Below are 115,343 nucleotides of genomic sequence, written 5' to 3'. Positions count from 1 at the left end.
TTCCGCATCATTTTCTTGGCTATTGGGGTTACGGCGCTCAACGCGAGTTGGAAGCGCTGTTAATTAGTACTTTGGAAAACCTCTCTCCAAACCTCTCCCCTACGAGGGGAGAGGCTTTGACTTTTCCCCCTTCCCTAGTAGGGAAGGGGGTTAGGGGGTTAGATCAGAAAAATCAGTTATCTCTACAAGAAAATCATCCTCTTCCCATCTGGAATGTTGCTTATCTAGGATTTGATGGAAATTCCCCACTGCTAAAAAATCAAATTGCTGCGATTTCGGCATCAGGATTATTAACTTCACCTGATGCTTGGGTAAGTCTCCAAGAAAATAACTGCCTAATTTTGGGTAGAGAACCTTTTGGAAAGATGCCTTTGTATTGGACTCAGCAAGGACAAGCGATTTGGTTTGCATCCCAACTGCAACTACTTTTACCGATATTACAAAAATCAGAAGTTAGCATTCCTGGCTTATATGGCTATAGCTGTTTTTCTTACGTCCCTACACCTTTAACTCCTGTTAAAGAAGTGTTTGCAGTGCCGGCTGGAACTGAGTTAGTTTGGCAGAGCGATCGCCAATCAGGTAAACTGCGATCGCCTGAATCTAAAAATATCCACTCGTGGCGGGAAGTTCCAAAACAGTTAACAGATGAAGCTACAGCAATTACCGAATTGCAAACTCTCCTTAAAAACTCCATTGAACGACAGATTGGCGATTTAAAGGATGAGCCTGTTGGGGTGTTTCTCTCTGGCGGACTCGATTCTTCAGTGGTGGCGGCACTGCTGGTACAAGCAGGGGTGAAAGTCCGCGCTTACACTCTAGATTTTGGTGATGTAGGCATTCCAGAATATCCATACTCTGAACAAGTCGCCGAGTTTCTGAAAATTCCGCTTGTTAAAGTTGCAGTAACCCCAAGTGCGATCGAGAATGCCTTAATTCCGACAGTGCAAGCATTAGATTTGCCCTTTGGGGATGGCGTGTGTGTGCCGTTGTATCTCCTATCTGAAAGGGCGAGTCAAGAAACTCAAGTAATTTTTAACGGCGAAGGTGGAGATCAATTATTTGCCGGTTGGACGAACAAACCTTTAATTGCGGCAGGTGTTTATCAGGCAGAAAATCCCGCCGGAGAGGAAACTTTTATCCAACAATATCTCCGCACTTTTCACCGTCTTGGGGGATACGAATCTCAAGTTTATCAGCCGGAAGCTTATGGACAGATCCAAAATTTGCATCCTGAAGATTGGCTGTTGGCGGCTCTTAATCAAGATGAGTGTCCATCTTTGCTGCATCGCTTGCGCAGTGCGAGTCTGATGCTCAAAGGGGCGCAGAATATCCATCCCCGTGCGACTGCATTGGGGCTTGCACATGGGTTGTGGGTGCGATCGCCTTTTTGTGATTTACCTCTAGCAGAATGGACATTTAGCCTATCTGGAGAACTCTGTTTGCAAGGAGCCTGTGAAAAATATATCCTCAAACGTGCCGTAGAAAATTGGCTTCCGCCTGAGATTGTTTGGCGACAAAAGCGGGGGATGGGGGTTCCTTTAACTTCTTGGTGTTTAAATGATTTTTGGCATCAGCTGGGTATCTGGCTCAATCCTGAAATACTTCGCGCCAATAATCACTTTTATCCTCATATCGCGGCACAAATCGTTGAAGGCAAACTTGGAGCAGGTATTCAAGGTAGGCGGATTGGTGAAACTCTCTGGTTACTTATTATGTGGCAACTTTGGCGATCGCACGTTTTAAATGAAAAACTCAGCAAACAGTCTTGGGATCATCCTTTTTGGTTACATCGTTGGTTATGGAGGAACTACAAGCGATGGCAAGGTTAGATAAAAAAGAGTTAGGAGAGACGCGATTAATCGCGTCTGTACAAAAGGTAGGAGTTGGGAGTGAGCAATTAATCTCCTTATGTCTCCCATTTTCTGGGGAACTTGCCCAGGAGTTGCTGAGTACTTATGGTTCTCCCCTTTATGTTTATAATGGCGATCGCTTGCGTGAAACTATTGAACGCATTACTAAAGCTGTCAATTATCCGCGCACACAATTTCGGTTTGCAAGCGTTACCAATGGCAATATTACGCTGTTAAAAATTTTTCGCTCATTTGGGTGGGGGCTTCACGCTAATACGCCAGGAGATATTTACCTGGGATTGCAAGCTGGTTTCGATCCTAGTGAGATTGTTTATAGCGGTAGTAATTTGAATCGGGCGGAGATGATACAAGTCTTGAATTGGGGAGTTACAACTCTCAATTTTGATAGTCTCGCTCAATTACAGGTGTGCTGCGAAGTTTTGCCCAAAGGCACACAGAAAGATATTCGGCTGGGTTTACGCTTAAATTTGCCACAAATTACTGGAGATAGCCGAATTGGTGTACGTCCTGAAGAATTTGGTGATGCGATCGCTTTAACTCATAAATTTGGATTAAAGCTGAGTGGTTTACACTTCTATCGAGGGACTGGAACTAATGCCACAACTGCTTTCACTCAAGTAATTGATACAGTAATTGCCACAGCACAACTGTTACCAGATTGGGAATATTTAGATTTTGGTGGTGGCTTTGGCTATCCATATCACCACAACAAAACAGCCTTTGATTGGGAAATTTTTGGGAGTGAGTTAAGTGAGAGAATTAGGCGATTAGGGCGAGAGATTGATTTGGTGATTGAACCGGGACGAAGTGCGATCGCAGGATGTGCAACAATGCTAGCTCAAGTTGTTTCTGTGAAATGGCAAGGAGAAAAGCAGATTGTCGGAGTTGATACCACTGTTGCTAATCTTTCAGTACCATCAGTACACGGCGGCTACCGCGAAATTGTTACTTGGAAACAAGCAGACAATCCTCATTCTCTATTCACAACTGATATTTGCGGTAATACTACTTATTCACGAGATTATCTAGGTAAAAATTGTCAACTCCCGGCGTTAGAAATTGGTGATATTATTGCCATTTTAGATGTGGGTGCTTATGGCTATGCCATGTCGTCTCACTTTTTACACCGCCCTAAACCTGCCGAAGTTTTGCTAGAAAATGGCATACATCGCTTGATTCGCCAACGAGAAGACTACAGTGTTTTGCTTGTAAATCAGGTATTGAGTTAAGAACTATTCTATTATCTGAAATTTGGGAGAGATAGTTGGATTTAAAGAATAACGAACCACAGAGGCACAGAGAACACAGAGAAGAAGAATATAGCCCTAATCATAGCCACCTTCTCGCAAGCGGGGAGGGGGTTGGGGGTGGGGTTCAGTACCTACTCAACTGAGAGCCGCCATAGCTTTTTTCATGACTACTTGATAACTAACATCAAATAAAAATTATGAAGTGTATTAACTGCGGAACTGACAACAAACTAAAAGACCGGACAGATAATCAAGGTCGTTGTGTAAAATGCAATCACGTCTTTGCCTTTGAGCCAACTAGTATGGGCAGTGTTAAGATAACTGACCCTTTTTTTGCAAAGGCGATCGCTGACATTTCTGCAAATAACACCTTATTTTTTACACCCAAGCAACTGCTTTATTTTCTAGATAATCGTCTACGAAAAAGTCCGAAGTCATTTTTAGGATTTAGCTGGCTTTTCCCTTTTTTCTTTATTAATTTAATTACATCGCTAACTATTTTTATTCCATTAATAGTAAATCTTGGATTTATTATTTTCTTCTATGAAAGTAGCAAATCAAATAAACTCAATTCTGCAAGTCGTAAACATCATGCGAGGAATTTACAAATCATAGGAGGAATTATCCTTCCCATAGGAATTTTACTAAGTCTCGTCTCAAACTCATTCCTCCTCTTTTTCATTGCTGTGATTATGGGAATGCTGCCCATATATTTAGGAACTCGACAGCTAGGGAGAATTGGATTATTAACACAAGAATTTTTATTTCCTGAATCTCAAGTTAAAGATTGGCTAGGTCGTTGGCAGCAAATCAATGGTTCAATTCTTAAAATCCTACCTTTTCCGCTTCCGCGTGAGGAAAATACACCAGCTACGGTTAATCCTGATGTGACAGCTTACAGTTTTGATAGATTAGTTGTTTGTGATACTGCTGCTATTGCTCAACTATTAATTGCTAATAATTTCCACTTTGAAAATAACTGTGCAATTCTCAGCATAACTGGATATCCCCAAAGCATTTTTGACACCACAATGCAAATGTTGCGCCGCAATGCTGATTTGAAAGTTTATGCAATACATGATTGCAATCCACAAGGAATTAGTTTAGTTCATAATTTGAAAACCAACGCTAATTGGTTTCTCAATAGCGAGATTGCAATTATTGATATCGGACTAACGCCACGTCAAATTATTGCTACCAAACGCGGAATGTTCATTCAATCTTCTCCAGAGTCGGCACAAGAAGCTAAACAATTACCTCAAGAAGTTCGTCAAAGTTTATCTGCTGAAGAATTAGCCTGGTTAGAATCTGGAAAGTTTGTAGAATTAGAATCTTTCACTCCCCAAAGGCTGATTCAAGTACTGCAAAAGGGTATTGCTGGCAGTCGAAATCTAGAAGGTGATGACAGCAACTTACTTTTAATAGGGGATACTGGTAGTGATATGTATGTTGTTCAAAGTTTTGGTTGATATGGCGCTTCTCGTTTTGATGCAATACAGTTTGACCTCTCTCCAAACCTCTCTCCTAAAAGGAGAGAGGCTTTGAATCTTACTTCCCTTCCCTTGTAGGGAAGGGGCTGGGGGTTAGGTTCTGTATTCCATGCAATTGAGAACCGTTATAAGCCCAAAACCCTGATATAGAGACGCGATTTATCGGATCTTCAAAGACCAATTATTTACACCAATTTCGATTTACCAAAATTATGCATAAATTGCAATTCAGATGTGGTAAGGTCGCGCCATTCACCTAACTGTAGGTCATCTAATTTTAGGTGGCCTATGCTGATTCTGACCAGCCGCAAAGTCGGAAACCCTACAGCCGCAGTCATACGCCGAACTTGGCGATTTTTTCCCTCTGTCAAAGCCATTTCCAACCAAGCCGTGGGTACATTTTTGCGAAATCTAATCGGTGGGGTGCGTTCAGGTAGCTGTGGTTCTTTTGGTAAAAGCCTCACTTCTGCTGGTTGAGTGCGGTAATCTTGAATTTCTACACCTGTTTGCAACCTTTGTATGGCATCTGCATCTGGAATTCGCTCTACCTGTACCCAATAAGTACGTTTATGACCAAAACGCGGATGAGCAAGACGATGTTGCAATTGGCCATCATTTGTTAACAGCAGCAGCCCTTCACTATCCCAGTCTAAGCGTCCCACAGGATACACATCAGGTACATCAATATAATCTTTCAGGGTGATATGTGTAGGAGCATCTTTTGTAAACTGGCTGAGAACGCCATAAGGTTTGTAAAAAATAATATATCTCATTGGGAATTGGGAATTGGGGATTGGGAATTGGGAATTGGGAATTGGGAATTGGGGATGAGATATTAGTTATTTCTCTATGCTTCCATGCTTTTATTTTCTAACGTGACGGAACAAGGCAAAAGAAAGAAAAACCAGTAAAAAATTTGTTACAAAGGCTTATTTTTTGATGGAAACGACAAAAAACGTTATCGTCAGAAATTGTGGCTTGAAATTTGCTTAAGATATACACCCAATTCCCTATGACTAATTACTTTCGCTCCAACGTTGATGCAATGGCTAGCTATGTGCCAGGTGAGCAGCCTCAACGCGGTACACAGATTATCAAACTCAACAGCAACGAGAACCCCTATCCCCCTTCTCCTGCGGCATTAGCTGTGCTACAAAATATTGATGGTGAGTGGTTGCGGCGGTATCCAGAACCTTTCGGTGGGGAGTTCCGGCAAGCTGCAAGTAAAGTTTTAGGAGTTCCTAGCGATTGGATTATTGTCGGAAATGGTAGTGACGAATTGTTGAGTGTGATAATTCGAGCTTGTGTAGAGCCTGGGAAAAAGGTAGTTTATCCAATGCCAACTTATGTGCTATATCGCACATTAACAGAAATGCAAGCGGCGGAAATTATTGAGATTCCCTACAGCGAGGACTACAGTTTACCTGTGGAAGAACTGATTGCTGTTGATGGTTCTGTGACATTGATTGCATCGCCTAATAGTCCATCGGGGCATCTGGTGGCAACAAAGGATTTACGAAAATTAGCCAGTAAGTTATCTGGAGTTTTAGTGATTGACGAAGCATACATAGATTTTACCGAAGAAAATGCATTGGATTTGGTAAAGGAATATGAAAATGTGATCGTAATTCGCACTCTATCTAAGGGATATTCGTTAGCTGGATTGCGGTTGGGATTTGGGGTGGCGAATCCCAAACTGTTGCAGGGATTGTTTAAAGTTAAGGATAGCTATAACATTGATGCGATCGCTTGTGCAATTGGCACGGCTGCTATTACCGATCAAGCTTATAAAAATGCTTGTGTAGCAAAGATTAAGGCATCACGGACTCAGTTAGCAACAGATTTAAAACAGTTAGGTTTTCATGTTTGGGATTCCCAGGCTAACTTTTTGCTGGTACAGCCTCCACAAAGAAATGCAGAATATCTCTATCAAAAACTGAAGGAACGGGGAATTTTAATCCGTTACTTCAAGCAGTTTAACCTAGATGATAAATTACGGATCACTGTTGGTACTGATGAACAAAATCAGGCTTTATTAGAGGCGCTTATAGCGGTTCCCATTCAGATGCAGTACAACATTAGCGAAGTGTAAGGGCACAGCAGTGCTGTGCCCCTACGGGTGTATCTCACTCAACCGAGAACCGCTATATTATTTGTTGAAGAATGGCGATACTTATTTTTCCAGAAATGTCCAGACTCCTTCATCCCAATCTGACTCTGTTGGAGGTGATTGTAACCAATGCTGACAACGCAACAGATGCAACATAGCTGCTTTGTCCTGATTGTCTACTGCTAAAACTTTGGCAAACTCGGCTCTAGCAAAGGAAAATTGGCGATTGAGGTAATACTCGCGTCCTTTGTGATAATGCTCAATGACTTGCAATTTTTCGCTTTCAATCGGGTTGGAACGCAATCCCAGTAATTCATATATGGCTACTGGCTCATTTCTGCCTTTGACACGAATGTAATCTAGTTCCCTAGCCCAAATATTATCTTCGCATGGTTTAAAAGTGTTATGGCTAATAATAATGTCGCAACCATACTGTTTACTAACACTTTCTAATCGAGAGCCAAGATTAACGCCATCGCCAATAGCGGTAAACTCCATCCGTTTACTAGAGCCGATATTCCCACTAATCACGATATCAGAATTAATGCCAATGCCGATCTTGATTCCAGGCTTATTATCTGCATAGCGACGTTGATTAAATTCGTGTAGGCGAACGCGCATTTCTAAGGATGTTTGCACTGCCATCCAAGCGTGTTCTTGTAATGGTAAAGGAGAACCAAATACAGCCATAATCGCATCGCCGATGTATTTGTCAAGAGTGCCTTTATGTTTAAAGACTGCCTCCACCATTGATTCAAAATATTCATTGAGCATACTTACCACTTCTTCTGCTTCTAAGCTTTCTGTCAAAGTGGTGTAGCCGCGAATATCGGAAAATAAAATTGAAACTTCTTTGCGATCGCCTCCTAGTTTAGCATCATCTAATTTCAGCAATTCTTCGGCTAATTCTTGGGTCATGTAGCGGTACATGGTACTCTTGAGTCGCTTTTCATCACTGATGTCTTCCATCACCACCAGCGCCCCCCGGACTTGCTCTTGGTCGCTGGCATCAGCAATTGTATTAATGGATAAATTAATGCTGTGCTGTTTGATATCAGTAGTTATGAGTGTGCGATCGGGGTAATATTGCTGGCGATCTCTTAAGTCAACTCCATGTAAAGCATCTTGATACCATTTGCTAAAGTCACCTTCTTTGATGGCGATCGCATCAGTAACCAATTTACCTTCTAATCGGTCTTCTAGCTCCAGCCCTAGCATCCGCTTGGCACTTTCATTAGCGGCGATAATTAACCCGGTTTTATCAGTGGAAACCACTCCATTAGAAAGACTACGCAGAATATCCCGTTGCATTTGTTCTTGTTGCTTGACTGTGGCAAACAACTGGGCATTTTGTAGCGCTACTCCTGCTTGAATATTAAAAGCTTCCATGAATTCTTCATCGTTGCGGTCAAAGCTAGCTTGGAAGCAGTCGGGAGCTTTGGGCCAATCAACTGGATTATAATGTGGAAAATCACCAGTTTTCTTTTTATTTACAAGTTGAGTAACGCCAATCAGTTGTTGATCGGCGTTGAATACTGGCATACAAAGTAAGCTACAAGTGCGATAGCCATTTTGTTGGTCGAGTAGTTTGGCTGTATCAGAGTCAGAATGGTAGTACAAATCAAAGGCAATATTTAGTTTTTTACCAGAAGCCGCTACTATACCGGCAAAGCCTTTACCTACGGGGACTCGCAACTCTTTAGTTGAACCATCATCCTGAGTGATTTTCGTCCATAATTCATGGCGATCGCGGTCTATTAACCATAGTGTACTGCGATCGGCATTCATCAGTTCCTTGGCTTCATCCATCACCCGCTTCAGGGTGTCTTCTAAATCAAGACTGCTTTGAGAGAGAGACTTGATCGCCTTCATTAGCGCCGCCACTGCTCTTTGTTTTTGGGTGGCGACATAAAAAGAACGCGAGGATTCTAAAATTAGGCGAATTGAAGGGGCAAATTCTTGAAATAATTGTTCGTCAGCAGAGAGAAAACCTTTAGTATCAATGCGTTCTGCAAGGGGATCGGCGTGATTACTTCCAGATTTTAATTTATTCAGTAATTGTACTACTGCAACTAACTGTCCATGTTCATTTAACAGTGGCAAAGCCAACATGGTGTAGGTGCGGTAGCCAGTTCTTTTTTCTTGTTCTTGGGCAAAATGCGATCGCGGATCGTAATAAAAATCAAAAGGAATATTGATAACTTGTTTAAAAGTAGCAACTTCCCCAGCAATGCCTTTATCGGCAGGGATGCGAATTTCTAAAGAGCGATCGCCTTCCCCCTCAGCTAAAATCGACCAAAGTTCTTGTTTTTCTTCATCCAATAAAAATATTGTTGTCCGATCTGCCCCTAGTAATTCCCCGGTTTTCAAGGTAATCGAATGCAACATTTCTTGCAGAAGAGTTTCAAACCCCTGAGAATCAAGCATTGATAGGGTTTGATGGACAATCTGTAATTTTTGCTCGACATCTTGAACGACCTGCTTAAAAGTATCTTGAGTCAGGGGAGCAAGAAACGTAGAAAAATTTCCTTTTCTTGTGGTCAGAGCGCCCACAGGAGCCGAACTTGTTTGTAATTCGAGGTTTTCTTGGTTGTGAACACCAATAATCAAATCGGTGGTTTCCCCATAACTTCCTTGATACACTGACATAACTGGTATTTTATATAGCAGGATGAGATTTTAAATTTAAGAATGAGATGAAATTTATGTAGGTTGTGCTAAAAGCAACAATGCTTTGATATTATCCATAGTTTAATCGCTTGTTTAGCTAGCGTCATCCTGCGAATAAGGCTAGGAGTTGATTACTAAGAACTACATTTTGACTAAAACCCTTTCCCACTGACGGATACAGATGATAAATAGAGGGTCATACCCCTCTGATTTAATCGATCAAACAATGTTATTCACGATATTGGGACTGGAGGCGCTGACTACAAACTTTTCATTAACGATCCGATCGCCTTTACCAATTCTTCTGGATCTACAGGTTTGGAAATATGCTGTTGAAATCCAACAGCGATCGCTTGCTGATAATCCATCTCGCCAGCATAGGCAGTTAGAGCGATCGCCGGAATTGTCCCGCCTTGCTCTGGTTTCAGGCTCCTAATCTGTCGCATCAGCATGTAGCCATCCATTTCTGGCATCCCGATATCGCTAATGAGCAAATTTGGCTGAAATTGACTCAGTGCAGTTAAAGCTTCAATGGCTGAGGCTACAGTTGTCGCAGTTGCCCCATATTGCTCTAGCATAAAAGGTAAAAATTCTCGCATATCTGCATCATCATCCACTATGAGAATCTTTAAGCCAGACAAGGGTAAGGACTTATCTGGCTGGAGTAAAGAGTTATTTATTCCATCTTTGATTCCTTTACTTTCATTCTGTAAACATGGAAGTCTAACAGTGAAAGTTGCTCCTTGTTCTTCGCCCAGGCTTTCTGCTTGCACAGTTCCCCCATGAAGTTCTACAAGATGTCGGACGATCGCTAATCCTAAACCTAAACCGCCAAATTTTCGGGTTGTGGCTCCATCTGCTTGCCGGAAATAATCAAAGACATAAGGTAAAAATTCTGGTACAATCCCTTTCCCTGTGTCAGTTACGCAGATTTGTACCTGTGAGCCAACCTGCTCTAATTTAATTTTTACCTGTCCCTCACCAGGAGTAAACTTAATGGCATTGGAAAGAATATTCCAAACGACTTGTTGCAATCGATTGGCATCGCCTAAAACTGGCCCCACACCAGATTCAATAATTGTCTGAATCTCGATGGATTTGGCCTGTGCTGATAAACGCACTGTCTCGATCGCAGCTTCAATAACTGATACCAAATTAATCGAGCCAAAATTGAGGCTCAACTTACCCTGAAGGATACGGGAAACATCAAGCAAATCTTCAATTAATTGGGTTTGTAACTTGGCGTTGCGCTCAATGGTTTCCAGGGCGCGATCGCTTGTTGCTTGGTCAAGTTTGCGACTCCGCATCAGTTTTGCCCATCCCAGAATTGGGTTGAGTGGTGTTCTCAATTCATGGGAGAGGACTGCTAAAAATTCATCTTTGATGCGGTTTGCTGATTCAGCAGCATTTCGCGCCGTTCGTTCGGCTTCGTAAAGGTGGGCGCGAGCGATCGCTTGGGCACATTGTTGAGCAATAGCCAAGATAAATGCTTGATCTTCTCCACTAAGTAATTGAAGTTGGGTAAATCCTAAACTTATACCTCCAACTGCCGAACCCTCCACCATCAAGGGAATAGAAATCCAGGCATCAATATCATATTGGGTGTAAGCTTCAGCTAGATGAGGGTAACGAGATATTCTATTTTGTTTCGATTCAGCCCAAATAGGTTGTCCAGTTCGCACAGCTTCGGCTAAAGGAGAAGGCGAATCAATGGGAAAATGCCGCCAAGTGTCTACCAAATCTTGGTTATAGCCAACCGCCCGCACAATTTCTAACTCAGTCTTGTTTTCATTCACCAAGGCAACGAGGGCAGAACTAGCTCCCAAGGCAGCCATACTCTGCTCTACAATGACCTCAGATACTTGGGCTGGTGTCAGCAATTCGGAAAGGGCAGATGTGATCGATTGAAGACGGGCAATGCGCTCTAGGGCTATTTCTGCCGTTTTTTGGGCTTGCTGCGCTTCTTGGTAAAGGCGGGAATTATCGATGGCGATCGCGGCTCGATGAGCAATATCTTCAGCTAGTGACAAGTCAGCCGTGCTATAACGACGTTCTGATTCCGATGTAAAAAACGAAATTGCCCCAAAAATTCTTTCCCGTGCCATCAAGGGAAGAATTATACAGGACTTTAAACCAATTTCACGTATGATTCTTAGATGCTCTGCATCTGGAATGCCTTCTACTAGGGCTGCATCTAAAATTTCAGTTACTATTTCAGCAATTCCTGTACGCAGTACTTTCGGCACGCCATGAGGTTCATCCAATTTTCTCGGATAACGCTGATGAAGTTCCCAACCGAGTTTAACTTTCTCTGGATCTCGGTGGGCAACTGCTACCCGATTAATTGATTGGTTGTCTTGCAAGAGATCGACGCTACACCAATCGGCGAAATAAGGCACAGCCAGGTTTGCCACACTTACTAGCGTACTTTTGTAATCGAGAGAAGAAGCTAGTGTGGCACTGACTTGAGCCAAAAACGCTGCTCGTTGCCGATCGGCTTCTGCTTCTAAACGGGCGGTTTGCTCTTGGATTAGCTGGATACGTTCGGCTTCAGCTTGTTTGTGTAAGCGTTCGCGCAGCGTCTCGTAGAGAAGCTCGTCGTAGACATCGGTGATATCAACTACAACACCACTCATCTCTCTCGCTTTACCTGCTTCGTTAAAAAAGGCTTTTCCCCGCCAGGCTAGGTAGCGAATACTGCCATCATCTCGAATAATTCGATATTCTAAATTATGTTCTAGACCTTCGTTAATCGCTCGACTCAAGGATTGAGCCAATAATTCTCGATCGTCTGGATGCAGACAATCGAAGATTGCTTCTGAAGTGCCAGCAAAGGTTTCAGGTGTTAACCCAAATAGTTGATAAATCTGCTCATCCCAGTTAAAATGATCCTTAGCAATATCCCAACTCCAAACACCAATTTTGCCAGATTTTAACGCTAAGTTAAGTTGTTGTTGACTGTTCTCTAAACCTTGATAAAGACGAGCATTTTCTAGAGATATAGCAATTTGAACTGTCAAAATTTCCAGTACGGAAAGTTTTTCCTGTGTAAAGGCGCTGGGGATGAGATTGTTTTCTAAATATAAAATACCAAGTAATTTTGACTGACGTGCGATCGCTAAACAAAGTACAGATTTAGGTTGTTTTTGGATTAAATAATCATCTCCAGAAAAGAGATTTTGCTCAGTTGCATTATGCAAAATCACTGTTTCTTGAGTTCGTTGAACATAATTTAATATTGATTGCGGAATAAGTTGTGAAATTTCGCCTTCAAATACGGTTCGAGAAATATTGAGCTTTTCTTCTTGGGGATTAACTTTAGCTTCTACTTCAATTACCAAATTTTGCTCATGTTCCAGCAATAAATAACCGATTTCTGCTCCTGCTTGCTCGATCGCAATTTGTATTAATGTCTTCAACAACCGCGAAAGCACAATTTCACTAGATATAGTTTGAGAGGCTTTAACTACCGATAGAAAATCTAGGTGTTCACCTGTACTGAAAATTGACAAGATAGTTTTGGATAAAGAGCCGTTGGAGTCAGTGAGTAATATAAAATATAATCTGTTTCAATGGGTAATGCCAGTGTCGCAACTGGAAACGTGGATAATCTCAATGCACAACTTAGCGCTTCTGTATACTGCCTATAGGTAAAAAATGTAATTAATTTAATAATCCACACTGAAGGAACACTCAGCAGTTACTTTTGTTTATGACATTGTGGATTTTGATACAATATGCCTTAGCAAAGCGGCGCGTTAGCGCTTCGCATTTTATTTGAATGAAAGTTGGGGCGGCAGGCTTCTGGTTATAAAGCCGCCCAAAAAGCCTTAAATAGAATGATTGCAGAACTAAAACTTTTGGTTGACAGTTTCTAAATCACCCAAAAAAGCTGTTTCCAAGGCGAGATTCCAGCTCTTCCAGACATCGAGCTTCCTTGGTGGGCAATGTGAAGAAATATTTCGCCAATAGCATCGCCTGCTACTCAAGCCCCGTTTCCAAGATTTTGGTACTTATATATATAGATAATTACTGATCCTTTTTTTTAAATTTTACGTTATTAATATAATTAATCTCTGAAAAATAAAAATTAATTCAAGAAGGAGTCAGAATACATTCGGTTTTAGGAGATGTTTTCACAAGAGAAGACATGCTCAATCTGATATTGAAACAACGTAAAATCAGGGATTTTCAAACATCTGCGTAACATAACTTGATAACGTGTCCCATTTTCCCGTTATCTCGGCAGATACCCTCTATGGGATGATTTTTTGTATCCAGTTCCCTTAGTCTTTCTCTTCAACAACCTATCACTGATGCAGCCCACCTACTTAGACTGCTGCGTATGTCACCATATATTCAACAAGTAAATTTCCCTTCAGCAACTTGTGATGACCGATTACTATGGGATACATGGATGTCCATGTTCCATTTTCCTACCCTTACTGTTGCAGATGAACTGGGGCTATTTTCTCTACTAGAAAAGTCTCCGGCAACGGCTGCTGAAGTAGCTAAAATCCTTTGTTTAGGAAACCGTTCTACTGAAGCACTCTTGGGAGTCATGACATCACTGGGTTATCTTGTTCAGCATTCAGGAACGTTTTACATCACTGATGTGTCGCGAAATTTCCTCCTTCCCAATAGCCCTTACTACTGGGGTGGAATATTGCATTTAATGCGAACTAATCCACTATCTCACTCATCTCTGCTAGAGGCATTACAGAACGATAAGTCTACCATCTACAAAGATCAAGATATTTGGGAAGCTCACGAGATAGACCCAGAACAAGCCAAAGCCTTTACCAGACACATGCACAGCCAGACAATCTCTCCCGCCTTATGTGCTGCTAAAACAGGAGACTTTGCAGATGTCAAACGTCTTCTTGATGTGGGTGGTGGCTCTGGTGCTTTTAGTTTTGCCTTGGCTCAACATTATCCAGAAATACGTTGCACTGTCTTAGAACTGCCAGTAGTTTGTAGGATAGCAGAAGAATACATTTCTGCTGCTAGACTCCAAGAACAAATAGATACTTTAGAAGCAGATTTCTTTAAAGACCCCTTTCCTAAAGGTTACGATGCAATTTTATTCAGTAATATCTTTCATGACTGGGGGCGAGAAAAATGTCTCCACTTGACACGTAGTAGCTTTGAAGCATTACCGAAAGGAGGTCATATCTACCTTCATGAAATATTGCTGTCAGACACTAAAGATAGTCCTCTAGTTGCAACTTCATTTTCGATGTGCATGGTTTGGATGGCTGAGGGCAAGCAATTCACAGCTCATGAGCTTCATCAACTGCTGACAGAATGTGGATTTGAAGATATATTGGTCACTCCAACCTCCGGTTACTATTCTCTCGTCAGTGGTAGAAAACCCTAGAGAAAGGCGACATCAATTTTCAAACAACCACTGTTTTGCTCCGAAGAGCTTTTAGGCATAGAGCCTGCTGTAGCATGTTGACTGCTTGGACTACCTCGTGCGGCTAGAAGCAAGACCTTAGAAATCAGCCAATGGCACAAGTAAGCGCTCCATTCATAGATTTACCAAAAAAGGCAGAGGGCAGGAGGCAGAAGGAATGATTCCAGCGCTGAAGCCCACGATCCAAAAGAGTAAGGGTATAAAGAACCGGACATATCTTTGATTTGGTGGCTTCCAATTGGGAGGGGTCACAATCTAATCCCCTTCCAATTGGCTCCTTCAGCATAGCTGCCCTCTGCCTCCTACTTTCTTGAACGCTATCGCTACATCAATCTGATTCCCTTGAAAGACACCCAAAAAGCCTTGCGAGTCTTTTGGTGCAAACTAACGCTCACCCATCAGTCCGATGGCAAAGTACTTTACCAAAATACCTTCATCACTCACCATTCACTGATAGCCGAGACGGTTAACTCCCGGTTCGCCCATTGTTTCTGGAGTTAGGAAAAAGCTGATTAGGCTTTTACTTCTCAATCTAAATGCTGCATAAGCAAACAAAATCTACATCAGAAAAATATTGGGTTTTATATGTTTTCAGATCAGATAAAAGACATCTTAAGCAATAAAGTGTGGCTCGTAACTGGAGCTAGTGGATACGTAGGTTCAGAATTATGTAAAAAAATCAAAGCAGATTATCCTCATATTTATTTGATAGCAACGGATGTAAAAGCTCCTAATCATCATTGGTATGATGAATTTATTACTAGCTCTTTAGAAATTCCTGATAACGAGGTGGTTCAGAAAATTTTAACAAGCCAGATTGATCTGGTAATCCATCTGGCAGGTGTTGCAGTTGAAGGATGGTGTTTTGAGAACCCTTCTGAAACTTGTGAATACAATATCCGTGCAGTCTATATTCTATTAGAAGCTATACGAAAAAGTACTTACTCATGTTCTATGATTTTAAGTACAACAGATAAGGTCTATGGACGGGATGCAACCCAAATAAAACCCTATCTTGAAGATGAACCTTTGGTGGCGAAAAACATATATGAAACCTCTAAAATCTGTGCAGATTTGATAGCGCAATCATATTATCTGACTTATAAAATACCATTAGCGATCGTGCGTTTTGCTAACATCTACGGTGGTCTAGACAAAAATAGTTCACGTCTGGTACCACGTACTATACAAAGATTACAAAATGGTCTTACTCCTGAATTACGTTTGACAAAGGGCGGTCAGGAATATACGCGAGATTTTATTCATATCTCTGATGTTGTTGAAGGTATTATTGTGGTAGCTAAAGCCTTATTAGAGCAGAAGCCAAATATTATTGGTGAAATCTTTAATATTAGCAGTGGCAAAGAATATAGGGTAAGAGATGTCCTAGAGAGTATCATTAGTATCTTCAAGCCAAGTGAGAAATATATCGAAGTTGAAGAAGGAGTAAAATATTTAGAGATTGTCACTCAGTGCGCTAGTAATAACAAGATGAAACAGATATTAGGATGGGAACCAAAAATTTCCTTAAGAGATGGGTTGCTAATGATTAGAAATGAGTACGGGGATCAACTTAAGGCGGGACACAATTAGATAGCCTGGGTACTTTACCCCTATTTCCAGATATGGGAATCAATTTATATTGGTATTTGAATGACAAATTCTGTACCCTTGCCTGGAGCCGAAATACAGTTTAAGTGACCTCCATGTTGTTCTACTACAATCGAATAGCTAATTGACAATCCTAAACCTGTGCCACTGCCTACAGGCTTCGTAGTAAAGAATGGTTCAAATATCTTATTTCGTACTGATTCGCTCATCCCCATCCCGTTGTCGATAATCTGGATTGAAACATATTTCTTTTCTTGTATTTGAGTACGAATTGTAATAGTTGGTTTGTGATTTACATCTAATTCTCTTAGGGCATCAATAGCATTACTGAGAACATTCATGAATACCTGATTTAAAGCGGATGGATAACAATTAACTAAAGGTATTTCGCTGTATTCTTTAATGAGTGAGATATCTGGGTTTCTGCTAGTATTTTTGAGCCGATGCTGTAAAATTAACAGTGTGCTATCAATACCTTCGTGAATATCTACTGGTTTGATTTTGGCTTCATCTAAACGGGAAAAATTACGCAGTGATAAAACAATTTCGCAGATGCGGTCTGCTCCTATTTGCATCGATTTAAACAGTTTTTGTAAATCATTCACCAAAAAATCTAGTTCCACCTCAGCAATTTTTTCTTCAATTTCTGGTATTGGTTGTGGGTAGTTTTTCTGGTATAAATAATTTAGTTCAATTAAGGATGTAACGTATTCGCTCGCTGGTTTTATGTTGGCATAGATGAAATTAATCGGATTATTAATTTCGTGGGCAATACCAGCAACTAATTGTCCCAAACCGGACATTTTTTCCGCTTGAATTAGTTGAGCTTGAGTGTGTTGCAGTTCCTGTAAAGTTGATTCTAGCTGCGTTGCTTTTTGTGTTAGCTCTTGGGTGCGTTTGGAGACTTTTTGCTCCAAACTATGGGAATATTCCTCTAATTGGCAATACAACTTGGCATTTTCCAAGGAAATAGCTGCTTGGGCGGTGAGGAGTTGAATGACTTGCAGGCGATCGCTCGTAAATGCTCCTGTGGTGAGATTATTTTCTAAGTACAGGATGCCAATTAATTTTCCTTGCTGGCTAATGGGAGTACATAACACGGATTTGGGTTGGTGGGTGGTAATATAGCGATCGCCTGCAAATTGTGCTGAATCGCTCAAGTTTTCAAACACAGTCGTCTCTTGTGTCCGCGCTACCGTGTAAATAACACTTTGGGGAATTTCCTGACATTGTTCGAGGAGGATTTCTAACCTGTGTGTTTGCTCTGAATCGGCTTGAGCAACTACTAACCATTGTTCGTCTTGGCGGAGAATTAAACGACCGATTTGCGCTCCCGCCGAAACGATCGCCATCTGTATCAAAGTTGCTAACAGTTTTTCTAACTCAATTTCTTGTGAGATAGCTTGTGCTGCTTTGATTACCGAAGGAACATCTAACCATAAATTCTGGCTGCTATTGACGTTAGTCAAACTCCTGATCAAGGTTGGGGCGATGGTTTCCTCATGGGTGATGGGAAGGGAAGAGGATGGGAGAATCGCCGCTAGTAGTTGGGGGTATTGTTGTTCTAAATGGGTAATTTTGGCTTTTGCACCCCAGCGAGCGTAGCAGTAGTAAGCTTCGTGCATATAGCTAGTGGCGACTTTCTGTTTACCCCAATCTAGGTAAAATTTAGCCGCAAGTTCATTGGCTAAGGCTTCTTCTTGGATATAGCCGTTTTCCTTGGCGAGAGCGATCGCGCGATCGTAGTATTCGATGGCTTCGCTTTTGTCTCCCAAAACTCGACAAATTTCAGCTTTGACTAGATAAAATTTGTGGAGGATATTCATTGGGGCATGATTAGCCCAGGTTTGTAATTGACTTTGATTTTTCCTGACTAGATCGAGATATCCTGAGCGTTCCTCTGATTCTAATGTTGGGGCTTGCCCCAATAGTGCCAGCGACTGATAGAAATTATGCACCGTAGGATAGATTTTGCCAACAACAAAGTCAAGGTAAGTGCTAGCCTTATTTGCATTTTCAATGGCTTTTGCATAGTCACCCTTGAAGTAATTTAGTTGGCACTTAGCAAAGTAAGCACTAAACAAAGGTATATTATATTGCTTCTTTTTCAAGCTATGGAAAGTATCTGCCTCATTGAGATTTTCAAGGGTAATCTGTACATCTCCAATGTGGGAATTTTTCAGGTTGATTCCTATCTGCTGCCAGATCGCAAGATCGTCATGTATATACTCAATCTTGCGGCTTAATGCCAGATATTTTTCGTATCTTGCATTAGCATCATCAAGAAATGCACCTGTTAGTAAATAATAATGGCAGTAATCTTTTAAGCTGTACATAGCATATTCTATATCCCCTGTGTCTAAACCGCTTTGAATGGACTCTAGCAAGCCATCAATCGTTGCAGAAAGAGGTTCTTTCCAGGGACATATCATCGAATAGAAGAGAGCATATACCTTGCTTTTCAAGAAAAGAGCATCGTATTTTTCAAGAATTTTGAGCGAAAGTTGACCAAATTGATAACCCAATTCAATATCGCCCATAAACCCACAGAGTAAGACACCATAAAAAGCATAGGTGAACGCAGCAATTGGTGAATTTCCATGCTGAGTGCATAATTTGAGCATGGTTAGGGTTACTGGCAACATGAGTTCTGGCTGGGCAACATACGCAGCACCAATAACCGACATGAGAATTTCCATAGCTTTGAGCTTTTCGGGATGACTCATCTCTGGGAGGTTTAGTAGTTGCTCAAAATCAACGCTGCTAGGAGGTTCAGATTCCAATGGAATCCCTAATAAGTTCAGAGCCACCAAAGCAGTCTCGATAGAGGTTTGGGGTTGTCCAGAGGCAGTATTTATTCGCATTTTTAGCTCATAAGCTGCACATTTATCGAGTAAAATATCCGTTTGATCGAGAACTGTTTCGATTAAACTAGATGCCAACTCAAAATGACCTGTAAGGGTTTCAACTTCTGCTCTTTCCAGAAACAATTTTAGGGATAGCTGATACTGCTTTTCCCAATGGTCTGTTGCTAATAAATCAATACCAGCAACAAAGTAGTTAGAAGCAGCTTCATAAGCAGTAGAAATTCTGGCTTTATTTCCTGCCGCCAAGTTTAACTGGGCAAGTTCTTCACGTTTCGAGGGGCTAACAATTAATGAACTGCCGATGTTCAGGTGATGAACAATTTCAAAAAGCTGATCTTCCCTATCGACCTCTGAGAGATTCTCTAGGAGTAAGTTGCCAATACGATAATGAGTAGATTGCTTCTGATCTTGAGGAATCAAAGAATAAGTAGCTTGTTGGACGCGATCGTGCAAGAATTTATACTTAGCTGTCTGGCGATCGCTAATTTGACTATATTCATAACTATCTTGATAAAACTTATAAACCTCACTTTGGGGTAAAATCAAATCTGACTGCAAAGCAGCCCATAAATCAGTAGCCGTTTCTACCTCAGATAATTCGCAAACAATCGCCAATGTTTGTAAATCAAATTGATTACCAATACACGCAGCTAACTTTAAAACCTCTTGTGTTGACTTTGGCAGTTTTTGTAACTGCAATGCCATAAATTCAACCACATCCGAAGTGAACACTCCCTGAATCACTGCTGCAATATCACATTGCCAACAGCCTAAATTAAAGTCAAATTTAATTAGTCCATCTTGATGCAATGCTTTGAGAAATTGTGTAGCAAAAAAAGGATTACCTTGAGTTTTACGATCTACCAATTGAGAAAGAGGTAATGCCAAAGTTTCTGTACACTTAAGTGTCTCAGCAACTAATTCATTCACCTTACCTTGATTCAATGGAGCTAAAGTAATAGTATTAATAGTTGCTGCCGTTTTTTGAATTTCACTCAAAGTCAACATTAACGGATGGGTTGGATTGACTTCGTTATCACGGTATGCACCAATTAAGAAAAGATATGCTGTATCAGCCATTAATAGCTGAATTAATTTCAGCGATGCCCAATCAGCCCATTGCAAATCATCTAAAAAAATCACTAATGGATGTTCTTTACTAGTCAAGACTTGGGTGAATTTCTGGAATAATAAATTAAATCTATTTTGTGCCGCAGTTCCTGATAATTCCTGTGCTGGTGCTTGAGTACCAATAATTATTTCTAATTCGGGAATAACTTCAACAATTACCTGTCCGTTCTCACCTAGAGCCTCTAAAATTTTGGTTTTCCATTGTTGAATTTGGGCATCACTTTCTGTTAATAATTGCCCCATTAAATCCCGGAATGCTTGCACAAATGCAGAAAAGGGAATATTTCTATTAAATTGGTCAAATTTTCCTTTGATAAAATAACCACGTTGTCTAACAATGGGTTTATGAACTTCGTTAACAACTGCTGTTTTGCCAATACCCGAAAAACCAGCTACCAACATCATTTCGGTTGTCCCTGTACTGATGCGTTCAAATGCTTGGAACAGGTTTTCTACTTCGGTTTCTCGTCCATAAAGTTTATCAGGGATAATAAAGCTGTCACAAATATCCCGCTTACCAATCTCAAAACTTTCAATTACACCACTTTCTTTGATGTGATACAAACATTTTTCTAAATCGTGCTTTAAACCTAAAGCACTTTGATATCTATCTTCGGCATTTTTTGCCATCAATTTGATGACGATATCAGAAATAACTTGGGGAATTTCTTTGCTGTCAACTAACGCTGGTACTTGTTTCGCAATATGACAATGCACCAATTCCATCGGTTCATTTGACTCAAAGGGCAACTTTCCTGTGAGCAATTCGTAAAAAGTTACACCCAAAGAATAAAAGTCAGTCCGGTAATCAATTCCCCGATTCATCCTTCCTGTTTGTTCTGGAGAAATGTAAGCAAGTGTACCTTCTAATACATTAGGGCTGATGAGCGTTTGGATTTCTCGTGGTAACAAAGAGGCAATACTAAAGTCAATTACCTTTACTTGTTTGGTTTCGGGGTTAATTAAAATATTGCTGGGTTTAATATCTTTATGAATAATTCTCTGACGGTAAAGAATATCTAAGATGTCACATAGAGATATGGCTATTTGTAAAAATTCATCTAGAGACGCGACATTATTATTGTTGGCAAAATAATCCTTGAGGGAAATTCCCCCAAAGTCTTCCATCACCAAGATATAACCATTTTGGTACGGTTCTAGGCTATAGGTGTGGATGATTCCTCTTAAGTTGAGATTTTTGGCAATGGTGTATTGATTGCGAAATTGTACGAGTTCGCTAAAGCTGGGATAAGGATTTTTTAGCAGCTTGATGACTACTCTTAAGGAGTCGGTTTCTTGATACCCTCGATAAACAAGGGTTCTGGAACCATTGTAGAGTTCTTCAGTTATGTGATATCCGGGAATACTAATTAGATTGCCAACCATGCTGCTAAATCCTGACGATTTCTGGATTTAGTATTCCCATATAGGACTCCTATTTGATTTTTGAACAACTAATTTGTCTCGGAAATGAGTGCCTTTGTTCAAACTAACTATCTCAAACCCTCATAACTGCGTTTTCGCAAAAATATCAAAGTTTTGTCTCAAAGCTTTGAACACTTTGGCTTTGGAGTTTTCGGACAAGTCTACTGTTCTGGAGGCAACCCTTTAATAATTACCGGACACTGTTCCTTAAGCTTGATTCCACGGTATATGACTGCTTTTACCCCTGTTTTTAACAAAGTGACATTTTAAATCCGGGTAATGCAATCATCATGCTAAATGCTCCAGCCGTGCTTTTTCCGAGATAATTTGAGCTTACTTGTATTTTAGATACATTACCTTGGGCAGATGAAATTTAGATGAGATCGGGTGCAGATAATCACTTCTACTGACTCTACATCTAAAAATAAGCTAAAATTCAAGCAGAGTAAGCATTTCCACCCTCAGAAACTCCCCATGCTTGATAATCTGCAAACCCAAATTTATCAACTAGAACAATTTGCCAACAGCCTTGTTTCTAACCAACTGACACACCTGAGCGTGGTAAGCGTTGGTATCATATTTGCAGCTGGCTTGCTCACCAGTCTTACACCTTGTATGCTTTCGATGCTGCCAATTACCATTGGTTACATCGGTGGTTATGAAGCCAAAAATCGCTTGCAAGCAGCTGCCCAATCAACTTGGTTTGCTTTAGGATTAGCAACTACATTAGCAGGGATGGGAATTATAGCAGCTTTTGTGGGCAAAGTCTACGGTCAAGTGGGAATTGGTTTACCAATTATTGTCAGCATTATCGCCATTCTTATGGGGCTGAACTTATTAGAAGCACTACCTCTGCAATTTCCATCCTTGGGCGAAACCAATTGGATTTCGCAAGATTTACCGACAGGATTGCGTTCTTATTTGCTGGGGCTGACTTTCGGTTTAGTCGCATCTCCTTGTAGCACGCCTGTTTTAGCTAGTTTGTTAGGCTGGATTGCCAGTACAAAAGACTTAAGCTTAGGTGCTATTTTGCTACTTTCTTACACAGCCGGTTATGTAGCACCATTAATTTTAGCGGGTACTTTTACAGCTTCAATTAAAAAATTACTAGAATTGCGTCGCTGGTCTGGTTGGATTAACCCAGTGAGTGGGGCGCTGTTAGTAGGATTCGGTGTGTTTTCCTTAATTTCTCGGATTCCCCTCGGTAGTTTTTAATATCAATACCTTTGTTAGATTTTACACCTAATGACTATAGAAGATTCCGCATCCAAAGAATTAAAATGGTGGGCAATACCTGGGCAGTTCTTACGCCAAGAGCTTTTGCCCGTACTGACAGACTTACGATTAGCGATCGCACTACTGCTATTGATTGCAATCTTCAGCTCCACTGGTACTGTAATTGAGCAAGATCAGTCACCCGCATTTTACCAGAGCAACTACCCAGAACATCCCGCTTTATTTGGTTTCCTAACTTGGAAGGTAATTCAGGTAGTTGGGTTTGACCATGTATATCGTACCTGGTGGTTTCTGGCATTACTCATCTTATTTGGCACTAGCTTAACTGCTTGTTCCTTTACCCGGCAGTTACCAGCCTTAAAAGCTGCCCAGCGCTGGAAATATTACGAAGAACCACGGCAATTTCAAAAATTAGCTTTAAGTGCAGAACTAGATAATGGTTCTCTGGATTCTCTTAGCGAAATATTACAGAAACGCCGCTATAAAATTTTTCCAGATTCAGAAAAAGAAAATATCCTCTACGCCCGCAAGGGAATAGTCGGACGCATCGGCCCAATTATCGTTCATATTGGCATCGTAGCTATTCTGATAGGGGGAATTTGGGGAACGATGACTGGATTTATGGCACAGGAAATGGTTGCTAGTGGCGATACATTTCAAGTGACAAATATTGTAGATGCTGGCCCTTTAGCCGCCAAAGTCTCGAAAGATTGGTCTGTGCGCGTCAATCGTTTTTGGATTGACTACACTCCATCTGGTGGCATCGATCAATTTTATTCCGATATGTCTGTCTTAAATAAGCAGGGAGAGGAAATCGATCGCAAGAAGATTTTTGTCAACGAGCCTCTGCGCTATCGTGGCATAACTTTCTACCAAACTGATTGGGGAATTTCAGGTGTTCGCGTCCAATTTAACAACAGCCCCATTTTTCAACTACCAATGGCGCAATTGGACACTAAAGGTAACGGGCGGATTTGGGGAACGTGGGTTCCGACTAAACCAGATTTGAGTGAGGGTGTTTCTTTGCTAGCCAAAGACTTGCAAGGGATGGTATTAATTTATGATGTCACAGGCAAACTCGTTGATACTGTCCGCACTGGGATGTCCACCGAAGTCAATGGCGTGAAGCTGAAAATTTTGGATGTCGTTGGCAGCACTGGCTTACAAATTAAAGCCGATCCAGGCATACCAATTGTTTACTCAGGGTTTGGATTGCTAATGCTGGGTGTGGTGATGAGTTACTTTTCTCATTCACAAATCTGGGCATTGCAAAAAGGCGATCGCTTATATGTTGGTGGCAAAACTAACCGCGCCCAAGTTGCTTTTGAACAAGAGGTTTTAGAGATTTTAGATCGGCTGAGTTCACAGCCAAAAGGTGAAGAGAAAGAGACGGCCATTGAAGTTTAAATGCAAAGTTAACTTAGGAACGTGGATTAAATAAAATTCAAAACTTCATCCTATCTCTAGCTTCCCTCTCCTTTATAAGGAGAGGGATTGAGGGTGAGGTAAGCGAGGGACATAAAATGTATCTCATTCCTTAAATAGACACTGTTCATGCCTAAACACAACCTTTATTTTCCTTAAACAGTCGATAATGTAAATAAATGTAAAAAATTCTCAGGCAGGATAAAAGCATCTATGCGTGTAATTTTAATGACTGGTAAGGGCGGCGTGGGCAAAACTTCCGTTGCTGCTGCAACTGGACTCCGTTGTGCGGAACTAGGCTATCAGACATTGGTTTTAAGTACAGATCCGGCTCATTCCCTAGCAGACAGTTTTGATATAGAACTGGGACACGCACCCCAAAAAATTCGCCCAAATCTCTGGGGCGCAGAATTGGATGCGCTGCAAGAACTAGAGGGAAACTGGGGTGCTGTAAAACGTTACATTACCCAAGTTTTACAGGCGAGGGGTTTAGATGGGGTACAGGCGGAAGAATTGGCGATTTTACCAGGCATGGATGAGATTTTTGGCTTGGTAAGGATGAAACGCCATTACGATGAAGGCGAGTTTGATGTTTTAATTATCGACTCAGCCCCCACCGGCACTGCATTGCGCTTACTGAGTCTACCTGAAGTCGGTGGCTGGTATATGCGCCGTTTTTACAAACCATTTCAAAACATCTCGGTAGCACTTCGCCCTCTAGTTGAACCTTTTTTTAGACCAATTGCCGGTTTTTCGCTACCAGATAAAGAGGTGATGGATGCACCTTATGAGTTTTATGAACAAATAGAGGCTCTGGAAAAAGTATTAACAGACAATACTCAAACCTCAGTCCGTCTAGTTACTAATCCCGAAAAGATGGTGATTAAAGAGTCTCTGCGTGCCCATGCTTATCTGAGTTTGTATAATGTTGCAACAGATTTAGTTGTAGCTAATCGAATTATTCCCCGCGAAGTCGAAGATCCATTTTTCAAACGTTGGAAAGAAAGTCAGGAGCAATATCGCCAGGAAATTCATGATAATTTCCACCCTCTACCTGTTAAGGAAGTTCCACTTTTTTCTGAAGAAATGTGTGGATTAGCTGCATTAGAACGCCTGAAGGAAACTCTTTATAAAGATGAAGATCCAACTCAGGTTTATTATAAAGAAACGACCATGAGGGTCGTACAAGAGCAAAACCAATACAGCCTAGAAATTTATTTACCTGGTATTCCGAAAAGCCAAGTTCAACTTAGTAAGAATGGAGACGAATTAAACATTACGATCGGCAACCATCGTCGTAACTTAGTTTTACCACAAGCCTTAGCAGCACTACAACCAGGAGGGGCAAAGATGGAAGATGATTATCTGAAAATCCGCTTTAGTGACAATATAAGAGTTTAAGTTTGTTGCTAAGAGAATTTTCGAGAATAGCTCAAAACTAAAAAGCAAGAATATTTTCTTGTAGCTACTACAGACGCAACTTTTTAGCGTCTGTTTTTGTGATATTTTGATGAATATTTATCAAAGGTAAATAAATATTTTCATTAATGATTTGCCCGTAGTTTTACTGAAGACAAATTGATTAAATAAATTTCAAAATGGCTTTAGATTTAATTATGCCATTTTGCAAATTATTAATTGATTTTGCTATAAGCAATGACCTCCAACCCTGAACAAGATTTATCTTTATATCGCCATGAAGAAAGTTTACTACGCCGGATTACAAACCGTATCCGACGAAGCTTAGAGTTAGAAGAAATTATCACAGCAACAACGGCAGAAGTGCGATCGCTACTACAAACTGACCGAGTGATGATTTACAAATTTCATGCCGATGGCAGTGGACAGGTCATTGCTGAGTCAATTTACAACAATAGTTTGCCATCATTATTGGGGCTGAATTTCCCGGCGGATGATATTCCACTCAGCGCCCGTGAGCTATTTATTAAATCACGGGTGCGTTCTGTTGTAAATGTTGATACTCAAGAAATTGGTCAAATTCACCTGCGTGACTTGGACAATGGAGAAACTATATCAGAGGAAATCCGTTACCGCTCTGTAGACTCTTGCCATATTGAATATTTGAAGGCAATGGGGGTAAAGTCTTCTGTCATAGCGCCGATTCTCTATCAAGACCAACTCTGGGGGCTACTGGTGTCTCATAATTCCCAAGCGCGTTTGATTTCAGAATATGAACTAGAAGCACTACAAATGGTGGTAGATCAACTATCAGTAGCGATCGCTCAAAGTTCTCTTCTAACTCAAGTCCGCAAAACAGCCGAACGGGAAACTATTATAAATCGCATCGCTACTCTGTTGCATTCACTACCCACAATTGTATTACAACCAGCCCTAGAAACGGCTGTTGCTGCCTTTAATGGTATTGGTGGCAGGCTTTGCATTAGAAATGAAGCTTTTGATTTCCATAATGGCAACGTCACTACCTTAACAGAATGCTTAATACCAGGAAATACTTGTATCAAGCTTTATATCTGTGGACAGCAACCTGTGATGCCAGAACAAACTATATATCCACTCATAGAGCAGTATAGTATCTGGCAAGAACACTATAAGTCTAGTAACTACGATGTTTGGGCGATTTCAGATATATACAATACCCCTGACTTGCGAAGTTTACAAGTTGCTTTTCAACCAACTAAAATTCGTAGCATATTGATAATTCCACTCCTGTATCGTCAGCACTTGCTGGGCTACTTAAGTATTTTCCGCAACGAAGTAGATACAGAGACTCTCTGGGCGGGGCAGTATGAGAGCGATCGCAGACAACTGTACCCCCGGCGATCCTTTGAGGTTTGGCGCGAATCTAAAAAAGCACAAGCTCAAAAATGGACGGTTGAAGAAATTGAACTGGCTAGAAACCTCGGTAAACACTTTGCTTCCGCAGTTCAGCAATATGAACTACAGCAACAAGTACAAGTCTTCAATGAAAACTTAGAAAAACAAGTTAAAAGACGCACAGTTGAGTTACAACGCACATCTGAACAAGAACAGGCTGTGTTTAGAGTTATTGCCGAGATTCGAGAATCTCTGGACACAGATACTATTTTTCAAACCACAACTAAAGAAGTTTGTCAATTAATTAAAGCCGATCGCGTTTCCGTTTATCGTTTCGATTCTAATTGGGGTGGTGAATTTGTCGGTGATTTCGAGGCTTCTAGTCCATACTGGTCGAATGAGTCTGAATTAGGAATTAATACGGTTTGGAATGACACCTACTTACAAGATACAGAGGGAGGACGCTACCGCAACAATGAAACATTTGCAGTCGATGACATCTACAAGATGGGATTTGCTCAGTGTCATATCGACAATCTAGAGCAGTTTCAAATTCATGCTTTTGTGCTTGCGCCGATCTTTGTTGGGCAAAAACTTTGGGGTTTGCTGGCAACTTATCAACACACTGGCCCCCGACAATGGAAAGCCTCTGAAGTCAACTTTCTCAGTCAGATTGCTGCCCAAATGGGAGTAGCACTCCAGCAAGCTGAATTACTTACTCAGACACGAGAACAGACGTTAGATTTGCAACAAGCAGCAGAACAACAACGGGTATTGTTTGAAGTTGTGGCAAAAGTTAGGGAATCTCTCGATCTAGATGCAATTTTTCAGACAACCACCCAAGAAATCTGTAAATCACTCCAAGCCGATCGAGTTGCAGTTTACCGTTTCCAGGCTGATTGGAGTGGTGAATATATTGCCGAGTTTGTAGGTGATGGCTGGTTAAAGCTAGTAGGTTCTGACACTAAGACAGTTTGGCAAGATAGCTATTTGCAGGAAACCCAAGGTGGGCGGTATTGTCATAACGAAACCTTTGCAGTTGATGATATTTATCAAGTTGGACATTCTCAATGTCACGTTGCAGTTCTAGAGCAAATTCAAGCAAGGGCTTATGCGATCGCACCCATATTTATTGGGCAACAGCTATGGGGTTTACTAGCAGCTTATCAGAATTCTGCACCCCGCCATTGGGAAGCCGCAGAAATTAAGTTTATCACTCAAATTGCTAATCAGCTTGGGGTTGCACTCCAACAAGCCCAATTACATAATCAAACCAAAGAACAGACTCAAAAGCTGACTCAAGCTTTGCATGATTTACAGCAAACTCAAACCCAACTGATCCAAACTGAGAAAATGTCCTCATTAGGTCAACTCGTAGCTGGTATTGCTCACGAAATTAATAATCCCGTCAACTTCATTTATGGCAACATCAATCATGTCAACGATTACGCCCAAGATTTACTTGGTATACTAGACCTCTATTTGCATAATACCCCTAACCCTAGCCCTGAGATTCGCGATCGCGCTTTTGAGATAGACTTAGAATTTCTCATCGAGGATTTGCCCAAAACTCTATCTTCCATGAAAATTGGCATCGATCGCATCCGGCAGATAGTCTTGGGTTTACGAAATTTCTCCCGCCTTGATGAGGCAGAAATGAAACCGGTTGATATTCATGAGGGCATTGATAGCACCTTACTAATTTTGCAGCATCGCTTGAAAGCAAAACCGGAAAGTCCGGCGATTAAATTAGTCAAAGAATACAGTCAGCTTCCCTTAGTAGAGTGCTATGCTGGGCCACTGAATCAGGTATTTATGAATGTTTTAAGCAATGCGATCGATGCTCTAGAAGATTATAAAGTGTCTACATCAGAACCTCATAGCAATCAGATTACCATCCACACTGCGATCGCAGAGATGGAAGGGAATATTAAAAGCGTAGTTATTCGCATTGCGGACAATGGCACAGGAATACCCGAAACCTTAAAGGCAAGAATCTGCGACCCCTTTTTCACTACTAAACCAGTGGGAAAAGGCACTGGCTTGGGGTTATCAATTAGTTATCAGATTGTCGTAGATAAACATGGTGGTGTGTTTAAATGTGATTCTCAGCCAGGGTTAGGTACAGAATTTTGGATTGAAATCCCCATTCAACAAATCACCAAATCGTAGAAATAAAACCTTGCTGAGGGTGTTGCTTTCTAATTTGTTAAATAGGTAGGCGTAATTAAATATACAGCAAATTGCAACTTGGTGAGGTACAAATCATTGTAGGGGCACAACATGTTGTGCCCCTACCCGCGTACTTCATTTACCTGCAATACGCTGTCTCTGTGGTTCGTTTTTTGGAATCAATTTATTTATTGGAAATCCCTTACAAAAAAAGGCAGAGGGCAGGAGACAGAAGATTGACATATTAACTACACAGCATTGACGTAAATATAATTAAACCTTTTATGAAACCAGGAAGTCTAAATAATGTAGACTTCTTTGATTTACCCATTCACAAATATGATTAAGCATCAAATTCGTTCGATTAGTATCTTCACAGGACTAGTAACAGTAGTTCTAGGTAACAGTCTATTGATGACTTCAGGATCTGCGTATGCTGACTTGCCAGGAAAGCATCCTTATTATCTGCACGCGCTCACTGATTTACGTACTGCACGGTGGCTTCTGGAACATCGTCCAGGCGATGCTGTTGTTAGTGGCCAGGAAGATGTTGCTATTCACCAGATAGACTACACTATTAACGACATTAAGAAGGCATCTCTTGATGATGGCAAAGATATCAACAATCATCCAAATATCGATGTCCCCAATAATCATCCAGGACGGTTACACAAGGCAGAGGAAATATTGAACAAAGTGCATTCTGATGTGAAGCGTGAGGAAGATAATCGATCTACACGTGGCTTACAACATCGCTCTCTTCAGCATATTGATGCTGCACTCAAAGCAACTAAGCGTGCCATTTACGATATTGAACATCATAGATAGAGACTCAATGGGTGAGCAAAGCCTCGCTTCTTATAGCTAATTTCCTCCTTGATTGCTTATTAAACCCGAAGAACCCCACCCCCGTCAAAGCTATGCTTTGTCTCCTCTCACCGCTTGCGGGGAGGGGTTCTTTTATACCATTTTTTTAACTTCTAAGTTGCACAGGCATAGCTAAATAGGTCATTTTCAAACCACCCAATGGTGTAAAAATAACTGGAGTCAGGCTTTGATTCAGATGCATTTGAATTTCAGAAGATGGTAACTCTTTCAAACCTTCCATCAAATATTTAATGTTAAAAGCAATTTCAATATTTTCTCCAGAAATTTGTGCCGGCATTGACTCTCTACCACTGCCCACATCTTGAGCTTCGCAAGATAAGGTAATTTCTTGAGCTTCGCTATCAATACTAAGTTTGACAATATTATTTTTTTGATCCGCTAGCACCGCAATTCGTTCTAAAGTGCTGATGAATTGTCGCCGTTCAATTGTCACTTGTCGTTCAAATTGGCGGGGAATTAATTGTCGATAAGCAGGATATTGTCCTTCTAATGTGCGACTAGTCAAACGTTGATTTTGCCATGCAAACACAACTTGACCTTGATCGAAATATAAAGCTACAGGTTCATCTGATGAAGCGCTATGAGCTAGCATTCGTTGGAGTTCGCGTAATGCTTTAGCTGGTACTGTCACCTCTAGTTGACTAGTTCCCTCTAGAGGACGCTCGTTACTAGTTTCTACCACTGCTAGGCGATGTCCGTCGGTAGCTGCAAATTCTAGGGTATCTTGTTTAACTGTTAAATGGACTCCCGTCAGTACTTGCTTGGTTTCATCACCACTCGTAGCAAATAATGAACCCCGTAATCCCTCAATTAATGCGGCGGTGGTGAGATAGATTACTTCGGTATTTTCAATTACAGGTAGTTCAGGAAATTCTTCCGGCCCCATTGCTCGGACTTGATAATGTCCACTCTTGGGTGTGAGTGTAACTATTATACCTTCTCCACTGGATGTTGCACCTGTGAGGGCTGATTCATCATCGAGAGTGATTTCGCCTTCTGGAAGACGAGAGGTGATATCTACAAGTAATTTAGCAGGAAGTGCGATCGCACCACTTTGCCATACCTCTGCGTTAAAGCTGGTGCGGATTCCCAAGCTGAGATCGAAGGCTGTTAAGCTGACTTGGTTAGTTTCAGCATCCGCTTGTAACAGTACATTGGCAAGTACTGGATGAGTTGGTCGTGAAGGTACTACACGACTTACGAGTGAGAGGTTTGTACTGAGATCGCTTTGGGAGCAAACTAATTTCATAAGTCAGATGCAGCTAGTGAAGGATATGGTAACATCCTTATTGTTTATAGGCGATCGCTGGCAAAATTACTTAAGGATAGAAAACTTGTGTAAACGGTTGGTTACGATAGCGCCGATAAATATCAAAATCTTTATTTAGTGTGGCAATTGCATTTTTACTTTTTACTTCTTAATCGTTACCAATCGACTGGTAGATCCAGCAAAAAACTCAACCACTCGATTGTGATGTGAATCTGCTGAGTCGTAAAAGGCAACCAACAAACCTGTATCTACCAAAATCGTAGGATAATAGGTCATGATTCCTGTTTGTGGCTCTGCTTTATCCGCGCTGCAATAGTTACTCTGCGAACGTCTCGGTCTGATAAATTACCAACAGAGAGTAAATGTTGAGGTACTCCTCCCATGCGCTCTAGAATGCTTTGCTCTGCTGGCTGGCTTTTTTCATCATCAGATGTAGAATTTTTCTGATCCTGTCTACCTTTTATGAATAGCAAGAAATTTAGCACTTCTTCTACTAAAGAATCTGAAACCTGCTCAATTTCCTGAATAAGCTGCTTTCTGGCTGTCATAAATTATCTGCCTCAATACCAACAGGACTTCATTTATTACGTTAACAAGCTTCAAAAGACGATTCTATTTTATGAGAGTAGACAAAGGCGATGTCTACGACGGGCTACGCCTAAGCTCTTACGCTTCAGACTTGTAAAAATTTAAACGATTGCAGCTAATGTTGCTTATTTTATAAGAAACGCTTAAGCATTTTTTGCCAACATATAAGCAATTGCTGCAAATCATTCATACTTTGCAACAATTAATCCTCTATGTATAATAAACCCTTAAGTTTTTGTTGCAAAAATATAAGCAATTGTTGCAAATCATTCATACTTTGCAACAATCAAGCCTTTATACATAAGAAAAACTTAAATTATTGCAGCAATTATCGTAACTAAATTATAAATTTATTTATTACTTAAATTGCAAAATAATTTAAGTAAAATTAACTATATGTTTATAGGTGCGATCTCTATGATGGGCAACGCCTACGCAACTGATTTTGTTATATTTTCTGATGACAGCAAAGGAGATTTTGTATAAAACAGTACTATTGACTTACAGGGAGAGATGAATTATGGCACGTCGTAAAAGAAATTCTAACGTTTTAGAAAAAGCCGATCGCCGCATTGAAAGTTTACAATCTATCAGTCTAGAACTAGACTTTGGGGAAGGACTGACTATACAAACTTACAATGCAACAATTAACGATCTACGATCTAAGCTTGCTGCCTACAACACTGCTTTATCTTCCATTGACAAACTTACAGATGATGTGAAGAAGGCAGAACAGATTGTAATAACAATGTCAGAAAAAATGTTATTAGGAGTTGCCAGCCGTTACGGTAAAACCAGCCAGGAATACGAAATGGCCGGCGGTGCGCGACGAGGTAATATTAAGAAGAAGCAAGTCACAGCAAGCAATTCCAAACTTACCAATTCTTTAGCAACCAATTCTGTGAAGGTTTCTTCTGTAAATGGATCTACAAATGGGGTATCGGCTGCGAATGTAAGTTAGTTAAGATCCAATACAATACGGTTCGGTTAAGGTTTTTTGATGAAAACTCTAAATCACAAAGACGCGATAAATCGCCGTCTCTACAATAATCATTCCTTGGTAGAGACGGCGATTTATCGCGTCTCTTGCTTTAACCGAACAGTATTAAGATCCAATAGGGTTTATATAGCGCTTCTCCTTTGGATGCAATAGACTTTGACCTCTTTCCTAGCTTTGAATACTGAATCTTACTCCCCTTCCCTTGCAGGGAAGGGGCTGGGGGTTAGGTCTGTAACTGACAGAAATTGAACCTCGCATGACTAAAAGTCACGCGATTCCTGCTTCATAGATCCCTGCCTAAATTGCTCCAGGTCTTATGGGTTCTCCACAGGCGTTTTGATGAGTCTCCGACGCACCGGCGGCGACTTTTGAACAACTATCTTAAAAGTATGTTCAACCTCAGTACCTTAAAGATTTTACCTACTACAAGGATGCGGCACAATGTACCCATTTCTCAGTAGAACCCCATATCTTTAGTTGTCGTGGTTCTGTTAACTTGGTTTTCGCTATGTATATAGTGTATCAGAATATGGATTGCTTAACTCATGACTGGAAGTCACGAGTGTGCAGCTTGCAGAAATCAAAGTTTTTAACCCGCCTTCCATAGAAAAGGCGGGTTTTGTCTGTGTCCCCGTAAATTATCTTCGCCTGGTGTAATATCTATAGCTCAAAAAATATTACAATCTATCAGAGACACTGTTAACACCACTGAGATGCTTCATAATGGCAACCACATCTAATGTTCAGGTGACTATTTCACTCTCTGAACTGGGTTTAGACGAAGAGGAGTTGCAAGCAGAAGCCGAGAACTTGCTGCCACAGATTAAAGAAGTTGATGGAGTAGAAAATGCAGATTTAGTGGCAGTTACAGAAGCCCCCCAAGGTTCAAAGGCTTTCGGGGGTTTTGAGTTGGGGGCATTAAAAGCTATAGTCAATCCAGCCTTTATCAAACCTTTGTTTGGGTTTTTGGGTACAGCATTGGGCAACAAAACAATTAAGCTGGTAGTCAAAGCAACAGACGGCAGAGAACTGAACCTAGAAGCCAGTAGTCGAGAAGATTTAGAATTTGCTCGGCAGCTAGCAGAGGATTTTGTGAACAAGACAAAAGATACAAAATAGTAATAATGGCTAAGTTTGCACTGCTGATAGGAGTTAGTGAGTACGATTATGAGGATAAAGATTTAAAACCGCTACCAGCTGCTGTCAAAGATGTTGAGGCGATGCAGCGAGTGTTAGTCAACCCAGAAATGGGTGGCTTTGCTCCATCAGATATTACGGTGCTGAAAGATTCCCAACGGCAAGAAATAGAAGAGGCTATCGAAAACCTTTTCAACAATCGCCAGAAGGATGACTTGCTGTTATTTTATTTTTCTGGGCATGGAATTAAAGATGATAGAGGGCAACTATACCTGTCAAGTCGTGCTACTAAAAAAATAAACGGCAAGCTGGCAAAGTCCTCAGCAGTTGCAGCTAGTTTTTTGCACAACAATATTAATGACAGTAGATCGCAAAGACAAGTTGTAATTCTAGACTGTTGCTTTAGTGGGGCAATTACCCAAGGTATGACAGTCAAGAGTGATGGTAGTCTAAATGTGCAAGAGCAATTAGGCGGTAAAGGTCGGGCAATTCTCACTTCTTCCACTTCTACCCAATATTCCTTTGAGCAAGAAGGCTCAGAACTCTCCATTTACACCCGCTATTTGGTTGAAGGTATTGAAACAGGCGCAGCCGATAAAGATACCGATGGCTGGATTTCCATTGATGAACTGCATGAATATGCCAGTACAAAAGTGCAAGAAGCCGCGCCAGCAATGACTCCCAAATTTTACCCGGTTGAAGAAGGTCATAAGATTCTGCTGGCAAAGTCTCCTAAAGATGACCCCAAACTGAAGTATCGTAAGGAAGTGGAACGCCGCATCAATCGCGGCAAGTTTAACGTAGCCGCCCGTCGTCTGCTAAATTCGCTACGCCTCCAATTAAAACTTACCCCGGAAGTTGCCGATGCGATCAAAGCCGAAGTTCAACAACCTTATCGAGAGTATCAGCACAAATTAGAAGAATATGAAGCAACGCTGCTTGAGGCAATCGCAGATGAAACAACCCTAAGCGAAACTACATTTAATGACTTGAGAGATTATCAGCAATATTTAGGGCTGAGGAATGAAGATGTAGCTTCAATAGAAGAACGAATTATTGGTCAGCAAAAACCGACTGTAGCCATAGAACCAAAGCCTGTTCTGAGAGAACAAAATCCACTTAATCAGTTTGAGTTTGAGGTGGTGACGGTAAATACTAAAGGAGAACCAATCAACAGCAGTCAGCAACGAGCCGAGTTTTTCTCAGAAAATTTGGGTAATGCTGTAGTTCTGGAAATGGTTGCAATTCCTGGTGGAAAATTCTTAATGGGTTCCCCAGAGAATGAACCAGAAAGACAAGATTCTGAAAGTCCACAGCACACCGTCACCGTTCAACCCTTCTTCATGGGGAAATTTCCAGTTACACAAAGCCAATGGGCTATTGTAGCTGCGCTGAAAAAGGTAAATATTGATTTAAATCCCGAACCATCGAACTTCAAAGGCGCTAATCGACCTGTTGAGTGTGTTTCTTGGGATGATGCAATTGAATTTTGTGCCAGATTGTCTAACAAGACTGGGAAGACCTATCGCTTGCCTAGTGAGGCAGAGTGGGAATATGCCTGTCGTGCAGGAACGACTACCCCATTTTATTTTGGTGAGACGATTACCACTGATTTAGCGAATTATGACGGTAACTACACTTATAATTCTGGGTCAGAGGGTGAATATCGTCAGCAAACAACAGATGTCGGAATATTTTTACCAAACCTCTTTGGTTTATTTGATATGCATGGTAATATATGGGAGTGGTGCCAGGATGGTTGGCACGAAAATTATAGTAAAGCGCCAAACAACGGCAGCGCTTGGATGGGTAATGATGATAAGCGGCTGCTGCGTGGTGGTTCGTGGATTTACAATCCGGGGTTCTGCCGTTCGGCGTTTCGCAACTGGAGCGCGCGTGACTATAGCAACTACTACGTGGGTTTTCGGGTTGTGGTTGCTGCGCCTCTCAGGACTCAGTAGCCCTTTACACTCTTATCCTTTTGCCCTCTTCGCTTTTTTTCTTCTTTGTCTCGCGCTCTGCGCAATAAAATTTTTTTAGCGATTTTTAGAATCCTGCTTAGTAGTCTGTCAAGCTAGTAATGAAAAGTTTGTAGTAAGCACTAAAGTGCTTAGAGTGCTTAGAAAATAAGGACTGAAGTCCTTACTACGAACCTTCTTACCCATCAATTTAAACTTGACAGACTACTAGAGATCATAAATTTTTACTGGGAAATCGAATAATTACAGAATTATAAGCTTTAAATGTAACTATAGCAGTCCTAAATCATTCGTGAAAAGTTAGATCCCGGACTTCTCGAAGAAGTCGGGGAGCTGGACACCGCGAATTTTCACAAATCACCCAAGCGTATTGGGATATGATATTAAGCAAGTTTACCTTGTGGAAAACTTGTGGAAAAAGTCAGATATTTTTCCACGAAGTAATTATACTTAATTAAGTTTTATCAGCAAAATATCAAGTTATCCACGGATTTATCTACAAAAAGTTAGATTTTTCCACAATATAAGTTAAATTTAATCAATTTTTATACCTTACTTAATATTTTTGCTTAATTATTCAGCCATCAAAGCTAGCGATCGCAGCGCAGGTTGTGGAAAACTTAAAAGACATCTTCAGGATGGTTTTTGAGAACGGCTAGTTAGATTGATGCGATCGCTCAGTTGGCGGATTGTTTGTGCTAAAGTGCGATCGCTCTGATGGAGTTGAGTAATTTTATCGCAACTATAGATTACCGTTGTATGGTCTTTACCACCAAACTCCTCGCCAATTCTCGGCAAACTCAGAGATGTGTGTTGCCGCATGAGATACATCCCTATTTGACGCGCCCAGCTAATCTCTCTCCGTCGTGAATTACTTTTAAGGTCGTCTATGGAAATATCAAAATTATCTGCTATAACCTTTAAAATAGCTTCTGGGGTAGCTGCCATTTTTTCGTTAGGCGGTTCTAAAACTGGGGTGATATTTTCTACCGTCATCGGCAAGCCCCAAATAGAAATATAAGCCACCGCCCGAATTAAAGCTCCTTCTAGTTCTCGAATATTAGAAGTATAGTTAGAAGCAATATATTCAATTACATCGCGGGGAAGACGAATATTTTCATCCTCGGCTTTTTTCTGCAAAATTGCCATCCTCGTTTCTAAATCCGGCTTTTGGATATCTGCAATTAACCCCATAGAAAAGCGAGAACACAGACGTTCTTGCAAACTCGGAATCTGGTTAGGAGGACGATCGGAAGCAATCACAACTTGTTTACCAGCTTCGTGTAAAGTATTAAAAGTATAAAAAAATTCTTCTTGGGTGTATTCCTTCCCTTCTAAAAACTGAATATCATCAACTAATAAAACATCAGCAGCCCGGTAATGTTCTCGAAAACTTTGCATACTATCTTTACGGATTGCTGTAATTAAATCATTAGTAAACTGCTCAGTAGAAACATAAAATATTTTACAATTAGGCGAAATTTCCCAGCGATAATGACCAATAGCTTGCATCAGATGAGTTTTACCTAAACCAACTCCACCGCATAAAAATAAAGGATTAAACTCTTTACCTGGAGATTCTGCAACTGCCAAAGAAGCAGCGTGAGCCATCCGATTGTTAGCACCAACTACAAATCGGGAAAAGACATATTTAGAGTTTAATTCGGTAGTTTTATGATTATGATGAGGAACAGCTTCAGGAATACTGCTAGGATTTGGTGATTCCCAAGAAACCTCTCGTTCACTAAAATGAGAAACTTCATCACCTTGAGCAACAGTAATGTAAATTCCTACAGGATGACCGAGAATATCTTGTACTACATGAGCAATGGTATTGATGTAATACTTTTGTAACCAATTACGAGCAAATGGGTTAGGAGTGCGAATAACCAAGCAATTGTTTTCTAATCGTTCCGCGCTAGCAGTTTTTATCCAAGTTTCAAAGGTAGGCCGGGATAACTCAAGCTGTAGGCGCTCTAGTACCTGACTCCACAGACTTTCTATGGGAATTTCCATTATCCACCACCTTTGCGGCTAATCGTCACAATAGAAGAGAAGGCATCAATTTAGCATTGACACACACTAGACCTAGAATAAGCTTTTAAGTTGTAATCATTTTGGGACATACCCAGTAGGCAAGATCCTAACATCCACTGACTGACACGGAGAAGCAACGACACATGAAGACAACAAACCATGATTTAGTACCCAATAATGTTGATAGTGTTGATAGCAGACGCTTGCCCAAGAGGTTATGGATACTCTTATATGGGGTAACAGTGGTGTTCCTGGGAAGCTGTTCTGTTCTACCTGCTAGGACTTTTGAGACTCGACAAAGTGAGACTCAAGCTCAACAGACAACAGAACCCAATCCAGTAATTGTCCCCCCGCCAATTATTTCATCGTCTGGAGATCCTAATTTTGTGGTAAAAGTAGTACAACAAGTAGGGCCTGCGGTAGTTCGCATTGATTCTTCCCGAACAATCACTTCTCGCGTACCAGACGAATTTAACGATCCATTTTTCCGGCGGTTTTTTGGAGACGCAGCGCCACAGTCTAAACAAAGAGTAGAGCGGGGTAGCGGCTCTGGATTTATTATTAATTCTTCTGGTCAAATTGTGACCAATTCTCATGTGGTAGATGGTGCTGATACCGTGACTGTCACACTCAAAGATGGCCGAACTTTTGATGGCAAAGTTTTGGGTGAAGATCCGGTAACTGATGTAGCTACGATTAAAATTGACGCTAATAATCTGCCAACCCTAGCTGTAGGTAACTCTGATGCTTTGCAACCAGGAGAGGCAGTAATAGCTATTGGCAACCCTTTAGGCTTGAATAATACCGTCACTTCTGGGATTATTAGTGCCACAGGGCGTTCTAGTTCTGATATTGGTGCTAGTGACAAGCGGGTTGATTACATCCAAACGGATGCTGCAATTAACCCTGGCAATTCTGGTGGCCCATTGCTTAATGCTCGTGGACAGGTAATAGCGATGAACACAGCTATTATCCGTGGCGCTCAAGGTTTGGGATTTGCTATCCCTATTAACACGGTGCAAAAAATTGCCCAACAATTAATTGCTACAGGCAAGGTAGATCATCCTTATTTGGGTGTGCAGATGGTGACACTGACACCAGAAATTAAAGAAAGAATAAAAAATAAAGCAGGCGATCGCTTAAATATTACATCAGATGACGGCGTTTTACTAGTTGAGATTGTGCCGCGATCGCCTGCTTCTGTGGCTGGGCTAAGAGTCGGTGATGTGATTAAAAGCATTAATAACCAGCCTGTTACTAAAATTGATCAAGTACAAAAGCTAGTCGAAAACAGCAAAATCGGTACTACCTTACCAATAGAAGTGGAACGCAATGGGCAAACTGTCCAAGTAGGAGTCCAACCTGCTACTTTGCCCGTCAAACGTGAAGGATAATTTTGTCATTTGTCATTTTAAAAACAACTGAAATACTCCACTCTCCCAATGCCCCATGCCCCATGCCCAATGCCCCATTCCCCATTCTCAAAAGAAGTTTGCCAATGACTGAATTAGCGCCAATCATTCAATTAGGCAATCCAACATTGCGCCAAAAAGCTGTTTGGGTTGAGAACATTCAAGACGAGGATATCCAAAAACTCATTGAAGACTTAATTGCCACTGTTGCTAAAGCTAACGGTGTGGGAATTGCTGCACCTCAACTAGCACAATCTTATCGTTTATTTATTGTGGCTTCTCATCCCAATGCCAGATATCCCAACGCGCCAGAAATGGAACCTACTGCAATGATTAATCCCCAAATCATTGCTCATTCAACTGAAGTTGTCAAAGATTGGGAAGGTTGTTTAAGTGTTCCAGGAATTAGGGGGTTAGTTCCTCGATATAAATCTATTGAAGTCGAATACACCGACTCTCAAGGCAATTTACAAAAGCAAGAATTAACCGATTTTATCGCTCGGATTTTTCAACACGAGTACGATCATCTCGAAGGCATCGTATTTGTTGATCGCCTAGAAAACACTCTCGATATGATTACCGAGCAGGAATATCAAGAACGAGTAGTTAACAAATGAAAAACTCCACTCACAAGGGGATGGAGTTTTTGGGCATGGGGAACAGGGCATTGGGCATGGGGAAGAAGTTACCAATGCCCAATGCCCAATGCCCAATTTATTTAAGCGTGTGTTTCGCAAACTTGCTCATCGCGCCACAATTGATATAGCCGTGTCGCTGGCATTGTCATATACAAAACATCAGCAACACTGAGGTTAGTTTCTAATAAATCCCAGCCGTGAAATGTTTGCTGGTTTTTTTCTACGTACAAAGGCACGCAATCAGTAGACATAGCTACATCTTTCACCCACTGACCACAAAAAGCGTGTGAAGGTGTAATCACAGTTGCAAAAGCTACCCAAAGACTATCGGCTGTGATGCCATTACCAAGGATGCGCCCTCCTAGCGCAGCAGCAGCAAAAGCTGGGGCTGCTAGTTCAGCCGGACTCAGTACGGCCTCGAAGCCAAATAGCTGTTGCGCTATGCCGGCAAAATCGGGATCGCCATAGTGAACAATCACCGGAATGCTGGGTGTCAAGCCTTTGGCTTTAAGGGCAATTTCTAGATTGGTAGCATCATTGCTAGTAACAGCAAGCACTGCGGCAGCAGAATCTATATTGCTGGCTTTAAGTATTGTGCGAAAGCTGGCATCGCCCTGAATGACTGGAATACCGAGTTCGCGGGCGGTGTTTACATATTTGTTATTGCAGTCAGGTTCAACTACTACAACTTCATGTCCACTGGCATGGAGTTGCTGGATAATTCTCACCCCAATACCGCTCAAGCCACAGACAATGTAGTGATATCTCTGGGGAATTCTGGCTGCATCCCAAAATTGCTTAAAGCGGCTTCCTAAGACAAAATCGGTGAGCATTGCATACCAAATACCAATCACCACTGCTCCAACTAGCATCATTACAACAGTAAATAACTTAATACTGTTAGGAGCATTTTCTACTACTTTGTCATTACCACCTGCTCCTGTAATCATGCCTACAGAAAAATATAAGGCATCGACAGGAGACAAGCTCAACTCAGCCGACATATAGGTGAGTGTAGCGATCGCAATAACTGCCAATAGTACAACAGCACCCATTAATACCGATCGCCCGTGTTCCTGAAACTGCCTAAAATTGGTGAGGACTTTCAGCAGTTTTTTAATTACCGATCTTCGGGGGGAACGGATGCGGGGTTGTGTACCAACAATTAAGCGATCGCCTACTTGGATCTCTTGTCCAGATATAACAGCTGACACCAAATCCATCTCACCTTTTACTGGCAAGTAATAAATTAGCATCCGCGATCGATCTTCCCACAATTCACTCAGCTTTAGACCATTCCAGAAGTGGTTTTCATCAATGTATTCTTCGTGAATTGGCCAAGTTTGCTGAAATAATTTGATTTGTCCGATCGCTCGGTTTCCCAGTGCTGCAAAGGTGAATACGGGTGCTGCTAATCCGACAACACTCATACTCAAATGGTCTGGCAAACTTTGATCTAGGCGCTCCCCTAAATTTGTATTATAAAAACGGTTGATAATCCGAATCTGGGGATTCAGCACCCGCGCTTGCATCATAATAGACAAATTCAGGGCATCTTTAGATCCGGCAATGACTAAAGTATCTGCCTGCTGAATTCCTGCTGCTGTTAGGGTAGAAGCTGCTTGTAAATCCCCAACAATCACATCTCCTGCCGTTTCGCCAGGGATAGATTGGTGATGAATGCCAACAACGAAGGCCCCCTGATGTCTCAGCAAACGAAAGGTTTTATATCCGGTACGTCCTAAGCCACAAACAATAATTCTGGGTTTCATGAAACGGCAGCATCTTTTATAGTTAGGGCTGCATTTCTAGTTATTCATCAATATTGTTGCTTATTTTGCTGGAATATAACTGTAGCTGACAACACGGTTGTTTTTAATTGGGGATTTCCAACAAATAAATTACCCAATCTTGTGGGGTGGGCCGAAAAGCCACTGGTGTCAACTTAAGCTCAAAGCTTTGTCCCACAGCCATTTTACCCCCCTTAATCCCCCCGATATATTGGGGGGAAACAAGAAATCCGGTTCCCTCCCCTTTATAAGGGGAGGGTTAGGGTGGGGTAACGCGGATCGTAATGAGTGGTGAGTGAACTCAATATTCAGTTTTTACAAGGGTTTCACGTTAAGTTGACACCAATGGCATCTTGCCCGCTCATATACAAAGGCGGGCAAGATGCCCACCCCACAATAAATAGTTGGATATTTTTTTATTTGGAAGTCCCTTGCAGTCTGAAAGTTTGAGAAGTCTTGGGCAAGAGTGAGTTATATTCCTGATGAATTCGTCAACAGTCTCATTCCATTCGCTTGGGTTTCATCTGACACCAATGCACATCTGTGCGCCTCTACTAACGTACTCACAAAAATTAATAAACATCTAAAACCAAGGCTATGTAAAGCTTGTAACAAATAAATCTGGCAGGGGCTATATAACAAAGCCGCCTGCCAGGAAGGTATAGTATATTCCGGCCATGTTTGATTAGATTAGCGCTTATTTATCAAAAATAATTGCGTATCCCCAAATAGAATAACTAAATACTTTGGAAAATACAGTTAAGAAAAGTTATCAAATAGGTTAATTTCCAATTAAAACCAATAATTTCGTAAATTGGGAATGGGGAATGGGGAATGGGAAAGAGTTTTATTTACGGCCAATGCCCAATGCTCAATGCTCAATTCCCAATGCCCCATAATATAAGAAAGCGCTTCACACTTCTTAAACAATCAGCTTTATTAAAACAATGGCGAGAGACTTACGGGGATTCATTAAAATTCTGGAAGATAAGGGACAATTACGGCGGATTTCCGCTTTAGTTGACCCAGAATTAGAAATTGCTGAGATTTCTAACCGGATGCTGCAAAAAGGTGGCCCGGGCTTGTTGTTTGAAAACGTTAAAGGCGCTTCCTTCCCTGTGGCGGTGAATTTGATGGGAACTGTGGAAAGGATTTGCTGGGCGATGAATATGCAGCGTCCAGAGGAGTTGGAAACTCTGGGGAAAAAACTAAGTATGCTGCAACAGCCAAAACCACCTAAGAAGATTTCCCAGGCGATAGATTTTGGAAAAGTACTGTTTGATGTGCTGAAGGCAAAACCAGGACGGGACTTTTTCCCCGCTTGTCAGCAAGTTGTGGTTCAAGGTAATGATTTAGATTTAAATAAGTTGCCTTTGATACGTCCTTATATTGGTGATGCTGGCAAGATTATTACGCTGGGACTGGTAATTACTAAAGATTGTGAGACGGGTACACCAAATGTAGGTGTGTATCGCTTGCAACTCCAATCTAAAAACACGATGACGGTTCACTGGTTATCGGTGCGAGGTGGAGCAAGGCATTTGCGAAAAGCAGCCGAACGTGGGAAGAAATTAGAAGTTGCGATCGCACTTGGTGTAGATCCTCTAATTATTATGGCAGCTGCTACACCCATCCCTGTAGATTTATCAGAATGGCTGTTTGCTGGACTATACGGGGGTTCTGGTGTGCAGTTGGCAAAGTGTAAAACTGTTGATTTGGAAGTTCCCGCAGATTCGGAATTTGTCTTGGAAGGAACGATTACACCAGGGGAAGTTTTGCCAGATGGGCCCTTTGGCGATCACATGGGTTATTACGGCGGCGTGGAAGATTCGCCATTGGTACGCTTTGAGTGTATGACGCACCGAAAAAATCCGATTTACTTAACAACATTTAGCGGTCGTCCACCGAAAGAAGAAGCGATGATGGCGATCGCGCTAAATCGCATCTATACGCCCATACTGCGCCAACAAGTATCTGAAATTGTCGATTTCTTCCTGCCAATGGAAGCCTTGAGTTATAAAGCAGCGATTATTTCCATTGATAAAGCATATCCCGGACAAGCGCGACGGGCAGCTTTAGCATTTTGGAGTGCTTTACCGCAATTTACATATACCAAATTTGTAATTGTTGTGGATAAAGACATAAATATTCGCGATCCGCGTCAAGTTGTGTGGGCGATTAGTTCTAAAGTTGACCCAGTGCGGGATGTATTTATTTTGCCGAATACACCTTTTGATACATTGGATTTTGCTAGTGAAAAAATTGGCTTAGGTGGACGCATGGGAATTGATGCGACTACAAAGATTCCGCCAGAAACAGATCATGAATGGGGTTCGCCTTTAGAATCTGACCCAGATGTGGCGGCGATGGTAGAGAGACGATGGGCAGAGTATGGTTTGGCAGAGTTGCAGTTAGGAGAAGTAGACCCAAATTTGTTTGGCTATGATATGAGATAACGTGTAGTTGACATAGAGTTGACATAGATCAGTTGTAGGGGCAATTTATGAATTGCCCCTACAAAGTGGGTCTATTTACGATCAATGAATGATTAATAAAAACCTGAAATAACGTATTTACGTTGATGCACAACATGATTATTTTGTACAGTGCGTAAGTCCCATAATATAGCGTTTCTTAATCATACGAGTTACATCATAGCCCCCTCCTCGCTTGCGGGGAGGGGGTTGGGGGTGGGGTTCAGTACCTACTCAACTGAGAACCGCTATAGTATTTTCACGCTGAAAAATTAAAGGAGACTGTGACAACTACACTACACTGGCAAGAGCGGGTTGGTAATCAAAGGGATTGGGTTTGGCGGGGCTGGCAAACTCGCTATACTTACATTCGCGCCGCCCAAAATAACCATAAGACAACACCCTTGATTTTGTTACATGGCTTTGGTGCTTCTATTGGTCATTGGCGACATAATTTAGAAGTGTTGGCTGAAAATCACACTGTTTACGCCATCGATATGCTGGGTTTCGGTGCTTCAGAAAAAGCCGCAGCTAATTACAGCATCGAACTCTGGGTTGAACAGGTTTATGACTTTTGGAAAACATTTATCCGTCAACCAGCAATATTAATCGGTAATTCTAACGGTTCGCTGATTTCTATGGCTGCCGCAGCCACTCACCCCGATATGGTGCTGGGTATGGTGATGATGAGTTTACCCGACCCTTCACTAGAGCAAGAAGCAATCCCGCCTGTGCTGCAACCACTTGTCAGAGCAATTAAAAATATTGTTGCTTCGCCGTTGATTCTGAAACCTTTGTTTAACTTCGTGCGCCGTCCAGGGGTGCTGCGTCGCTGGGCAAGTCTTGCTTACGCTAACCCAGAGGCGATTACCGATGAACTCATAGATATTTTAGCTGGCCCTCCCCAAGACAGAGGTTCGGCGAGGGCTTTTAGTGCTTTATTCAAAGCTACGATCGGAGTTAACTTTAGTCCCAGTGTCAAGACAGTATTACCAACCTTAACAATTCCGATGTTGTTAATTTGGGGACAAAAGGATCGGTTTGTTCCTCCAGCCTTGGCTAATCGATTCGCCCAGTACAACCAAATGTTGGAAGTGCTGAATTTAGAAGACGTGGGTCATTGTCCCCATGATGAATGCCCCGAACTAGTTAACCAAGCTATTTTAGATTGGATTGAGAGATGGGTTAGCGTAGGCGTAGCCCGCCAACCTTTGCTTAGGAATAAGAATTAAATAACATACAGTTTATGTCCCTTGCTTACCTCACCCTCAATCCCTCTCCTTTACAAGGAGAGGGAAGCTAGAGACAGGATGAAGTTTTGCATTTTATTTAATCTACGTTCCTTACTTCCTAAATATTATGCAACGAGAATTATCCAATGGGAGCGTAGGCGTAGCCCGCCGTAGGCATCGCACCAGCCAATACCTTTACCACTATTGTGATTAATGCCTAGCCAATGGTGGCTTGATCCGTGTTAACATCTGTAGCACCATTCACAGAACCAGCTACAGAAACCATCTGATCGAGAATTTCTTGACTGGGAACTTTACCTTTCAACACCACAGTGCTACCAGTTTGAGCAACCCAGAGGGTATCAACATCATCCAATTGATCATCTTGATCGAAGGCCAACGCTACCCGCTTTGCCAACCCACTTTGGTCATATTCGCCACTCAATCCCAGACGTTCTGGGGGGATGGATTCAGTCTCAACATTACTACTAGTATCTGGCGCTATTGACTGTGGAGTAGGATTTACTTCTGCATTTTCAGGTTTTTCCATTCCAAATAATCTTTGTAACCAACCCATACAAACTTTTCTCCTATTAAAGGTTTATCAAATCTGACTATAAAAGCTTTACAAAAATGCCGCATCTACCAAGGAAGAGAGATCCATTCAATAAAATTCTTCTTTGGAGGATAATTTCTGCCCAATTTATCTCAAGAGAATGCAATGAATGTAACTATATGAGTTTACAATGAAAGGTCGCACTGATAATTAGTGCAATAGTACGTTAGTCCAGAAATCAACATACATTTTACAAAATGTCAAGAGCTTAAAACTCAAAGAATTTTGAATTTTGAATGAGTGAATTCTGCAAAACAGTACTAATGTTTGCGTTACTCAATTCCTGCTCTAGCCTCTATTGGCGAAGATGAAACATACCCTTTCAGTTCTTGTAGAAGATGAGGCGGGTGTACTTTCCCGCATTTCTGGTTTATTCGCCCGTCGTGGTTTTAATATTGAAAGCCTTGCTGTTGGCCCTGCTGAACAGGGAGGTGTCTCCCGAATTACAATGGTTGTACCTGGTGACGATCGCGTGATCGAGCAACTCACCAAGCAACTATACAAGTTAGTCAATGTCTTAAAGGTACAGGATATTACCGAAATCCCTTGCGTAGAGAGGGAATTGATGCTTTTGAAGGTGAATGCTAGTACCAGCAATCGCTCAGAAGTGATCGAACTGTCTCAGATTTTCCGGGCGCGAGTCGTGGATGTGGCGGAAGATTCTCTCACCTTAGAAGTTGTGGGAGATCCTGGTAAAATGGTAGCGATCGTGCAAGTGTTGCAAAAATTTGGTTTGAAAGAAATCGCGCGCACTGGCAAAATTGCCCTGACTCGTGAATCGGGTGTGAATACCGAATTACTCAAGTCTTTGGAAGCAAAAGTTTAAGTAGATCGGTGCAATTAAAGCTAAATGGCAAAGGCTCTCCTTTGTCATTAGTGAGGGCTTTAAGGTTGTTTGCGTTTTATAACATAATAAGTTGGTTTATTTTTACCAACTTAGTTAGGAATAAGAATTAAATAACATACAGTTTATATCTCCGGCTTACCTCACCCTCAATCCCTCTCCTTATAAAGGAGAGGGAAGCTAGAGACAGGATAAAGTTTTACATTTTATTTAATCCACGTTCCTTAGTTGGGAACTTAGTTGACACTCTCAGCACTAAAGTGACTGAGAGTGTCAAAGCGTTTCCTGTACTTATAGCAACCGACAAGGCGGTTGCTATAAGTACAGAAGTAGACTACTTTGCCTGAATTGGTGTTAGGGCTACACCTTGATAATAATGTCCCAAAATTTGCAGGTGATTTACTCCTTGCCGAGCCAGATTGTACGCTCCCCACTGACTCATACCTAAAGCATGGCCGTAGCCAAGCCCTTGAAGTACAAAACTACCATCAGCTCCCTTGGTAACGGTAAACCGGGTACTTTTTAGTCTCAGGGCTGTTCTCACTTCCTCGCCCTGTAGCACCTTTGTGCCCTTGTTACCGACAATTTTTAAGACTTTAACACTGCGGAAAGGTGAGTATGCCTCTGGAGTCATCGCCGTCACACTGCCCACTCCAGGAAATTTAGCGCTAATTTCACTGGGCGAGAAGGTTTTTACCCAGTTACACTCCTTGATATTTTGATCGTAGTCTTGAACAGCCCGCAGATAAGGCTCGCTGCTTCCCCAAACATCTTCTACGTTTTCGGTGTGTCCTCCAGAACAAGCGTGGAAGACTGAGAGAATAATTCGGTTTTTGTAAGTTAGTACTTGCCCTAGTGTGGAATCTACTGCGGCGTAAGTAGCAGGAGCTTCACTGATGACACCTTTGTAAATTTGCCAACGATCGGGGGTATTGCCTAAATCAAAAACGGGATTATTCCGTTGTTTTTCTCGTTCGTAAAGAGCATAAGTGCGGGCTGCGATCGCTTGGGCTTTTAGAGCTTCTTGGGGCCAGCTAGCATCCATTTCGCCACCGAGAACACTGTAGAGATATTCTTGATCGTCAACCCAATTAACAGCCGTTAAGCCTTTTTCTGTGGGAACAACCAGAGTTCTACCACGATACCAGCGATCGCCAATATAAACGAATCCTTTACCTGTTGGCTCAATCCAAAATAAACCAGACTGCCACTTATCTAAAGCAACTCCCCCAGGAATCGCTTGGGCATAATATGCACTCATTGCTGGCAACTGTCCCAGAGTCCGCCCGGTACTATCTTTGACGATCCCAGTAGTGGAACTGCCCACTTTTACCTGATTAACGCCCCTCTCAATTGCCACGCGCAGAATTACAGACGCTTGGGCGGGGGCAACCAAAGCAATCCATAAGAGGACACTTACCCACCAATGACGTACTTTAATCTGGGAAAATAAAGAGCCTAAGTAAAGTTGGAATTTCATACCGATCATCTAATCACACTAGTATCTAATTGACGCTCTGGATTATCGCGTCTACTACTTTAAGATGAGACAGTTCTCCAACGCAGGAGGTTGCCACCTCCTACTAATTATGCATTTTGCTTTAGCTATCAGGTAGAAATCTTCAATCGAAAATTTAAAATTCGGTGAAGGAGTCAGTGATTTTACCCTTGAGCAACTGTTGTTAGCAGTAATGTTACTGGCAATTTTTAACCTTTTTTTCACGAACTTACACCCGTCAATGTGTCAATATTTGGTTCGTGGACTACTAGTTTATCCCTAGTTTTCTCACCTTTCAACAAAAAAGGTACACCGGAATTTATAAAGTAAATATGTAATTAGTTATTTTTCAGTAAAAATACGGATCTATTAAGCAAGTTGCTGCATTTATAGTGGTTATACTGAGACTAATTTCTAATAAATTTTTCGGGCAACATAAACAGACTCTTGAACCATATTTTAGTATGAGATATAGTTCTAATTTTGCGATCTGAGATTTTATTTTGGGGTTTAGTGTTACTATTCATAAACTCTTTTGATGATTATTTAAAATTAATCCTTCGCAGCGCTAAACTATACTATCTTAGTATGAAATATAGTTCCAATTTTGCGATCTGAGATTTTAGTTTTGGGTTTAGTGTTACTATTCATAAACTCTTTTTATAATTATCTAAAATTAATTCTTCGCAGCGCTATAACTAAGTAATTTAGAAAGGAAATAATTAATTTATGTCTGAGCAAAAGTTTGTTCTCACTTTTGATGGTGTGAATGATCGTGTTGAATTGTCTAAAGGGTTTCCCTCTATTGAAAAGGCAATCACCATCGAATTTTGGGCTAAAGGAGAAAATAGTCTCCCACAACCAACCAGTATTTTATGGGCTTATGACGCTCAAAATACCCGTATTTTAAATATTCATTTGCCTTGGGGTGGTAATATTTATTGGGATGCGGGTAATCAAACTGGGTACGATCGCATTGAAAAACCTGTCCAACTTACTGATTACAATATCTGGACTCATTGGGCTTTTGTTAAAGATGCTGTCACCGGGCAAATGTACATTTATCAAAATGGCAAACTCTGGCATCAAGGCGGTGGACAAAACAGATCCTTAAGCCCAATTCAAAAATTTGTCATCGGTTCAGGACCCAATGCTGCTTACCCTTGGAAAGGCTCTCTTGCGGAATTTCGGATTTGGAATCAAGCCCGCACTCAATTAGAAATTGAACAGCAGATGAATCGCCGTCTAGTAGGTAGTGAACGAGGATTAGTTGGTTATTTTCCTTTAAATGGAGATGTCAACGATCGCACTACTGCTGCTAACAATGGCAAACTTTACAAAACAACTTGGACGGAAGCAGAAATTCCTATCAAGCTGGAAACTCAGCAGCAATCTGTTCTCTCCTTTGATGGCAAAGACGACTATATTTCCTGTGGTAAGGGGCAAAGCTCTGACAAGGGGCTGAGATTTCTCAATCTGACTCAAACACTGACCTTGGAAGCCTGGGTCAATTTAGGCTCCTACCAAGGTGGTGCGATTTTTACCAAGCAATATAATCCCGGCGAAGCAGACAAACCAGGTCAACCTCCTTTGGATAAGGCGGCCATTTTCTATGGCCTCTTCGTTGAGGAAAGTACAAAACTACCGAAGTTTATCTACTCCACAAAGGATAAATCTAATGTGGTTTTCGGGGGAACTACCAAGACAGAGATTGCCCTTGAAAAGTGGTATCACTTGGCTGCGGTTGTCAGTAACCAGCAGGTCGAACTGTTTGTCAATGGACAGTCTCAAGGTGCAAGCAAAATCGAAGGGGCGATTGCCGACAACTCCGATGCAGACTTATTGATTGGCAAACGTCATGTCGATAATTCCTACTTTACAGGTCAACTGGCAGAACTCCGCATCTGGAACATCCCTCGCACCACAGCCGAAATCCAAGCCAATATGTCTCGCCGTTTAGAGTCCATTGAACCAGGATTGGTTGGATATTGGTTACTAGAAAAGGGTTCAGGGGAAATAGCCTACGATTCTTGTTTTTCTGACAGCTTTGGCATGATTGCGGGCGCGACTTGGAGCAAATCTAAGTTGCCGATGGCGATTCTCAGCCGCAAAGAAAAATTTAGCTATGCAGGCAAAATTGGTGATATTCGTGCCTTAGACGCTTTTAAACCACTTCCATCTGAAGTACACCCATCGGCACGCTGGCTAGCTAACTTCTATCAATCAGCCTACGGTTTGGGAGGAGCAACCAAGGATGTCTTAGTACGGCAAGTCTTGATGGAAAATGGCGGCGACCTTACGAAAATTCCCGCCAAACTGCCAGCTAAACAAATTGCGACTGCGCCGGAAAACCTGACACGTCTGCGTCCCGACAAATACAGTGATGAATTTTTTGTAGAACGCCGTCTCAATGGCTTCAATCCCGGTCAACTGAAGCGAGTGCAAAACCAGCCCTGGCAATATGTCATCCGCTATGACATGGGTGGCATTCAAAAAATTGATAACCACGGCATTTTGCCCAAATTGATTGAAGCTCGCTTCTGTTTAGAAGGGCAACAACTAACCCCCCATTCCATCGAATACACCCTCTTCGGTGAAACCCAACTCCAAACCCAACGCCCCGGCGATCAAGACTGGGAATGGGCGAAAAAACTGTTCCGTTGTACCGAATTTCTATATCACGAAACGGGAATACATCTGGGTCGTCTTCACCTGAATATCGATCAGTATGCAATGGCGTTTTACCGCAACGTCATCAACAATCCCATTCAAAAGTTACTCGAACCCCATCTTGAAATTGTCCTGAATATGAATACACGGGGTGTATTTGCCATTCTGGGATACAAGGATAAAGATGGCAAGGATGTAGACGGTGCTGTTACCTTCCTCTCCTGTGTGGATGTTGACAATATGTATGTCCTGATTCGCCAGGAATTGAGTAATATGACATATCGCAATGGCAACCCGCGATCGCAATTTCTCCCCGATTACGTTACCAACAACCACTTTGATCGCAGTGCATCCACGATGTGGCGGATCATTACTGACTATGTGAGTCGGTTCTTTGCCAACAACCGTGCAAGCATTCAAAGTTACTGGTCAGAAATTGTTGGTATGTCTGAAGACCTCAGCGCCAACAGCATCCTGAAAAAAGAATTAGGAACTCTCGATATCAAAACCATGCAAGACCTCCAGGATTTGTGTGTTTATGTAATCTATAACAGCACTTTCTACCACTCCTGGGTCAATAACAAGCAATTTGAAGATGGTGGCGACGTTGATTATGTAACCATGAGTGCGTGGAAAGACACCGACCCTCTACTGGCGGCCAGACACGCTAAACAGATATTGTCCATGCAAAACCTGACATCGGTTCGTTGCAACTTGATTATGGATGTTGGTTCTGCTGAACTCAAGGATGCAATCTGGAAACAACGCGCTCAAATTGAACCAGGACTTCCTCTAGACAAACTGATGATGAGTATCAGCATTTAGCAGACTTCTTGCGTAATTCCAAAAATCTCGCTTTTTTAAGGATTTACGCGAAATATCTCTCAAACTCTGATTTCTCCGCGCCCTCCGCGCCTCTGCGGTTCGTTATTCCGTAACTCATGCGTAAAGGAATAATCGAAAAAACCCGATTTAAGCGATCGCATCGAATCCATTTTCTATCCAGATTTTAGAGGTATTAAACATGACTGTTTATGAGCAAAGAAAGGCAAATCAAGAAAAATTCATCTACGCATCAAACATACCCACCTTTGATGTCACCAAACCCCTTCCCCCCACTGTGCTACCAAGCACCAAATGGCAGTACAACTTTAAGGTCAGCTTGTACGGTCTAGGCGGAGTTCGTCAGATCCTCGCTGCCCCTAACCTCAAAAGTGGGGGAACTGAGCTTAATACTATCTCCTACCTGACACCCAATCTCACCCGTCTGCGTCCCGATAAATTTAGTGATGAATTTTTTGTAGAGCGTCGTTTAAACGGTTTCAGTCCGGGTAAGCTGAAGCGAGTGGAAAATCAGCCCTGGCAGTATGCTATTCGTTACGATTTTAGTGGTGTGAGCGTTGATGCCAACGGGATTTTACCCCAATTCATTGAAGCCCGTTTCTGTCTAGATGGACAACAACTTCATGTCCACTCCATTGAATTTATCCTCCACGGAGAGACTGAGATCCAAAATCTTACTCCCCGCGATCAAAATTGGGAATGGGCAAAAAAACTTTTCCGTTCTGCCGAGTTTGTGCTGCACGAAACTGTGGCTCATTTAGGTAGTACTCACCTGAACATCGATCAATATGCAATGGCGTACTACCGGAATGTAGTCAATAACCCGATTATTGAATTGTTAGAGCCACATTTTGAAGGCTTGCTATCGATTAATCAGCAGGGTTTAAGCGAATTAGTCGGTTCAGAAGCTAAAGAGGGTGTTGTTCCCCAATTAACCGCCCTAAATTTTCAAGATACTCAAAAAATTCTGGTAGAAGCATTGAAAACCCTTACCTATCGCAATTGGAGTCCGCGATCGCACACACTGCCCGATTATGTCGCCAATAATCACTATGACCGAGCAGCGATCGCTTTCTGGCAGATTATCAATAAGTATGTTAAAGACTTTTTTGATCAAAATCAAGCTGGTATTCAACAATACTGGTCTGAAATTGAAGCCATGTCTAAGGATTTAGCCGCTCACTCCATTCTCAAACCGGAGTTGGGAACATTAGACATTAAAACCCTCCAAGACCTGCGTCAAATGTGCGTTTATGTCATCTATATCAGCACCTTCCAGCATTCTTGGGTGAATCACAAGCAGTATGATGATGGCGGGGACATTGAGTATGCGACCTTGGGTATGTGGAAAGAGAATGACGCGATGACGGCTGCTAGAAATGGCAGACAGCTATCAACCACCTTGAATCTTACCTCAGTTCGCCATAACCCGATCATGGGCGTGGATCATCCTGTTGCTAACAAGCTCAAAGAAGCACTCTGGGAAAATCGGAAAGAAATTGAACCAGGAATTGCGATCGACACAATTCTGATGAGTATCAGTATTTAAGTGGGTCGGTGCAATTAAAGCTAACTAGCAAAGTCCTTCATTTGTAAGAGTTTCAGGTGTATTTAGCTTTCGTAATAGTAAGTTGGTTTATTCTTGCCAACACTCACTTCCTATGACGATCCGCGTTACCCCACCCTAACCCTCCCCTTATAAAGGGGATAAAGGGGAGGGAACCGGATTTCCTGTTTCCCCTTCTTCCTTTGTATCAAACAGCACAACAGCAAAACTTATAAAGGGGAGGGAACCGGATTTCCTGTTTCCCTTTCTTCCTTTGTATCAAACAGCACAACAGCAAAACTTATAAAGGGGAGGGAACCGGATTTCCTGTTTCCCCCCTTTATAAGGGGGGATTAAGGGGGGTAAAACGGCTGTGGGATAAAGCTTTGAGCTTAAGTTGACACCAATGGCTTTTCGGCCCACCCCACAAGATTGGATAATTTATTTCTTGGAGTCCTCTTATTGTCAGTCTGAAAATTCACTGATTTCCCTTTCATTTACTTCAAAAAACACACAAATTCTACTGGCCAAAGTATCAAACCTATTCTCGACAAAACAGTACACAATATGGTAGTTAATTTAGAATCCGACTCTACTGCCGTGCAGCTTGGCGATGTGCTTAAGTATGGCGACACCATCTATTTACAGCACATGAACGGCGACTATGTGACTCAATTTAGTAAGGGCAAAACTAGTCGATATCATTGGCCAAAACTAGGCAAGAATAAAAAGCTCGGCAAGAATAAAAAGCTAGTCGAGTCTAACAATGTAAAGTTGCAAATTATCGGAGATTCAACAGGTGAGCTAACTGATGGTGCAGTGATCCGACTGAAATCCACAGAATCGTTGCCGAACGAGCACAATGTCTTGGGTTCCTGGGTAGATAGCCATGATTGTTACTATTGGAGCGATAATTTCCACACTAAAAAGCAGAGTTGGGAAATCAAAAAACGCGATCGCAGTGTTGACAACAAAATTCGTCAGGGAGACGATGTTTATCTGACTAACCTCCACTACAAAAATCAACGACTGGCTCGATGTACTCGCTACGATGGCTATATTTCTACGGCTCCCTATGCTAATGAGTGGTGGCAGTTACAATCGGAAGTTGAACAAGAAGAGAGTAATATCACTTCCGAAGGCACTTTTCTAGAAAGTGTGTTTGAGCCGAACACTCGCAGCTTTAGTAAGGGAAATTTAGCTTATTTGGCTTATTTTGCCGAAGCAGCTTACAGTACCCCACAAGAGAGTAAGGCTAAACTAGAAAAACTGGGTTTCAAGATCAATGGTCATGAACATTATCTGGAATTTCCCGACACTGACACCGAAGGTCTGATGGTTGGTGATGATGAAAAAATCATTATTGCCTTCCGGGGGACTGAAAATTTGACGGATTGGATGACCAATATCAAACTGCTCAAAGCCGCCTGGAAAGTAGGAATGGTTCATTCAGGCTTCTATCAATCTCTTGAGTCTCTCTGGCCCGATGCGATCGCTCGTCTGGAAAGTCTGCGTAACAATAACCAGCCCATCTGGATAACGGGACATAGCTTAGGTGGGGCATTGGCGACCTTGACGGGTGCAACTCTCGATCAACAGATGCCAGAATATGAAATAGCCGGGATTTATACCTTTGGGCAACCCAGAGTAGGCGATCAAATTTTTGCTCAATCCTTGGATAAGGGGATGAAAGAGCGTTTCTTTAGAGCGGTGAACAATAATGATATAGTTCCTCGTATTCCGAGCATGAAGTTTAGTCATGTCGGAAAGCTATTATATTTCGATTCTGATGGCAATTTGCGTGAGAATATGCTACTTTCCTGGTTGAATTGGACAGCCTGGTGGGATCGTTTGAGGGGCTACTATAAGAGTACTGTCAATTTAGAGTTGGAGTCTGACAGTGTTGGCGATCACCGCATGGGTGACTATCGCCGGTTAGCGATGCGTCAGCTTGACAATAAATAACACAGTTTTTTGCTTCATCCGATCGCATTTAAAAACCATTCAAAATAGGACGCGGGGAAATTAGTCTTCGCGTCTTCTTCAGTCTAAGATACCAACACCTTTTGATAATTATTCACATCATTAGCGATAATTCCAATTAAATTCAACTTACTCAAAATTTCTGTAGCTTGAGTCAGTTCAGTTCGAGTCACTTTACCCATACGTTCTACCATCACAATCCCATTGCAAAAAGATGCCACAATTCTGGCATCAACCGTACCTAAAATAGACGGAGCATCTATCAGTACCAAATCATAACTTTGCTCAAACAACTCTATTAGTTCTTTCATTCGTTGAGAACTGAGCAACTTTACCGTGTCTTCTGGTTCTGGCCCAGCAGTCAAAATATCAATTGAAGGATGAATCGGCTGAATATAATCTTTAAAATGAGTAGTTGTCTCATCAACTAATAACAAAGATAGTCCCCAGTCGTTGGATAATTCCAGAATTTTGTGCAGACTAGGATTGTGCAAATTAGCATCAATAACTAATACTCGTCGATGCATTCGGTTAGCACTAGCCACAAGCCCTAATACTAAAGTTGTTTTGCCTTCCCCTGGTAGTGCTGAAGTAAACATCAATGACTTGAAAGGTAAGGGATATTTTAATATTTGAATATTTTGGTAGATCATATCCAGCGTTTCATGGACTGGCAATTTAGTACTCACTTCTATGACAGGGGAATCCGATCTTCGTCGTCCATTCCAAGGCAGCCCCAGCCGTTGCTTTTTGACACCACTCGATGGAAGTTTTGGTACCGATCCCAGTACACGTAAGTTTGTCAGTTTCTTGATATCTCCCACACAATAAACACCGTCATTAAACTTTTCCCAAATCAGGGCTGCTAAGATACCTAAAATCGGCCCAATTACCGCTCCCCCAACCAAAAGTAATAATCTGTTTTTGCCCTTATAAGTACCCACAGTAGGTTCTGCCAAAACTTGCCAGTTATATCCTTCCTGAGCAATTTTCAGCCCTAAAGACTGTTGTGTTTGTAGCAATTGATCGAGGGTTTTACGACTACTTTCTGCCTTTGGCAGTAGACGATTATACTCTGCTATTAAGCTTGGGTATTTGTTTAGCTCAGAACGGAGTCGCTGTTCTGACTCGGCTAAATTCTTCTCATTAGCAGTTAGTCCTAAAACAGTTGTCTGCACTAGAATAAACTCGTCTATTAGCGTTGGATCAACCCCTACCATTTGTCCTTTTAAAAGCGGTTCTTCCTTACTGCTAGTAGTAATAGATTTCACTTCTTGTCGTAATAGCGACAATTGACTTTGGCGTTGCTGCTTTAGTTTTTGTACCGATGGGTAATCGTCTGTATAGCGCAGTCGCTCCTTGTCCAATGCTAGTTCAGTCTTTTGAACTTCACTCAATAATGTTTGATAGTGGCTTGACTTATTTAAACGAGAAGAAATTAGTTCATTCTGTTGAGAAGAAGACGCTATTTGTTGCTCTAGATTATCGTAGCGAGCGTTTGCATCTTGAAGGTTGGCACGAGCGGTTTGTAGTTGGTTTTGAATATCGGCTAGAGATTCTAGTAGGATTTTACTTTGGACTTCGGGATCGAGTAATTTATGTTTTTTGCGAAATTGTTCCAAATTCTTATCAGCTTTACTCACCTCTTTTTTTATCTCAGGTAGACGAGCATTTACAAAAGCTAGTCCATGATTAAGGCGTTCTTTTTGTTGTTCTTTATTGTAGTTTTGATAGACTTTTTGTAGAGCTTGAAGGAATTTTTGGGCTTTGATTGGATCTCGATCATTGAAAGAAACTTTAAATACTTGACTAAAAACTTTATTAGCTCCTATACCTCCCTCTTCTGGAGTTACTTCTAGAGGTGCTTCTTTGTGCTGTCTTATTTGACCGCTAATATCCTCTAAGGTAATATCAGGATAATCAGAATGAACTAAATTTACAGCTTTCTGGAGAAGTTTAGAACTCAGCAGAAGTTTCATCTGAGTCGTGGAATCAACAATCTGAGAACTAGAATAATTAACCTGAGTATCTACCCCGACTGGGATATTATTTGATTGTTCCCCTTGAGCCAAATTGGAATTTACCAATATCTGCATATTGCTCTGATAAGTGGGTTTGGTAATGACAGCCAAGAAGCTAGCAGCTGACATAACTACGCAGGAAACCCCGAAGATCAGAAAGCGTCGGCGAAGCAAAATAGTAGATAGTTGTCTGATGTCAACTGTGCTTTGTGCTGAATTAGTAACCTGTTGCTCTTGATGCAGACTAATCTTAGCCACTATCAAACTCCTCTAATATCGAAACACTATATTTATTTGGAAGATTTATGAGAAATGTTTTTTACATTTATAACCGCAATAGCATACTTAACTATTCTTCCAAGGATGACAAGCTCACTTGGCAAAATTTTATGCCAACTGGCGCTTTCATGTTCATCAATTCATGCATATAGTTTCTTAATCAGTGTTGGAAGAATGAATTTTTAATAAATATTTCATTTCAGGAATAAAAATCTTGACGAAAAATTAATTATTTTTTCTAAGTATTGAAGTAGGAAATTATCTAGTTTACAACAATACCATATATTATATGAAAGTTCTTTTGATAACTTCTAATCTACAAAACAGATTCAGATACATCAGATTGCAACTTGGTGAGGTACAGATCATCGTAGGGGCACAACATGTTGTGCCCCTACCCGTGTACTTCATATTACCCGCAATACGCTGTAAATATTTAACCCATACTATTTGTATATTTTTTATCCACTTAGCTAACCGTAAATTGTTGGTTAATTATTTGACTTCATCGTAAAATCAAACTAGTGTCTATTTGCTGGACGTTATGACATTTTCTTGGCAGTGCGATCGCTATCTGTAACATCTGCACTATTAACAAGAGTGTAAACAAAGGCACTGGATTAGGATTAGCGATCGCTGTCAATTCTACTTTAAATAAGGGTACTGAGTTTGTGATTACGCTCCCAGTCAAAGACAATTGTTGAGACAGGCAAAGGATTACTCACATCTAGCACCGGGTTTGATGCGTTACGCTGTCGCTAACACATCCTACGTATATTTTCAGAAATCAAACCGGATTCCTATAGGCGTTCAATTTAAACGCTTACCTTAGTTAACTCTACTTCTCGTCGTCTGGGTACTTCATGAATCATGAAATCATAAGCCATGTCAGTACGGGGAAAAATAGCACGGGCTTCCTTGAGGAGATCCTTCAACTCCAAGGTATTTCCGGGAGCATAGCGGGGGCTGAAATGACTCATAATCAGTCGATGCGCCCCAGCAGCTAAAGCTGTTTGTGCTGCCATTGTGGTTGTGGAATGCAAGCGTTGAAAAGCCATATCTGCATCTTGATGGGCAAAGGTTGCTTCATGAATTAATACATCTGCATCATGAGCTAATTCCACTGCACCATCACAATAAATGGTGTCTGTACAATAGGCAATTTTCCGGCCAATTTCTGTAGGGCCGCATAATTGAGTACCATCAATCACTCGTCCGTCGTCAAGGGTAACAGTTTCACCGCGCTTGAGTTGACCGTAAATGCGACCAGAAGGAATTTCCAAGGCTTTGGCTTTTTCCACATCAAAGCGTCCTGTCCGGTCTTTTTCGGCTACGCGGTAGCCGAAAGCTGTAATCCGATGATGCAAGTTACCACAGCTAACGGTGAAGTCATTGTCTTCATAAATTACCCCTGGACGGATCGCGTGAACTTTAATTGGGTAAGAAAAGTGTGTGTAGGAGTAACGAGAGGCGGATTGAATGTAATCATTTAATCCAGGTGGCCCATAGATATCAATTCGTTCCACATTCCCAGCCAAACCGCAAGTAGCAAGAAGTCCCATCAAGCCAAAGATGTGATCGCCGTGCATGTGGGTGATAAAAATTCGGGAGAGTTGACTAATTTTCAGTTCACTCCGCATAATTTGATGTTGGGTGCCTTCGCCACAGTCGAATAACCACAGTTCCGCCCTTTGGGGTAATCTCAGAGCGACACTAGAAACATTGCGCGATCGCGTGGGTACACCGGAACTTGTCCCTAAGAATGTTATCTGCACAGTGTTCTTTAGTCTTCCTATTGCTCAATATTGCAGCTATATTTTCTATAGTGACACGGTTATTGATTTATTTTTTGATAGTCCTCTGTTTTGATAAAACCAAGAAAAAGCGAGAATATACAAAGACTTATCTCGCTTTTTGATTATCTAAGCTGTAAGAGTTGCGATCGCCTTTTCCACAGCTTGTAAGGCAGTCTTTACTTCTGCTTCTGTGACAATTAGCGGTGGCACAAATCGGACTACTTTTGGCCCGGCGGGTACTAGTAATACGCCCTCATTGATGGCAGCATTGACGATATCGGCTGCGGTGAGTTGAATATCACCTCGCAATTCCAAACCGTTGATTAAACCCCAACCACGAACTTCGCTAATGTGCTGAGGATATTTTGCTGCGATCGCTCTCAATCCAGTTCGCAACTGATCGCCTCTATCTTGCACATTCTGCAAAATATTTTCCCGTTCCAATGTCTGGCAAACACTGAGTGCTACACCACACACAAAGGGATTGCCGCCAAAGGTGCTGGCGTGTTCCCCTGGTTGAAAAACATCGCAGAATTTCTTACTCATCATTGCACCGATGGGGATACCGCCACCTAAGCCTTTGGCACTGGTGAAAATATCCGGTTCAACGCCGAGATGTTCGTAAGCCCATAATTTGCCACTGCGCCCCATACCAACTTGCACTTCGTCAAAAATCAACAAAACGCCAGTTTCGTCGCAAATCTGCCGAAGCTTTTTGAAATAGGCAACATCTCCCGGACGCACACCGCCTTCTCCCTGCAATGGCTCGATCAAAATCGCTGCTACCCGATAATCGCCTTCATCCAACTCACTAATTGCCACTTCCACAGCGTTAATATCGTTGTAATTTACGTAGTGGAACCCAGGAACCAAAGGATCAAAATGCTTTTGATACTTCGGTTGTGCAGTAGCGGTAACTGTTGCCAAAGTCCGCCCGTGGAAACTGGCATGGGCGGTTAAAATAATTGGTTTTTCAATGTCTAATACTGTGTGAGCATATTTCCGCGCCAGTTTAATTGCGGCTTCGTTAGCTTCAGCCCCAGAATTGCAGAAAAATACGCGATCGGCACAAGAATGTTCAACGAGCCATTTTGCCAATTCACCTTGTTCAGGGATGTAGTACAAATTAGAGACATGATGCAGCTTCTGGATTTGGCGTGTTACCGCTTCTACCATAACTGGGTGGGCGTGTCCCAAAGTACAAGTGGCAATTCCCGCTACAAAGTCCAGATATTCGCGCCCCTGTGTATCCCAAACTCGGCATCCAGCACCCCGTTCTAGGGCTAAGGGAAACCGACCGTAGGTAGACATGACAGCTTCATTAAAGCTATCTGCATCAAAGGGACTAGATGATACAGACCCTGAATCTGCAAAGATGGTGGCTTGGTCAACGAGAGTTTTTAGGCTCACTACCGCTCCTCCTGAAAGTTTTTCATTATATAGTTATTTACTAGTTTGCTAGAAATCCCTAAAAATTACTTTTTATCTAGCACAACTTGTACTTCTTTTTAAGTTAACGTTTATAGCCCACATTCCCAACTTGATTTTGTGCTACAGAATCAAGTTGGGAATGAACAATGTATTTAATTAAATTAACGTAACCAAGTCTGAATAAGGATTACAGGAATTTTGATCGGTTCAAAAAATGGCGTTCAGATATTAAGCTGTCGTGCATTTAATTTGCACAGCTAGGGCGGGCAAGATGCCCACCCCACAAGAGATTTATTTTTTTGAGGATGCAAATTAAAGTATTTTCAGCTTACCAGCATTAAAAATCTGCTCTGCGGTTAAATCCAATTCTGGGAAAGTGGGTGATTGGATGGGTTGGCTTCGACGAAACATATCGAGTTGATATTCACCCTCAACTAGTGAATAAATCGATATTGTCGGCTGTTTAGCGTTGCCAATAAATCGCTTGCCTCCCAGTGCTGCGTAGTCTACAATCCAATATTCAGGGATGCCGACTCCTTCTCTTCGAGACGCTACGCGAACATAACGACCCAATTTTGTGAAATAATCATCTCTCCAGTTTGTACTTACGACCTCAACTACCAAAGGAATTGACTCTGCTTGAGTAAGAGTGGATTCTTTTTTCCATAGAGGTTCATTTGCTAGGTTGGGGCGGTTTAACAACAACACATCTGGTAAATAAGCAGATTCACTTTCAGATGGTTTTACGAATGCTGTTTTGGGAGAGCCATAAGATAGCTTCAGTCGGGTATATTCTAAAATAAATCTCTCGATTAAAAATAAAATAATCTCCTCATGGTCGCCTGTCGGTGGTGGTATCTCAATTACTACTCCATCGTGTAATTCGTAGCGTTTATTTGAGTTGTCAGGGTATTTAGTGATAAATTCTTCAAACGTAACTAGTTTTCTTTGTAGGGCTTGAGCCATCAGTTAATCCTCAAAGTCAAACTGAGTTTAAATATACTGAAAAGTTAGCAGAAAACTAGAAAAAGTAGGTTAAAAGTACTATTGTTACTTCATTCTCAACACTTGAGCAAAAATATCAACGTATCCAAAAGGAGTTAATGGCTGGGGCGATCGCTCTTGGGGGTGTTTTCGTCATTGGCACTTTATGGTACTGGTTAGTGGAGGGCTGGTCATGGGAAGATGCGGCTTACATGACAGTCATCACTTTAGCCACTGTGGGATATGGAGAGATACACCCACTAGGTAGCCGAGGACGGTTGTTTACAATTGCTCTGATTTTGTTGGGTGTAGTCAATATCGGTTACATTGTCAACAGATTTACAGAAGCGATTATTCAAGGCTACTTTCAAGAAGGAATTCGGCTACAACAACAGAGGCGGTTAATGGAATCCCTAACAGAACATTACATCATCTGTGGATTTAGCCGCACTGGTCGGCAAATTGCTAAGGAATTTCGGGCAGAAGATGTATCTTTTGTGGTGATTGATTCAGAGATGGAATCTGTGCAAAGGGCGCAGATGGAAGGTTACACAGCATACCAAGGTGACGCTACCCTCGATGACACACTCTTGAAAGTTGGGATTGAACGGGCGATGTGTATCGTTGCAGCACTCCCTTCCGATGCTGAAAATTTATATATTGTTTTATCAGCAAAAACACTAAATTCGGGAATTCGCGCGATCGCACGGGCAAGTACAGAAGAAGCTTTGCAGAAGTTACGACGCGGTGGCGCAGATGAGGTGATATCACCCTATATTACTGGTGGGAAGCGCATGGCTGCTGCGGCACTTAGACCCCAAGTATTGGACTTTGTAGATGGTATTCTGACAGGTGCAGACCGCCAGTTATACATGGAAGAATTTTTACTTGACCCGGCTTTTTGTCCCTTTGTGGGTCAGAGTTTGCAAAAAGCGAGATTGCGATCGCAATCTGGGGCATTAGTTCTAGCAATTCGCCGCGTTGATGGGACTCTCATCGGTGGTCCCACTGGCGATACAGTCTTAATGTCTGGCGATCGGCTAATTGGGATGGGTACAGCAGAACAGTTGCGTAGCCTTAACCAAATTCTCGGCCCGATTAATTCCAAGCAACTGCGGCGACCGAAAAATAGCTGATTTTATTTTTACTTAACTAGTTTTTTATACCAACTCTTAGGCAATTTATGTATAGTGTAATTGCATACTTAGAAGTATAATTTCATGTAATGAAGCTTACCTTAAGCATCGCCACAATATTTACTTTGGGATTTTACAGTACACGGACTATTGCTGCTTCTCTAGCAACTTCCAAAAGCTTTACAAATTGGTGCCAGCAGAAATCAACTTTACCTCCACAGACAAAACATACTGTTGAGGTTCTTTTAGAAAAAGCCCAAACTCAAAATTGCAAGCAGGCTAACCAAAAGCTGACTAATTTGACTAAACTATCCATCACCTACAATCAAATCAGCGATATCAAGCCTTTGTCCACTCTAACTAATTTGACTTCTCTAGACCTCAACACAAATAAAATCAGCGATATTAAGCCTTTGTCTGCTCTAAATAATTTGACTTCTCTCGATCTTGGCTTCAACAAAATCAGCGATATTAAGTCTTTGTCCGCTCTGACTAATTTGACTAAACTCTCCATCAACTTCAATCAAATCAGCGATATTAAGCCTTTGTCCTCTCTGAATAATTTGACTACTCTCAGCCTGGGCTCAAATCAAATTAGCGATATCAAGCCTTTGTCTACTCTGAATAATTTGACTGAACTCGACCTCGACTCAAATAAAATCAGTGATATCAAGCCTTTGTCCAATCTGAATAATTTGACTACTCTCAGCCTGGGCTCAAATAAAATCAGCGATATTAAACCTTTGTCCTCTCTGAATAATTTGACTGGACTCGATCTCGGCTCAAATGAAATGAGCGATAGCGATATCAAGCTTTTACCCACTCTGACTCATTTGACTCTTCTCAACCTATCTGTAAATAAAATCAGTGATATCAAGCCTTTGTCCACTGTGAATAATTTGACTATTCTCGACCTCAAATCAAATAAAATCAGCGATATCAAGCCTTTATCCGCTTTGACTCATCTGAACCTTCTCAACCTATCTGTAAATAAAATCAGCGATATCAAGCCTTTGTCCACTCTGACTAATTTGACTATTCTCTACCTCTCCGTAAATGAAATCAGCGATATCAAGCCTTTGTCCGCTTTGACTAATTTGACTATTCTCTTCCTTGAATCAAATAAAATCAGCGACATCAAGCCTTTATCCATTCTGACTCATTTGATTCTTATTAATATTAAGAATAACCCGATCGCATACAAAATATGTCCAAAACCAGAATCTATTTGTAAATTTCATTAGCTTCACACGAGACTAAGAACTCACTTTACCTACAAGTGTATAGGTTTTATACCTTTACAGATTGATTCAATATAGCAATTAGCAAATGTCTACTAAATTTAAGATAATAAATCACAATGAAACTTACATTAAGCATTGCGACAATATTTACTTTCGCTTTCGGATTTTACACCACACAGACTATTGCCTCTCCTCTAGAAACTCCCAAAAGATTTACAGATTGGTGTGAGCAGAAATCAACTTTACCTCCACAGACAAAACATATTGTTGAGGTTCTTTTAGAAAAAGCCAAAACTCAAAATTGCAAGCAGGCTAACCAAAAGCTGACTCATTTGACTTCTCTTGACCTCAACTCAAATAAAATCAGTGATATCAAGCCTTTGTCTGCTCTGACTAATCTGACTTCTATCGACCTTGGTTCAAATGAAATTAGCGACATCAAGCTTTTATCCACTCTGACTAATTTGACTTCTCTCAACCTCAATTTCAATGAAATTAGTGATGTTAAGACTTTATCTACTCTGACAAAATTGACTTTTCTATCCCTCCACTCAAATAAAATCAGTGATATCAAGTCTTTGTCTGCTCTGACAAAATTGACTACTATCGACCTCGGCATAAATGAAATCAGTAATATCAAGCCCTTGTCTGCTCTGACAAAATTGAGTTCTATTAACCTTGACACAAATGAAATCAGCAATATCAAGCCTTTGTCTACTCTGACTAATTTGACTGCTCTCTCTCTCCGCTCAAATAAAATCAGCGATATCAAGCCTTTGTCCACTCTGACTAATTTAACTTCTCTCTCTCTCCGCTCAAATGAAATTAGGGATATCAAGCCTTTGTCCACTCTGACTAATTTGACTTATCTCTACCTCAATTCAAATGAAATCAGCGATATCAAGCCTTTGTCTAATCTGACTAAATTGACTATTCTCTCTCTTGAATCAAATGAAATCAGCAATGTCAAGCCTTTATCCGCTCTGATTAATTTGACTGAACTCTCCCTTAACTCAAATAAAATCAGCGATATAAAGCCTTTGTCCGCTCTGACAAAATTGACTTTTATTAATATTAAGAATAACCCGATTACACGCAAAATATGTCCTGTCAAACCAGAATCGATTTGTCAATTTGATTAGCTTCAATGAGACTAATAAGTGACTAAAATAATTTGCTTTTTCGCAATTTACAATTCCTCTCTTCGGAAATTGTTAATTGCCTAATTCCGGGTAGAGAGCCAACACTGATTTTATTGCTAATTGCGAAGTGAAGTGCTTATTTAAGGAAAATTGGCGACTTACTTATACCGTTTCACTTACAGCAGATTACAACTTGTTAAGAAGTAAAAAGTAAAAAGATAATCCCCATAAATAAATTCAGGGGATTTGATAAGGACTTATTATTTCTTGCGCTATGCGTCTCGAAATAAATGTTTTTATTTCGTTCCATAAATAAATTTAGCGAAAAGAACTGTCAAGCGGGTTTCCCGCCGTAGGAAACTTTTCAAGACAGGGGCTTCAAACCACTGCTCTTTTTCTTTATGAGTGCCTTTTTACTTTTTACTTTTGCCTTGTCCGGTGAGGTATTGATCATCGTAGGGGCACAACATGTTGTGCCCCTACCCGTGTACTTCATTTACCAATCAGTATCCATTGCAAAAATCTGCAAATGGCTGTTAAATCCTCTAATTGCGACTGTTCTCCCTCAGTAGCTGAAGATAGCCATTTTTGCATACGGATACAGGGTATATGAATTCCAGTGCTTGAAATTATGTAAGTTTCGCCAAACTCTTGATAACCAGATGCTTCATAAAAAGGTTTAGCAGTGATTGATGCACAAACAGCTAATGTATTGATGTTTTCGGACAAAGCTTTGCGTTCCATTGCTTTGAGTAACTCTGTGCCAATTCCTTGCCGCACATATTGAGGATTGACATAAATTGCACTCACCCAATATCTTGAGTACGCTGAGAAACCAACAATTGTTTCTCCAATTTCAGCAACAAAAACTATATCTTTTGTATCTTTCCCTTCTAAGTCATTTAACTGTTTATCATTCAATAAGCCTTGAATCTGTTCAGGATTATAATCTTGGGAACAAAGTATCTGTATAGCATCTCTTTGGATATCGAAAATCTGATTTCTATCTTGCGGTTGGACTAAGCGAATTTTCACGTGATTAGACTGGGTTCTATTCATTAGTAGGTTTTAACACATCTTTTGATACATTATGCCTAGCTCAACCACTGCTAAATATCGGCTTTACTTTCTACCAAATTTTTATATACCAATCATTCCAACCACGTGGACTTAATCGATGCAGACAGCCTATTCCCTAGATTGAGTCTTTTTAAGCACGTCCTAATCTCTAAATACCGCAGTATCTGTTTTTTATTTTCCTCATTTCCAATATATATGGATGAGGCGGTTAAGCGAGAAATAACCAATAACTAATGACTAATAATTAATAATCAACTTCTTTCCACCCATGCATGGATGCTATGCCTTTTGTAACCCATTCGATCACAATTGGGGGAGCTTCTGATATCAAAATGCTAGGATAAACTGCTGCGCCCCATTCGGGATGTATTAACACCCGGCATTGATTTTTAATCACTGGATAGTTAAGTAAGGCTTTGACAACTGCTGTGTCATCGTGGGGAATTGCTCCGGGATGAGACAGTAAAGGGTAGCCTGTACGAGGGTCAATTAAGTCAGTTAAATAGCCGCGATCGCGCAGATTAAATGCTAAATCACAGCCGAATCTCATAAACTTTTCTCGTAAGCGTTCTTTCTCTGACTCTACTTCTGCCGTTTTTTTGACTAATTTATAACGCGATCGCTGTAAAACGATCACTACTCGTAAAAATGGCTGCCGTTTCCAATCTGGTAATATCCGTTCGCAGTTGGCACAGATATATTGACTGGGAGCATGAATTGAAATCTGAACCGCTTGTCCTGTTTCGCCAACTAAATTAATAGGACAGGCTTGCTCCGAAGTGTAAACTTTGGGATAGTTCACTAAATTGATTCGGCTTATACAAGTTTTTTAATTTCATCTCCGGTATAGATGATAACTCTTAAAAGTCAATAAAAATCATCAATTTTTTATAAAACGTTGCTTTTTTTGGAAGCAGTTGCTAATAATTTGAGAATTTTAATCCTAATTTTATCCTTTATTAACCTTTTCTCATAGAATTTACTGCGATCGCTGTAGGCATTGGCATAGATTTAGCGTGTGGGAGACAAGCCTACGTTCCTGAAATATGTTCGATCAAAACCTCAAAAAATGAACTCCATCTCACCCAATTAACTGAGTTTTAAAGAATTCACTGGCACTTCATCCCAAGAATCGACTGTTCGCAATTGTGCTATCCAACCGGCTGCTTTTTGCTTCTCGGTCAAATTATTCTGGAAGGAATCATGACACTCTTTAGCTTGAGATTCATTACAAGTAGCAATACAGGCATGAATCATCCCAGACGGATCAATTTGCTCGTTTACCCAAATAGTCATGGAATATCTCCTCGGAAACTGTATTGAAAAAAGCTCTTTGTTATTTTAGAACACTATTAGAGTCAAACGTTTTAGAGCCAAATTTAGGATTTCCTCATCCTCTTACTCAACAGTCAGAACTCTCTGCTACGCTGATTTTGGTTGATCGCGATCGCAGGTTATTGAGAATTTATTTTTAGCAGTAACTTTAATAAATGTTAAGGAGTTCAGATTATTCCTACACCAGAACAAAAAACACATACATATTGTCCTGCTGGTTTACTAAACTTTATTTACCTATTAATATCGTTGGGATGGATGAACGGACAAAAAATCTATTCTTTTTGGCAGGTGAGGAAAATATCATAGAGATATACCATAATGGTAAATTGAGATACATAGGATGAGCAAGCCTAATTTTCATGCAATGAGTCAAAAAGAGTTACATAATTACGTTCTTGCTCATCGGGAAGATGAAGAAGCCTTCTATGCTTATGTAGATAAGCTACATCTTGAAGGTAATTGGATTGAAATGCCACCGTTACAGTCAGAACAGGATTTAAAAAATTATCCTCAGTTCATTGAGCGTATTCGCAGCAGTTCTGAGCCACAAGATGAAGCAGTTTAAGGCTACATTGCAATTACAGCAGCTTTTGGGCTATTCTCAGTTTGGCCGATCGCGATCGCGGATTCTGACTAATTTCCTCTTCTTGTGCAATAATTGGTTTTTTTGTCAAGACCTTTAATAAAGGTGAATTTCTTAAACCATGCTTCACCGGACGGTCTTCCAAACTGTGAAAACTGATAATTGCAATTCTGCCACCGGGGACAAGGGCATTTGGGGCTTTATCTAAAAAGGTTTCTAGAGATTTTAATTCATCGTTGACGACAATTCGCAGAGCTTGAAAAACACGAGTAGCGGGGTGGATTCTGCCATAGCGGTATTTTGGGGGAACAGAAGAAGCGATCGCATCAGCTAATTCTGTAGTAGTATGCAACGGTCGGCGTTCTACAATGCGACGAGCAATGCGCCGTGATAATCTTTCTTCACCGTACTTAAAGAAAATATCAGCTAATTCTGCTTCATCCCAACTATTAATGATATCAGCAGCAGTTAGCGATCGCCCCCGATCCATCCGCATATCTAAATTCGCAGCTTGGCGAAAGCTGAAACCCCTTTCTGCTTGGTCTAAATGGTAAGAACTTACCCCCAAATCGGCTAAAATACCATCGAAAGTATTAGGGGGATATTTGTAGTCAGCAAAATTGCTATAGATAAATTGTACGCGATCGCCATATTCAGCTAAATTCTTCTTTGCAGCTGCTAAAGCATCCTCATCTTGGTCAATCCCCGTTAATTGCACATCTGGCAAAGCTTCTAAAATCAAGCGACTATGACCACCACCGCCTACCGTTACATCTAAATAACGTCCGCTTGGACGAACCGCCAAACCTTCAACTACCTCCCGTCCTAAAACAGAAATATGAGAAAAAGCCAGTTCTTCTAAATCTAGCGGTGTTTGTAAATCTGATTTCATCTTTAAATTTTAATTTTGTTTCTATTTGGTAAGACTTAAACCAAAAACCTCTTAAACTCTTATTCCTCCGTGTCCTCTGCGTCCTCTGTGGTTCGATTTAAGTCCTATTTAACACCCAATCCCAATACCCAACATCAGGATTTTCAATGCAAAAAGAGATTACATGAAAAAAAACCTGTGCCTCAATCCCTTACATATCAAGCTTCCCTATAATAATTGAAGAGGTGCAACGAAATGAAACAATTACAACTCCTGCGCTGCTATCCTCTCTCCAACATAACCCTGTAGAGTCAAAATTATATAGATTGCCCCTACAAACCTCATTTTGGCAGACTAGATAAATCGGCTGTGGTTGGCATCTAGGCGGTTCAATTCAAAATTTTCACGAACGGAGAACACAAAATCTATGACCAGACTAGAAACCCGCACTGAACCAATGGTGCTAAACATGGGGCCACACCACCCTTCAATGCACGGGGTTCTGCGGCTAATCATGACTCTGGATGGCGAGGATGTCGTGGACTGTGAACCAGTCATCGGCTATTTGCACCGGGGAATGGAAAAAATCGCTGAGAACCGTACTAATGTAATGTACGTTCCTTACGTTAGTCGTTGGGACTACGCTGCGGGAATGTTCAACGAAGCCGTCACTGTTAACGCCCCAGAAAAACTTGCAGGTATCGCTATTCCCAAACGCGCTAGCTACATCCGCGTCATTATGCTGGAGTTAAACCGCATCGCTAACCACTTGCTATGGTTTGGCCCATTTCTCGCTGACGTAGGCGCACAAACTCCCTTCTTCTACCAGTTCCGCGAACGGGAAATGATTTATGATTTGTGGGAAGCTGCCACAGGTTATCGGATGGTAAATAACAATTACTTCCGCGTTGGTGGAGTAGCAGCCGATTTACCTTATGGTTGGGTAGATAAGTGTTTTGAATTCTGCGACTACTTAATACCAAAAGTTGATGAGTACGAACGTTTAGTAACCGATAACCCCATCTTCCGGCGACGTGTTGAGGGTATTGGGACTATCACCCGTGAAGAAGCAATTAACTGGGGACTTTCTGGCCCGATGTTACGTGCTTCTGGCGTGCAATGGGATTTGCGGAAAGTTGACCATTACGAATGTTACGACGATTTCGACTGGGATGTGCAGTGGGAAACTGCCGGTGATTGCTTTGCCCGTTATGTAGTGCGGATGCGGGAAATGCGCGAATCGGTGAAGATTCTTCGCCAAGCACTTAAAGGACTTCCTGGTGGCCCTTACGAAAATCTCGAAGCCAAGCGTTTAGCCGCAGGTAAAAAATCGGAGTGGGACGCATTTGATTACCAATTCATTGGTAAAAAGGTTTCTCCTACTTTCAAGATTCCTAAAGGTGAAATCTACTCTCGTGTAGAAAGTGGCAAAGGTGAGTTGGGAATTTATTTGGTAGGCGATGATAATGTCTTCCCTGCACGTTGGAAGATTCGCGCCGCAGATTTCAACAACCTCCAGATTGTCCCACATTTACTGCGTGGGATGAAGGTTGCAGATATTGTGGTTATTCTCGGTAGTGTTGACGTAATTATGGGGTCTGTGGATAGGTAGAAAATATCTATCTAAGTATTTTTTAGAGCGGTTGTATTATGCAACTGCTCTTTTTTTTTATAATTTTTGAAGACGCGATAAATTACCCTATTTAGGAAGAAGACGCGATAAATCGCCGTCTGTACAAGAATCAGTCCTTTGTAGAGACGGCGATTTATCGCGTCTCTTGTTTCTGGCTGGAAAAATTTTTTACTCATATAACAGATGTACGAAATATTTATAGAGTTTTAAATAATGCCCCGGATTTTTGACAATATTGATTTACAACTGCTGCCGATTTTACGAGAAACTCTCAAAGTCTCTTATCGCGCAGACTTTTGCGTTGGCTACTTTAACCTCAGAGGTTGGCGAAGAATTGATGACTTAATCGAACAGTATGTTGGTGGCGAAAATGCTTGTTGTCGTTTGCTAATTGGGATGCAAAGCTTACCCAGTGATGAAGTTCATGCGGCATTTAGCCTTGTTAGTGGTGATGGAAGAATTGACAACAGTAGCATCGTGCGGTTTAAAAAACGCATGGCAGAGGAATTTCGTCAGCAGTTGACTATCGGTGCGCCAACTAATCAAGATGAAGCGGGATTGCGGCGGTTAAGTCATCAGCTAAAAAGTCAGAAGGTAATTATTAAACTGTTTTTGCGTCATTCTCTCCACGCCAAGTTGTATCTTGTGCATCGCAATGACCCCAACACTCCAATTGTGGGATTCTTGGGTAGCAGTAACTTAACCCTTCCCGGATTGGCAAAACAAGGGGAGTTGAATGTTGATATTTTAGACCACGATGCTTGTGATAAATTGCAAAAGTGGTTTAGCGATCGCTGGCAAGATTATGGTTGTGTAGATATTTCTCAAGAATTAGCAGAAATTATCGATCGCAGTTGGGCGAGAGATGAGCCAGTTTTACCTTACTACATCTACCTCAAGATAGCTTACCACTTATCCCACGAAGCGATCGCTGGACTTTCAGAATTTCGCATCCCCCGCGAATTTAACAACTTATTTGATTTCCAGAAAGCTGCCGTACAGCTAGCAGCACGTCATGTAACTAGGCGTGGTGGCGTGTTAGTGGGTGATGTGGTCGGTTTGGGCAAAACTTTAGTTGGAACTGCCTTAGCTAAGATATTACAAGAAGATTGTTTTTTAGAAACACTAATTATTTGCCCAAAAAACCTAGTGTCAATGTGGCAAGAATATGTAAATAACTATCGGTTACTTGCCGAAGTTATGCCGATTAGTCAAGTACAAAATAAATTACCAAAACTCCGACGTTACCGAGTTGTGTTAATTGACGAAAGTCATAATTTACGTAACCGCGAAGGTAAACGTTATCGAACAATAATAGAATATATTGCAGCTAACGAAAGTAAATGTATTTTATTATCTGCAACTCCTTACAATAAAAGTTATCTTGACCTTTCCGCACAACTGCGGCTATTTGTGCCAGAAGACCAAGATTTAGGATTAAGACCAGAAGCTTTAATTAATGAACTGGGTGGTAGTTCTATAGGAGAATTAGAGTTTATTAGAAAGCATCAATGTTCAGTGCGTTCTTTAGCTGCCTTTGAGAAAAGCGAACACCCTGATGACTGGCGAGAATTGATGAAGCGTTATATGGTGCGACGCACTCGTTCATTTATTAAAGAAAATTATGCCCACACAGATGAAACAGGGCGGAAATATTTAGCATTTTCTGATGGGAGACGTTCTTATTTTCCCCAGCGTGTGCCTCGTAGTCTCAAGTTTCCTTTAGAAGGTTCTGACACAGACTTTTATGCTCGTCTTTACTCAGAATTAGTAATAGAAGTAATTAATCAACTCAATTTACCGCGTTATGGGTTAGGGAATTACATTATTGCTAAACCCAAAGAGCCACCTACAGATAGCGAGCAACGTTTTATTAATAGCTTATTTCGTGGTGGTAGGAGGTTAATGGGTTTTTCACGCACTAATTTATTTAAACGTTTAGAAAGTAGTGGTGTTGCTTTTATCCAATCAATTGAACGTCACATCTTACGAAATTTTATTTATTTATATGCCTTAGAAAATGGGTTTGATATTCCCATTGGAACTCAAGAAGCTGAGTTATTAGATACGAGTAATAATGATGAAGATGCTGATTCTGTAGCAGCAGCTTTGTTTGATACAGAAACCGAAGAAGATGATTCTACAGTTTCGCTGCAAGCAGAGAGAGAAGGAGAAATAACTCTTTTTTCTAACGAGGATGAGAAAGCATCTAAAACCGAAAAGGTTTTCCGGCAAAGGGCAGAATCAATTTATCAAGAATATACAACTCGATATCAACGGCGATTTAAATGGTTACGTTCTACACTTTTTGATATAAAAAAGCTCAAACGTGATTTGCTAGAAGATGCCAAAGCATTAATTAATGTACTGCAACAGTGTGGCGAGTGGAATCCTCAAAAAGATGAAAAAATTGCAGCTTTAATCAAACTGCTAACAAAAACTCATCCCAAAGATAAAGTACTAATTTTCACCCAGTTTGCCGATACAGTCCGTTATCTTGTAGATACTTTGCAGTTGAATCATATTACTCATATCGCAGGGGTGACAGGACAATCGAAAGACCCTACACTAATGACGGGAAGATTTAGCCCTGTGAGTAATGGTAAACGGGAGCAAATTTCATCATCAGAAGAGTTGCGGATTTTAATAGCTACTGACGTTTTGAGTGAAGGTCATAATTTGCAAGACTGTGCAATTATCGTCAATTGGGATTTACCTTGGGCAATTATTCGCTTAATTCAACGCGCCGGAAGAGTAGACCGCATTGGACAAAATGCTGACCAAATTCTCTGTTATTCTTTTTTACCAGCCGAGGGAGTGGAACGGATTATTAATTTGCGCGGACGACTCCGTAAACGACTGCAAGAAAATGCGGAAGTGGTAGGAACTGATGAAGCTTTTTTTGAAGATGATGATGCGCGGGTAATTCTTGATTTATATAACGAGAAATCTGGAATTTTAGATGGCGAAGAAGATACAGAAGTTGATTTGACATCAGAAGCGTTTCAAATTTGGAAAAAAGCCACTGATAATAATCCGGGCTTGAAAAAAACCATTGAAGAAATGCAAAATGTAGCTTATTCTACCCGCGCCCATACTCCGCAGCCTGTGCAACCAGAGGGGGTATTGCTTTATATGAAAACCACTGAAGGAAATGATTCTTTAATTTATGTTGACCGCGATGGTAACAGCGTTACTCAATCACAATTAGCAGTTCTTCGGGTGGCGGCGTGTGAAGAATCTACCCCGGCAATACCCAGAGATAAACAGCATCATCAGTTAGTTAAAAAGGGTGCTGAATTGATTGCTGAAGAAGAGAAAAATGCCGGCGGTCAATTAGGGCGACCATCAGGTGCAAGGTTCCGCACTTATGAACGACTGAAAAGTTATGCTCAAGAAATGAAGGGAACACTATTTGTTAGTGAAGAACTTTTAAAAGCAATTGATGAGATTTACCGTTATCCTTTGCGACAGTCAGCTATTGATACTCTCAACCGTCAACTGAGAAGTGGTATTAATAATCAGCAGTTAGCTGAGTTAGTAGTAGCGCTACGGATGGATGACCGTTTGTGCATTGTCACAGAAGAACTAGAAAAGCGAGAACCTCAGATTATTTGTTCTTTGGGATTATTTAGTAATTCGTAATTTCTCATTAAAGCAAGAGACGCGATGAATCGCCGTCTCTACAAAGGGCTAATTATTGTAGAGACGGCGATTTATCGCGTCTTTTGAACGATTCATCGCGTCTATTAAAAAATATTCTACGCTGTTTGATTTGCTTCCAACCAGTTAAGTAAATCCTCAATGGTTCTAAAATCTAACAAAGCCTCGCCAAGTGCTTCTAATTGCTCTAAAGAAAGAGTTTGAATCCGCTCCCGAACCTCTTGTAGTAACTCTCCTACTCGTTTTTGTAGTTGCCGTAAGATGAGGGTTTGTCCTTGTTCTTGTTTTCCCCGCTCATAGCCAATGCGCTCGCCTGTGGTAATGTAGCTCATAGTCTGCTTTTGCTCAAATTGCTTAAACTCTTGCCAAAATTCTGCTTCTAAGGCTTTTGGTAAAATCATAACCCAATCAATAAATCGGTAAAGACTGTTTGGTTAAGGCAAGAGACGCGATAAATCGCCGTCTCTAGAAAGGGCTAATTATTGTAAAGACGGCGATTTATCGTGTCTTTGAGAAGTTTCGGAAAACACCGAAATGAAAAAGCAAACTGGGGTTTGAATAAGTCAAAGCTTCTTTTGCTTGCGGAAAACACCGAAATGAAAAAGCAAACTGGGGTTTGAATAAGTCAAAGCTTCTTTTGCTTGCGGAAAACATCGAAATAAGAAAGCAAACTGGGGTTTAAATAAGTAAAAGCTGCTTTTGCTTGCGAAAAACACCAAAATGAGTAAGTCAAATGACTTTTTGAACAAGTAAAAGGTCATTTTTAGAAAACATTTCAGTGTTTTTAGAAAGTAAACGGGCATTTTTATAAAGTAATCAGCAAATATACTTGATAATTACAAATCACGGCAGTACAAACCAAGCTGACGTTCAAATAGCTGAAACAATTTTTTCCGTATAATTTCTCAGCCTAATTAAATATAAAGGATTTATAAAGTATAAAAAGCATGGTAATAATTTAACTCTTATAAAAAGAGTTTTGTCAAGTCTGTCAGCACAGACTTAATTTTTATAGCCACAGATTTATTTTCTGAATGGCAACTTTACCATGCTCTTTGTTATTTTTCAAGCATGGTAAATTATGTCTCTGAATTTTCAACGAACCCGCGATTTACTCAATAACTTTCAATTTAATGATTTATTTATCGAACAATTAGGTTGGTCTAAACCTTCCAGACAAAAACCTGTAAGTTTAAAAATTGAGAATAACACGTATCAATATCAAAAGATTGCTGAACTTTCAGGTGTTGCAATCTTTGAAGTCACCGCAAGGGATGGGAATATCCCAGAGGCTAAAGTTAGAAAGGATATTCATCAAGAAGTTACTAAACTCATTAATGAAAATCTCCTAATTTTTATTGGTCAAGAACGCACACGTAGTCTTTGGTATTGGGTAAAACGAGAAGGAAGTAAAAGCTTTGTTCGTGACCATTTATATGTGAAAGGTCAACCAGGAGACTTATTTTTAAGCAAGCTTGGTTCTTTAGTTATTGATATTACTGAGTTAGAACATGGTGAACCGACGGTTGTTGAAATTGCTTATAAACTACAACGCGGCTTTGATGTTGAGCCTGTAACTAAAAAGTTTTACAAAGAATTTCAAGAGCAACATCAGAAGTTTTTGCAGTTTGTTAAAGGTATTGATAATGAGACAGATAGACGTTGGTACACATCGGTAATTCTCAACCGTCTGATGTTTGTTTATTTTCTCCAGCGTAAGGGTTTTATTGATAACAAAGATTTAAATTATCTGCAAAATAAGCTTGAACAAAGTAAGCAAAAAGCTGAAAATCATTTTTATAATGAATTTCTCAAGGCTTTGTTTTTTGAAAGCTTTGCTAAACCTGAGTTTGAACGCGATTTATCTGTACAAGAATTGGTAGGAAAGGTCAAATACCTCAATGGTGGACTATTTCTTAAACATCATATTGAAGATAAATATGATATATCTATAGTTGATGAAGCGTTTGAGCAAGTTCTAGATTTATTTGGGCGTTATTCTTGGAATCTTGATGATACGCCAGAAGGTAAAGACGATGAGATAAATCCTGATGTTTTAGGCTATATTTTTGAGAAATACATTAATCAAAAGGCTTTTGGAGCGTATTATACTAGACCGCAAATTACAGAATATCTCTGTGATAGAACTATCCACAAGCTAATTGTAGACCGCGTAAATGATTCGCTATCGAATCAGTATAAGCCATTTGAGGATATTAACGAACTACTGATCAAGCTGGATGCAAATGTTTGTCGTCTATTAATAGAAGATATTCTTCCTAATTTATCAATTCTTGACCCAGCTTGTGGTTCTGGTGCTTTTCTTGTGGCGGCAATGAAGACGCTAATTCAAGTTTATAGTGCGGTGTTTGGGACAATTAAGTTGATGGGAGATTCTACCCTCAAGGAGAAACTTGAAGATATTGAAAATTCCCATCCATCACTACCTTATTTTATCAAAAAGCGGATTGTTTCTGATAACCTCTATGGTATAGATATCATGGAGGAAGCAACGGAAATTGCTAAACTACGCCTTTTCTTAGCTTTGGTTTCTTCTGCTCACGATGTTGAAGAGTTAGAGCCTTTGCCTAATATTGATTTTAATATTATGGCGGGTAATTCGCTGATTGGTTTAATTAAAGTAGATGATACTGCTTTTGATGCTGTGGGAAATTCTCTACAAGGAAATCTATTACAGTCTTTAGCCGCAGATAATTATAAGAAAATTTTAGAAGAGAAAAATAAGTCTGTTGATTTGTACAAAAAACACGCTTTTTTACCGAAAGTATTACCTGATACAGATACACCTCAAGATACTCGATTGATTCACATCCGTACAAATATTGAACAACTTAATAAAAAATCGCAAGAGAAGTTAAATCTTTTGCTGTTGGATGAGTTTAGTAAGCGTTTGGGTATTAAGTATGAGGAAGTTCAGTTAACTGGAAAGTCACAGAAGCGTGTTTTGAAGGTTGAGGATATTGCAGCTTTGAAGCCGTTTCACTGGGGTTATCATTTTGATAAGGTTTTAGAACGCGGTGGTTTTGATGCGATTATTACTAATCCACCGTGGGAAATATTTAAGCCGCAAGCTAAAGAGTTCTTTGCACAGCATAATGAACTGGTGACGAAGAACAAGATGGATATTAAGGATTTTGAGAAGGAACAGAGTAAACTTTTACAAAATCCTATAATTGCAAGTACTTGGTTAGAATATCAAAGTCAATATCCTTATGTCAGCGCTTATTATCGTTCATCTGAACAGTATAAAAATCAGATTTCTGTTGTGAATGGTAAAAAGGCTGGTACGGATATTAATCTATATAAGCTGTTTACAGAACAATGTTTTAATCTTTTGCGTTCAGGTGGTGAGTGTGGAATTGTAATTCCTAGCGGTATCTACACTGATTTGGGGACTAAGCAATTGCGGGAAATGTTGTTTAGTCAAACTAAAGTTACTGGTTTATTCTGTTTTGAGAATCGGAAGGAAATCTTTGAAGGTGTTCATCGTAGTTTTAAAATAGTTGTTCTTACTTTTGTTAAAGGTAGTACAACAACTGATTTTCCATCTGCATTTATGCGTTTGGAGGTGCAGGAACTTCAAAGTTTTCCTAGTGATAATAGCTTGCAGATTAGCATTGATATGGTTCGTAAACTATCGCCTGATTCGCTATCTGTAATGGAGTTTAACAATGAAGTAGATATCCGCATAGCTGACAAAATGCTTAAGTTCCCCTTACTGGGTGAAAAAATTGAAGGTAAATGGAATTTGCGCTTAACCCGTGAATTTGACATGACAAATGATAGTCATTTATTCAAACAACAGCCTGTTAAAGGAAGATTGCCATTATATGAAGGCAAGATGATTCATCAGTTCACTCATCTATATGCTGAACCAAGATATTGGGTAGATGAGCAAGAAGGTAGAAAAGCTTTATTAAAACGGAATGAAAGTGATAACGGCCAAAATTTGGATTATCAATATTTTAGGTTAGGCTTTCGTGATATTGCTCGAAATACTGATGAGAGGACAATGATTTCAACTATCATCCCTCCTAACTTTCACGGTAACAAAATTCCAACTGCAAAAATATTTGATGATGAAGGAAAACAGTTAATAGACAATATAAACCAATTATTTATTAGTGGAGTATGGAACAGCTTTGTTTTAGACTGGCTTCTACGAACAAAAGTTACTACAACGCTAAATTACTTTTACATTTACCAACTACCCGTTCCACGTTTAACAAAAAACGATCGCAACTTCAACGATATTGTACAACGTGCCGCCAAACTCATCTGCACGACACCAGAATTTGACGAACTCGCGCAAGAAGTCGGTTTAGGTTCCCATCAACAAGGCGTTACCGACGAAACAGAACGTGCCAAACTCCGCGCCGAACTCGATGGAATGGTAGCACACCTTTACGGCTTAACTGAAGATGAATTTAGCTACATCCTGACGACATTTCCCATTGTGAATGCAACCGTTAAACAAGTAGCATTAGAAGCTTACCGTAGCCAAGTAGGGGCAATTCATGAATTACCCCTACAGCGTGTAAGTTGACTAGAGACAGCAAACTTTAAGGGATTTAGATCCCCGACTTCTTAAAGAAGTCGGGGATCTAAGTCTGCTACAATCTCTAGTACAGATTAAAAATTGTAATTTCTTAATAATTTATTTTAAAAACTGAACCCCACCCCCAACCCCCTCCCCGCAAGCGAGGAGGGGGCTATGATGTAACTCATGTGATTAAGAAACGCTATAAGGTCTAATAAATTACTACTATATAAATCTGGCAGCATTTACTTAGTCATCATTTTAGAACTGTGCAAATTCATCCTCACTCAGAATTTAACCATAGCCGCGATCGCTCTGAACAGGGTTTGCAAGATTTGCTCAACCGCCTTGTTCAAACAATGCAGCGCGATGAGTTAGTCCGGCAAACAACTAATCAACTCAGAAAATCGCTTCAGGTTGATCGGGTGGTGTTGTATTATTTTTACGGACAGTGGCAAGGTCAAGTGACTTTTGAATCTTTGAGTTCTAAAGGATTTTCAATACTTGGTTCTACTGGCCCAGATGGTTGTTTTAACGATCGCTATGCTGAATTATACTTGGCAGGACGGGTAAAGGCGATCGCTGATATTGAATTAGAACCAATCGAAGCTTGTCACCGAGATTTTCTCCGTAATATGCAGGTTCGTGCCAATCTAGTTGTACCAATTTTGATTCCCAGAGGATTATGGGGATTGCTAGCAGCACATCATTGTCAAGGGCCTCATGATTGGTTGCCATCAGATACGGAAATGATGCAAGCAGGGGCACAAACTCTAGCAACAGCCCCTTACATCTTAGAAAGTTAAGTAATATAAAAAATCTTGAGATTATTTTGTAGTGAGGGCTACCCTACGGGAACGCTGCGCGAACAGCCCTCATTTGTTCGCGTAGCGTCTCGCAGAGAGGACTTTAGTCCTCACTACAAACCTTTAATTATTTACGCCGCTCTACTTAACTTCTTTGAAAACCCTTAGCTGACTTTTCTTGTCCCTTACCCTTTGGCTTAGATTTGCTAACTTCTCCTAAAGCTTCCTGAAATAAATTATGCAAATGTATGGGTACACTGGCAATATCTGGTAACTCTGGCTCAATAGGTTTGTGGAATTCTTGCAAGAGTGCATTCAAATCACTTTCAAGGTGAAATTCTGGACGTTGCAAAAATGTTTGCAACACATTTTCTAATTGAGTTGGATACTGTTGTGCTAATCGATGCCAAATAAAGGCATTAATACTTTTATCTTCGAGATAGTAGCGAATTAGTTTTTCCGCTCCTTGAATACTTTGCCAATCTTCTGTTGATAAGATTGCTTGCACCTTACTATATGTTGGTAAAAACATTTGTCCCCAACGCGGATGAGAAAGGGCTGTTACCTGTTCTGCTTTCTTGAGTTCAGCAGGCAAATCAACCTTGGGCATAACCATTTTGCTATTGCCGGCTTTGCTGTTCAACATCTGAGAGACGACGTTAGAATCAGCACCAAATTCTTCTGCTGCTGCTTTGATTTCTTCGTCTCCAATGCCAGCCGCTTCTGCTACTTCCGCTAAAGATTTTGAAGGATCAATTCCTGCCTCTGCAAAGGTTTTTTCAGTAATTAATTCTTGAAATTCGGCTATTTTTTTATTCAGATGATATCCAGATAGTGTGATTTCATCAGCACCAAAAAAGTCCACAAACTGCTGATGATATTTTGTTACTGATTGCCAAGCTTCCTCTAATAAATCTGGAGCATCGCTGTAAAGATTACTTTTATAGTTTTCTTTAAAATTACCAATTGCTACAGCCAGTTTTGGTTTACCTAATTTGCCCATTATTGTGTAGGGGCCAGATAACATCCAGTAACTATCAGTGACAGGAGAAATACGAGTTAATAAAATTTCTCCTACTTTCAACCGAGATATTGCCTGTAATGTTTGAGTATTGTTAGGCTTGACAATATAGCTTTTATCTGTAAGCCAGTTCGTCAATTCAAAACCATCAGGTAGGATGTTTGTAATGGCAAATAAGCCAATAAAACTATGATGCCAGCTTTTGATCAGGTTGCGATCGCTCTCTTCTAAATCTGGATGGCTTTCAATAAACAACTCTAATGGTGATTTGTCACCGACTTTACCGGCTGTCAGAAAGCTATCGATGGTTAAATCCTGCTGCCTACTATCGCCATTTCCATGACGCAACTGTTCTGCTGCATAAGTTTCCAGTGCTTTTGCCAGTTCACCTTCAGCATCAAGGATAAAATCAACTAAAGCTTGTTTTAATTGGTGCGATCGTTCTAATATGACATCCACAAGTTAATCTCTCGGTGCAATAGATGTAGATTATAGCGTTTGAGAGAATTACAACATCTAGCAATAGCTAGATTTATGCGGATTTAGCCGTCAAACTTCTCTTAAACTAGATACAAGGCATCATACAAGGTTATTACAGATGGTCGCAATTCCAGACTTTAGCTATATTTCCCCAGAAGACTATCTCAAAGAAGAAGAAACTAGTCCTATTAAACATGAATATAGACAGGGACAGGTTTATGCAATGGCAGGAGCAAGTAATACCCATGTAATTATTAGCGGAAATCTGTTTGCTATGATGAGAAATCATTTGCGCGGTAGTGGTTGTCAGGCTTATATCTCAGACACGAAAGCACATATTGAGTCGATTAATATCTATTACTACCCCGATGTGATGGTAAGTTGTGACCAACGAGATAAAGCTTTTAACAACTTTCTGCGTTATCCTAGCTTAATTGTAGAAGTGCTATCTCCCACAACAGAAGCCTTTGACCGAGGTGATAAATTTGCTGACTACCGAAAAATGGAGTCACTTCAAGAATATGTACTTGTGAGTCAAACTCGGTTAAATGTTGAGTGTTTTCGGCGTAACTCACAAGGACAATGGGTACTTTATCCCTATGCAAAAGAAGATATCATTCATCTGGAAAGTGTAGATTTTCGGTGTGCTGTTGCAGATTTATATGAGGATGTTACTTTTGAATCGCCTGAATCACCGTAATTGATTGATTATTAAATTGAAAGATAGAAACCAGAATCTTGAGGATTAAAAATGTGTTTTTATAAAGCCAAATAAAAAGGCAAAAGAAAATCTTCTTTTGCCTTTTTACTTTTTACCTTTTAAGAGAGACGCAAAATTTTAAGCCTCTATTCGTCGTCGAAATCATCCTCGTCGTCTTCCTCTTCTTCCTCGAAATCATCGTCGTCTACTACTACTTGATCGGCGATTAATTCATCTTCTTCATCTAGAATTGACCTTTCTGCACGTCTGCTACCAAAGCCAGATTCACCAAGAGTCGGAGAATCTAAATTATAGGTGCGAGCGGTGCGGTCATCTAAGACCATATCCAGGGGATCATCAACTTCATCTAAGACACTATTGCTAATTTCAGCAGTATAATCTTCGATTGCACCAGGTTCTTCATAGGTATTGTACCCAGTACCAGCCGGAATCAATCGCCCGATAATCACGTTTTCCTTTAACCCGCGCAACCAGTCAGATTTACCTTCGATAGCTGCTTCGGTAAGTACCCGCGTTGTCTCTTGGAATGATGCGGCGGAGATAAAGCTGTCGGTGTTCAACGATGCTTTGGTGATACCCAACAATACTGGGGTATACTGTGCCCTAGCACCGCCTGTAATTGCCATAGCTTCGTTCACCTGCTCAACTTGGCGCAATTCCACCAATTCACCAGGAAGCATGGTGGTGTCGCCACCATCATCAATCCTGACTTTGTTGGTCATCTGGCGAACAATTACTTCAATGTGCTTATCGGAAATATCAATCCCTTGAGATTGATACACCATTTGCACTTCATTCACTAAGAATGTCTGTACCTTCTGCAAAGCAATGCTAGCACAAGCATAGATTCCATCTTCGGAACCAAGGCTAAAGAAGATTTCTAAAATTTCGTGGGGATTAGATGGGCCATCAGTTAATGGTTGTCCCGCTAATACCATTGAGCCATCTGGCACAATCAAGTTTTGTCCAGGCCCCAGAGGATAATCTGTCACCACACCATTTGATTCTACGACCTTGATAGCGATCGCTTCATCACCACCATCAGCGTAAACTACCTTAATTTCACCCGCCCGGCGACATAGAATGCACGCTTCTTTTGGTTTACGAGCTTCAAGTAGTTCCTCAATCCGAGGCAAACCTTGAATGATATCTCCAGTTTTGGCGCGTTCAAACACCAGCAACACCAAGTTATCACCCCGTTGTACCAAATCGCCGTCTTCTATCTGCAACACAGCACCAGGGCTGACTCGATAGGGGCGACCAATACGGCTAGTAATAGCGTAGTTTTTAGTACTCAACGCTGAGTCACTACCAGGTGTAGCAGGGGCATTTTTGATATCCACTACTTGTCCTGATTCTTGGGCAAAAACTCCAGGAGCAATTTCTGTACCTTCTACTACCAAGTCACCCACTTTAACTTTGGGCTGAGTAGCAGTATTTGTAACGATCCTGTCAACATCGCGCAACACCAAACAGCGACGCACGTTTTCGGTTGCTTTTCGGACACCCCGAACAATCCCCCCTTCTTTACACAAGATTTGAGTCCGTGCTACCACAGCACCAGGGGCGATGGAAATCCCATCGTATACCTCAAGTGTGGTCTCGGTGCTACCTTGGGTGGCATCGGCGGTAATATCTCGACGAATTACCAAGGACTCCAAAATCACCAGTTGCAAGCGTTGAACTTCTGAGTCTTCGGTATCCTGTACCAATTCAATATCGGCTGCTAGGGGCGAAGCATTGTGGTCTTGTTCCCCTTCTTGCTCAATTTCCAGCACTAGCTGGGTTCGCAGCAGTTCCACACCTTCAACGGATTTGACGCGTTCGGAATCTTTGTAAGGGAGTCTTTGCACAGCCCGCAACTGAATCGAGCGTCCAGTTTGTTGACTTACTGATGTAGTTGATGGCACATCTGGGTTATCAGGTACAGCAAACTCAACTACTGGACGACTCAACAGGGCGGGGCCTTCTGGTGTCTCCACATACTGGATATAGCGCAATTCCGTGGCGACATTACCTTGGAATTCCTCACCTGGTTGGATGAAGGTGTTATCTCGCCCGATGACTGATTCTGGATTGTCCACCATCAGCAATTCACCTGGCTTCACCACAACTTCCCGCAGGATGTCGTTTTTCTGGGTCACTTCTACCACACCACTGTTTTGGCAGAAGATATCCTTCACTACTTCGGTACCAGCTTCGACAAACTGACCGTCTTCTACTAATAGCAAGGAGATATCTTTATTGACTTCGTGGCTTTCTTCAGGAATCCACAACAGAGTACCACCCTGCACAACTTCATAACCCAGCTTGGCTTTGCCTTTTTTCTGGACTTCTACACCCGCGAATTTCAAGAATCCACCAGTGGTTGTGCGATAGCGGTCATCAATTAACTCAGCTACTACTTGACCATTTTGCACTTTTGTGCCTGGTGTAGCTCGGAGGTTAAATACTTGGTTGTTACCAGTGGAGACTAAGTAGTTATTGCGACCTTGAGAACTTTGAACTGTCACCGTTGCCTGGTCTAAGACTACAGAAGCGGTGATAATTTCAATTTCTCTAGTACTCTTACCTGGGGTAGCTTCAGGCAAACGCACCACACCGCCGTGTAAACTGCTTAACTTGGTTTCTGCTAAAACTCCATTAGAAGCGATCGCATCACCATTTTTCACCACCAATTCTGCACCAGGCGGCAAGTTGTAAACTTCCCCAGACAAAATCCAAATCAAGCCACCGCGTGCGGCTGTGGTTGTGGTGTTACCTTGACGGTCAGTTTTTTGTTCGGGAACGACTTCGGCAAATTGCACTTCCCCAGCTAAGTCAGAAGCAACGTCTTTAACTGCTTTTTCTGTATTAGTCCGAGTTGTCCGTCCACCAAGGGCAACTTCTGCTAACAACTGTCCTTGCTTTACCTTATTTCCATCAAATACATATAGTGTTGAACCTTGGGTTAGATGAACCTCTTGATTCTCTGGGGTAACATCACCTACTTTTGTTGGTTCCAAAAGCATGATGCCATTCGCCTCAACATAGAGGGCATCTTCCCCGTGGCGAGTCCGATATGTTCTAGTCTTCAGTTTGCGAGGAAGTTTGACAGTCCCATCAATTTTAGAACGAACTTGTTGCGCCACTTCCCCAGTAAACACCCCACCAGTGTGGAATGTCCGCATGGTTAGCTGAGTACCAGGTTCACCGATACTTTGGGCAGCAATGATCCCCACAGCTTCGCCCAAATCCACCATCTTGGCGTGGGCCAAACTCCAGCCGTAGCAATGTTGACAGACAGAACGTGCGGCTTCACAAGTTAGTGGCGATCGCACCACAACTTCTCCCACCCCAGATTTTTCAATTTTCTTCGCCAAGTCTTCAGGAATTGGCGAATTGCGGGCTGCAATCAATTCTTTTGTTACCGGATGCACCACATCTTCGCCAATTACCCGTCCCATCAAGCGGGTTCCTAAAGGAATCAAGGTTTTGGCACCTTCTGTCATTGGTCGAATGGTCAGGCCTCTGGTGGTGCCGCAGTCAAATTCCCGAATAATTACATCCTGGGAAACGTCCACCAACCGGCGGGTAAGATAACCAGAGTCAGCCGTCCGCAAGGCAGTATCTACCAATCCTTTTCTGGCACCGTAAGACGAAATAATGTATTCCGTTACAGTTAATCCTTCACGGAAGTTGGTTTTGATGGGCAAATCGATAATTTCCCCTTGAGGATCTGCCATCAGTCCCCGCATCCCCACCAACTGCCGGACTTGGGAGATGTTACCCCGCGCCCCAGAGAATGCCATCATGTATACGGAGTTCAGGGGATTAGTCTTCTTGAAGTGGACGACTACTTCATCTTTCAAGGCTTCACTGGTACTATTCCAGGTATCAATTACCTTTTGGAAGCGTTCTACTTCAGTGATTTCTCCCCGTTGATAACGGGTTTCAGTAGCGCGAATTTCTTCCTCGGCTGCTTCTAAGAGCGATCGCTTAGTTGGTGGTATCATCAGGTCATCTACACTGATGGAAACCCCTGCTTTGGTAGCGTAGCGAAATCCCAAATCTTTCAGTTTGTCCGCCATCACTGCGGTTCGCGCTGTACCATAATTCGTAAAGGCCCAAGAAATTAAATTTCTCAGTTGACCTTTGTCAACCACGCGATTGCGAAAAATCATTTTTTCGTTAGTCATTAATCATTAGTCCTGAGTCATCAATAATTAATAATTCGTAATACTCGTCAAGCGCGAGAAGCAAGCTACGTAATTCGTAATTAATTGTTCAATTACGAATTACGAATTAGAAATTACGAATTAAGTTGCTAGCGCTTCCTGAATGGCATTGTTGTAAATAACGCGGCCAGGAGTTGTGTATATATACTGGGAAAGTACATCGCCTTTAGCGTCTTGTCTGACTCGGCGGAACTTATACATTAATGTCCGCGTACCATCCTCGTTTTCCGTCACTTTCACGGGTTCCGTATCCGGTTGGTCTGATTCTATTTCACCATCGAACCTTACGTAAATATAGGCGTGCAAGTCAATTTGATCTTGCTGGAAAGCCATAATTACATCCTCTAGCGAAGAAAAGTACTTTCCTGCGCCTTTTATCGCACCGGGATTTTCTGCGGTTAAGTAATACGCTCCCAAAACCATATCTTGGCTAGGTGTGATGATGGGTTTACCCGTGGCTGGTGACAAAATATTGTTAGAAGCCAACATCAACAACCGCGCTTCAGCCTGACTTTCTAACGACAGAGGGACGTGTACCGCCATTTGGTCGCCGTCAAAGTCGGCGTTAAATGCTGGACATACCAGAGGATGCAGTTGAATCGCTCTACCTTCCACTAAGATTGGTTCAAAAGACTGAATACCCAATCGGTGCAACGTTGGTGCCCGATTTAGCATTACAGGGTGTCCTTCAATTACCTCTTCCAGCACATCCCAAACACTGGGGTCATTGCGGGATATCAGCTTTTTCGCAGCTTTGATATTATTTACCATGCCGCTACGGATGAGGCGGTTAATCACAAATGGTTGAAATAGCTCAATTGCCATTTCTCTAGGCAAACCGCACTGGTGAATTTTCAGCTTTGGCCCAACCACAATTACCGAACGTCCAGAGTAGTCAACCCGTTTACCTAACAAGTTTTGTCGGAAACGTCCTTGTTTACCCTCAATAATGTCAGACAAAGATTTCAGGGGTCGGTTATTTGCCCCTACCACAGTGCGTCCCCGACGACCATTGTCAATCAAAGCATCCACTGCTTCTTGCAGCATCCGCTTTTCGTTCCGCACAATAATCTCTGGTGCCAAAATTTCTTGCAAACGTGCCAAACGATTGTTGCGGTTAATTACCCGCCGATACAAATCATTCAAATCGCTGGTGGCAAACCGTCCGCCATCTAGCTGCACCATTGGGCGCAAGTCAGGGGGAATCACCGGAATAACTGCCATTACCATCCATTCTGGTTTGGAACCAGTGGCGATAAAGTTGTCAATTACCCGCAGCCGCTTAATTAGCTTGGCTCTCTTTTGTCCCTTAGCGTTACCAATTTCTTCGCGTAGGCTTTCGGCTTCTTGTTCTAAATTGATATCAGCAAGCAAGCGCAACAATGCTTCAGCACCAATACCTACTTCTACGCCTTGCAGCACAGAATCTTCGCTATAAATTTGGTCTTCTATTTCCAACCACTGGTCTTCACTGAGTAGCTGTTTGTAAGTTAAAGTTTCGGCATTACCTGCACTCAGGACAACATAAGAGTTGAAATAGACAATCTGCTCGACATCCCGCAAAGGCATATCTAACAGGATGGAAATATAGCTAGGAATCCCTTTGAGATACCAAACGTGAGCTACTGGTGCGGCGAGTTTAATATAGCCCATGCGGTGACGACGCACCCGTGACTCGGTGACTTCTACCCCGCAGCGCTCACAAACAATACCTCTATGACGGACTCTTTTATACTTACCACAATGGCATTCCCAATCTTTCGCGGGCCCAAAGATGCGCTCACAAAATAAGCCATCCATCTCTGGCTTGAGAGTTCGGTAGTTAATCGTCTCTGGCTTGGTAACTTCACCGACTACTTGACCATTAGGCAATGTTCTTTCGCCCCACTGCCGAATGCGTTCGGGGGAAGCCAAGCCGATTTTTACGTAGTCAAACTGATTAGTTTGGGCAGGTCTCATACTTAAGTGCTGAGTTCCGAATTATGAGTTATGAGTTTTGAGTATATTTAGTTTTACAACATTGGGAACAGGCATTAGGCATTGGGCGTTTTTCCCATTGCCTATGCGCTATGCCCCATGCCCTATTCCCTAATCCTTATTCGTCATCATCCAGCGATTCGCGGGAAAGAGATTCATAAGTTGGCCGAGGAGGTGTGCGACGGGCTGATTGGTCTGCCATCAAATCGACTTCCACATCTAGGGAACTGCCATCTGCTTGGGTTTCTACCTTGTGTACGGCAATGTCTAACCCCAATGATTGCAACTCGCGCATTAGCACCTTAAAGGATTCTGGGGTTCCAGGTCTAGGAATTGCCTTACCTTTAACGATCGCATTTAACGCTTCATTCCGTCCTTGCATATCGTCAGATTTAACTGTGAGCAATTCCTGTAAGGTGTAAGCCGCACCAAAGGCTTCCAATGCCCACACTTCCATTTCTCCAAACCTTTGACCACCTTGTTGTGCTTTACCACCCAAGGGTTGCTGAGTCACCAGTGAGTATGGGCCTGTAGAACGGGCGTGGATCTTATCATCCACCAAATGCACCAGTTTCAGCATATAAGCCACACCGATGGTAATTGCTCGGTCAAAGGGTTCGCCTGTACGACCGTCATACACCATGATTTTGCCTGGGTTATCTGGGTTATATACCCAGTCTTTCCCTGTTTCGTCCCGTGCTTCTTGCAATTTGCCATGCACGATTCGGCGGGATGTCTCTTCACCGTACATTTCATCAAAAGGAGTAATCTTAAATCGTACTCCCAAGGTCTGACCAGCCCAACCCAAGAGGCATTCAAATACTTGTCCAACGTTCATCCGGCTGGGTACACCCAAGGGATTGAGTACAATATCCACTGGTGAACCATCGGGCAAATAAGGCATATCTTCCGCCGGTAATATTCGAGAAATAATCCCTTTATTACCGTGTCGTCCTGCCATTTTGTCGCCAACTTGGATTTTACGTTTTTGGGCAACGTACACCCGGACTACCATATTGGCTCCTGGTGGTAGTTCATCGCCTTGTTCACGAGTAAACAAGCGCACATCAACTACCCGTCCTTTTTCACCGTTGGGGACTCGCAAGGAATTGTCCCGCACATCCCGCGCTTTTTCACCGAAAATCGCCCGCAATAGTTTTTCTTCTGGCGGTTGGTCAGATTCACCTTTTGGTGTGACTTTACCCACCAAAATATCCCCAGCTTCTACCCATGCACCAATACGAATGATTCCTTGTTCATCCAACTGGCGCAAGGCATCTTCCCCGACGTTGGGAATTTCTCTGGTAATTTCTTCTGGCCCCAGTTTCGTCTGTCTAGCTTCAATTTCATATTTTTCAATGTGAATTGATGTGTAGACATCATCCTGCACCAGTCTTTCAGAGATTAATATCGCATCTTCGTAGTTGTAGCCTTCCCAAGGCATGTAGGCAACGACGATATTTTGTCCTAGCGCTAATTCACCGCCTTCGGTGGAGGAGCCATCAGCCAATACCTGACCAGCAACAACCTTTTCACCAATGCGGACGAGAGGTTTCTGGTTTAAACAGGTGTCTTGGTTGGAACGTTGATATTTGGAAAGGGTGTATCTAATTTCGGAGGTGTTAGCTTTAGGACGGACGCGAATTTCTGTAGCATCCACATAAGTCACATCGCCATCGGTACGCGATACAACCACCATCCCGGAGTCTCTTGCTCCTTGGGCTTCCAAACCAGTACCCACCAAAGGACGTTCTGGCTTGAGCAGGGGTACTGCTTGCCGTTGCATGTTCGACCCCATCAGCGCTCGGTTAGCGTCATCATGCTCCAAGAAGGGAATCATGCTGGTTGCTACCGATACAATCTGTACGGGAGATACTGCTACGTAGTCCACCTGTTCTGGTGTTGTGGTGGAAAATTCTTGCCGATAGCGCACTGGCACCAGAGGCCCAATAATGTGTCCGGTTTCATCTACAGGAATATCCCCAGGAGCAACCCGTAGATCGTCTTCTTCATCGGCTGTCATATAGGCTGGAGGAAGATCAAATCTAACTCGCCCATTTTCTACAGGTCTAAATGGTGTTTCGAGGAACCCATACAGGTTAACCCGCGCATGGGTTGCTAAGGAGCCAATCAATCCGGCGTTGGGGCCTTCTGGTGTCTCAATGGGGCAAATGCGTCCATAGTGGCTAGGATGAATATCTCGCACGGCAAAACCGGCGCGTTCACGAGTTAAACCACCAGGGCCAAGGGCACTTAGACGACGTTTGTGGGTCAGTTCTGCTAAGGGATTGGTTTGATCCATGAACTGACTTAATTGGCTAGAACCAAAGAATTCTTTAATTGCTGCTACTAATGGTTTGGGGTTCACCAAGGAAGCGGGAGTTAGTACTTCAGCATCGGATACGGTCATCCGTTCCCGAATAATTCTTTCTAAACGGTTTAAGCCTACCCGCACTTGGTTTTGCAGCAATTCACCGACGCTTCTCACCCGACGGTTGCCTAAGTGGTCAATATCATCGATGTTACCGATGTCATATTCTAGATTAATTAAGTAATCTACGGCTGCCAAAATATCGCCAGCAGTCAACACGCGCATTGTGTCTGGCACAGAAAGGCGCAATTTCTTGTTGAGTTTATACCGCCCAACGCGACCAAGGTCATAACGTTTCGGGTCAAAGAAACGAGAATCTAGCAGTTGTTGTCCACCTAATACTGTGGGTGGTTCACCAGGACGCAGTTTCCGATATAACTCCATCAGGGCTTCTTCTTCAGAAAACTGCCCTTCTTTTTCGATGGTTTTTTGGAAATATTCGGGGTGGCGTAAAGCGTCAAAGATTTCGTTGTCTGATAACCCTAAAGCTTTTAAAAGTACCTGCGCTGAGAGTTTGCGGGTTTTGTCGATGCGTACCCACACCAAATCGTTACGGTCTGTTTCAAATTTCAGCCATGCTCCCCGGTTGGGAATTAAGCTAGCTGAATAAGTACGTCGCCCGTTTTTGTCAATTTCTGATTTGTAATAAACCCCTGGCGATCGCACGATTTGGTTGACAATTACCCGTTCGGCTCCGTTAATAATAAACGTGCCGCGATCGGTCATCAAAGGCAAATCCCCAATAAATACTTCTTGCTCTTTGATTTCCCCGGTTTCTTTGTTAATCAGGCGCGTGGGCACATACATTTGGACGGCATAAGTACTGTCCCGCCGTTTGGCTTCTTCGACGCTGTACTTTGGCTCCTTGAGTTTGTAGTTATGACCCAAAAAGTGCAATTCTAATTTGCCCGTATAATCTGTAATAGGACTAAAGGAATTTAGCTCTTCTATCAGCCCTTCTTCCAAAAACCAGCGAAAGCTGGCTCGCTGGATTTCAATCAAGTCGGGCAACAGAAAGGCCGGTTCCATATATGTTTCTTTAGTCATGCCTCTTCCTTTCTCAACCTGGTAAAATTTCCCTTGGACACTGCTGTTTGACGCTTCCCACTGCTAGCCAGTGTCCTTAGCTGTTTGGGAACTTCTGACACACTTGCTATTTACAGGTGTGGGCAAACGCAGCGATTAAAGCTGGAATGAGCAATTTGGACAAGGGGATAATTGCCCCTAGTCGGGTACTCAGACAACAAAAACCCACTATAGTCTTGATTTAAGAAGAATATACTGTTGAGATATTCCTGAGTTTTATCTACGTTCTTCATTTCCCCTCCAAAAAGCGCGTTAATTTGCTGACGCAGCTCTAGACGGTGTGTTTTAAATCCACCCGACTATTTATACTCTCAGTGATATCTTAGATATCCTAAGACTGAGGGAACGATCCGCACCTTGTCGGTTTTGAATCAGAATCACTTCGTTTTGCTGGATTGTAATCACAAGGCAATTTCGTTTAAGGATTTTGTATAGGTTAAATACACAGAAGCCGATCTTGTGCAAAACTCTAGCTCAACCTGGTTTAGAACGGTTAGTCATGTGTGGAGAGCATCCGCTTGTAGAGATTTGGAGGATGGCCAAGCCGATAACATCACGGAAAATTAGGCTCAGAAATTTTATGTTCCTTCCTTTATCATTATGGCGCACGCAAAATGTTTTTGAGGGAATAATATTACCATATTTTCCCTTCCTAGAGTTTTATTTTTTTTAGCACAACCGAATAAAAGAGATTCAAACTCACTTTATATTGACAGACCGAATAGTTCACAGGCATTCTGGGTGGTTTGATGGGCGATCGCTTCTACTGTCTCTTGACGCAGTTTAGCTACTTGCTCGGCTACATAAAGCACGTAGGCAGGTTCGTTACGCCTTTCACCCCGTTTCGGAACTGGGGCAAGAAATGGGCAGTCTGTTTCAATCAGCAGGCGATCGCTACTTACCATCGCCGCCGAGGATTGGATCGCTTTGGCGTTTTTGAACGTTACCGTCCCGCTAAAGCTGATGTAGAAGCCTAAATCGAGAAACCATTGAGTTTCTTCTGGCGTTCCTCCCCAGCAATGCATAACACCCCGCACTCTTTCCCCTTTGAGTTCCCGCCATTTTTGCAACACTTCTCTAGTTGCCACAGCAGCATCACGACAGTGGATAATTACTGGTAAGTTGAGTTCAGATGCGATCGCTAACTGTGACTCAAATACCATCAGCTGATGCTCATAGTTATCAGCTTTGTAAAAATCCAGTCCCATTTCCCCAATTGCTACTACATTCGAGTCAGAACTAGCTAAAGTTTTGATTTTCTCGGCTGTTTCGCTATTCCATTTATCAGCATCTAGAGGGTGTAATCCCACGGCAAAGCTGATTTCGGGAAACTCGTGGGCGATGGATTGGATGCTGGCAAACTCATCGGGGTGAACACAGGAATGGACTAAATGTACTACTCCTGCTTCTTGCCACCGCGATCGCACTGTTGCTAAATCTGGCTGAAAACTATCAAAGTTGAGATGAACGTGCGTGTCTACCAGTTGCATTCTTTGTTCTTTGTCGTTAGTCATAAAATTGTTAGCCTCGATCACGACTAAGGACAAATGATCATCCGGGTGAGTCTTTTTCCTGTGCTAGCCCCTATGCGATCCCCAGATACGATCCAGAGGGAAAACACGCTCACTACTTCTTTTAATTGGCATAAGCAAAAGCAGTTGCTCATGGGGCAACTCTGCCCTAGACGGGCTAAAAGGAATAGAGCAAGGGTGTAGGAACCCTCTAGACTACACCAGATTGGCCTGAGCAATTGGCGTTTTATGCCAATTACGACAACTTTAAGAAAGTTTGTAACTCAGCTAGCTACTGAGTTACAATAGCGCACTGCCTCAACAATGACTATTCAGATGCTGTTTGAGTTACGGGCTTTAGTTTATGAGCCAATCTCGACTTTTTCCTTGCCCCATTGTTGGCGTGAAGGACACCCCGTTTGACTGCTTTATCAATTTTGCCGTAAGCCTCGGACAATCGAGCCTCTGCTTCTTGTTTTAATTCTGGGCTAGGATTAGCTGCATAGACAGCTACAGCACTAGAGTATTTCTTCATCAGCGTCTTAACTGCTGATTTGTAAGCTTTGTTACGCAGTCGGTTACGTTCTGCGATTTGGGCACGCTTGAGAGCAGACTTTGTATTCGCCACAGTCAATTCCAAAAATACTATTAATATGTACACACACTACTAGACTTACTAATATAGCATCCAAATTGCCAATGTTATAATTTCCTAAAAAAATTTGCTATTGAACAATAGTTCTTCTTCTCGTGCTTCCTAATCTCTGCCGTCAATTGAGGAAATGCGCTAAAATACAACTTAATTATCAAATAAAATTGTTACCATAACAACTCACCACCACCTGATAAAGCGGTCTGATTGCCAATGTAATCTGTCCTGAAATTTAGGATGTATTTTCAAAGGCAAAGAACTGTAAACAGCTAAATTTCGGGGTTTTCAAGTATAGAAGCGGTACTGTATAATGTCTGTAAAGATATTAGTTACTGAGAAGTTAGGAAAAACCGCCTGAAAATCCGGGGGATTTGGATGTGTAAGCACACCGCCGGGACTCTGCAAAGAGTTAAGGTTAAGGGTATAAGGGGTAGTGGGAAATGGCACGCCTACTTCCTGCCGCTAGCCTCTAAGGGTTGTCGGACTGAGCAATTAAGTCGCCTTCTTAAGGAAACCATTTGCTGGCAACCTTGAGAGTATCAAAAAAATCCAGGTTAAGCTAGAGAAGAGAATTAGAGTCAGCTTGCACACCCCAGTGGGTCAAGAGCAATACTAAATCTCAGGTGTGAATATTATAATTATTGGCATTGTCCTTACTCCATGCTGCGAATCATCACTCAGCAGGCAGACGTTAGAGCAGAACTGCAACGGATCTGCGATCGCACCCATGACGAACAGGTGCTTCACAAAGAAGCAACGGTACGCGAAGTTTTGCAAGCAGTGAAGCGCCAAGGCGACAAAGCTGTATTGCATTACACAGCCGAATTTGACAAACAAACCCTGAAAGCAGAAGAACTTCGAGTTACAGGCTCGGAACTAGATGCAGCCTATCAGCAGGTGTCAAAGGAGTTGTTGGGCGCACTTCGGCTAGCTTGTCGCCAAATTGAAGCGTTTCATCGTCAGCGAGTACCAAAAAGCTGGGTACACTTTGGCGATGATGAAGTAGTGCTGGGCAAACGCTACACCCCCGTCGATCGAGCGGGGTTGTATGTGCCTGGTGGCCGCGCCGCCTATCCTAGCACAGTGCTGATGAATGCAATTCCGGCTCGTGTTGCTGCTGTACCCCATATAGTGATGGTGACACCACCAGGCCCAGGGGGTGCAATTAACCCAGCAGTCTTGGTAGCTGCCCAAGAAGCAGGAGTACAAGAAATTTATCGCATTGGGGGCGCACAAGCGATCGCTGCTTTAGCCTATGGCACAGAAACGATTCCGAAAGTGAACGTCATTACTGGGCCTGGTAACATTTATGTCACCCTAGCGAAAAAACTTGTCTATGGCACCGTTGGCATTGATTCTTTGGCAGGCCCCAGCGAAGTGCTGGTGATTGCTGATGAAAGTGCTAATCCGGTGCATGTCGCTGCTGACTTGCTAGCCCAAGCCGAACACGATCCAATGGCGGCAGCAATTTTGCTGACGACAGATGCGGCTTTGGCGAAAAACGTGCAATTAGCCTTGGAAAGACAGCTAGTGGATCATCCACGGCGAATAGACACAGAAAAAGCGATCGCTCATTATGGGTTAATTGTCCTTGTAGAATCACTCGAAGCAGCAGCAGAACTCTCAAATGAATTTGCCCCCGAACATCTGGAATTAGAAGTAAAAGACCCTTGGGCACTCCTACCACAGATTCGCCACGCTGGGGCAATCTTTTTGGGTTACTCAACGCCAGAAGCTGTGGGAGACTATTTGGCAGGGCCTAATCACACCTTGCCAACTTCTGGCGCTGCCCGCTATGCCTCGGCGTTAGGGGTTGAAACCTTCCTGAAACACTCCAGTATTATTCAATACTCCCAAACTGCGCTGCAAAATGTGGCTGGTGCCATTGATGTGCTAGCAACGGCAGAAGGCTTACCTTCTCATGCTGATTCAGTTCGCCGCCGAGTTCAGCAAGAAGAGTGATTTGGAATGGTTAATATTTTCTAAGACTATTGACAAAAGCAACTCACGAGGTAGCCAATAAATTTTTTGCTACCCTGTTTTAAGCCTTTTGGCGGGCATCTACTAGACATTGCCCGCCTATTGTGCTGAGTTCTTAAAAAAGAAGTTGTGTTTGTAGTTAGCCAGTGAACAGTTTTAGACGCGGGTTAGTGTCTCAAAGAACTGGCGAAAATATCTTCCGGGAAAGCATTAGCGTCAAAGTTGGGTGAAACCGATTTATGGCATAGCCTCGAAGTATATATACTAAATAGGCAGATGGAAAAATAATTTAGTGTCCCTGCCAACAAGTTTTGCTACATACTAATGTAATGAGTCTACTTTTATTAGGAGACGAGAGCGGTGCTAAAAAATATTTTGGTAGCTCTGGATGGTTCGGAAATTGGAGAACGAGTAATTCAGAGTTTAGATAATTTGGCATTGTCAAAAGATGCCAATGTTATCCTCTGTCATGTATTTCCCACGGCAGAGTCAGAAATGGAACTACCTGCTGATCATCCTCAACCAGAGTCCTCAACATTTTCTTATTTCCAGTTGGAAAAACAGTTGCAATCCTACCAGGAAAAATTATCAGTCACAAGTGAGTTAGAATTAGTAACTGGCGATCCTGCTGAAGAGATTATTCGCCTTGCCAATATTTACAAAGCTGACTTGATCGTAATTGGTAGTCGGGGGTTGATTGGGATGAAGCGAATTGTCCAGCGTTCTGTTAGCAGTCAAGTTGTGGAAGAAGCGAATTGTTCGGTGTTTGTTGTGAAGCCAAATTAGAATCAGATAAAGGCAAATCAAGCGATCGTGCCATGACTACAACCCCAGCAGTTACTAAACGACTTACCTTTGAAGAGTATCTAGCTTATGATGATGGCACTGATACCCGCTATGAACTGGTTAATGGAGAACTAATACCCATGAGTCTGGGAAGTGGGCAACATGGGGCGGTAACAGAATTTCTCAATGTTTGCTTTCGATCAGAAATTCTCCGACTAAAGTTAGATTGGACTTCTAAACAAATGGTTATCGGTGTTCGTTCCCCCCGTGCTGGCAGATGGGATACATCGAGAATTCCAGATGTTGTTGTGATGCCATTATCTCAGTGGCGGGAGTTGAGAAGCCGAGAAGCGGTTATTGAACTCAATGAATCACCTCCTTTGCTGGTTGTAGAAGTGGTCAGCGAATCTACAAAAACTGTAGACTATCGAGCCAAGCGAGTTGAGTATAACGTTTTAAATATTTCAGAGTATTGGATTGTCGATCTATTAATCAACAAAGTAACTGTCTTCACATTAATAGAAGAATTATACGAACCAGTAGAGTTTGTTGGTTCTGAACAGATTAAATCTCAAACTTTTCCAGAGTTAGAATTAACAGTTGAACAAGTCTTAACAGCTGACGATTAAAAGTAATTTAAGGATTTAAAAAATCTAATTCAATTGCTCATCTGGAGTCTAAAACTTGATTTGACTAAGTTTGTATAAAATAGGAGGATAAATTTGGCTGAGGTTTTTATGAGTTCCCGCCGCATTCTCCAAGTTGGTGAATCTTATAGTTTTAGCCGATATTTTGAATTACCTTTCGCAATTGATGATATTTTAGCTGAATTAAATTGCACTATTGAAAGAAAAAATCTAACATTACCTGAATCATCAGAAATTTTAGATATCCAATTCTTACAGCAGCAACTTCGCCGTAATTTTTCTCATGTTGATTTAGTTAATGAAACTACGAGGCGGGAAGCTTTAATTAGTCCAATTTTGTTTGAAGTTTGCAATTTAACTAATCAGAGACTAAATATAGAATATTCTATTGCTGTCAATGATTATCTAAAAGGGACTCTCGACTACTACATTGCAGCGCCTCAAAATTTATTAGTCATTGAAGCTAAACAATCAGATTTAGTTCGAGGATTTACTCAACTCGCTGTTGAATTAATAGCACTTGACCAATGGACTAAATCTACATCCGAACTTCTATATGGAGCAGTTACGACTGGTGAAGACTGGCGCTTTGGGGTTTTTCATCGTGCAAATCGTCAGGTGACTCAAGACCAGAAACGCTATCAAGTTCCAGAAGACTTATCTGTATTGGTAAAAATTATTGTAGGTATTATTTCTGGTTCTTGAACTGGGGATTGGAGACGGAAAGAATAACCAATGCCCCAATTCCCAATCCCTTCAACTCCAGTTAATTCAACGTCCTTGAGTTGCCAGAAATTGACGCAAGCTCAACAAATTCAGGGTTTGACCCAAATTCAAGGGCAAAAGTGAAACTCCTTCCAAGCGCGATTGCACCCAGCCTTCTCCCCAGTACCATTCGTGAAACCCGTCAATACCTCCACTGAGTAGCAAGCGGAGACAGTTGGATTTTATAACCTCTACTTGATGATGAATCGAGACTGGACCAGTCCAGGATGTAAACTGAAATCCTGGAAGTAGTTCTTCTGGCATTCCTGGCGCAAAGCGTTGTCCTAAGAGCCATTTTTGTAGTTGTTCTGGATGCAGCAGACTGTTACGAATTGCATCTATTGGCGCTTCAATTTCGATCCGTAGTTGACTTTGTTGAAAATTACCTAGCATTTTTCTAAGATTGCCTAAAGGTGAGACATTACTATTTCTAATATTGCAAATAGAATCAGCGATCGTTACGGTGTCACTTTTCTAGCAGCAGAGAACTTAGAATAGAAAAAGTGAACTTGTTAAGAAATGTAAGGTTATTCATGGCGGATCAGTTAATTCGTGCAACAGCAGCCGAAGGTGGAATTCGTGCCGTAGGTGTGATAACCACACGTTTAACAGAAGAAGCACGGGGGCGACACAAGCTTTCTTATGTAGCAACGGCAGCACTGGGTCGGACTATGGCGGCGGGTCTGTTAATGGCTTCTAGTATGAAGCGAAGTGGATCAAGGGTCAATGTCCGAGTAAAAGGTGACGGGCCTTTGGGTGGCATATTGGTAGATGCTGGGTTAGATGGTACGGTACGCGGGTATGTGGGGAATCCATCTGTGGAATTGCCTCCCAATGCCAAAGGTAAGCTAGATGTTGGTGGTGCAGTTGGTGGTGGCTACTTATACGTTGTGCGGGATATCGGTTATGGTTATCCTTACTCTAGTACTGTAGAACTAGTTTCTGGCGAAATTGGTGATGATGTGGCTCATTATCTGGTGAGTTCCGAACAAACACCTTCAGCTTTAGTTTTAGGTGTGTTCGTGGGAGCAGGTGGAGTAACTGCGGCTGGAGGATTACTAATACAAGTGTTACCAAAAGCTGCTAGAGACGAAGCTTTAGTAGAAACATTGGAATCACGAGTCGCTGGTTTGGCAGGATTTACGCCATTATTGCAAGCCGGGAAGAATTTAACTGAAATCTTTAGTGACTTGTTGGGAGATATGGGACTGGAAATTTTTCCCGAACGGCAAATGCTGCGGTTCCATTGTGGTTGTTCTTTCGATCGCGTTTTAGGGGCACTGAAGATTTTGGGAGAAGCCGAACTACAAGATATGATTGTTAAAGATGATGGTGCTGAAGCAATTTGCGACTTCTGCGGCAATGTTTATCAGGCAAGTAGCGATCAGTTAGTTCAACTAATTGCCGATTTGCAAGCTGAATCTACTGTTTCAGGATAAAGTATAAACTAGCACTGATTTTTTAGATTGTTAATGGTACTCTGTGGAGAGAGATAATCAAAAAAGTAGCTTTTTAATCATGAGAAAGTTACTATGTCAACAATGGAATTATCAACCTAAAACAGAGCGCTATTCAATTATTTTGGTGTGAGAGATGACAGACCGGGATATTCCAGATAGTTGGTCTTCAGCCGATGATAGAGAGCCAGATCAAAACAAAAGATTATCCCGAACAGAACAATTCGGTGAAACTCAGCCCTTTGATGTCCCAGCTACTGGTTCTAACTCCAAGTCAGTGAAGCGGCGAAAAAAAAACGATAAAGAAGGATTACCTATAAATAGTAATTCAGAAGAAACTGCCCAACTCAGTAGTAATTCTGGGAAATGGCCACGCTGGATGAAAAGCTGGACATTATGGCTGGTACTACTAATGTTGATTCCTGGCAGTGTAGGATTATTGGCAATGGCAATGTTGCTAAAGTTGCCATCTGCCCCTAATTGCCCCTCGATTTTCTGGCCGCTAGCTAGTGCTTCTGTGCGGTTACACTGCGCTCAGTTAGCGGCTTCTAAGGAAACAGTGAACGATTTATTGCAAGCGATCGCTCTGGTGAAGGAACTACCATTAAATCACCCGTTGCATGGAGAAATCGATCGTTTTATTGAAGAATGGTCACGGGATATTTTGAAGCTAGCCGATCAAAGTTTCCAAACAGGGAATTTAGAGGAAGCGATCGCAACTGCTCGCAAGATACCCGAAGATTTGGCAGCTTATAAATTAGTCGATGAACAAGTTGACAAATGGCAAACAATCTGGTCAAAGGCAGAAGCCACATACAACGGTGCGATCGCAGAAGTAAAGGAGCGACGCTGGCAATCGGCATTCATGTTATCCGCCAAAATGCTGCGTGTAGATAATCAATACTGGGCGGGTACTAAATACGATCAATTGAATCGTCTAATTGCCACAGCACGAGAAGATGGCGATAAGTTAGGAAAAGCTGAAAGTTTAGCAAACAGCAAAGTTGTCGATAATTTAGTGGAAGCTATCAAGCTAGCTGAGTCTATTGGGCAAGAAAGTTACCTTTATCAAAAAGCTCAGGAAGCGATTCCCACATTTGGACGCAAAATGCTGGAATTGGCACAGGCAAAACTAGACAAGCGGGATGCCGATGAAGCCCTGAATATTGCTAGACAAATTCCAGAGAGTGCGAAACTACAGGGCGAAACAGATGACTTTATCGCCATAGCTGACGCGAAAAGGAGTGCTTGGATCGGTAACGTTTCTGGTTTACAGGCTGCGATCGCTCAAGCACAACAAATCGATCCTTCTAGACCAGTGTATAACGAGGCCCAGCAACTGATTGCTAGTTGGCAGTTGGAAATTGAAGATGTTGCCAATCTAGAAAAAGCGAGAATATTGGCAAGCCAGGGAACAGTCCCGAATTTAACAGCTGCGATCGCTCAAGTGGAACTCATTCCTGCAAGTAACCCCCGTGCGACAGAAGCTAGGCAAGAAATCGGTCGCTGGCAGGCCCAAGTGGAGACGATTGAAGACCAACCTTATCTAGACCGCGCTGAACAGATTGCAATATTTGATGATATCAATTCCTTGCAAGCTGCGATCGCTCAGGCTAGCGAAATTCGTAGAGGTCGGGCATTATATCCAGAGGCACGGAAAAGAATTCGTACTTGGGTAGGAAAAATTCAGCGAATTCAAGACCAACCCTACTTGGATCAAGCACAAGAACTGGCTCAGAGTGGAAATCTCACTGCCGCCATTAGTGCAGCTCAACAAATTGCCTCGTCGGGCAGGGCGCTTTCACAAGAAGCACAAGCTGCGGTCAATGACTGGGAAGGACAAATCCGCACCAAAGAAAATTGGAAAAAAGCCCAGGAAGTTGGCGCGGCTGGCACAACAGAAGCTTTAGTTGAAGCAATACGACTGGCAGATCGGGTTTCAAACAATAGCATCTTACGTATGGATGCGAATCTGGCTATTGACCAATGGAGTCAGCAATTGTTAGAAATAGCACGCTCTCAGGGTCAGTCTGATATTGCTAGAGGGATTGATATTGCAAAATCGATTCCACGTGGTAGTGCTGCTTACAGTGCAGCGCAAGAGCAAATTAAGACTTGGCAGGATTTTCTGAATCCTAAACCTGAACCTCAGCCCCAGACTGAATCTCTACCATTTCCTCAATCAACTACTACTCCTAATGGGCAGTAATATCGTTATTCACGATTCAGTTAAAACCTTTAAAACCTTTTGATTCAGCATTTTATAAAGTGTGTTAGGACTTATGCAAAACTATACTTGGTAGGGGCAATTCATGAATTGCCCCTACAGAAAATCAGGGTTTTGACTATTATTTGGGTAAGTCCTTTCTATATTAGGAATATAGGGGTGTAATACCAATTCTGTATGAAGATGCGCCAAACTATATGAGGAACGAACCGCAAAGGACGCAAAGGACACAAAGAAAGAAGAAGCCAAGAAAATTTGGCACAGCCTCATAAAGAAATGGTATAAGCAGAAACTTTCCTAAATGAGTCTCACAATATTTTTAAGTGGGGTAGCATAGCTAGCTGTGCTACCCTACGAAAATCTATTCACCCCATTCTTTAATTACAGAAAATAGCGATGAATAATCATCATCACCAAATGACATTTTCACGGCTGTTTGCAAAATTTGCCGCACACCTTTAATACTGCTGAGATCCAAACTTCGAGATTTCGCTTCAGAGATAAACAATTCTGTATCTTTGAGCAAGTGTTTTGTCGGGAAATTTGGATCGGCATAATTACCATCCAACATCCTTTGTAGTTTTTTGTCAAAGGTAGCTGCGTAGAGTGGACTATCGCGCAAGATTTGCATAAACACATCTACATCGACACCCTGACGCTGGACAAAAGCTAGACTCAGAGCAAAGCTAGTTGTCAGGGAAGCTATTAGTTGATTTAATGCCAATTTAAGCGCCGCAGCAGATCCCACTGGGCCTATAAGTAAAGGTTCTGTCCCAAAATTCTGGAGTAACTTTAAGTGCCGTTGATATTGTTCTGGCTCTGCCCCTACCATAACACTCAACTTGCCAGCTTTTGCTTCTGGGATACTCCCTAATACAGGTGCTTCTAAATACTCACCACCACCACCAACAATTGCATCTCTAATTTCCTGGCTTTCTGTGGGCGTAATTGTTCCCATTTGGATAATTGTGCGCCCTTCTAGGGTTTGCCAAGCAGTATCTGAAAGCAACACATTATAAATAGCCGGAGCATTAGTAAGCATGAGGATTATGCACTCAGCAGCACGAATAGCGTGGCGGGGATGTGTAGCAATTTCAGCCCCAGCTGCTTGTAATGGTGCTAATTTTTCTGGGGTGCGATTGTAGGCAACTAGCTGTATATCTGCGGCTAATAACCTTTGAGCCATTGGTAGTCCCATCAGTCCAGTTCCCAGAAATGCCACCTTCATTTTTCACGTTCCTTTAATACAGCGTCACCGATAGCGAGTTTTTAAGCGTCACAGCCCATTGGAACATCGCGTTTGTATTGTTTGATTCAAATTTAGTTGGGAAGTAGTTATTAGAAACTTTTAAGATACAATCCTAAATCTCAGTTTCTCTACTCCCTATTGCGACTCTCTAACTCTGGCAATCAACCACCGGCGGCAAAAGTCACCATAATTATCACTGAAAGTAAAATACCAGGGGTAAGTAGTGTTACTAGCATTAGCAGGTCATGAGTTGACATAATTATTACTTTGGTAGTGTGTTTAACTTTACAGTATTCACTGTTATGCTAGTCTAAATAAGACTGATACTGCATTCTTAAATAGAGTTTTAACTTTTCAAATATACCTTTACTCTGGCAGAGTCAATCCTTTTAGAGGTTGAGAAATTTCTGTATCGTTCAGACCTTTGCTCTGAATCAGGACTCCAAAGCCTCCTAGTCCTGTGGGATCTATAAGTTGTTGTAATGCGTCGCGGCGCTGTAGTAAGTCCGAGAGGGGTTGCTTTTGATAAGAAAGGGCTGCAATACGATCGCCTAACCCCAACGCCATCAAAAATAATCCCTGTTGGATAAAACCAATATTCTTTAAATTGTACTTCTCGCCCCAGCGTTCCAAAGCTGTAAAGTCAATATGGGCAGTGATATCTTGTCGCCCAATATTAATATAAGGGTTGTCATGGAAACGATGCTGGTAATAGCACTGTAATGTTCCTTGCGATCGCCTGGGATTATAGTAACGGCTGGCGGGGTAGCCATAATCAATTGTTAACACATAGCCGCGCTGCAAGCGGTCTGCTACTATACTCAACCAGTCACCAGCCGCTAAATTAATTTCACTACGGTAGCCATCTGGATATGCACCTTGGGTAAAGTTCATTTCCACTAAGTCTAAATATTCTCCCAGTTGGGGGGTTGAAGGTTCTCCTGTGACTTCTACAAATGATGGGCATTGAGCATGGGGCATGGGGCATGGGGCATTGGTTTCTTTTTCATTCTTATCTGTTGTCACATAAATTTCTCGGAGTTCTCCGGTTTTTAGGATGAATTGATGGACGGGGAACGCATCTACTAACTCGTTGGAGAAAAAGCAGCCTGCGATCGCATTTGGTGGTATGTCTTCTAGATTGCACCAACGTACGGGTAAGTCTTGTAACCGTTGCTGCTGTTCTTGTCTTAACGTTGGAGACTTTTCAACAATGATGTACTCCAGTCCGGTAAAAAAATCTGGATAGTTCTGTTGATGATATTTAAGGATATGTAATGCTAGCAGTCCTTGACCTGCTCCCATTTCTACCAGAGAAAAGGGTATAGGTTTTCCTAAAATTTCCCACATTTGGAAAAATTGTTCTGCTAGTAACTCGCCAAAGTCAGTACAGAGGTTGGGAGAGGTGAAAAAATCGCCACCTTTAAAGCCAATTTTGAGTGCATCGCTGGAATAGTAGCCGTATTCAGGATGATATAATGCCATATCCATGAATTCGGCGAAAGTAATTCGTTGCTGGGGACTGGTGGTAATATGATTTGCGATCGCTGCACACAATGCTGGATTTGAATCCATAAAATTTGAGATTGGGGAGAAAAGAAAATAATTGAATTATGAATGATGCAAAACAAAATTCATAATTTCCCTGTTCAGCATCTATGCCTGTTAACCCGGAAGGGAAAGATCAACTTTATTTAGAACAATTTTTACAGCATCTATAATGACATCAGGTTGATCTACCCAGACAAAATGACCACTCTCACTTGCTTGAAGTTGAGTACAGTTTGTTGATAACTTCAGCAACTCTACGTGCATTTGATTCCGCAATTGGTTAGCACCTTGCAGAGGAATAAAAAGAGTCCAGAAAGAAGGTTTGAAAAAAGAATTTGCTTTGATATTAACTATAGGCAGATCACCAAATTGGTTAGCTATGATAACCTCGCGTCCACTAGCACTCAGATTTAACATTTCTCGGCTCATTGTAATCCAGTGTTTAGGACGGCAAAAGGAACGTTTTATGTAATTAAGTGAGTGATTAGGAAATCTACTTAATTCCGGCTTCAGCAGTTCAAATACTTTGCAGATCCTCATTAATCGAATAATACCAAGTATCGAGCCTAGAATAGACATGAAAAAGCCAGATATAAAAAATAGTTTCAATGCTTGTAACTGAAAAGACATTTTGAGCATTTCAGTTTCATGCAGTCCGTCTGTGAGTACCATTCCAATCACCTTCTCAGGAAATCGATGGGCATACAGTCGGACATTGTAGCTACCAAAGGAATCTCCTATCAAAATGTAGGGCGGTTTAATTCCTGCTTTGGTAAGCAGTGTATCTAATTCTGTCACAATTTGATTGCTGGTTCGGGGATGTGGGCTGCGATCGCTCCATCCATAACCTGCTCGATCATAAATGCATACTCGTCCTAGCTTTGCCAATTCTTCAACTAAAAGATAGCCCTCAATTCCTCCTAAACTGTGGTCTAGAACAATTGTTGGACTAGCTTCTCCTGCAATGTAGAGGTGTAGACGATATCCACCCACATCAAACATTTGACCAGGGGGCGGCTTTTGATCTTCAAACCAGCACGCGATCGCTTGATAAATTGTTGTAAAAACTAGTATCAAAGCTCTATTATCCATCATTAATCATAATTAGTAATTGCTGAGTGGTTTCGCTAACGTAATTCGTAATTCAATAGGCGTTGATACCACCGTTTCTATAAACCACTTGTTTTCCCCATGACAAAACATAATTACGTTAGCGTAGCGGTAGCGAGTCTACTAGCGTTATTACGAATTAGGAATTGTTTAATACCGGGTTTCAGCCTGAGTTGACACTGTTAATACTTGTGGTGGTGTGGCATCCGGTGGATAGAGAAAGTCTACTTCTACTAAGGAGCGATCGCCAGCTTTCATCTTTAATGAAACTAACGGTTCCCCTGACTGACCTCTCTTTTGCACTAAATGCACAAACTGAGTTTGTGGCTTACCTTGCTCATCTTTGTATCGTACCCGAACTGTCCCTCGGAAAAATACTTCACGGGCTGGTGTACTCAAAAAGCGTAACCCTGGTTTGCCTAACTCATTCTCCTTGAGTGGGGTTTGTATGGATACACTCACAGTTTGAGAAGTTTGAGTATTGTTGTATAGCGGCAACTTGAGATTATATTGAATTCCATAGTTGCCATGAGCGCGATATGCAGTGTCGGGATAACGCACTAGCATAGTAGCACTTTGAATTTGACCAGTTCCTAATGTACCGTCGTGCAGGGTACTCAGAGCATAAGAAAACACTTTACCCGGCTGGGGAATAGTTAGATACCTAGCTTTAGGATTATCTACTAATAAGGCTCTCCATCGTGAACCACCAGCCACTCCAGCAACCCGCCCATAAATTATCGGCTTGCCAGGTTCCTCTAGGGGAGTGGGGGCTTTATCTCGTGGCCCAGCTAAATCACCATTATTTAGTAAATTCTGCCATTCTTCTAAAGTAGGCGATCGCTCACTGCCATCAGGATTAACCCGTGCAAACATGGCGAGGCTAGCTGCATAAACATTGCCATTACTTTGCAATCGGATCAATGTAGATCGCCCATTTAGAGGTGGTGTCAATCCCTGTACAGGAATTGGTAAATTTAGTAACATCCGACTTTGCTTTGCTGGAATCTCAATTTGGGCAGGGAAAATCTCTTGTCGTAGTCCCCTCAACACATCAGACATGACGCGATCGCCTGGCCCTGCAAAAATTGTCCCTAAAGGATTTTGGCTAAAAGATGGTAACTGAATAAATGGTGCATCCGGTTGACTCAAATAACTCGCCGCCTGCCAAATATTCACTTTCACTGTTTCCAAACCAGGGTTGTGCAAAATTATCCCTAAATAGAGCGATAGCAAATTTTCTGGAGGTTCAGCCCTAGCAACGTGATGGGCAAAAATATCAAATCGTCCTCGAAAGGGAAAATTTAAATGCGCTGTCGGGACTTTTTTGCCATCTGGTGGAAAAGTGGAAAGTAAAATTCCTTCTTTCAACACCAATTCTGGACTATTGCTGTTAAAGGTTGGTACTGTATCCAATTTACCTGGCAAAGGACGTACTTCTTGTGGTTGTACGACTTCTTCAGGTGATAGTGTCGCAGGAGTTGATTGAGCGATTGGGAAAATTAGTAACAATGGCAACATATACTTAGATATTTCTTTTACCATACAGACATTAACAACTTGATAAAAGTGCCAGTTTGTTAATAATTAATACGAAATCACAAGAATCCCCATCAAATTTTCTTGGTTTAGAACCGGGATATGGATAAAAAGACAACGGATCGTGAGTTGATTTTGGTCTAAGTAGTCCAAGAATGAATAGTAAAGACAAACTTACCACAGTCATGGTTAATCTGAATTGCCGCTTCTTTCCACACCAATTTTTCTATCGGGATTTCTACTTTATCTACAGCTAGCAAATGCTTCTACACTTAATTCTGTAAGGATTGCAGCCTGTCCACAACAGATGATGTATTCAGGTTGAATTGCATTGATTTTTTCCATCACCTAAGTATTGGCAAGTTGCATATCTACGGGTAACTGGCGTAAAAAACTTAAGTCATCTGGTATCAGATCGAGTTTGGTAACTTCAAGTAATAAATCATCAGAAGAATTCGACTGTTGATCTTTTAGGCAAATGTCAAAATAAGTTAATAGAATTCTTTTCTTAATATCAAATATTATTTAGAATAGAAAAACATAGAAAAACCCTCCATTAATAAATTTACAAGGAGCAGGTGAATGCCAGTAATTGCGGTCGTAGACTATGAGATGGGAAATTTGCACTCAGTCTGCAAAGGCTTAGAAAAAGCTGGAGCAAGACCTAATGTTACTTATTCTCCAAAGGAATTAGAGCAGGCAGATGCAATAGTTTTGCCGGGAGTAGGAGCATTTGATCCAGCAGTGCAACACCTGCGATCGCGTGGTTTGGAACAACCTATTAAAGAAGCGATCGCATCTGGTAAACCTTTCTTAGGAATTTGTTTAGGATTGCAAATTCTCTTTGAATCAAGTGCAGAAGGTACTCAACCAGGACTAGGAATTATCAAAGGAAAAGTACGGCGCTTTCGTCCAGAACCTGACATCACTATTCCTCACATGGGTTGGAATCAGCTGGAAATGACTCAGGAAAAAAGCATTTTGTGGGAGCATTTACCGTCTGATCCTTGGGTATATTTTGTCCATTCTTACTATGTTGACCCAATAGATCCGTTAATCCGTGCAGCAACCATCACTCACGGTACTCAAACCGTCACAGCTGCGATCGCTCACGAAAATCTGATGGCAGTTCAATTTCACCCCGAAAAATCCTCTAATATCGGATTGCAAATCCTATCTAATTTTGTTGCTCAAGTCCGCGAAAAAATTCCTGCCTAAACTGTTTTTGTCATTTTTTCTTTGTCTTTTGTCTAAAACTAATGACCAATAATCAATGACTAATGACCAATGACTAATAACCAATGAGCCTGAGAATTTACGGTAATCGCCAGCTAAAAACTTTACCAGGGAAAGAAACTAGACCTACCAGTGCGCGGGTAAGAGAGGCAGTTTTTAATATTTGGCAGGGAGAAATTGCAGGTTGTCGCTGGCTAGATTTGTGCGCCGGTACTGGTTCAATGGGTGCAGAGGCTTTGTGTAGAGGAGCTAGCCTAGCAGTCGGTATTGAACAATCCAGCCGAGCCTGTGCCACCATTCAACAAAATTGGCAGCAGGTAGCTAATGCCGAGCAAGAATTTCGGGTATTGCGAGGAGATATTACGCAGCAGTTAAAGACTTTATCAGGCAAGCAATTCAATAGAATTTACTTCGATCCACCTTATGCCAGTGGATTGTACCAGCCAGTATTAGAAGCGATCGCTCACCATCAACTTTTAGATCCTAGTGGCGAAATCGCAGTTGAACACGCCTCACAAGGTTGGACACCGCCAGAGATTCCCTCTTGGGAAATTTGCCGCGAGAAGGTTTACGGCAACACATCACTTACTTTCTACAGAATTCGGAGTCAGGAATCAGGGGCAAATAAAGGAGATGAGGAACAATATAACTCCTAACTCTTCACTCTTGACTCCTAACTCCTAACTCCTAACTCAGCACTCACTACTTGCTCAACCGCCCAACTGATTAGGGCGCTTGTATTGCTTATAGGCAGCGTAAAAGAGTCCAGCGAGGGTGACGAAAACTAGACCAAGGACAATACCTGATAGCAGGGGTTCAACCACTGGAAATCTCCTTTTTGTAATTATTAAATATTCGTTGCCTATTTTTGATTTTACCAAATTTAGTATGAATCCTGCGCCCTACAGACTTTTTGCAAGGCAACTGCTCACAAGAAAATAGTCTTCTGTGCTTGCAGACACAATCAAGAACTTTTAAGCTATGTGTAGGAAAAGAAAACTTTTTAGCACACCTAGACTTTTACCGCAAACCTCTTGGATAACCAGATTACCAAACCTGAAATTTTGATTCAGCGCATCGTTTTATTGACGCTGGCCATACTGCTATCAGTCCCTTTGGGCTTTTTTGGTGTTCAGTTGGTTCAAGCCTCCGATCCTTATGTCAAGAGTGTTTTATCTCTAACAGGAAACCCAGTGCAAGGACACGCGATCTTTCAAATTAACTGTGCTGGTTGTCATGGTTTGGAAGCAGACGGGCGAGTAGGGCCAAGTTTACAGGCTGTTTCCAAGCATAAATCTCAATATGGATTGATTCATCAGGTGATCAGTGGCGAAACGCCACCAATGCCAAAATTTCAGCCTAGCACCCAAGAAATGGCGGATCTTTTGAGCTATTTAGAGTCGTTGTAGATGTTAAATTTTTTGGGTACTGGATACATATTAGTAGATTTAAAGTTGGGTATTTTACCCAGGCTAAGTTTCAAAGCCAGGAATAAAGCGTGTTTTACTTCTGTTAGCAGGGCATAGTTTGTCAGAAGATTATTACTGTGAAGAAGTGGGGGTGACAAATAACAAAACAGGGATGTTCAAAATTAACTGCGATTGCTGGAACCAAAATGTTGCAATCTTGAGATAATGAAGCATTAAAAGCAGATCGTGCTTGTAGCCGTGAACGTTTAATGGCACTGTATGAGATATGTAATGGAAATAACGCAACACGAGTAAGTAGAGAAACACTACCTAACGCTCAGACAATCATAGAGTGCGAAAAACTACGGGTTTCAACTTAGACGAGGTTTAAACTGTATATTTTAAAGTGTGTAATTATTGAAAAAGTGAGGTTACTGTACTTATTACTTATCTCGGTAAGATTAAGACAAAAACTCCCAGTGAATGGGCTACGGTTTAGCTTCTTTAACAAACTAGATATTCTTGAGATGTCCGAAAGCTAATGACTGAAGCGATCCAAATCGGTAATCGTACAATCACAGCGAGCGAACTGATTTCCTTGCTGGCAAGTTACCAAATGCTGCCGCAGTTGCAGCGAGAATTGATCATTGATGAGGCGATAGAGCAAAACTCACACTCTGAGAAGGTAGTAATAGAGTGTACACCTGAAGAAGTAGCCCAAGCTAAACAGCAGTTTTACGCTGAAAAACAGTTCAAAAATGAAGAAGACATCCACGTTTGGATTACAGGTCAAGGGCTGACTCCTGAACAACTAGAAGTTATTACCACTCGGAAGCTGAAAATTGAAAAATTTAAGCAAGCCACTTGGGGTAATAAACTAGAATCCTACTTTTTTCAGTCCAAGGCAAAACTAGACAAAGTAATTTATTCCCTACTGCGAACCCACGATGTGGGAATAGCCCAAGAACTTTACTTTCGGATTCAGGCAAAAGAAAACTCTTTTGCTGACTTAGCGCGGGAATACTCACTCGGTCCAGAAGCTCAAACTGGTGGGTTAGTAGGCCCGATTGAACTGAATGTACTACATCCAGTAATGGTGCAAATGCTCTCAAGCAGTCAACCAGGTCAGATATTGCCCCCTACCCGTATTGCTGACTGGTTCGTGATTTTGCGACTGGAAAAATTTATTCCCGTACAACTCGATGAATTTATGAAAGTACGCCTGCTGAATGAACTCTTTGAAGCCTGGCTACAAGAACAGCAAAAGCAAATCATGTCTGCACCATTGGGGGAAGTGAGGACACAAGGACAGGAAAAGGGCAATCAAGCTTTAACCTAAGTGTGGGAATCAACTCCCATACTTGACTATAATCATCATTCTTGAGGGCAAACTTGCCTTGAATATCCAGTTTCAACATAAGCGAAACTGGATATTCAAGGCATTTACGGCTGTTATGAGGTACGGTAGCAGCAACTAGCAAACCAGTTTCTTAAATGTTGAGGATTTATTAAGTCGAGTGCAACTGAGATTAGTTTATCAACCATTACTGTTGTAGTTGGAGCGAAACTGCGTAAAAAAGATTTAAATTGTGACCACCATAATTCAATTGGATTAAAATCGGGAGAGTATGAGGATAAACCAAAAGTGTTGAATGTTAAGAAAAATCCCATAAAAACAGCCCAAAATATGTTAAATTTTGGGCGGAAGATTAAAGTATATCTATTTGATAGTGATTATAAATTAATTTCCCAAGATTGTCAAACGTATCTTGAAAGGACTGCCAAAAAACGATTATCCAGTATTGAACAGTCGTCTGTTCTTCGAGTGCTGGCTATCTGACGTTATGGATAACAGCTTAACAAGTATGCGAGATTTATTTAACAGATTAAACAACACAGGATTCGAGGTAGATATTTCTACTTTCTCTAAAGCAAATTTACATCAGAACCAAAAATCCTTTCAATAAATTTACCAAAAATTAAATGAATTAGTACAGAAGAAAGTTCAAAATAAATTACACGATAAATATGCGATTTGTCCAATTGATTCAACAATTATTACTTTGACCAGTAAATTCTTATGGGTACTAGGTCATCATCAGGTAAAACTTTTTAGTTCTCTAAATTTAGCTACTGGAAGTCCATCGGATAACTTCATAAATTTTGGACATGACCATCATTATAAATTTGGTTCTAAAATGATGTCTAGTTTACCAACAAATGCTGTTGGGGTAATGGATAGGGGAGGCAGTGCGTTGGGCGGGTTCCCCGACTTGAAGCAACTGCCGTGTTTTGCCGGATTAAAATTTATCCAAGAATTAGTACAAGAAAACAAATATTTTGTTTTGCGGATAAAAAATAACTGGAAGTTAGAATTTGAAAAGCAAAGTGGATTAATTAAAGTTGGTGCATCTGATGATGCTCAAGCCTATAGGGTGATTAATTTTTGTGATTTAGAAACGAAAACTGAATAACGATAAGGTAACTAATTTACCAGCATCAGCAGAGGCTGCCGTTAGTGATGATGAAATCAGAGATATTTATCGATTACGTTGGGGAGTTGAATTGTTGTGGAAGTTTTTAACCCACATTCCGCACTTCAATTTGAAGTACAAATTAATTACAGTTAATGAAAACGCAAAAAATTAGGATAATTAAGAAAATAATACTCAACGAATCTGATTTTGAAAAAAAATAATCAAATATAAAATATTTTCTACATCAAGTAGTTTATCTAAGCAACAAAAATTAGAGGAGCGATTATTTCCCCTTTGAATATTAATAAATTGTCACTTTATTGTGTTGTTGTTGTTTAGATTAAGAGATTAGATAGTATTTTTGACAAGACAGTGGGAGAAAATTCAAAATAAAATTGCGTTCTTGGGTTAGATTAACAATTTGATTAACTCCATTCAAAGTCAAAATGTGAATCCCTTGAAAGCATTGAAATATCCATTTTAATGTGGGGCACTTCGTTAATTTACCTAGTTGATTTTTAACTCCGATATTGGCTCTTTTTAAACTATTCCTTAGTTCCCTCTGACCGAGATTATAAACTAATAAGCACAAAGATATTAAAAATAACATTGTCTCGATTCTTTCAGGATTTTCTACAAAGAAACTATCAGTGAAAAATAAAGGATTTTTCAGAAATCTAAATCCTCTTTCGCAAGACTGCTGATTTTTATAATTTGTAATAATTTCTGCTGGCTTTAATTTCTCATCTTCAACTAAATTAGTTGCTAAAATAAATCTTCCAGCTTCTTTTTTTGATCATCCTTATTTCTTTAGCAGCAAAAATACTTATCATCCCACCTTCTGTGCTTCACTTTGTAACATCCTAAGATAACCAAATATAGCGATCGCTATAAGCATCGTCCAGCCAACCATTGCCAGTATTAATACTGAATAACATGAACATTTTTGGTAACTATTTTTGTCTTATTTGTAATACGCTTTGAAGTGCGGAAGATGGGTTTGAATTAAGGTACTCCTCAGCATCTAAAATCCAATGTTAATGACGTATTCCAGCAACCTCACTGATGCAGAATGGGAAATTTTTGAACCCTTATTACAAGATATCTTACCGACTAAGAAGCAGACTCGACCGACCAACTGGAAAAAGCGAGAGATATTCAATGGAATTCTCTATCAACTGAAAAATGGGTGCAATTGGCAAGACTTACCCAAGGATTTTCCCCCTTATTCCACCGTCTATTGGCACTACAAACAGTGGCGAGCGGCTGGGGTATTTGAGGAACTGATGAGTGTCTTACATGGGAAAGTGCGTGAAAAGGTAAAAAAAACCGCACTGGACGACGTTGATCATCATTGACTCCTAAGCGGTGAAAAATACCTGCAATGCCAGTGTGGAGTCGAAAGGTTTTTGTTTCTACAAAGCGACTAACGGTATTAAAAGGCATCTGGGTATTGACACCATTGGGTTTCCCTTCTTTACGCACTGCACTCGCGCCAATGTCTCAGATGATGCCGGATTAAAAGAGAAGTTTACTCTCAACATCGACTATTTCAAGTCAAAACCTCTCGATATTCCCAAGATTACTATCCTGCTAGATCATGGATATCACCCAGAATATTTGACTCAGGAGTTAGAGCGGATTTACCCGGAGATCATGACCAAAATTCAGTTTCAACTTTCTACGAAACCCTCAAAACAAGAGAAAGCAGCAAAAGGAAAGTCTGGATTTGCTCCGGCAATTGCCAGATGGGTGATCGAACGCTCCAATGCTTGGATGGAGCGTTGTAAAATTCTGGTTAAGAACTTTGAACGAACCCTGGTTGGTTCCACTGCCAAACTCAACCTCTGCTTCATCAGGTTAATGATTAAGAGGCTTGCAGTTCCTTCTTAAGATGTCAAATGGGTTCTATAGATGGCAAGACAATTAGGGGTTCATACGACCGAAATCAAGATAAATCAGCACTACATGTCATTAGTGCCTGGTCGAGTACACAACGTCTAGTTTTGGGACAGATGAAAGTAGAAGATAAATCCAATGAGATTACCGCTATTCCTGCATTATTAGAATTGCTAGATATTACAGGAGCTATAATCACCATTGATGCAATGGGGACACAAACAAAGATTGCCAATAAGATTATCTACAAAAAAGGGGATTATGTCCTGGCACTGAAAGCTAATCACCCAACTCTATACAATCAGGTTCAACAATGGTTTGAAAACGCTTCTCAAAATCAATTTCAAGGGATTGATGAGGGATTGATGTCAGTTATGACCAACCCATTGAAAAAGCGCAGATTAAATTATCTTTCATCAATGGATTAAATTTAGAGATTACTGAGGCTAATGTAATATCTAGAATATTTGTCGTTTTTTTAGGATTTAA

The 115,343-nt window shown here is 41.5% G+C and carries 77 protein-coding genes and 6 pseudogenes (1 of these 83 running past the window's edge); 47 read left to right on the top strand and 36 right to left on the bottom strand.

Annotated features, from left to right (window positions below; genetic code table 11):
- From V7K98_RS06120 to V7K98_RS06110, 3 genes are all read left to right on the top strand, one after another.
- Positions 1 to 1,829, top strand: partial view of an asparagine synthetase B family protein gene (locus tag V7K98_RS06120; RefSeq protein ID WP_335019931.1) — the 3' portion only. Its footprint begins 10 nt before the window's first position; the window shows 1,829 of its 1,839 coding nt (coding positions 11–1,839); its start codon lies beyond the left edge, outside the window; its stop codon occupies positions 1,827 to 1,829.
- Positions 1,817 to 3,100, top strand: coding sequence for a diaminopimelate decarboxylase family protein (locus tag V7K98_RS06115; RefSeq protein WP_335019930.1), 1,284 nt, complete (start codon positions 1,817 to 1,819; stop codon positions 3,098 to 3,100). Before V7K98_RS06120 ends, V7K98_RS06115 begins: the two co-directional genes overlap by 13 nt.
- Positions 3,101 to 3,318: 218 nt before the next feature.
- Entirely contained in the window at positions 3,319 to 4,590 is a 1,272-nt protein-coding gene (locus V7K98_RS06110) for a hypothetical protein (protein ID WP_335019929.1), read from the top strand.
- Between the two features lie 206 nt (positions 4,591 to 4,796).
- Here V7K98_RS06110 and V7K98_RS06105 read toward each other — a convergent pair whose 3' ends face one another.
- Positions 4,797 to 5,384 carry an rRNA large subunit pseudouridine synthase E gene (locus tag V7K98_RS06105; RefSeq protein WP_335019928.1) on the bottom strand — a complete coding sequence of 196 codons (588 nt, stop codon included), beginning with the start codon at positions 5,382 to 5,384 and terminating at the stop codon, positions 4,797 to 4,799.
- 239 nt (positions 5,385 to 5,623) lie between these two features.
- On the opposite strand from V7K98_RS06105, the gene hisC reads away from it, so the two are divergent.
- Positions 5,624 to 6,703: a histidinol-phosphate transaminase gene (gene hisC, locus V7K98_RS06100; protein WP_335019927.1), complete on the top strand. Its 1,080-nt coding sequence runs from the start codon at positions 5,624 to 5,626 to the stop codon at positions 6,701 to 6,703.
- Positions 6,704 to 6,784: 81 nt separating this feature from the next.
- Here the strand turns inward: hisC and V7K98_RS06095 are convergent, their stop codons facing one another.
- The 3 genes and pseudogenes from V7K98_RS06095 to V7K98_RS28880 form a co-directional block, all read right to left on the bottom strand.
- Positions 6,785 to 9,370 carry a GAF domain-containing protein gene (locus tag V7K98_RS06095; RefSeq protein ID WP_335019926.1) on the bottom strand — a complete coding sequence of 862 codons (2,586 nt, stop codon included), beginning with the start codon at positions 9,368 to 9,370 and terminating at the stop codon, positions 6,785 to 6,787.
- A 281-nt stretch (positions 9,371 to 9,651) separates the two neighbouring features.
- Complete coding sequence (locus V7K98_RS06090; protein WP_442940399.1) at positions 9,652 to 12,027, bottom strand: ATP-binding protein; 2,376 nt, start codon at positions 12,025 to 12,027, stop codon at positions 9,652 to 9,654.
- Between the two features lie 45 nt (positions 12,028 to 12,072).
- A pseudogene (locus V7K98_RS28880) lies at positions 12,073 to 12,825 on the bottom strand (PAS domain-containing protein); the annotation flags it as partial.
- Between the two features lie 911 nt (positions 12,826 to 13,736).
- Between V7K98_RS28880 and V7K98_RS06085 the strand changes: the two are divergent.
- Both V7K98_RS06085 and V7K98_RS06080 read left to right on the top strand, forming a co-directional pair.
- A complete protein-coding gene (locus V7K98_RS06085; RefSeq protein WP_335019924.1) occupies positions 13,737 to 14,771 on the top strand; it encodes a methyltransferase in 1,035 nt (344 codons plus the stop codon).
- A gap of 624 nt (positions 14,772 to 15,395) precedes the next feature.
- Positions 15,396 to 16,403: an NAD-dependent epimerase/dehydratase family protein gene (locus tag V7K98_RS06080; RefSeq protein WP_335019923.1), complete on the top strand. Its 1,008-nt coding sequence runs from the start codon at positions 15,396 to 15,398 to the stop codon at positions 16,401 to 16,403.
- Positions 16,404 to 16,447: 44 nt separating this feature from the next.
- Here V7K98_RS06080 and V7K98_RS06075 read toward each other — a convergent pair whose 3' ends face one another.
- Positions 16,448 to 21,805: a trifunctional serine/threonine-protein kinase/ATP-binding protein/sensor histidine kinase gene (locus V7K98_RS06075; RefSeq protein WP_335019922.1), complete on the bottom strand. Its 5,358-nt coding sequence runs from the start codon at positions 21,803 to 21,805 to the stop codon at positions 16,448 to 16,450.
- 513 nt (positions 21,806 to 22,318) lie between these two features.
- Here V7K98_RS06075 and V7K98_RS06070 point away from each other — a divergent pair.
- The 5 genes from V7K98_RS06070 (at position 22,319) to V7K98_RS06050 (ending at position 30,301) form a co-directional block, all read left to right on the top strand.
- The gene (locus V7K98_RS06070) at positions 22,319 to 23,059 is read left to right on the top strand and encodes a cytochrome c biogenesis protein CcdA (RefSeq protein ID WP_335019921.1); all 741 of its coding nucleotides are present in this window, start codon (positions 22,319 to 22,321) and stop codon (positions 23,057 to 23,059) included.
- Between the two features lie 30 nt (positions 23,060 to 23,089).
- Positions 23,090 to 24,487 (top strand): cytochrome c biogenesis protein, encoded by a 1,398-nt coding sequence (locus tag V7K98_RS06065; RefSeq protein ID WP_335019920.1) that lies wholly within the window; start codon positions 23,090 to 23,092, stop codon positions 24,485 to 24,487.
- A gap of 231 nt (positions 24,488 to 24,718) precedes the next feature.
- Positions 24,719 to 25,906, top strand: coding sequence for a TRC40/GET3/ArsA family transport-energizing ATPase (locus V7K98_RS06060; protein WP_335019919.1), 1,188 nt, complete (start codon positions 24,719 to 24,721; stop codon positions 25,904 to 25,906).
- A gap of 255 nt (positions 25,907 to 26,161) precedes the next feature.
- Positions 26,162 to 29,473, top strand: coding sequence for a GAF domain-containing protein (locus V7K98_RS06055; protein ID WP_335019918.1), 3,312 nt, complete (start codon positions 26,162 to 26,164; stop codon positions 29,471 to 29,473).
- Between the two features lie 318 nt (positions 29,474 to 29,791).
- A complete protein-coding gene (locus V7K98_RS06050) occupies positions 29,792 to 30,301 on the top strand; it encodes a hypothetical protein (RefSeq protein ID WP_335019917.1) in 510 nt (169 codons plus the stop codon).
- A 145-nt stretch (positions 30,302 to 30,446) separates the two neighbouring features.
- On the opposite strand, the gene dnaN is transcribed toward V7K98_RS06050, so the two are convergent.
- From dnaN to V7K98_RS06035, 3 genes are all read right to left on the bottom strand, one after another.
- A complete protein-coding gene (gene dnaN / locus V7K98_RS06045; protein WP_335019916.1) occupies positions 30,447 to 31,610 on the bottom strand; it encodes a DNA polymerase III subunit beta in 1,164 nt (387 codons plus the stop codon).
- A gap of 162 nt (positions 31,611 to 31,772) precedes the next feature.
- Positions 31,773 to 31,907, bottom strand: a complete 135-nt coding sequence (locus V7K98_RS06040; protein ID WP_335019915.1) for a hypothetical protein — start codon at positions 31,905 to 31,907, stop codon at positions 31,773 to 31,775.
- A complete protein-coding gene (locus V7K98_RS06035) occupies positions 31,904 to 32,179 on the bottom strand; it encodes a hypothetical protein (RefSeq protein WP_335019914.1) in 276 nt (91 codons plus the stop codon). Before V7K98_RS06035 ends, V7K98_RS06040 begins: the two co-directional genes overlap by 4 nt.
- Positions 32,180 to 32,739: 560 nt before the next feature.
- Here V7K98_RS06035 and V7K98_RS06030 point away from each other — a divergent pair.
- From V7K98_RS06030 to V7K98_RS06020, 3 genes are all read left to right on the top strand, one after another.
- Positions 32,740 to 33,180 carry a hypothetical protein gene (locus tag V7K98_RS06030; RefSeq protein ID WP_335019913.1) on the top strand — a complete coding sequence of 147 codons (441 nt, stop codon included), beginning with the start codon at positions 32,740 to 32,742 and terminating at the stop codon, positions 33,178 to 33,180.
- 762 nt (positions 33,181 to 33,942) lie between these two features.
- Complete coding sequence (locus V7K98_RS06025) at positions 33,943 to 34,338, top strand: sugar ABC transporter permease (RefSeq protein ID WP_335019912.1); 396 nt, start codon at positions 33,943 to 33,945, stop codon at positions 34,336 to 34,338.
- A 5-nt stretch (positions 34,339 to 34,343) separates the two neighbouring features.
- Positions 34,344 to 36,317 (top strand): caspase, EACC1-associated type, encoded by a 1,974-nt coding sequence (locus V7K98_RS06020; protein ID WP_335019911.1) that lies wholly within the window; start codon positions 34,344 to 34,346, stop codon positions 36,315 to 36,317.
- Between the two features lie 651 nt (positions 36,318 to 36,968).
- Here V7K98_RS06020 and dnaA read toward each other — a convergent pair.
- Positions 36,969 to 38,351 carry a chromosomal replication initiator protein DnaA gene (gene dnaA, locus V7K98_RS06015; RefSeq protein WP_335019910.1) on the bottom strand — a complete coding sequence of 461 codons (1,383 nt, stop codon included), beginning with the start codon at positions 38,349 to 38,351 and terminating at the stop codon, positions 36,969 to 36,971.
- A gap of 164 nt (positions 38,352 to 38,515) precedes the next feature.
- Here dnaA and V7K98_RS06010 point away from each other — a divergent pair, with 164 nt between their 5' ends.
- From V7K98_RS06010 to V7K98_RS06000, 3 genes are all read left to right on the top strand, one after another.
- The gene (locus V7K98_RS06010) at positions 38,516 to 39,766 is read left to right on the top strand and encodes an HhoA/HhoB/HtrA family serine endopeptidase (protein WP_335019909.1); all 1,251 of its coding nucleotides are present in this window, start codon (positions 38,516 to 38,518) and stop codon (positions 39,764 to 39,766) included.
- A 104-nt stretch (positions 39,767 to 39,870) separates the two neighbouring features.
- Positions 39,871 to 40,401: a peptide deformylase gene (def, locus tag V7K98_RS06005; protein ID WP_335020001.1), complete on the top strand. Its 531-nt coding sequence runs from the start codon at positions 39,871 to 39,873 to the stop codon at positions 40,399 to 40,401.
- Positions 40,398 to 40,550, top strand: coding sequence for a hypothetical protein (locus V7K98_RS06000; protein ID WP_335019908.1), 153 nt, complete (start codon positions 40,398 to 40,400; stop codon positions 40,548 to 40,550). Before def ends, V7K98_RS06000 begins: the two co-directional genes overlap by 4 nt.
- Here the strand turns inward: V7K98_RS06000 and V7K98_RS05995 are convergent.
- Positions 40,503 to 42,194 carry an NAD-binding protein gene (locus tag V7K98_RS05995; RefSeq protein ID WP_335019907.1) on the bottom strand — a complete coding sequence of 564 codons (1,692 nt, stop codon included), beginning with the start codon at positions 42,192 to 42,194 and terminating at the stop codon, positions 40,503 to 40,505. The two genes, V7K98_RS06000 and V7K98_RS05995, sit on opposite strands and share 48 nt — an antisense overlap.
- 965 nt (positions 42,195 to 43,159) lie before the next feature.
- Here V7K98_RS05995 and V7K98_RS05990 point away from each other — a divergent pair.
- The gene (locus V7K98_RS05990; protein ID WP_335019906.1) at positions 43,160 to 44,668 is read left to right on the top strand and encodes a UbiD family decarboxylase; all 1,509 of its coding nucleotides are present in this window, start codon (positions 43,160 to 43,162) and stop codon (positions 44,666 to 44,668) included.
- 302 nt (positions 44,669 to 44,970) lie between these two features.
- Positions 44,971 to 45,918 (top strand): alpha/beta fold hydrolase, encoded by a 948-nt coding sequence (locus V7K98_RS05985; RefSeq protein WP_335019905.1) that lies wholly within the window; start codon positions 44,971 to 44,973, stop codon positions 45,916 to 45,918.
- Between the two features lie 217 nt (positions 45,919 to 46,135).
- Here the strand turns inward: V7K98_RS05985 and V7K98_RS05980 are convergent, their stop codons facing one another.
- Positions 46,136 to 46,495 carry a phospholipid-binding protein gene (locus V7K98_RS05980; protein ID WP_335019904.1) on the bottom strand — a complete coding sequence of 120 codons (360 nt, stop codon included), beginning with the start codon at positions 46,493 to 46,495 and terminating at the stop codon, positions 46,136 to 46,138.
- A gap of 346 nt (positions 46,496 to 46,841) precedes the next feature.
- On the opposite strand from V7K98_RS05980, the gene ilvN reads away from it, so the two are divergent.
- Positions 46,842 to 47,360 (top strand): acetolactate synthase small subunit, encoded by a 519-nt coding sequence (ilvN, locus tag V7K98_RS05975; RefSeq protein ID WP_335019903.1) that lies wholly within the window; start codon positions 46,842 to 46,844, stop codon positions 47,358 to 47,360.
- Between the two features lie 352 nt (positions 47,361 to 47,712).
- Here the strand turns inward: ilvN and V7K98_RS05970 are convergent, their stop codons facing one another.
- Positions 47,713 to 48,858, bottom strand: coding sequence for a SpoIID/LytB domain-containing protein (locus V7K98_RS05970; RefSeq protein ID WP_335019902.1), 1,146 nt, complete (start codon positions 48,856 to 48,858; stop codon positions 47,713 to 47,715).
- Positions 48,859 to 49,605: 747 nt separating this feature from the next.
- On the opposite strand from V7K98_RS05970, the gene V7K98_RS05965 reads away from it, so the two are divergent.
- The 3 genes from V7K98_RS05965 to V7K98_RS05955 all read left to right on the top strand — a co-directional run bounded on the left by V7K98_RS05965 (position 49,606) and on the right by V7K98_RS05955 (position 55,900).
- Positions 49,606 to 52,371 carry a LamG domain-containing protein gene (locus V7K98_RS05965; RefSeq protein WP_335019901.1) on the top strand — a complete coding sequence of 922 codons (2,766 nt, stop codon included), beginning with the start codon at positions 49,606 to 49,608 and terminating at the stop codon, positions 52,369 to 52,371.
- Between the two features lie 199 nt (positions 52,372 to 52,570).
- Positions 52,571 to 53,938, top strand: coding sequence for a lipoxygenase family protein (locus V7K98_RS05960; RefSeq protein ID WP_335019900.1), 1,368 nt, complete (start codon positions 52,571 to 52,573; stop codon positions 53,936 to 53,938).
- Positions 53,939 to 54,502: 564 nt separating this feature from the next.
- Positions 54,503 to 55,900, top strand: coding sequence for a lipase family protein (locus tag V7K98_RS05955; protein WP_335019899.1), 1,398 nt, complete (start codon positions 54,503 to 54,505; stop codon positions 55,898 to 55,900).
- Positions 55,901 to 55,983: 83 nt separating this feature from the next.
- Here V7K98_RS05955 and V7K98_RS05950 read toward each other — a convergent pair whose 3' ends face one another.
- From V7K98_RS05950 to V7K98_RS05930, 5 genes are all read right to left on the bottom strand, one after another.
- Positions 55,984 to 58,197 carry a GumC family protein gene (locus V7K98_RS05950; RefSeq protein ID WP_335019898.1) on the bottom strand — a complete coding sequence of 738 codons (2,214 nt, stop codon included), beginning with the start codon at positions 58,195 to 58,197 and terminating at the stop codon, positions 55,984 to 55,986.
- Positions 58,198 to 58,723: 526 nt separating this feature from the next.
- Positions 58,724 to 58,909: a hypothetical protein gene (locus V7K98_RS05945; protein WP_335019897.1), complete on the bottom strand. Its 186-nt coding sequence runs from the start codon at positions 58,907 to 58,909 to the stop codon at positions 58,724 to 58,726.
- 124 nt (positions 58,910 to 59,033) lie between these two features.
- Positions 59,034 to 59,993, bottom strand: a complete 960-nt coding sequence (locus tag V7K98_RS05940) for a ribonuclease Z (protein WP_335019896.1) — start codon at positions 59,991 to 59,993, stop codon at positions 59,034 to 59,036.
- Positions 59,994 to 60,140: 147 nt separating this feature from the next.
- Positions 60,141 to 61,424 carry an aspartate aminotransferase family protein gene (locus V7K98_RS05935; RefSeq protein ID WP_335019895.1) on the bottom strand — a complete coding sequence of 428 codons (1,284 nt, stop codon included), beginning with the start codon at positions 61,422 to 61,424 and terminating at the stop codon, positions 60,141 to 60,143.
- Positions 61,425 to 61,757: 333 nt separating this feature from the next.
- Positions 61,758 to 62,411 (bottom strand): Uma2 family endonuclease, encoded by a 654-nt coding sequence (locus tag V7K98_RS05930; protein WP_335019894.1) that lies wholly within the window; start codon positions 62,409 to 62,411, stop codon positions 61,758 to 61,760.
- 137 nt (positions 62,412 to 62,548) lie between these two features.
- Between V7K98_RS05930 and V7K98_RS05925 the strand changes: the two genes are divergently transcribed.
- The 3 genes from V7K98_RS05925 to V7K98_RS05915 all read left to right on the top strand — a co-directional run bounded on the left by V7K98_RS05925 (position 62,549) and on the right by V7K98_RS05915 (position 65,951).
- The gene (locus V7K98_RS05925; protein ID WP_335019893.1) at positions 62,549 to 63,565 is read left to right on the top strand and encodes a potassium channel family protein; all 1,017 of its coding nucleotides are present in this window, start codon (positions 62,549 to 62,551) and stop codon (positions 63,563 to 63,565) included.
- Positions 63,566 to 63,654: 89 nt separating this feature from the next.
- The gene (locus V7K98_RS05920) at positions 63,655 to 64,809 is read left to right on the top strand and encodes a leucine-rich repeat domain-containing protein (RefSeq protein ID WP_335019892.1); all 1,155 of its coding nucleotides are present in this window, start codon (positions 63,655 to 63,657) and stop codon (positions 64,807 to 64,809) included.
- Between the two features lie 116 nt (positions 64,810 to 64,925).
- Positions 64,926 to 65,951 (top strand): leucine-rich repeat domain-containing protein, encoded by a 1,026-nt coding sequence (locus V7K98_RS05915; protein WP_335019891.1) that lies wholly within the window; start codon positions 64,926 to 64,928, stop codon positions 65,949 to 65,951.
- Between the two features lie 492 nt (positions 65,952 to 66,443).
- Here V7K98_RS05915 and V7K98_RS05910 read toward each other — a convergent pair whose 3' ends face one another.
- The 3 genes from V7K98_RS05910 to V7K98_RS05900 form a co-directional block, all read right to left on the bottom strand.
- Positions 66,444 to 67,010, bottom strand: coding sequence for a GNAT family N-acetyltransferase (locus tag V7K98_RS05910; RefSeq protein WP_335019890.1), 567 nt, complete (start codon positions 67,008 to 67,010; stop codon positions 66,444 to 66,446).
- Between the two features lie 265 nt (positions 67,011 to 67,275).
- The gene (locus V7K98_RS05905) at positions 67,276 to 67,833 is read right to left on the bottom strand and encodes a methylmalonic aciduria and homocystinuria type D protein (protein WP_335019889.1); all 558 of its coding nucleotides are present in this window, start codon (positions 67,831 to 67,833) and stop codon (positions 67,276 to 67,278) included.
- A 287-nt stretch (positions 67,834 to 68,120) separates the two neighbouring features.
- A complete protein-coding gene (locus tag V7K98_RS05900; RefSeq protein WP_335019888.1) occupies positions 68,121 to 68,327 on the bottom strand; it encodes a glycogen debranching protein in 207 nt (68 codons plus the stop codon).
- Between the two features lie 194 nt (positions 68,328 to 68,521).
- Between V7K98_RS05900 and V7K98_RS28875 the strand changes: the two genes are divergently transcribed.
- Positions 68,522 to 68,713: a DUF6888 family protein gene (locus V7K98_RS28875; protein WP_442940396.1), complete on the top strand. Its 192-nt coding sequence runs from the start codon at positions 68,522 to 68,524 to the stop codon at positions 68,711 to 68,713.
- Positions 68,710 to 68,934 carry a DUF6887 family protein gene (locus tag V7K98_RS05895; protein WP_335019887.1) on the top strand — a complete coding sequence of 75 codons (225 nt, stop codon included), beginning with the start codon at positions 68,710 to 68,712 and terminating at the stop codon, positions 68,932 to 68,934. The genes V7K98_RS28875 and V7K98_RS05895 overlap by 4 nt, the downstream gene beginning before the upstream one ends.
- A 13-nt stretch (positions 68,935 to 68,947) precedes the next feature.
- Here V7K98_RS05895 and rsmH read toward each other — a convergent pair whose 3' ends face one another.
- A complete protein-coding gene (gene rsmH / locus V7K98_RS05890; RefSeq protein ID WP_335019886.1) occupies positions 68,948 to 69,844 on the bottom strand; it encodes a 16S rRNA (cytosine(1402)-N(4))-methyltransferase RsmH in 897 nt (298 codons plus the stop codon).
- 406 nt (positions 69,845 to 70,250) lie between these two features.
- On the opposite strand from rsmH, the gene V7K98_RS05885 reads away from it, so the two are divergent.
- Together V7K98_RS05885 and V7K98_RS05880 are read left to right on the top strand one after the other, a co-directional pair.
- Positions 70,251 to 71,435 (top strand): NAD(P)H-quinone oxidoreductase subunit H, encoded by a 1,185-nt coding sequence (locus tag V7K98_RS05885; protein ID WP_335019885.1) that lies wholly within the window; start codon positions 70,251 to 70,253, stop codon positions 71,433 to 71,435.
- 234 nt (positions 71,436 to 71,669) lie between these two features.
- Entirely contained in the window at positions 71,670 to 75,101 is a 3,432-nt protein-coding gene (locus V7K98_RS05880; protein WP_335019884.1) for a helicase-related protein, read from the top strand.
- Positions 75,102 to 75,217: 116 nt separating this feature from the next.
- Here V7K98_RS05880 and V7K98_RS05875 read toward each other — a convergent pair.
- Positions 75,218 to 75,547 (bottom strand): annotated as a pseudogene (locus V7K98_RS05875) (DUF4351 domain-containing protein); the annotation flags it as partial.
- A 653-nt stretch (positions 75,548 to 76,200) separates the two neighbouring features.
- On the opposite strand from V7K98_RS05875, the gene V7K98_RS05870 reads away from it, so the two are divergent.
- Positions 76,201 to 79,686 (top strand): Eco57I restriction-modification methylase domain-containing protein, encoded by a 3,486-nt coding sequence (locus V7K98_RS05870; protein WP_335019883.1) that lies wholly within the window; start codon positions 76,201 to 76,203, stop codon positions 79,684 to 79,686.
- 263 nt (positions 79,687 to 79,949) lie between these two features.
- Positions 79,950 to 80,486 carry a GAF domain-containing protein gene (locus V7K98_RS05865; RefSeq protein ID WP_335019882.1) on the top strand — a complete coding sequence of 179 codons (537 nt, stop codon included), beginning with the start codon at positions 79,950 to 79,952 and terminating at the stop codon, positions 80,484 to 80,486.
- A 145-nt stretch (positions 80,487 to 80,631) separates the two neighbouring features.
- Here V7K98_RS05865 and V7K98_RS05860 read toward each other — a convergent pair whose 3' ends face one another.
- The gene (locus V7K98_RS05860; RefSeq protein ID WP_335019881.1) at positions 80,632 to 81,966 is read right to left on the bottom strand and encodes a hypothetical protein; all 1,335 of its coding nucleotides are present in this window, start codon (positions 81,964 to 81,966) and stop codon (positions 80,632 to 80,634) included.
- 139 nt (positions 81,967 to 82,105) lie between these two features.
- On the opposite strand from V7K98_RS05860, the gene V7K98_RS05855 reads away from it, so the two are divergent.
- Entirely contained in the window at positions 82,106 to 82,687 is a 582-nt protein-coding gene (locus V7K98_RS05855) for a Uma2 family endonuclease (protein ID WP_335019880.1), read from the top strand.
- 146 nt (positions 82,688 to 82,833) lie between these two features.
- Here the strand turns inward: V7K98_RS05855 and V7K98_RS05850 are convergent, their stop codons facing one another.
- The 5 genes from V7K98_RS05850 to rpsT form a co-directional block, all read right to left on the bottom strand.
- Positions 82,834 to 86,886: a DNA-directed RNA polymerase subunit beta'' gene (locus tag V7K98_RS05850; RefSeq protein ID WP_335019879.1), complete on the bottom strand. Its 4,053-nt coding sequence runs from the start codon at positions 86,884 to 86,886 to the stop codon at positions 82,834 to 82,836.
- A gap of 120 nt (positions 86,887 to 87,006) precedes the next feature.
- Positions 87,007 to 88,884, bottom strand: a complete 1,878-nt coding sequence (locus V7K98_RS05845) for a DNA-directed RNA polymerase subunit gamma (protein WP_335019878.1) — start codon at positions 88,882 to 88,884, stop codon at positions 87,007 to 87,009.
- Positions 88,885 to 89,020: 136 nt separating this feature from the next.
- Positions 89,021 to 92,320: a DNA-directed RNA polymerase subunit beta gene (rpoB, locus tag V7K98_RS05840; protein ID WP_334892376.1), complete on the bottom strand. Its 3,300-nt coding sequence runs from the start codon at positions 92,318 to 92,320 to the stop codon at positions 89,021 to 89,023.
- Between the two features lie 743 nt (positions 92,321 to 93,063).
- Positions 93,064 to 93,849, bottom strand: coding sequence for a TatD family hydrolase (locus V7K98_RS05835; RefSeq protein WP_335020000.1), 786 nt, complete (start codon positions 93,847 to 93,849; stop codon positions 93,064 to 93,066).
- Positions 93,850 to 94,198: 349 nt separating this feature from the next.
- Positions 94,199 to 94,498 (bottom strand): 30S ribosomal protein S20, encoded by a 300-nt coding sequence (gene rpsT / locus V7K98_RS05830; protein WP_335019877.1) that lies wholly within the window; start codon positions 94,496 to 94,498, stop codon positions 94,199 to 94,201.
- Positions 94,499 to 95,182: 684 nt separating this feature from the next.
- On the opposite strand from rpsT, the gene hisD reads away from it, so the two are divergent.
- The 4 genes from hisD (at position 95,183) to V7K98_RS05810 (ending at position 98,640) form a co-directional block, all read left to right on the top strand.
- The gene (gene hisD, locus V7K98_RS05825) at positions 95,183 to 96,484 is read left to right on the top strand and encodes a histidinol dehydrogenase (RefSeq protein ID WP_094330482.1); all 1,302 of its coding nucleotides are present in this window, start codon (positions 95,183 to 95,185) and stop codon (positions 96,482 to 96,484) included.
- A 378-nt stretch (positions 96,485 to 96,862) separates the two neighbouring features.
- Positions 96,863 to 97,288 carry a universal stress protein gene (locus V7K98_RS05820; protein ID WP_335019876.1) on the top strand — a complete coding sequence of 142 codons (426 nt, stop codon included), beginning with the start codon at positions 96,863 to 96,865 and terminating at the stop codon, positions 97,286 to 97,288.
- Between the two features lie 32 nt (positions 97,289 to 97,320).
- Positions 97,321 to 97,917, top strand: a complete 597-nt coding sequence (locus tag V7K98_RS05815; RefSeq protein WP_335019875.1) for a Uma2 family endonuclease — start codon at positions 97,321 to 97,323, stop codon at positions 97,915 to 97,917.
- 108 nt (positions 97,918 to 98,025) lie between these two features.
- The gene (locus V7K98_RS05810) at positions 98,026 to 98,640 is read left to right on the top strand and encodes a hypothetical protein (protein WP_335019874.1); all 615 of its coding nucleotides are present in this window, start codon (positions 98,026 to 98,028) and stop codon (positions 98,638 to 98,640) included.
- Positions 98,641 to 98,706: 66 nt separating this feature from the next.
- Here the strand turns inward: V7K98_RS05810 and V7K98_RS05805 are convergent, their stop codons facing one another.
- On the bottom strand, positions 98,707 to 99,093 hold the full coding sequence (locus tag V7K98_RS05805; RefSeq protein WP_335019873.1) for a hypothetical protein: 387 nt from the start codon (positions 99,091 to 99,093) through the stop codon (positions 98,707 to 98,709).
- Positions 99,094 to 99,233: 140 nt separating this feature from the next.
- On the opposite strand from V7K98_RS05805, the gene hslO reads away from it, so the two are divergent.
- A complete protein-coding gene (hslO, locus tag V7K98_RS05800; RefSeq protein ID WP_335019872.1) occupies positions 99,234 to 100,139 on the top strand; it encodes an Hsp33 family molecular chaperone HslO in 906 nt (301 codons plus the stop codon).
- A gap of 154 nt (positions 100,140 to 100,293) precedes the next feature.
- Positions 100,294 to 102,366: a chromosome segregation ATPase gene (locus tag V7K98_RS05795; protein WP_335019871.1), complete on the top strand. Its 2,073-nt coding sequence runs from the start codon at positions 100,294 to 100,296 to the stop codon at positions 102,364 to 102,366.
- Between the two features lie 379 nt (positions 102,367 to 102,745).
- Here the strand turns inward: V7K98_RS05795 and V7K98_RS05790 are convergent, their stop codons facing one another.
- The 5 genes and pseudogenes from V7K98_RS05790 to V7K98_RS28870 form a co-directional block, all read right to left on the bottom strand.
- Positions 102,746 to 103,612: an NAD(P)-dependent oxidoreductase gene (locus tag V7K98_RS05790; protein ID WP_335019870.1), complete on the bottom strand. Its 867-nt coding sequence runs from the start codon at positions 103,610 to 103,612 to the stop codon at positions 102,746 to 102,748.
- 387 nt (positions 103,613 to 103,999) lie between these two features.
- Positions 104,000 to 105,208, bottom strand: a complete 1,209-nt coding sequence (locus V7K98_RS05785) for a class I SAM-dependent methyltransferase (RefSeq protein ID WP_335019869.1) — start codon at positions 105,206 to 105,208, stop codon at positions 104,000 to 104,002.
- 90 nt (positions 105,209 to 105,298) lie between these two features.
- Positions 105,299 to 106,279, bottom strand: coding sequence for an alpha/beta hydrolase (locus tag V7K98_RS05780; protein ID WP_335019868.1), 981 nt, complete (start codon positions 106,277 to 106,279; stop codon positions 105,299 to 105,301).
- Positions 106,280 to 106,444: 165 nt separating this feature from the next.
- A complete protein-coding gene (locus V7K98_RS05775) occupies positions 106,445 to 107,815 on the bottom strand; it encodes a DUF3370 domain-containing protein (protein WP_335019867.1) in 1,371 nt (456 codons plus the stop codon).
- A gap of 31 nt (positions 107,816 to 107,846) precedes the next feature.
- Positions 107,847 to 108,346: pseudogene (locus tag V7K98_RS28870) on the bottom strand (peptidase C15).
- Positions 108,347 to 108,415: 69 nt separating this feature from the next.
- Between V7K98_RS28870 and hisH the strand changes: the two are divergent.
- Both hisH and rsmD read left to right on the top strand, forming a co-directional pair.
- The gene (gene hisH, locus V7K98_RS05770; RefSeq protein ID WP_335019866.1) at positions 108,416 to 109,051 is read left to right on the top strand and encodes an imidazole glycerol phosphate synthase subunit HisH; all 636 of its coding nucleotides are present in this window, start codon (positions 108,416 to 108,418) and stop codon (positions 109,049 to 109,051) included.
- A gap of 83 nt (positions 109,052 to 109,134) precedes the next feature.
- Positions 109,135 to 109,725, top strand: a complete 591-nt coding sequence (rsmD, locus tag V7K98_RS05765; protein ID WP_335019865.1) for a 16S rRNA (guanine(966)-N(2))-methyltransferase RsmD — start codon at positions 109,135 to 109,137, stop codon at positions 109,723 to 109,725.
- A gap of 54 nt (positions 109,726 to 109,779) precedes the next feature.
- Here the strand turns inward: rsmD and petG are convergent, their stop codons facing one another.
- Positions 109,780 to 109,893, bottom strand: a complete 114-nt coding sequence (gene petG, locus V7K98_RS05760; protein ID WP_063721252.1) for a cytochrome b6-f complex subunit V — start codon at positions 109,891 to 109,893, stop codon at positions 109,780 to 109,782.
- A gap of 210 nt (positions 109,894 to 110,103) precedes the next feature.
- Between petG and V7K98_RS05755 the strand changes: the two genes are divergently transcribed.
- The 3 genes and pseudogenes from V7K98_RS05755 to V7K98_RS05745 form a co-directional block, all read left to right on the top strand.
- Positions 110,104 to 110,478, top strand: coding sequence for a c-type cytochrome (locus V7K98_RS05755; protein WP_163928961.1), 375 nt, complete (start codon positions 110,104 to 110,106; stop codon positions 110,476 to 110,478).
- 541 nt (positions 110,479 to 111,019) lie between these two features.
- Positions 111,020 to 111,817 (top strand): peptidylprolyl isomerase, encoded by a 798-nt coding sequence (locus V7K98_RS05750; RefSeq protein WP_335019864.1) that lies wholly within the window; start codon positions 111,020 to 111,022, stop codon positions 111,815 to 111,817.
- A gap of 415 nt (positions 111,818 to 112,232) precedes the next feature.
- Positions 112,233 to 113,115 (top strand): annotated as a pseudogene (locus V7K98_RS05745) (IS4 family transposase); the annotation flags it as partial.
- Positions 113,116 to 113,295: 180 nt separating this feature from the next.
- Here the strand turns inward: V7K98_RS05745 and V7K98_RS05740 are convergent.
- A pseudogene (locus V7K98_RS05740) lies at positions 113,296 to 113,745 on the bottom strand (IS1634 family transposase); the annotation flags it as partial.
- Positions 113,746 to 113,989: 244 nt separating this feature from the next.
- Here V7K98_RS05740 and V7K98_RS05735 point away from each other — a divergent pair.
- From V7K98_RS05735 to V7K98_RS05725, 3 genes and pseudogenes are all read left to right on the top strand, one after another.
- The gene (locus tag V7K98_RS05735) at positions 113,990 to 114,313 is read left to right on the top strand and encodes a transposase (protein ID WP_335019863.1); all 324 of its coding nucleotides are present in this window, start codon (positions 113,990 to 113,992) and stop codon (positions 114,311 to 114,313) included.
- Positions 114,314 to 114,323: 10 nt separating this feature from the next.
- Positions 114,324 to 114,848 carry a transposase gene (locus V7K98_RS05730; RefSeq protein WP_335019862.1) on the top strand — a complete coding sequence of 175 codons (525 nt, stop codon included), beginning with the start codon at positions 114,324 to 114,326 and terminating at the stop codon, positions 114,846 to 114,848.
- Positions 114,849 to 114,865: 17 nt separating this feature from the next.
- A pseudogene (locus V7K98_RS05725) lies at positions 114,866 to 115,178 on the top strand (ISAs1 family transposase); the annotation flags it as partial.
- Positions 115,179 to 115,343: the final 165 nt, after the last annotated feature.

The organism is Nostoc sp. (assembly GCF_036917435.1).
Classification (GTDB): Bacteria; Cyanobacteriota; Cyanobacteriia; order Cyanobacteriales; family Nostocaceae; genus Nostoc.
This window is presented reverse-complemented; position numbering and strand designations above follow the sequence as displayed.

Bases quoted from the DNA above. Each gene is read 5' to 3' on its own strand.
- V7K98_RS06105 (WP_335019928.1), bottom strand. From the start codon at position 5,384: ATGAGATATATTATTTTTTACAAACCTTATGGCGTTCTCAGCCAGTTT.
- V7K98_RS05960 (WP_335019900.1), top strand. From the start codon at position 52,571: ATGACTGTTTATGAGCAAAGAAAGGCAAATCAAGAAAAATTCATCTAC.
- rsmH (WP_335019886.1), bottom strand. From the start codon at position 69,844: ATGAAATCAGATTTACAAACACCGCTAGATTTAGAAGAACTGGCTTTT.
- dnaN (WP_335019916.1), bottom strand. From the start codon at position 31,610: ATGAAATTAGTTTGCTCCCAAAGCGATCTCAGTACAAACCTCTCACTC.
- V7K98_RS05930 (WP_335019894.1), bottom strand. From the start codon at position 62,411: ATGGCTCAAGCCCTACAAAGAAAACTAGTTACGTTTGAAGAATTTATC.
- V7K98_RS06060 (WP_335019919.1), top strand. From the start codon at position 24,719: ATGCGTGTAATTTTAATGACTGGTAAGGGCGGCGTGGGCAAAACTTCC.
- V7K98_RS06115 (WP_335019930.1), top strand. From the start codon at position 1,817: ATGGCAAGGTTAGATAAAAAAGAGTTAGGAGAGACGCGATTAATCGCG.
- V7K98_RS05885 (WP_335019885.1), top strand. From the start codon at position 70,251: ATGACCAGACTAGAAACCCGCACTGAACCAATGGTGCTAAACATGGGG.
- V7K98_RS05990 (WP_335019906.1), top strand. From the start codon at position 43,160: ATGGCGAGAGACTTACGGGGATTCATTAAAATTCTGGAAGATAAGGGA.
- V7K98_RS06035 (WP_335019914.1), bottom strand. From the start codon at position 32,179: ATGACAGCCAGAAAGCAGCTTATTCAGGAAATTGAGCAGGTTTCAGAT.
- V7K98_RS05915 (WP_335019891.1), top strand. From the start codon at position 64,926: ATGAAACTTACATTAAGCATTGCGACAATATTTACTTTCGCTTTCGGA.
- rsmD (WP_335019865.1), top strand. From the start codon at position 109,135: ATGAGCCTGAGAATTTACGGTAATCGCCAGCTAAAAACTTTACCAGGG.
- ilvN (WP_335019903.1), top strand. From the start codon at position 46,842: ATGAAACATACCCTTTCAGTTCTTGTAGAAGATGAGGCGGGTGTACTT.
- V7K98_RS05810 (WP_335019874.1), top strand. From the start codon at position 98,026: ATGAGTTCCCGCCGCATTCTCCAAGTTGGTGAATCTTATAGTTTTAGC.
- V7K98_RS05805 (WP_335019873.1), bottom strand. From the start codon at position 99,093: ATGCTAGGTAATTTTCAACAAAGTCAACTACGGATCGAAATTGAAGCG.
- V7K98_RS06075 (WP_335019922.1), bottom strand. From the start codon at position 21,805: ATGGTTGGCAATCTAATTAGTATTCCCGGATATCACATAACTGAAGAA.
- V7K98_RS06080 (WP_335019923.1), top strand. From the start codon at position 15,396: ATGTTTTCAGATCAGATAAAAGACATCTTAAGCAATAAAGTGTGGCTC.
- V7K98_RS06025 (WP_335019912.1), top strand. From the start codon at position 33,943: ATGGCAACCACATCTAATGTTCAGGTGACTATTTCACTCTCTGAACTG.
- V7K98_RS05845 (WP_335019878.1), bottom strand. From the start codon at position 88,884: ATGAGACCTGCCCAAACTAATCAGTTTGACTACGTAAAAATCGGCTTG.
- V7K98_RS06095 (WP_335019926.1), bottom strand. From the start codon at position 9,370: ATGTCAGTGTATCAAGGAAGTTATGGGGAAACCACCGATTTGATTATT.
- hisC (WP_335019927.1), top strand. From the start codon at position 5,624: ATGACTAATTACTTTCGCTCCAACGTTGATGCAATGGCTAGCTATGTG.
- V7K98_RS05795 (WP_335019871.1), top strand. From the start codon at position 100,294: ATGACAGACCGGGATATTCCAGATAGTTGGTCTTCAGCCGATGATAGA.
- V7K98_RS06065 (WP_335019920.1), top strand. From the start codon at position 23,090: ATGACTATAGAAGATTCCGCATCCAAAGAATTAAAATGGTGGGCAATA.
- V7K98_RS06070 (WP_335019921.1), top strand. From the start codon at position 22,319: ATGCTTGATAATCTGCAAACCCAAATTTATCAACTAGAACAATTTGCC.
- hisD (WP_094330482.1), top strand. From the start codon at position 95,183: ATGCTGCGAATCATCACTCAGCAGGCAGACGTTAGAGCAGAACTGCAA.
- V7K98_RS06055 (WP_335019918.1), top strand. From the start codon at position 26,162: ATGACCTCCAACCCTGAACAAGATTTATCTTTATATCGCCATGAAGAA.
- V7K98_RS05925 (WP_335019893.1), top strand. From the start codon at position 62,549: ATGGCTGGGGCGATCGCTCTTGGGGGTGTTTTCGTCATTGGCACTTTA.
- V7K98_RS06110 (WP_335019929.1), top strand. From the start codon at position 3,319: ATGAAGTGTATTAACTGCGGAACTGACAACAAACTAAAAGACCGGACA.
- rpoB (WP_334892376.1), bottom strand. From the start codon at position 92,320: ATGACTAAAGAAACATATATGGAACCGGCCTTTCTGTTGCCCGACTTG.
- V7K98_RS06030 (WP_335019913.1), top strand. From the start codon at position 32,740: ATGGCACGTCGTAAAAGAAATTCTAACGTTTTAGAAAAAGCCGATCGC.
- V7K98_RS05870 (WP_335019883.1), top strand. From the start codon at position 76,201: ATGTCTCTGAATTTTCAACGAACCCGCGATTTACTCAATAACTTTCAA.
- V7K98_RS05920 (WP_335019892.1), top strand. From the start codon at position 63,655: ATGAAGCTTACCTTAAGCATCGCCACAATATTTACTTTGGGATTTTAC.
- V7K98_RS05785 (WP_335019869.1), bottom strand. From the start codon at position 105,208: ATGGATTCAAATCCAGCATTGTGTGCAGCGATCGCAAATCATATTACC.
- V7K98_RS05910 (WP_335019890.1), bottom strand. From the start codon at position 67,010: ATGAATAGAACCCAGTCTAATCACGTGAAAATTCGCTTAGTCCAACCG.
- def (WP_335020001.1), top strand. From the start codon at position 39,871: ATGACTGAATTAGCGCCAATCATTCAATTAGGCAATCCAACATTGCGC.
- V7K98_RS05835 (WP_335020000.1), bottom strand. From the start codon at position 93,849: ATGCAACTGGTAGACACGCACGTTCATCTCAACTTTGATAGTTTTCAG.
- V7K98_RS05850 (WP_335019879.1), bottom strand. From the start codon at position 86,886: ATGACTAACGAAAAAATGATTTTTCGCAATCGCGTGGTTGACAAAGGT.
- dnaA (WP_335019910.1), bottom strand. From the start codon at position 38,351: ATGGAAATTCCCATAGAAAGTCTGTGGAGTCAGGTACTAGAGCGCCTA.
- V7K98_RS05880 (WP_335019884.1), top strand. From the start codon at position 71,670: ATGCCCCGGATTTTTGACAATATTGATTTACAACTGCTGCCGATTTTA.
- V7K98_RS05735 (WP_335019863.1), top strand. From the start codon at position 113,990: ATGTTAATGACGTATTCCAGCAACCTCACTGATGCAGAATGGGAAATT.
- V7K98_RS06040 (WP_335019915.1), bottom strand. From the start codon at position 31,907: ATGACCTATTATCCTACGATTTTGGTAGATACAGGTTTGTTGGTTGCC.
- V7K98_RS05895 (WP_335019887.1), top strand. From the start codon at position 68,710: ATGAGCAAGCCTAATTTTCATGCAATGAGTCAAAAAGAGTTACATAAT.
- V7K98_RS06090 (WP_442940399.1), bottom strand. From the start codon at position 12,027: ATGAGTGGTGTTGTAGTTGATATCACCGATGTCTACGACGAGCTTCTC.
- V7K98_RS06020 (WP_335019911.1), top strand. From the start codon at position 34,344: ATGGCTAAGTTTGCACTGCTGATAGGAGTTAGTGAGTACGATTATGAG.
- V7K98_RS05955 (WP_335019899.1), top strand. From the start codon at position 54,503: ATGGTAGTTAATTTAGAATCCGACTCTACTGCCGTGCAGCTTGGCGAT.
- V7K98_RS05965 (WP_335019901.1), top strand. From the start codon at position 49,606: ATGTCTGAGCAAAAGTTTGTTCTCACTTTTGATGGTGTGAATGATCGT.
- V7K98_RS05775 (WP_335019867.1), bottom strand. From the start codon at position 107,815: ATGTTGCCATTGTTACTAATTTTCCCAATCGCTCAATCAACTCCTGCG.
- V7K98_RS06000 (WP_335019908.1), top strand. From the start codon at position 40,398: ATGAAAAACTCCACTCACAAGGGGATGGAGTTTTTGGGCATGGGGAAC.
- V7K98_RS05790 (WP_335019870.1), bottom strand. From the start codon at position 103,612: ATGAAGGTGGCATTTCTGGGAACTGGACTGATGGGACTACCAATGGCT.
- V7K98_RS05780 (WP_335019868.1), bottom strand. From the start codon at position 106,279: ATGATGGATAATAGAGCTTTGATACTAGTTTTTACAACAATTTATCAA.
- V7K98_RS05980 (WP_335019904.1), bottom strand. From the start codon at position 46,495: ATGGGTTGGTTACAAAGATTATTTGGAATGGAAAAACCTGAAAATGCA.
- hslO (WP_335019872.1), top strand. From the start codon at position 99,234: ATGGCGGATCAGTTAATTCGTGCAACAGCAGCCGAAGGTGGAATTCGT.
- V7K98_RS05970 (WP_335019902.1), bottom strand. From the start codon at position 48,858: ATGAAATTCCAACTTTACTTAGGCTCTTTATTTTCCCAGATTAAAGTA.
- V7K98_RS06010 (WP_335019909.1), top strand. From the start codon at position 38,516: ATGAAGACAACAAACCATGATTTAGTACCCAATAATGTTGATAGTGTT.
- V7K98_RS05900 (WP_335019888.1), bottom strand. From the start codon at position 68,327: ATGACTATTTGGGTAAACGAGCAAATTGATCCGTCTGGGATGATTCAT.
- V7K98_RS05855 (WP_335019880.1), top strand. From the start codon at position 82,106: ATGGTCGCAATTCCAGACTTTAGCTATATTTCCCCAGAAGACTATCTC.
- V7K98_RS06085 (WP_335019924.1), top strand. From the start codon at position 13,737: ATGTCACCATATATTCAACAAGTAAATTTCCCTTCAGCAACTTGTGAT.
- V7K98_RS05995 (WP_335019907.1), bottom strand. From the start codon at position 42,194: ATGAAACCCAGAATTATTGTTTGTGGCTTAGGACGTACCGGATATAAA.
- V7K98_RS05750 (WP_335019864.1), top strand. From the start codon at position 111,020: ATGACTGAAGCGATCCAAATCGGTAATCGTACAATCACAGCGAGCGAA.
- V7K98_RS05815 (WP_335019875.1), top strand. From the start codon at position 97,321: ATGACTACAACCCCAGCAGTTACTAAACGACTTACCTTTGAAGAGTAT.
- hisH (WP_335019866.1), top strand. From the start codon at position 108,416: ATGCCAGTAATTGCGGTCGTAGACTATGAGATGGGAAATTTGCACTCA.
- V7K98_RS28875 (WP_442940396.1), top strand. From the start codon at position 68,522: ATGTTAAGGAGTTCAGATTATTCCTACACCAGAACAAAAAACACATAC.